Annotated in this window: 78 protein-coding genes and 1 pseudogene (1 of these 79 running past the window's edge); 38 read left to right on the forward strand and 41 right to left on the reverse strand. The window is 61.9% G+C overall.

Going from position 1 to position 113,554, the window contains the following annotated elements:
* From PMI25_RS04185 to PMI25_RS04195, 3 genes are all read right to left on the reverse strand, one after another.
* On the reverse strand, positions 1-9,213 hold the 5' portion of the coding sequence (locus tag PMI25_RS04185; protein WP_024164421.1) for a non-ribosomal peptide synthase/polyketide synthase. It extends 8,631 nt beyond the left edge of the window; only the first 9,213 of its 17,844 coding nucleotides appear in the window; its start codon is at positions 9,211-9,213; its stop codon lies off the left edge, out of view.
* The gene (locus PMI25_RS04190) at positions 9,210-22,220 is read right to left on the reverse strand and encodes a non-ribosomal peptide synthetase (RefSeq protein WP_007965814.1); all 13,011 of its coding nucleotides are present in this window, start codon (positions 22,218-22,220) and stop codon (positions 9,210-9,212) included. Before PMI25_RS04190 ends, PMI25_RS04185 begins: the two co-directional genes overlap by 4 nt.
* Positions 22,221-22,505: 285 nt before the next feature.
* Positions 22,506-28,919 carry a non-ribosomal peptide synthetase gene (locus PMI25_RS04195; RefSeq protein ID WP_024164422.1) on the reverse strand — a complete coding sequence of 2,138 codons (6,414 nt, stop codon included), beginning with the start codon at positions 28,917-28,919 and terminating at the stop codon, positions 22,506-22,508.
* A gap of 487 nt (positions 28,920-29,406) precedes the next feature.
* On the opposite strand from PMI25_RS04195, the gene PMI25_RS04200 reads away from it, so the two are divergent.
* The 4 genes from PMI25_RS04200 (at position 29,407) to PMI25_RS04215 (ending at position 32,932) form a co-directional block, all read left to right on the forward strand.
* Positions 29,407-30,201: a helix-turn-helix transcriptional regulator gene (locus tag PMI25_RS04200; RefSeq protein WP_007965817.1), complete on the forward strand. Its 795-nt coding sequence runs from the start codon at positions 29,407-29,409 to the stop codon at positions 30,199-30,201.
* 83 nt (positions 30,202-30,284) lie between these two features.
* Positions 30,285-31,691: an AdeC/AdeK/OprM family multidrug efflux complex outer membrane factor gene (adeC, locus tag PMI25_RS04205; RefSeq protein WP_007965818.1), complete on the forward strand. Its 1,407-nt coding sequence runs from the start codon at positions 30,285-30,287 to the stop codon at positions 31,689-31,691.
* Between the two features lie 156 nt (positions 31,692-31,847).
* A complete protein-coding gene (locus PMI25_RS04210; RefSeq protein WP_003224200.1) occupies positions 31,848-32,453 on the forward strand; it encodes an SCO family protein in 606 nt (201 codons plus the stop codon).
* A complete protein-coding gene (locus PMI25_RS04215) occupies positions 32,453-32,932 on the forward strand; it encodes a copper chaperone PCu(A)C (RefSeq protein WP_007965820.1) in 480 nt (159 codons plus the stop codon). Before PMI25_RS04210 ends, PMI25_RS04215 begins: the two co-directional genes overlap by 1 nt.
* A gap of 70 nt (positions 32,933-33,002) precedes the next feature.
* Here PMI25_RS04215 and PMI25_RS04220 read toward each other — a convergent pair whose 3' ends face one another.
* Complete coding sequence (locus PMI25_RS04220) at positions 33,003-33,497, reverse strand: hypothetical protein (protein WP_007965822.1); 495 nt, start codon at positions 33,495-33,497, stop codon at positions 33,003-33,005.
* Between the two features lie 183 nt (positions 33,498-33,680).
* On the opposite strand from PMI25_RS04220, the gene PMI25_RS04225 reads away from it, so the two are divergent.
* Both PMI25_RS04225 and PMI25_RS04230 read left to right on the forward strand, forming a co-directional pair.
* Positions 33,681-34,055 (forward strand): hypothetical protein, encoded by a 375-nt coding sequence (locus PMI25_RS04225; RefSeq protein ID WP_007965824.1) that lies wholly within the window; start codon positions 33,681-33,683, stop codon positions 34,053-34,055.
* Positions 34,052-34,249, forward strand: coding sequence for a helix-turn-helix transcriptional regulator (locus PMI25_RS04230; RefSeq protein WP_007965825.1), 198 nt, complete (start codon positions 34,052-34,054; stop codon positions 34,247-34,249). The genes PMI25_RS04225 and PMI25_RS04230 overlap by 4 nt, the downstream gene beginning before the upstream one ends.
* Before the next feature lie 39 nt (positions 34,250-34,288).
* On the opposite strand, the gene PMI25_RS04235 is transcribed toward PMI25_RS04230, so the two are convergent.
* Positions 34,289-35,305, reverse strand: coding sequence for an ABC transporter substrate-binding protein (locus tag PMI25_RS04235; RefSeq protein ID WP_007965827.1), 1,017 nt, complete (start codon positions 35,303-35,305; stop codon positions 34,289-34,291).
* A 310-nt stretch (positions 35,306-35,615) separates the two neighbouring features.
* Here PMI25_RS04235 and PMI25_RS04240 point away from each other — a divergent pair, with 310 nt between their 5' ends.
* Positions 35,616-37,847: an LTA synthase family protein gene (locus tag PMI25_RS04240; protein WP_007965828.1), complete on the forward strand. Its 2,232-nt coding sequence runs from the start codon at positions 35,616-35,618 to the stop codon at positions 37,845-37,847.
* A gap of 113 nt (positions 37,848-37,960) precedes the next feature.
* Here PMI25_RS04240 and PMI25_RS04245 read toward each other — a convergent pair whose 3' ends face one another.
* Positions 37,961-39,997, reverse strand: a complete 2,037-nt coding sequence (locus PMI25_RS04245; protein WP_007965830.1) for a TonB-dependent receptor — start codon at positions 39,995-39,997, stop codon at positions 37,961-37,963.
* Between the two features lie 335 nt (positions 39,998-40,332).
* On the opposite strand from PMI25_RS04245, the gene katG reads away from it, so the two are divergent.
* Positions 40,333-42,603 (forward strand): catalase/peroxidase HPI, encoded by a 2,271-nt coding sequence (gene katG, locus PMI25_RS04250; RefSeq protein WP_007965831.1) that lies wholly within the window; start codon positions 40,333-40,335, stop codon positions 42,601-42,603.
* Between the two features lie 127 nt (positions 42,604-42,730).
* On the opposite strand, the gene pepN is transcribed toward katG, so the two are convergent.
* The 6 genes from pepN to PMI25_RS04280 are packed head-to-tail and all read right to left on the reverse strand — an operon-like array spanning position 42,731 to position 49,247.
* The gene (gene pepN / locus PMI25_RS04255; RefSeq protein WP_007965833.1) at positions 42,731-45,388 is read right to left on the reverse strand and encodes an aminopeptidase N; all 2,658 of its coding nucleotides are present in this window, start codon (positions 45,386-45,388) and stop codon (positions 42,731-42,733) included.
* Positions 45,389-45,398: 10 nt separating this feature from the next.
* Complete coding sequence (locus PMI25_RS04260) at positions 45,399-46,229, reverse strand: DUF2797 domain-containing protein (RefSeq protein WP_007965835.1); 831 nt, start codon at positions 46,227-46,229, stop codon at positions 45,399-45,401.
* The gene (locus tag PMI25_RS04265; protein ID WP_007919229.1) at positions 46,226-46,486 is read right to left on the reverse strand and encodes a YeaC family protein; all 261 of its coding nucleotides are present in this window, start codon (positions 46,484-46,486) and stop codon (positions 46,226-46,228) included. The genes PMI25_RS04260 and PMI25_RS04265 overlap by 4 nt, the downstream gene beginning before the upstream one ends.
* Before the next feature lie 33 nt (positions 46,487-46,519).
* Complete coding sequence (locus PMI25_RS04270; RefSeq protein WP_007965837.1) at positions 46,520-47,389, reverse strand: rhomboid family intramembrane serine protease; 870 nt, start codon at positions 47,387-47,389, stop codon at positions 46,520-46,522.
* Positions 47,386-48,360, reverse strand: a complete 975-nt coding sequence (locus PMI25_RS04275) for a metallophosphoesterase (protein ID WP_371260368.1) — start codon at positions 48,358-48,360, stop codon at positions 47,386-47,388. Before PMI25_RS04275 ends, PMI25_RS04270 begins: the two co-directional genes overlap by 4 nt.
* Positions 48,357-49,247 (reverse strand): NAD(+) kinase, encoded by an 891-nt coding sequence (locus PMI25_RS04280; protein ID WP_003224174.1) that lies wholly within the window; start codon positions 49,245-49,247, stop codon positions 48,357-48,359. Before PMI25_RS04280 ends, PMI25_RS04275 begins: the two co-directional genes overlap by 4 nt.
* A gap of 114 nt (positions 49,248-49,361) precedes the next feature.
* Between PMI25_RS04280 and PMI25_RS04285 the strand changes: the two genes are divergently transcribed.
* On the forward strand, positions 49,362-50,312 hold the full coding sequence (locus tag PMI25_RS04285; RefSeq protein ID WP_007965842.1) for a DUF1853 family protein: 951 nt from the start codon (positions 49,362-49,364) through the stop codon (positions 50,310-50,312).
* Positions 50,313-50,415: 103 nt separating this feature from the next.
* Here the strand turns inward: PMI25_RS04285 and PMI25_RS04290 are convergent, their stop codons facing one another.
* Both PMI25_RS04290 and PMI25_RS04295 read right to left on the reverse strand, forming a co-directional pair.
* Positions 50,416-51,699, reverse strand: coding sequence for an arsenic transporter (locus PMI25_RS04290; RefSeq protein WP_007965843.1), 1,284 nt, complete (start codon positions 51,697-51,699; stop codon positions 50,416-50,418).
* 185 nt (positions 51,700-51,884) lie between these two features.
* A complete protein-coding gene (locus PMI25_RS04295) occupies positions 51,885-52,442 on the reverse strand; it encodes an NADPH-dependent FMN reductase (protein ID WP_007965844.1) in 558 nt (185 codons plus the stop codon).
* A 183-nt stretch (positions 52,443-52,625) separates the two neighbouring features.
* Here PMI25_RS04295 and PMI25_RS04300 point away from each other — a divergent pair, with 183 nt between their 5' ends.
* Positions 52,626-52,856 (forward strand): hypothetical protein, encoded by a 231-nt coding sequence (locus tag PMI25_RS04300; RefSeq protein WP_007965845.1) that lies wholly within the window; start codon positions 52,626-52,628, stop codon positions 52,854-52,856.
* Between the two features lie 85 nt (positions 52,857-52,941).
* The gene (locus PMI25_RS04305; protein ID WP_007965846.1) at positions 52,942-53,835 is read left to right on the forward strand and encodes a LysR substrate-binding domain-containing protein; all 894 of its coding nucleotides are present in this window, start codon (positions 52,942-52,944) and stop codon (positions 53,833-53,835) included.
* Here PMI25_RS04305 and PMI25_RS04310 read toward each other — a convergent pair.
* The 5 genes from PMI25_RS04310 to PMI25_RS04330 form a co-directional block, all read right to left on the reverse strand.
* A complete protein-coding gene (locus PMI25_RS04310) occupies positions 53,801-54,415 on the reverse strand; it encodes a GNAT family N-acetyltransferase (protein ID WP_007965847.1) in 615 nt (204 codons plus the stop codon). The two genes, PMI25_RS04305 and PMI25_RS04310, sit on opposite strands and share 35 nt — an antisense overlap.
* Before the next feature lie 14 nt (positions 54,416-54,429).
* Positions 54,430-56,685, reverse strand: a complete 2,256-nt coding sequence (locus PMI25_RS04315) for an Orn/Lys/Arg decarboxylase N-terminal domain-containing protein (RefSeq protein ID WP_007965848.1) — start codon at positions 56,683-56,685, stop codon at positions 54,430-54,432.
* Between the two features lie 244 nt (positions 56,686-56,929).
* Entirely contained in the window at positions 56,930-57,688 is a 759-nt protein-coding gene (gene dnaQ, locus PMI25_RS04320; RefSeq protein ID WP_007965849.1) for a DNA polymerase III subunit epsilon, read from the reverse strand.
* A 241-nt stretch (positions 57,689-57,929) separates the two neighbouring features.
* Positions 57,930-58,391, reverse strand: a complete 462-nt coding sequence (gene rnhA, locus PMI25_RS04325; RefSeq protein WP_003224162.1) for a ribonuclease HI — start codon at positions 58,389-58,391, stop codon at positions 57,930-57,932.
* A gap of 91 nt (positions 58,392-58,482) precedes the next feature.
* On the reverse strand, positions 58,483-59,241 hold the full coding sequence (locus tag PMI25_RS04330; RefSeq protein ID WP_003224159.1) for a methyltransferase domain-containing protein: 759 nt from the start codon (positions 59,239-59,241) through the stop codon (positions 58,483-58,485).
* Positions 59,242-59,307: 66 nt separating this feature from the next.
* On the opposite strand from PMI25_RS04330, the gene gloB reads away from it, so the two are divergent.
* From gloB to fabI, 8 genes are all read left to right on the forward strand, one after another.
* Positions 59,308-60,075, forward strand: coding sequence for a hydroxyacylglutathione hydrolase (gloB, locus tag PMI25_RS04335; RefSeq protein WP_007965323.1), 768 nt, complete (start codon positions 59,308-59,310; stop codon positions 60,073-60,075).
* A gap of 99 nt (positions 60,076-60,174) precedes the next feature.
* Entirely contained in the window at positions 60,175-61,641 is a 1,467-nt protein-coding gene (locus PMI25_RS04340) for a LysM peptidoglycan-binding domain-containing protein (RefSeq protein WP_007965321.1), read from the forward strand.
* Between the two features lie 290 nt (positions 61,642-61,931).
* Positions 61,932-63,764, forward strand: a complete 1,833-nt coding sequence (locus PMI25_RS04345; RefSeq protein ID WP_007965319.1) for an extracellular solute-binding protein — start codon at positions 61,932-61,934, stop codon at positions 63,762-63,764.
* Positions 63,761-65,602, forward strand: a complete 1,842-nt coding sequence (locus tag PMI25_RS04350) for an extracellular solute-binding protein (RefSeq protein ID WP_007965318.1) — start codon at positions 63,761-63,763, stop codon at positions 65,600-65,602. The genes PMI25_RS04345 and PMI25_RS04350 overlap by 4 nt, the downstream gene beginning before the upstream one ends.
* 4 nt (positions 65,603-65,606) lie before the next feature.
* On the forward strand, positions 65,607-66,680 hold the full coding sequence (locus tag PMI25_RS04355; protein ID WP_003224148.1) for a microcin C ABC transporter permease YejB: 1,074 nt from the start codon (positions 65,607-65,609) through the stop codon (positions 66,678-66,680).
* Between the two features lies 1 nt (position 66,681).
* Positions 66,682-67,701, forward strand: a complete 1,020-nt coding sequence (locus PMI25_RS04360) for an ABC transporter permease (RefSeq protein WP_007965317.1) — start codon at positions 66,682-66,684, stop codon at positions 67,699-67,701.
* A gap of 1 nt (position 67,702) precedes the next feature.
* Complete coding sequence (locus PMI25_RS04365; protein WP_007965316.1) at positions 67,703-69,313, forward strand: ABC transporter ATP-binding protein; 1,611 nt, start codon at positions 67,703-67,705, stop codon at positions 69,311-69,313.
* 19 nt (positions 69,314-69,332) lie between these two features.
* Positions 69,333-70,127, forward strand: coding sequence for an enoyl-ACP reductase FabI (gene fabI, locus PMI25_RS04370; protein ID WP_003202751.1), 795 nt, complete (start codon positions 69,333-69,335; stop codon positions 70,125-70,127).
* 141 nt (positions 70,128-70,268) lie between these two features.
* Here the strand turns inward: fabI and PMI25_RS04375 are convergent, their stop codons facing one another.
* Positions 70,269-71,123 (reverse strand): LysR family transcriptional regulator, encoded by an 855-nt coding sequence (locus PMI25_RS04375; RefSeq protein WP_007965315.1) that lies wholly within the window; start codon positions 71,121-71,123, stop codon positions 70,269-70,271.
* A 110-nt stretch (positions 71,124-71,233) separates the two neighbouring features.
* On the opposite strand from PMI25_RS04375, the gene PMI25_RS04380 reads away from it, so the two are divergent.
* Positions 71,234-71,659 (forward strand): VOC family protein, encoded by a 426-nt coding sequence (locus PMI25_RS04380; protein WP_007965314.1) that lies wholly within the window; start codon positions 71,234-71,236, stop codon positions 71,657-71,659.
* A gap of 121 nt (positions 71,660-71,780) precedes the next feature.
* On the opposite strand, the gene PMI25_RS04385 is transcribed toward PMI25_RS04380, so the two are convergent.
* From PMI25_RS04385 to PMI25_RS04400, 4 genes are all read right to left on the reverse strand, one after another.
* The gene (locus PMI25_RS04385) at positions 71,781-72,749 is read right to left on the reverse strand and encodes a sensor domain-containing diguanylate cyclase (RefSeq protein WP_007965311.1); all 969 of its coding nucleotides are present in this window, start codon (positions 72,747-72,749) and stop codon (positions 71,781-71,783) included.
* Between the two features lie 62 nt (positions 72,750-72,811).
* Positions 72,812-73,390 carry a hypothetical protein gene (locus PMI25_RS04390; RefSeq protein WP_007965309.1) on the reverse strand — a complete coding sequence of 193 codons (579 nt, stop codon included), beginning with the start codon at positions 73,388-73,390 and terminating at the stop codon, positions 72,812-72,814.
* Position 73,391: 1 nt separating this feature from the next.
* Positions 73,392-75,554, reverse strand: coding sequence for a xanthine dehydrogenase family protein molybdopterin-binding subunit (locus PMI25_RS04395; protein ID WP_007965307.1), 2,163 nt, complete (start codon positions 75,552-75,554; stop codon positions 73,392-73,394).
* Between the two features lie 14 nt (positions 75,555-75,568).
* Complete coding sequence (locus tag PMI25_RS04400; RefSeq protein WP_007965305.1) at positions 75,569-76,024, reverse strand: (2Fe-2S)-binding protein; 456 nt, start codon at positions 76,022-76,024, stop codon at positions 75,569-75,571.
* Between the two features lie 250 nt (positions 76,025-76,274).
* On the opposite strand from PMI25_RS04400, the gene PMI25_RS04405 reads away from it, so the two are divergent.
* The gene (locus tag PMI25_RS04405; protein ID WP_007965303.1) at positions 76,275-77,105 is read left to right on the forward strand and encodes an alpha/beta fold hydrolase; all 831 of its coding nucleotides are present in this window, start codon (positions 76,275-76,277) and stop codon (positions 77,103-77,105) included.
* Between the two features lie 264 nt (positions 77,106-77,369).
* Here PMI25_RS04405 and PMI25_RS04410 read toward each other — a convergent pair whose 3' ends face one another.
* Positions 77,370-77,762 carry a GFA family protein gene (locus PMI25_RS04410; protein ID WP_007965302.1) on the reverse strand — a complete coding sequence of 131 codons (393 nt, stop codon included), beginning with the start codon at positions 77,760-77,762 and terminating at the stop codon, positions 77,370-77,372.
* 92 nt (positions 77,763-77,854) lie between these two features.
* Between PMI25_RS04410 and PMI25_RS04415 the strand changes: the two genes are divergently transcribed.
* The 4 genes from PMI25_RS04415 (at position 77,855) to PMI25_RS04430 (ending at position 80,925) form a co-directional block, all read left to right on the forward strand.
* Positions 77,855-78,523, forward strand: a complete 669-nt coding sequence (locus PMI25_RS04415; RefSeq protein WP_007965301.1) for a class I SAM-dependent methyltransferase — start codon at positions 77,855-77,857, stop codon at positions 78,521-78,523.
* A 216-nt stretch (positions 78,524-78,739) separates the two neighbouring features.
* A complete protein-coding gene (locus PMI25_RS04420) occupies positions 78,740-79,243 on the forward strand; it encodes a VOC family protein (RefSeq protein WP_007965300.1) in 504 nt (167 codons plus the stop codon).
* Between the two features lie 35 nt (positions 79,244-79,278).
* On the forward strand, positions 79,279-80,112 hold the full coding sequence (locus PMI25_RS04425; protein WP_007965299.1) for an AraC family transcriptional regulator: 834 nt from the start codon (positions 79,279-79,281) through the stop codon (positions 80,110-80,112).
* 60 nt (positions 80,113-80,172) lie between these two features.
* Entirely contained in the window at positions 80,173-80,925 is a 753-nt protein-coding gene (locus PMI25_RS04430; RefSeq protein WP_007965297.1) for a type 1 glutamine amidotransferase domain-containing protein, read from the forward strand.
* 51 nt (positions 80,926-80,976) lie between these two features.
* Here the strand turns inward: PMI25_RS04430 and PMI25_RS04435 are convergent, their stop codons facing one another.
* Entirely contained in the window at positions 80,977-81,564 is a 588-nt protein-coding gene (locus PMI25_RS04435) for a LysE family translocator (RefSeq protein WP_007965296.1), read from the reverse strand.
* Positions 81,565-81,785: 221 nt separating this feature from the next.
* Between PMI25_RS04435 and PMI25_RS04445 the strand changes: the two genes are divergently transcribed.
* The gene (locus PMI25_RS04445; RefSeq protein ID WP_007965294.1) at positions 81,786-85,481 is read left to right on the forward strand and encodes a hypothetical protein; all 3,696 of its coding nucleotides are present in this window, start codon (positions 81,786-81,788) and stop codon (positions 85,479-85,481) included.
* A gap of 65 nt (positions 85,482-85,546) precedes the next feature.
* On the opposite strand, the gene PMI25_RS04450 is transcribed toward PMI25_RS04445, so the two are convergent.
* A complete protein-coding gene (locus tag PMI25_RS04450; RefSeq protein WP_024164423.1) occupies positions 85,547-87,793 on the reverse strand; it encodes an ATP-binding protein in 2,247 nt (748 codons plus the stop codon).
* Complete coding sequence (locus PMI25_RS04455; RefSeq protein WP_007965796.1) at positions 87,790-88,404, reverse strand: biliverdin-producing heme oxygenase; 615 nt, start codon at positions 88,402-88,404, stop codon at positions 87,790-87,792. Before PMI25_RS04455 ends, PMI25_RS04450 begins: the two co-directional genes overlap by 4 nt.
* Before the next feature lie 274 nt (positions 88,405-88,678).
* On the opposite strand from PMI25_RS04455, the gene PMI25_RS04460 reads away from it, so the two are divergent.
* Positions 88,679-89,299, forward strand: a complete 621-nt coding sequence (locus tag PMI25_RS04460) for a LysE family translocator (protein WP_007965794.1) — start codon at positions 88,679-88,681, stop codon at positions 89,297-89,299.
* Here the strand turns inward: PMI25_RS04460 and PMI25_RS04465 are convergent.
* Positions 89,296-89,709: a VOC family protein gene (locus PMI25_RS04465; protein ID WP_007965793.1), complete on the reverse strand. Its 414-nt coding sequence runs from the start codon at positions 89,707-89,709 to the stop codon at positions 89,296-89,298. The two genes, PMI25_RS04460 and PMI25_RS04465, sit on opposite strands and share 4 nt — an antisense overlap.
* 183 nt (positions 89,710-89,892) lie before the next feature.
* Between PMI25_RS04465 and PMI25_RS04470 the strand changes: the two genes are divergently transcribed.
* From PMI25_RS04470 to PMI25_RS04480, 3 genes are read left to right on the forward strand one after another with little or no spacing between them, the layout of a single operon-like run.
* Positions 89,893-90,975 carry a bifunctional transcriptional activator/DNA repair enzyme AdaA gene (locus PMI25_RS04470; protein WP_007965792.1) on the forward strand — a complete coding sequence of 361 codons (1,083 nt, stop codon included), beginning with the start codon at positions 89,893-89,895 and terminating at the stop codon, positions 90,973-90,975.
* A gap of 31 nt (positions 90,976-91,006) precedes the next feature.
* A complete protein-coding gene (locus tag PMI25_RS04475) occupies positions 91,007-91,804 on the forward strand; it encodes an isocitrate lyase/PEP mutase family protein (protein ID WP_007965790.1) in 798 nt (265 codons plus the stop codon).
* A gap of 1 nt (position 91,805) precedes the next feature.
* Positions 91,806-92,435, forward strand: a complete 630-nt coding sequence (locus PMI25_RS04480) for a DNA-3-methyladenine glycosylase family protein (RefSeq protein WP_007965788.1) — start codon at positions 91,806-91,808, stop codon at positions 92,433-92,435.
* Positions 92,436-92,524: 89 nt separating this feature from the next.
* On the opposite strand, the gene PMI25_RS04485 is transcribed toward PMI25_RS04480, so the two are convergent.
* From PMI25_RS04485 to PMI25_RS04495, 3 genes are all read right to left on the reverse strand, one after another.
* Positions 92,525-93,622, reverse strand: a complete 1,098-nt coding sequence (locus tag PMI25_RS04485) for an extracellular solute-binding protein (protein ID WP_045121979.1) — start codon at positions 93,620-93,622, stop codon at positions 92,525-92,527.
* 2 nt (positions 93,623-93,624) lie between these two features.
* Entirely contained in the window at positions 93,625-94,746 is a 1,122-nt protein-coding gene (aguA, locus tag PMI25_RS04490; RefSeq protein ID WP_007965784.1) for an agmatine deiminase, read from the reverse strand.
* Positions 94,747-94,845: 99 nt separating this feature from the next.
* Positions 94,846-95,730 carry a LysR substrate-binding domain-containing protein gene (locus tag PMI25_RS04495; protein WP_045121985.1) on the reverse strand — a complete coding sequence of 295 codons (885 nt, stop codon included), beginning with the start codon at positions 95,728-95,730 and terminating at the stop codon, positions 94,846-94,848.
* 208 nt (positions 95,731-95,938) lie between these two features.
* Here PMI25_RS04495 and PMI25_RS04500 point away from each other — a divergent pair, with 208 nt between their 5' ends.
* Entirely contained in the window at positions 95,939-96,427 is a 489-nt protein-coding gene (locus PMI25_RS04500) for a GFA family protein (RefSeq protein WP_007965780.1), read from the forward strand.
* Positions 96,428-96,545: 118 nt separating this feature from the next.
* Here PMI25_RS04500 and PMI25_RS04505 read toward each other — a convergent pair whose 3' ends face one another.
* The 3 genes from PMI25_RS04505 to PMI25_RS04515 all read right to left on the reverse strand — a co-directional run bounded on the left by PMI25_RS04505 (position 96,546) and on the right by PMI25_RS04515 (position 99,296).
* Positions 96,546-97,832, reverse strand: a complete 1,287-nt coding sequence (locus PMI25_RS04505; RefSeq protein WP_007965778.1) for an ATP-binding protein — start codon at positions 97,830-97,832, stop codon at positions 96,546-96,548.
* Positions 97,833-98,540, reverse strand: a complete 708-nt coding sequence (locus PMI25_RS04510) for a response regulator (protein ID WP_027613172.1) — start codon at positions 98,538-98,540, stop codon at positions 97,833-97,835.
* A gap of 147 nt (positions 98,541-98,687) precedes the next feature.
* Positions 98,688-99,296, reverse strand: coding sequence for a tRNA-(ms[2]io[6]A)-hydroxylase (locus tag PMI25_RS04515; RefSeq protein WP_007965776.1), 609 nt, complete (start codon positions 99,294-99,296; stop codon positions 98,688-98,690).
* 158 nt (positions 99,297-99,454) lie between these two features.
* Here PMI25_RS04515 and PMI25_RS04520 point away from each other — a divergent pair, with 158 nt between their 5' ends.
* Complete coding sequence (locus PMI25_RS04520; protein WP_007965775.1) at positions 99,455-100,318, forward strand: universal stress protein; 864 nt, start codon at positions 99,455-99,457, stop codon at positions 100,316-100,318.
* A gap of 227 nt (positions 100,319-100,545) precedes the next feature.
* Here PMI25_RS04520 and PMI25_RS04525 read toward each other — a convergent pair whose 3' ends face one another.
* Positions 100,546-101,016 (reverse strand): DUF1289 domain-containing protein, encoded by a 471-nt coding sequence (locus PMI25_RS04525; RefSeq protein ID WP_007965774.1) that lies wholly within the window; start codon positions 101,014-101,016, stop codon positions 100,546-100,548.
* A gap of 467 nt (positions 101,017-101,483) precedes the next feature.
* Here PMI25_RS04525 and acnB point away from each other — a divergent pair, with 467 nt between their 5' ends.
* Positions 101,484-104,093 carry a bifunctional aconitate hydratase 2/2-methylisocitrate dehydratase gene (gene acnB / locus PMI25_RS04530; RefSeq protein WP_027613175.1) on the forward strand — a complete coding sequence of 870 codons (2,610 nt, stop codon included), beginning with the start codon at positions 101,484-101,486 and terminating at the stop codon, positions 104,091-104,093.
* Between the two features lie 51 nt (positions 104,094-104,144).
* Here the strand turns inward: acnB and PMI25_RS04535 are convergent, their stop codons facing one another.
* From PMI25_RS04535 to PMI25_RS04545, 4 genes are all read right to left on the reverse strand, one after another.
* Positions 104,145-105,791, reverse strand: coding sequence for a SulP family inorganic anion transporter (locus PMI25_RS04535; protein ID WP_007965769.1), 1,647 nt, complete (start codon positions 105,789-105,791; stop codon positions 104,145-104,147).
* 80 nt (positions 105,792-105,871) lie between these two features.
* Positions 105,872-107,152: an HAAAP family serine/threonine permease gene (locus PMI25_RS04540; protein ID WP_007965768.1), complete on the reverse strand. Its 1,281-nt coding sequence runs from the start codon at positions 107,150-107,152 to the stop codon at positions 105,872-105,874.
* Positions 107,153-107,404: 252 nt separating this feature from the next.
* Positions 107,405-107,575, reverse strand: coding sequence for a hypothetical protein (locus tag PMI25_RS29430; protein WP_007965765.1), 171 nt, complete (start codon positions 107,573-107,575; stop codon positions 107,405-107,407).
* Positions 107,576-107,622: 47 nt separating this feature from the next.
* Positions 107,623-107,817 carry a hypothetical protein gene (locus PMI25_RS04545; RefSeq protein WP_007965763.1) on the reverse strand — a complete coding sequence of 65 codons (195 nt, stop codon included), beginning with the start codon at positions 107,815-107,817 and terminating at the stop codon, positions 107,623-107,625.
* Between the two features lie 230 nt (positions 107,818-108,047).
* On the opposite strand from PMI25_RS04545, the gene PMI25_RS04550 reads away from it, so the two are divergent.
* From PMI25_RS04550 to PMI25_RS04575, 5 genes are all read left to right on the forward strand, one after another.
* On the forward strand, positions 108,048-108,431 hold the full coding sequence (locus PMI25_RS04550; RefSeq protein ID WP_007965762.1) for a tautomerase family protein: 384 nt from the start codon (positions 108,048-108,050) through the stop codon (positions 108,429-108,431).
* A gap of 207 nt (positions 108,432-108,638) precedes the next feature.
* A complete protein-coding gene (locus PMI25_RS04560; RefSeq protein ID WP_007965761.1) occupies positions 108,639-109,163 on the forward strand; it encodes a cysteine hydrolase family protein in 525 nt (174 codons plus the stop codon).
* A gap of 139 nt (positions 109,164-109,302) precedes the next feature.
* Positions 109,303-110,271, forward strand: coding sequence for a 2-hydroxyacid dehydrogenase (locus PMI25_RS04565; RefSeq protein ID WP_007965759.1), 969 nt, complete (start codon positions 109,303-109,305; stop codon positions 110,269-110,271).
* Positions 110,272-110,427: 156 nt separating this feature from the next.
* Positions 110,428-111,495, forward strand: coding sequence for a phosphotransferase family protein (locus PMI25_RS04570; protein ID WP_007965757.1), 1,068 nt, complete (start codon positions 110,428-110,430; stop codon positions 111,493-111,495).
* Between the two features lie 22 nt (positions 111,496-111,517).
* Complete coding sequence (locus PMI25_RS04575; RefSeq protein WP_007965755.1) at positions 111,518-112,285, forward strand: SDR family oxidoreductase; 768 nt, start codon at positions 111,518-111,520, stop codon at positions 112,283-112,285.
* Between the two features lie 1,152 nt (positions 112,286-113,437).
* On the opposite strand, the pseudogene PMI25_RS29830 reads toward PMI25_RS04575, so the two are convergent.
* A pseudogene (locus PMI25_RS29830) lies at positions 113,438-113,554 on the reverse strand (DUF1652 domain-containing protein); the annotation flags it as partial.

The raw sequence follows: 113,554 nt of genomic DNA on the forward strand, positions 1-113,554 counted from the left end.
CCAGCGCACAAGGTCGCCGGTGCGGTACAGCAACGCGCCCGGTCGGTCGCTGAACGGATCGCGCAGGAACTTCTCGGCGGTCAGCTCCGGGCGATTCAGATAGCCCAGCGCCACGCCCTGCCCGCCGATGTACAACTCGCCGGTCACGCCCATCGGCACCGGCTGCTGATGCGCGTCGAGTACATATACCTGCGTGTTGGAGATCGGCCCGCCAATCGGCACGCTCTCGGCGTTTTCCGCCACTTCGTGCACTTCAAACGTGGTGGCGTACGTGGTGGTTTCGGTCGGGCCGTAGCAATGCACGATGCGCAGCTGCGGCGCCTCGGCCCGCAAGCGGCGGAAGCTGGCCGGATCGCCGCGTTCACCGCCGCACAGAACCATGCGCAAGCCTTTCAGCGCCTGCGCAATCAGGTGCACGTACTGGTTGAACAGCGCCGTGGTGACAAACAGGATTGTCGCGCCGCTGGCGTGCAATTCGCGAGCGAGCGCGTGCGGATCAAGCAGAGTCTGGTGATCGATCACCACCACGCGCCCGCCGTTGAGCAATGGCCCCCAGATGTCCATGGTGCTGGCGTCGAACGCCGGGTTGGAGGCAAACGCCACGCGGTCCTGCGGGTTGAAATCGGCGTAGCCGTTGTTCAGCACCAGACGAGCGATGCCACGGTGCGGCACCATCACACCCTTCGGCGTGCCGGTGGAACCGGAGGTGTACATGATGTACGCCAGCGTCTCCGAGGACTGCGCCAGGTTCGGGTTGTGCGTCGGCTGACCGCTGAGCTTGAGCCGGTCGAGGTCGATGCGTGGCGCGGCGTAGTCGATGGCTTCGCTGCTGAGTGTCAGCAACGCCACGGCGCGGCTGTCCTCAAGCATGAACGCCTGGCGCTCGCTCGGCGCGTTGATGTCCAGCGGCACGTAGGCCGCCGCACACTTGGCAATCGCCAGTTGCGCCACCAGCAGCTCCCGCGAGCGCGGCAGCAGGATCGCCACATGAGCGCCCGGCTGCACGCCTTGAGCGATCAGGTAGTGGGCCAAGCGGTTGGCCCGATCATTCAAATCGGCATAACTCGACGTTTGCCCGCCATGCACCACAGCGATGGCGTGCGGATCTGCCGCCACTTGCCTTTCGAACAAGGCGTGCACGGTCAGCGCACGCGGGTATTCGCGCTCGGTGGCGTTGAACTCGACCAGCAATTGCCGGCGTTCGTCCGGCGCCAGGATCGACATCTGATCAACGCTCAGTTGCGGGGTCTGTTCCAGTGCCTGCAGCAGGTTGCTCACCGCCCGTTGCAGGTACTCGCAGATACGTGCGGGATCAATGCCGGGAGCGGCCAGTGCAGTGAAGCCGAAACCTTCGCCGAGGTCATCGACACTCACGCTCAACTGGTAGTTGGTGTGCTCCTGGGTATGGAGCAAATGCATGCCTTGCCACGCGTTCGCCGCCTCCGCGGAAGGCGTGCCGGCAGCGGCGCTGTGACGATAGTTGAACAGCGTGCTGAACAGCGGCGTACCGGCGGGCATCGCACTGCAACGCTGGGCCAGCGCCAATTGCGCATGCTCATGTTGCAACAGCGCGTTCAACTGTTGATGGGTGGCGAGCGCGGCTTCCTGCGCGGAGCGTTGCCCGAGATCGACGCGCAGCGGCAAGGTGTTGATGAACACCCCCAGCGCGCGCTCGGCGCCCTCGCCCGCCTGCAACCGCCCCAGCAACACGGTGCCGAACACCACGGCGTCACGCCCGGAGAGTTTTCCCAGCACCTGCGCCCAGGCCAGATGCATCAGGCTCGCGGCGCTGATCCCCAGCCGTCGGGCCTTGGCCCTGACACGCCGACTCAGATCGAGGTCGAGTACCCGGCGTGCGTCTGCGGCGTGGCCCTCGGCAATGCTGTGCAGGCCGTACGGCGCGCTCGGTTCGCTGATATCACCCAGCATCTCGCGGAAGAAATCTTCGTGATGCTGATCGCTCATCGCCGACAGGGTATGCGCCACGTAATTGCGATATGGCACCGGCTCGGCCAGACGCTGCGGCTGGCCGCTGAGGAACGCCTGCATCTCGTGTTGCAGCACCTCCAGCGCCACGTGGTCCATCACCAGGTGATGAAACAGCAACAACGCCACCACACGCTGATTGGCGGCGTCCCACGCATGCACCACGCGCATCAGCGGCGCCTGATTGACGGCCATGCGGTACTGCGCGGCGTCGAAGCGGCGGCGCAATTGCTCCAGCACATCGCCGTCCGCGTCATTCAGTTCCAGCGCTTCGCAGGCCAGCGGCGCCTCACGCCAGACCACTTGCACCGGGTCTTGCAGCCCATCCCAGAACAGCGAAGTGCGCAGGATGTCGTGGCGCTGGATCACGTTCTGCAAGGCCTGGGTGAAAGCGTCAAGGCGTTGCTCGTCAGCAAACGCGAACTGCGCCTGCAACACATACGGATCGCCCTGGGCGGCGGACAGGTGATGAAAGAGGATGCCGGTCTGCAACGGCGCCAGCGGGTAAATATCCTGCACGTTGGCCACGCCGCCGGGGATGCTCGCGACGATGCGGTCAATGCTCGGCTGGTCGAGCGCCACCAGTGGCAGCAGCTCGGGGGTGATGCGCGTGCAGTCCGCAGTGATCAGGTTGGCCGCGACTTCGGCTTCCGGTTCACCGCCCACGGCAGCGGCCAGCGCGGCGAGGGTCGGCTGGTTGAACAGCACGCGAATGTCGGCGCTCAGGCCGGCACGACGCATTTTTGCCACCAGATTCACCGCCAGCAGCGAATGGCCACCGAGTTCGAAGAAATGGTCGTGGCGGCCTACCCGCTCAACCTTGAGCAGTTCAGCCCAGAGCTGGGCGAGAGCGATTTCCACTTCACCGACCGGGGCTTCGTATTCACGGGCGGTCAGCGCCGTCAGATCGGGGGCCGGCAGCGCCTTGCGGTCGAGTTTGCCGTTGGGGCTCAGCGGCAGTGCATCGAGATGCACGAACACGGCGGGCACCATATAGTCCGGCAGGTTTTCCAGCAGATGGCTGCGCAGTGCTTCGATTTCCAGCGGCGCGCCGGTGTAGTACGCGACCAGACGCTTGTCCCCCGGTACGTCTTCGCGGGCGAGTACGGCGGCTTCCTGCACGCCGTCGATTTGGGTCAAACGCGCCTGAATCTCGCCGAGTTCGATGCGCAAGCCACGGATCTTCACCTGATCGTCGTTGCGACCGAGGTATTCGATATTGCCGTCCGGCAGATAGCGGGCGACGTCGCCGGTGCGGTACATCCGCCCATTGCTCTGGAACGGATTGGTGAGGAAGCGTTCGGCGTTCAACTGCGGACGATTCAGATAACCCCGCGCCACCTGCACGCCGCCGATGTACAGCTCGCCGACCACACCGTGCGGCACCGGTTGTTGCTGGGCATCGAGGATGTACATCCGGGTGTTGGCGATCGGTTTGCCGATCGGCGTGTTGTCCGGGGTGTTTTCCACCGGCCCGGCGCAATTCCACGCTGTCACGTCCACTGCGGCCTCGGTCGGGCCGTAGAGGTTGTGCAATTGGCTGCCCGGCAGTTGCTGCTTGAAGCGTCGCACCACGCTGCCCGGCAACGCTTCGCCGCTGCACATCACCTGACGCAGACTGCTGCAGCGTGCGGTGTCGGCGTGAGCGAGAAACACGTCGAGCATCGACGGCACGAAGTGCAGTGTGGTGATCTTTTCGCGCTCGATGATTTCGCTCAGATACAGAGGATCTTTGTGCCCCTCGGGCCGGGCCATGACCAATCGGGCGCCGGTCATCAGCGGCCAGAAGAACTCCCAGACCGAGACGTCGAAGCTGAACGGGGTCTTTTGCAGCACCGTGTCAGTGGAACTCAGTTGATAAGCGTCCTGCATCCATAGCAAGCGGTTGACGACCCCGCTGTGCTCATTGATCACGCCTTTCGGCTGGCCAGTGGAACCGGAGGTGTAAATGACGTAAGCGGTGTGCTGCGGGGTCAGTTCGGCAACTGAAAGGTTGTCGGCAGGCAGGGATTGCCATTGCGACTGATCCAGATCGATCACCGGCACGGAAGTGTCACCGAGCAACGAACGCGTGGTTCCCTGCACCAACACCGCCAACGGCGCGCTGTCCTCCAGCATGTACGCCAGACGTTCCAGCGGATACGCCGGGTCCAGCGGCACATAACCGCCGCCAGCCTTAAGGATCGCCAGCAGCCCGACCACCATGTCCAGACCGCGCTCGACGCAGAGCGCCACCCGCGCATCCGGACCTACGCCCAATTCACGCAGGTGCGGCGCCAGTTGATTGGCCCGGGCATTGAGTTCGGCGTAGCTCAGTTGCTGATCACCCGCGACCACCGCTGGTGCCAGCGGCGAGCGAGCCACTTGCGCTTCGAACAGGCCATGAATGGTCTGCTCAAGGTTGTAATTGACCGCCGTGGCATTGAACTCGACCAGCAAACGCTGCCGCTCTTCCTGCGCCAGCAGCGGCGCCTGTTCCAGCACTGCCTGATCGTTGGTGACCATCGCCTGCAACAGGCGCTGGAAGTAGCCGACGAAGCGCTCGACCGTGCTCTGGTCGAACAACGCCGTGGCGTATTCCAGCGATCCGCGAATGATGCCGTTGGACTCACTCAGGCTCAGCGACAGGTCGAACTTGGCGAAGTGGCTCGGCTCGGCCACACCTTCCAGCGTCAGTTCGCCGAGGGCCAGCGCAGGGCTTTCGAGGCCATCCCAACTGAGCAAGGTCTGGAACAACGGGCTGTGCGCCAGGCTGCGCACCGGCCGGGTGATTTCCACCACTTGCTCGAACGGCAGATCCTGATGCGCCTGCGCTTGCAGGGTTTGCGCCTTGACCCGCGCCAGCAGCGCTTCGACGCTCAGCTCGCCCGAGGTGTCGATGCGCAGGGCCAGGGTGTTGACGAACATGCCGATCAGGCCTTCGATCTCGGCGCGGGTGCGGTTGGCCACCGGCGATCCAATCACCACTTCAGCCTGCCCGGACAAGCGGCTGAGCAGCATTGCCCAAGCACTCATCAGCGTCGTGTACAGGGTCACGCCGTGGCGCTGGCCCAAGGCTTTGAGCCCGGCGCTCAAGCGTTCGTCGAGCACGACGGCGACGCTGCTGCCGGCATAGTCCTGCTGCGCCGGGCGCGGGCGATCGGTCGGCAGCATCAGCAGCGCCGGGGCACCGGCGAGGGTCTGTTGCCAGTACTCGCTCTGGCGTTGCAGCACTTCGCCGCTGAGCCAGCGTCGTTGCCATACCGCGTAGTCGGTGTATTGCAGCGCCAACGGCGGCAACGGATCCGGCTGGCCGTGGCTGAACGCCTGATACAGCGCCATCAGTTCGCGGGTCAAAACACCCATCGACCAGCCGTCGGAGATGATGTGGTGCAGGGTCAGCAACAGCACATGGTGATCGTCGGCCAGGCGTACCAGTCGCCCGCGAATCAACGGATCGTCCTGCAAGTCGAACGGTCCGGAGGCTTCGCCCTGAATCAGCGCTTGCAGGGTGTCCTCGGGTTGCGGGTGCTGGCGCAGGTCTTCAATCCGCAGCAGCAGACCGGTGTCCACCGGGGCAATCAGCACTTGCGCTTCGTCGTTGAATTGGGCGAAGCGGCTGCGCAGGGTTTCGTGCCGGGCGACGATCCGCGCCAGCGCGCGTTGCAGCGCCGCGTCATCGAGACGGCCACGCAAACGCAGGGCCACGGGAATGTTGTAGGCGGTGTTGGCGCCTTCCATTTGCGCGAGGAACCACAGGCGTTGCTGGGCGAACGACAGCAGCAACGCACCGTCACGGGTGACCGGCACGATCTGCGGTTGCTCACTGCGCCCGGCCTCGTTGAGCACTGCCGCGACCGCCGCCAGTTCGGCGTTGGCAAACAGATCGCCCAGCGCCAGCTCGACGCCCAGGCGCTGGCGCACCTGCGAGACCATGCGCATCGCCAGCAACGAATGCCCGCCGAGTTCGAAAAAGTGATCCTGCCGCCCGACCCGCTCGACTTGCAGCACGTCGGCCCAGATCTGCGCCAGCGCGGTTTCCACTTCGCCTTCGGGCGCTGCGTACTCGCGGGTGAACAGCGCCGCCAGATCCGGCACCGGCAAGGCCTTGCGGTCGACTTTGCCGTTGGCGGTCAGCGGCAGCGCGGCGAGTTTGACGAACGCCGTCGGCACCATGTATTCGGGCAAACGGCTGAGCAATTGCGCGCGCAACTCGCCCACCGGCAGCGCTTCGACCTGCGGCTGTTCGGTGAAGTAGGCCACCAGTCGCGGCTGGCCGGGTTGATCTTCGCGGGCCAGCAGCACCGCTTCCTGAATCCCCGGCAGCTGGTTGAGGCAGGTCTCGATCTCGCCCAGTTCGATGCGCACGCCGCGGATTTTCACCTGATCGTCGTTGCGCCCCAGGTACTCGAGGTTGCCGTCCTCGCGCCAGCGTGCGAGGTCGCCGGTGCGGTACATCCGCGCATTAGGTGCGCGGCTGAACGGGTCGCGCAGAAAGCGCTCGGCGGTCATGTCCGGGCGATTCAGGTAGCCACGGGCAACCCCGGCACCGCCAACGTACAGCTCGCCAGCCACGCCGATCGGCACCGGGCGCTGTTGTTCGTCGAGCAGGTACACCGTGGCGTTGCTCACCGGCTTACCGATGTGCAGCGTGTCGCCGCTTTGCACCAGACCTGAAGTGGCGACCACTGTGGCCTCGGTCGGGCCGTAGTTGTTGATCACGTCGAAATGCTGGTTGCGATTGAACTGACGCAAGCGGTCGCCGCCGATCAGCAGCGTGCGCAGGGTCGGGTGTTCGAGGTTCTGGCTGAAGGCGTATTCGGCCACCGGCGTCGGCAGGAAGCTCACGTCCAGCGGCTGCGCGCACCACCACGCGAGCAAGGCATCGATGTCTTCGCCGCCCTCGTGGGTCGGCGCCAGATGCAGGGTCGCGCCGGCGCACAGCGCCGGCCAGACTTCCCAGGCCATGGCATCGAAGCCGAAACCGGCGAGGCTTGAGGTGTGGCGACCGGCGCAGAGGTCGAACGCCGCGCAGTGCCAGTCCACCAGATTGCTCAGGGTGTGATGCTCGACCATCACGCCCTTGGGCAGGCCGGTGGAGCCGGAGGTGTAGATCACGTAGGCCAGGTTTTCGGTACTCAGGCCGGGGACGTGCGGGTCATGGGTAACGCCCTGCGGCCAGTTGCAGCGGTCGAGTTCGAGTACCGGCACGGCCAGCGCCGGCAAACGTTGGCGCAGATTGCTTTGGGTCAGCACCGCCACCGGCGCGCTGTCGTCGAGCAGGTAGTTCAAACGCTCGGCCGGGTGCGCCGGATCAATCGGCACATAGCCGGCGCCGGCCTTGAGGATCGCCACCAGCCCGACCAGGGTGTCCAGCCCGCGACGGGCGACGATCGCCACGCGGTCATCCGGTTTCACTCCCAACCCGATCAGGTGCTGCGCCAAGGCGTTGGCCTGACGATTGAGTTCGGCGTAGGTCAATTGGCGGTCGGTAAATACTGCCGCCAGCGCGTCCGGCCGTTCGGCCACCTGCGCCTCGAAACGTTGCTGGAGGGTCTGTGCAGTCGGGAAATCCACTTGGGTGGCATTGAAATCGAGCAGCACCTGTTCAAGCTCCGCCGCCGGCAGAATCGGCAATTGATTGACCGGTGTCTGCGGCGCCTGCTCCAGCGCGAGCACGAGGTTTTCCAGCGCGCAGTGCAGGTAATCGCAGATGCGCTGCGGATCGGTCTGAGTGCTCGCCAGCAGCGTCAGGCTGAAGGCGTCACCGAGGTCATCGACACTCAGGGTCAGCGGATAGTTGCTGCGCTCTTCGGAGTGCAACGTGGAGATACCGTCCCACGCCGCGAGGGTTTCGGCGCTGGCGGTGGCGACGTTGTGGCTGTGGCGATAATTGAGCAGCGTGCTGAACAGCGGCGTCGGCGCCACCACATTACTGCAGCGCTGAGCCAAGGCCAGCGGTGCGTGTTCGTGACGCATCAGCGTGGTCAACCGGGCGTGGGTGGCGTTGACCGCCGCGCGCACATCCTGCCCGTCGATATTCACCCGCAACGGCAAGGTGTTGATGAAAATTCCCAGCGCCCGGTCAATCGCCTCGGCGCCCTGCATGCGGCCCATCAGCACGGTGCCGAACACCACCTGCTGCTTGCCGGTCAACGCCGCCAGCACCTGCGCCCAGCCCAGATGGAACAGGCTGGCGACACTGACGCCGAGCGTCCGCGCCTGCGCCCGCAAGCGCTGGCCCAGCAGCGCCTCGACCGGCACGCTGAGTTCGACAATCTGGCTGCCGTCACCCTGCACGTCCTGCAGGCCGTAAGGCAGCGTCGGTTCGTCGATGTCGCTGAGCATCTCGCGGAAAAACGCCTCGTGCTCGGCCTCGCTGACGCCCAGCCGCGCCTGCGCCACGTAGTTGCGAAACGGCACCGGGCGCCCGAGCCGTTCACGCTGCCCGGTGAGGCAGGCGCGCATTTCGTGGCGCACCACGTCGAGCGCCGAGTGGTCGAGCGCCATGTGATGGAACAGCAGCGTGGCGATCACCCGTTGCCCGGCTTGATCCCAGGCGTGGGCCAGACACATCAGCGGCGCCTGGGTAACGTCGAGGCGGAAATGCCGGGCGTCGAAGCGCTCGTGCAGATACGCCAGCACGTCGCTGGCGGGTTCTGGCAGCGTCACTTCTTCCACCGGCAGTTCGGCCCGGCGCCAGACCACCTGCAGCGGTGCATCCAGCCCTGCCCAATGCACAGCGGTGCGCAGAATGTCATGGCGATCGATCACCGCTTGCAGTGCTTGAGCGAACGCTTGAAAACGCTCGCGGCTGGCGAAGGCGAAATGCGATTGCATGACATACGGATCGCCGTCACCGCCACTGACGTGGTGATAGAGGATGCCTTCCTGCAACGGCGCCAGCGGGTAGATGTCCTGCACGTTGGCCGCGCCGCCGGGGACTTGTGCGACGAGGTGGTCAATGGTCGGCTGATCGAGCTCGACCAGCGTCAGCATCGCCGGCGTAATGCGCGTGGTGCCCGCAACGATGCCGTTGGCCGGCACTTCGACCTGGCCATGCTTGCTGGCCGAGTACTGCCCGGCCTTGATCAGCTCGATCAGCGCAAGTTTGTGCTCGCGCAACAGCGCCAGCAGCGCCGGGTCGTTCAACGCCTGCTTGTTGCCGTTGACTCGCAATTGGTCGTCCGCGACCGCCAGCTGAATATCTTTAGCCTTCAATGTGGCCAACAGTTCGATCACGTTCACAGGACGATCTCCATTCGTTCGGTAATTGCGGCGTAGCCGGCCAGGGTCGGATGTTCGAACAGCGACCTGACATCGGCTTCCATGCCTTCCTGACGCAAGCGGCCGATCAGACTGACCGCCAGCAGCGAGTGACCACCCAGTTCAAAGAAATGATCGTGGCGCCCTACCCGCTCGACGTTGAGCAGTTCAGCCCAGAGCCGTGCGAGGGTGATTTCCACGTCGCCCACCGGGGCTTCGTATTCGCGCACAGGCAGCGCGGCCTGATCCGGCGCCGGCAACGCCTTGCGGTCGAGTTTGCCGTTGGGGCTCAGCGGCAGTGCATCGAGATGCACGAACACGGCGGGCACCATGTAGTCCGGCAGGTTTTCCAGCAGATGGCTGCGCAGCACGTCGGTTTCCAGCCGTGCGCCGGTGTAATACGCGACCAGACGTTTGTCCCCCGGTATGTCTTCGCGGGCCAGTACGGCGGCTTCCTGAATGCCATCGATCTGGGTCAGGCGTGCCTGAATTTCACCGAGTTCGATGCGCAGACCACGGATCTTCACCTGATCGTCGTTGCGGCCCAGGTATTCGATATTGCCGTCCGGCAAATAGCGGGCGATGTCGCCGGTGCGGTACATCCGCCCATTGGCCTGGAACGGATCGTTGAGGAAGCGTTCGGCGTTCAACTGCGGACGATTCAGATAACCGCGCGCTACCTGCACGCCACCGATGTACAGCTCGCCGATCACACCGTGTGGCACTGGTTGCTGCTGGGCATCGAGGATGTACATGCGGGTGTTGGCGATCGGTTTGCCGATGGGCGTGTTGTCCGGGGTGCTTTCCAGAGGACCGGCGCAATTCCACGCCGTCACGTCCACTGCCGCTTCGGTCGGGCCGTAGAGGTTGTGCAACTCGCTAACCGGCAGTTGCTGTTTGAAGCGTCGCACCACGCTGCCCGGCAGCGCTTCGCCGCTGCACATGACTTGCCGCAGGCTGCTGCAACGTGCGGTGTCGGCGTGAGCAAGGAAAACATCGAGCATCGACGGGACAAAGTGCAGCGTGGTGATGTGTTCGCGTTCGATGATTTCGCTCAGATACAGCGGATCCTTGTGCCCCTCGGGCCGGGCCATGACCAGTCGGGCGCCGGTCATCAGCGGCCAGAAGAATTCCCAGACCGAGACGTCGAAGCTGAACGGGGTCTTCTGCAACACCGTGTCGCTGGAGGTCAGTTGATAGGCGTCCTGCATCCACAGCAAGCGGTTGACGACCCCGCTGTGTTCGTTGATCACGCCTTTCGGCTGGCCAGTGGAACCGGAGGTGTAGATCACGTAAGCGGTGTGCTGCGGGGTCAGTTCGGCTGCTGAAAGGTTGTCGGCAGGCAGCGATTGCCAGTGCGGCTGATCCAGATCGATCACCGGCACGGAAGTGTCACCGAGCAACGAACGCGTGGTTCCCTGCACCAATACGGCCAGCGGCGCGCTGTCTTCCAGCATGTACGCCAGACGCTCCAGCGGATACGCCGGGTCCAACGGCACATAACCGCCGCCGGCCTTGAGGATCGCCAGCAGCCCGACCACCATGTCCAGGCCACGCTCGACGCAGATCGCCACCCGCGCATCCGGCCCTACGCCCAATCCGCGCAGGTGCCGTGCCAGTTGATTGGCCCGGGCGTTGAGTTCGGCGTAGCTCAGTGACTGCTCACCCGCGACCACCGCTGGCGCCTGCGGCGATCGCTGCACCTGCGCCTCGAACAGACCATGAATCGTCTGCTCAAGGTTGTAATCGACTGCCGTGGCATTGAGACCAGACAGCAACTGCTGACGCTCGGTATCCGGAATCACCGGCAGGCGGTTCAAGATCTGCTGCGGTGCCTGCTCCAGCGCCTCGACCAGTTCCGCCAACACCTGCTGCATGTAGCCACACACCCGCGCCGCACCAATGCGCGAAGGCGTCATGACTGTGAGGATAAAACCTTCGCCCAGGTCATCGACATTGAGACTCAGCGGGTAGTTGGTGCGCTCTTCGCTGGAGAGGTTCTCGATGCCCTGCCAGGTCAGGCGATTGGCCTGCTGCTGTTCTGCGCTGACGCTGTGCCGGTAATTGAGCATCGCGCTGAACAGCGGTGACGGCGCGGCCACCCCGCTGCACCGCTGGGCCAATGCCAACGACGCATGTTCATGGCCGAGCAACGCGGTCAGTTGTGCATGGGTGGCGCGCACGCCGACACGCACCGAGGTGTCACCCAGATCCACCCGCAACGGCAACGTATTGATGAACATCCCCAAGCCACGGTCGGCACCGGTGCCGCCCTGCATCCGCCCCAGCAGCACGGTGCCGAACACCACGCGCTCGTGCCCCGAGGTCGCTGCCAGCACTCGGGCATAGGCCAGATGGAACAGACTGGCGACACTCACGCCCATCTGCCGCGCCTGGCTGCGCAAGCGCCGCGCCAGGGCTTCGGGCACGTTCTCCCGGACTTCTTCGATATCCTGCCCGTCGCCGCGCACCTCCAGCAGCCCGAACGGCAGCGTCGGCTCGTCGATGTCACCGAGCATCGCGCGGAAGAACGCTTCGTGCTCCTGCTCGCTGACACCCAGCCGGGTCTGCGCCACGTAATTGCGATACGGCACGGCCGGCAGCAGTGCTTCGTCGTGACCAAAGAGGATCACTTGCATTTCCTCCTGCACCACGGCCAGCGCCGTGTGATCCATGGCGATGTGATGGAACAGCAGCATGGCGACCACCCGGTGGTTGGCCGGATCCTGCGCATACACCAGGCGAATCAGCGGCGCCTGACTGAGGTCGATGCGGTAATGCCGCGCGTCGAAACGCTCATACAACTGCGCCAGAACATCACCGGCCGCCGGGTCGAGGGCCACTTCCTGCACCGGCAATTCGGCCTCGCGCCAGACCACCTGCACCGGTGTGGCCAACCCTTGCCAGACCACCCCGGTACGCAGGATGTCGTGACGACTCATGACCTGACGCAGCGCGGCGGCGAAGGCCTGGAGGCGTTCGAGGCTGTCGAACGCAAGTCGCGATTGCAGCAGGTACGGATCACCCTGCGCGGCGCTCAAGTGGTGATACAAAATGCCTTCCTGCAACGGCGCCAGCGGATAAATATCCTGCACGTTGGCGGCCCCGCCCGGCACCGTGGCAACGATGCGTTCGATGCTTTGCTGATCCAGTTGCAGCAGGGTCAGCATGTCTGGAGTGATGTGCGTGCAACCGAGTGGAATCAGGTTGGCCGGCACCGCGACTTCGCGACCGCTGCCCACCGCAGCGGCCAGCGCAGCGAGGGTCGGCTGGCTGAACAGCACGCGCACATCGGTGCTCAGGCCGAGCTGACGCATGCGCTCGATCAGGGTCACCGCCAGCAACGAATGCCCGCCCAGTTCGAAGAAGTTGTCGTGCCGCCCGACCTGTTCCACCTGCAACACCTCGGCCCAGACCTGCGCCAACGCGGTTTCCACCGGCCCTTGCGGGGCTGCGTATTCGCGGCTGAGCCAGGCGTCCTGATCCGGTTCGGGCAAGGCCTTGCGGTCGAGTTTGCCGTTGGCGGTCAGCGGCAGCGCCTCAAGCCGCACGTAAGCTGCCGGCACCAGTGCTTGTGGCAGGCGCGCTTGCAAATGCGCGCGCAGCTCCTCGATATCGACCGCTGTGCGCGCGGTGAACCAGGCGATCAAGCGCGCCTCGCGCACCAGCGCCACCGCGTCCTGCACCACCGGATGGCTGGACAGCGCAGCTTCGATTTCCCCCAGTTCCACCCGCACGCCGCGCAGTTTGACCTGATCGTCGTTACGCCCCAGGTACTCGATATTGCCGTCGGCCAGCCAGCGCGCGAGATCGCCAGTGCGGTACATGCGCGCCTGCGGTTCGTCGCTGAACGGGTCTTCGAGGAAACGCTCGGCGGTCAGCTCGGGACGGTTCAGATAACCACGGGCCACACCCGCGCCACCGACGTACAACTCGCCCGCCACGCCAACCGGCACCGGACGCTGCTGCTCATCGAGCAGGTAGATCCGGGCGTTGCTGATGGGCCGGCCGATATGCAGCAACTGCCCGACATTGACCTGTCCGGAGGTCGCAACCACCGTGGCCTCGGTCGGGCCGTAGTTGTTGATGACGGCAAACGTCTGCTCACGCGAGAACTGCCGCAACTTGTCGCCACCGATCAGCAGCGTGCGCAAGGTCGGGTGCCCCAGCTCACGGCTGAAGGCGTATTCGGCAATCGGCGTCGGCAGGAAGCTCACTTGCAACGGTTGCGCGCGCCACCAGTCGAGCAGGTCGTCGAGGTGTTCGTTGCTGATCGACGGCGGCGGCAGGTGCAGGGTCGCGCCGACACACAGCGCCGGCCAGACCTCCCAGGCCATCGCGTCGAAACCGCAACCGGCGACGCTGGCGGTGTGACTGCCGGCGCGCAGGTCGAACGCCTCGCAGTGCCAGTGCACAAGGTTTTCCAGGGTCGCGTGTTCGACCATCACGCCTTTCGGCTGGCCGGTCGAACCCGAGGTGTAGATCACGTAGGCCAGATGCGCCGGGGTCAGCGTCGGCAGTTGCGGATTGGTCTGCGGCAGGTGTTGCCAGAGGACGTTGTCCAGATCGATCACCGGCACCCGGCCCAGCAACTCGCGAGTCGAACCCTGCGCCAGCACTGCCACCGGATCGCTGTCCTGCAACAGGTAGGCAATGCGCTCCGCCGGGTACGCCGGATCGACCGGCACATAACCGGCGCCCGCCTTGAGAATCGCCAGCAGCGCCACCAGCATCTGCGGGCTGCGTTGCAGGCACACGGCAATCCGGTCGTCCGGTTGCACGCCGAGGCCGAGCAAGTGATGGGCCAGGCGATTGGCCTGCTGATTGAGTTGCGCGTAGGTCAGTTGCTGCGTGCCCTGCACCACCGCCAGTGCCTGCGGCTGCTGCGCGGCCTGCACTTGCACCAGCGCCTGAATCGTTGCACCGCGCGGGTATGCCGCCGCCGTCGGGTTGAACCCGACCAGCAAGCGCTCGTATTCCTCCACCGAAAGAATCGGCAAACGGTTGAGCGGACGTTGCGGCGCCTGTTCCAGCGCATGCACCAGATGCTCCAGCGCGGTGTGCATGTAGCCACAGATGCGCTGCGCGCCGATCTGCGCCAACGCCAGCACGGACAGGGAAAAGCCTTCGCCCAGATCATCGACGCTGAGCGTCAGCGGATAGTTGCTGCGCTCTTCGCCACCGAGCAATTGCACGCCTTCCCAGATGCCCTGACCGTCATGCGGCTGCGCTTCGGCAGCGGTATGCCGGTAGTTAAGCAAGGCGCTGAACAGCGGCGCCCCGGACACCGCGCTGCAACGCTGTGCCAGCGCCAATGGCGCGTGTTCATGGGCCAGCAGCGCGGTCAGCCGTGCGTGGGTAGTCTTGACCGCAGCGCGCACGCCTTCGCTGACATCCACCCGCAGCGGCAAGGTGTTGATGAACACGCCGAGGGTGCGATCCGCGCCCTCACCGCCCTGCAAACGACCCAACAGCACCGTGCCGAACACCACGTCGCGGCGGTTGGCAAGCACGCCCAGCACTTGCGCCCAGGCCAGGTGCATCAGGCTCGCCGGGCTGACGCCGAGTTGCCGGGCCTGCTCACGCAGACGCAGGGTCAACCCGGCATCCACGGCTTGCCCGGCTTCCTCGATGGCGCCGCCATCGCCTTGCACGTCATGCAGGCCGAATGGCAGGGTCGGTTCGTCGATATCGCCGAGCATGTCGCGGAAGAACGTTTCGTGCTCCTGCTCGCTGGCGCCCAGACGCGCCTGCGCCACGTAGTTGCGGTACGGCGTCGGCGTGCCGAGGCTGTCGGCCTGATTGAACATGAACGCGCGCATTTCCTGGCCCACCACTTCCATGGCGGTGTGGTCGAGGATCAAATGCTGGAACAGGATGATCGCCACCACCCGCTGCTGCGCCGGGTCCTCGGCGTAAACAATGCGCATCAGCGGCGCCTGGCTCAGGTCGAGGCGGTTGTACCGGGCGTCGAAACGCGCGTGCAACTGTTCGAGCATATCACCCTGCGCCGGATCCAGCGCCACCGCTTGCACCACCAGCGGCGCCTCGCGCCAGACCACTTGCTGCGGGCTCGCCAAGCCTTCCCAGACCACGCTGGTGCGCAGAATGTCGTGACGGGCGATGACCTTTTGCAGGTTGTCGGCAAAACCCTGCAAACGCTCAAGACTGTCGAACGCCAGCCGCGATTGCAGCAGGTACGGATCGCCCTGTTCGGCGCTCAGGTGGTGATAAAGAATGCCTTCCTGCAACGGCGCCAGCGGATAGATATCCTGCACGTTCGCCGCTCCACCCGGCACCGTGGCGACGATGCGCTCGATGCTGGCCTGATCGAGTTCAGTCAGGCTGAGCAGGTCCGGGGTGATGTGCGTGCAGCCCGGCGGGATGCGGTTGGCCGGCACATCGATTTCGCGTCCGCTGCCCACGGCGGCGGCCAGCGCAGCGAGGGTTGGCTGACTGAACAGCACGCGCACATCGGCGCTTAGGCCGATCTGACGCATGCGTTCGATCAGGCTCACCGCCAGCAGCGAATGCCCGCCCAGTTCGAAGAAATTATCCTGACGCCCGACGCGCTCGACTTTCAGCACGTCGATCCAGATCTGCGCCAGCGCGGTTTCCACCGCCCCTTCCGGGGCCTGATATTCGCGGCTGAGCCATGCGCCGTGCTCCGGTTCCGGCAAGGCCTTGCGGTCGATCTTGCCGTTGGCAGTCAGCGGCAATGCGTCCAGCCGCACGTAAGCCGCTGGCAGCAGCGCATCCGGCAAACGTGCCTGCAAATGCGTGTGCAACTGTTGAATATCCACCGCCGTGCGCTCGGTGAACCAGGCAATCAGCCGCCCATCGCGAACCAGCACCACCGCCTCTTGCAGCGCAGCGTGGCTGCCGAGCGCGGCTTCGATTTCACCGAGTTCGATACGCACACCACGCAACTTGACCTGATCATCATTGCGCCCCAGGTACTCGATATTGCCGTCGGCCAGCCAACGCGCCTGATCGCCGGTGCGGTACATGCGCGCCTGCGGCTCATCGCTGAACGGATCGAAGAGGAACTGCGCAGCGCTCAGCTCGGGGCGATTCAGATAGCCGCGCGCCACGCCCGCCCCGCCGACATACAACTCGCCCGCCACGCCCACCGGCACCGGACGCTGCTCGGCGTCCAGCACATAGATTCTGGCGTTGGCAATCGGCCGGCCGATATGCAGCGGCTGATCCAGCTCGACCCGGCCCGAGGTGGCGACCACCGTGGCTTCGGTCGGGCCATAGTTGTTGATCACGTCGAAGGTTTGCGCGCGACTGAACTGACGCAGGCGGTCACCGCCGATCAGCAGCGTACGCAAGGTCGGGTGCTGCAACTGCCGGCTGAACGCGTATTCGGCCACCGGCGTCGGCAGGAAGCTGACCTGCAACGGCTGCGCACACCACCAGTCGAGCAACTCGTCGAGGTGCTCGTTGCGGATCGACTGCGGCGGCAGGTGCAAGGTCGCGCCAACGCACAGCGCCGGCCAGACTTCCCAGGCCATGGCGTCGAAACCGAAGCCGGCGACACTCGCGGTCTGGCTGCCGGCCTGCAAATCAAAAGCTTCAGCGTGCCAGTGCACGAGGTTTTCCAGGGTCGCATGCTCGACCATCACGCCTTTCGGTTGGCCGGTGGAGCCGGAGGTGTAGATCACGTAAGCCAGATGGTTCGGCGTCAATGCCGGCAGCTGCGGATTGGTATCCGACAGGTGCTGCCAGAGGTCGTTGTCCAGATCGACGACCGGCACGCCACCGAGCAGATCGCGAGTCGACGCCTGCGCCACGACCGCCACCGGGGCGCAGTCCTGCAACAGATAGGCGATGCGTTCCGCCGGATACGCCGGATCGACCGGCACATAACCGGCGCCGGCCTTGAGGATCGCCAGCAGCGCGACCAGCATGTCCGGGCTGCGCCGGGCACACAGGGCGACCCGGTCATCGGGCTGCACGCCAAGGCCGATCAGGTGATGCGCCAGGCGATTGGCCCGCTGATTGAGTTCGCCATAGCTCACCTGCTGCGCACCTTGCACCGCCGCCAAGGCTTCGGGATGCGCGGCCGCCCGGGCCTCGAACAAATGCTGCACGGTTTGCGCCGGCGGGTAGTCGCGACCGCTGATGTTAAAGCCGACCAGGACCCGCTGGCGTTCGCTCGGCGACAGCACCGAGATCTGCTGCAGCGGCGTTGCTGGCGAGTGCTCCAGAGCGGTCAGCAAATTGTGCAGCGCGGTCTGCAAGTAATCGCAGACCCGCACACCATCCACTTGCGGCACTGCCTGCACGCTCAGGCGGAAACCTGTGCCGAGGTCGTCGACGCTGACCACCAGCGGATAGTTGCTGCGCTCGCGCGAGCTGAGAATCTCGATCCCGTCCCAGGTCACGCCTGCCGGCTCCGCCGCGCTGTGACGGTAGTTGAGCAAGCTGCTGAACAGCGGCAGCGATGCAGCCACACCGCTGCAACGCTGGGCCAGCGACAGCGAAGCCTGCTCATGCGCCAGCAGTTGCGCCAGACGTTCATGAGTAGCGCGCACGCCTTGCTGCACGGCGGTCGCGCCGACGCTGACCCGCAGCGGCAAGGTGTTGATGAACATGCCGAGTGCGCGATCGGCACCCTCGCCGCCCTGCATGCGCCCGAGCAGCACGGTGCCGAACACCACCTCTTCACGCCCCGAGACCTGCGCCAGCACCTGACCCCAGGCCTGGTGCACCAGGCTGGCCGCACTGATACCGAGGCGGCGCGCCTGCTCGCGCAAGCGTTCGGCCACGCCGGCGTCCAGCGTCTGCTCGCTGTCGACGATGCTGCTGCCATCGCCGTGCACGTCCTGCACACCGAAGGCCACGGTCGGCTCGTCGATATCGCCAAGCATGTCGCGGAAGAACGCTTCATGCGCTTCGGCATTGGCCTGCTGTTGCGCCTGCGCCACGTAGTTACGGTACTGCACCGGCATCGGCAACTCGGCACCGCTCGGCTGCAGGCTGTCGTTCATTTCCGCCAGCAGCACTTCCAGTGCGGTGTGGTCGAGCACGATGTGGTGCAGCAACAGGATGCCGACCCAGCGCTGTTGTTCACGGTCTTCGGTGTAGGCCAGACGCATCAGCGGTGCGCGGCGCAGGTCGAGGCGATAGTGACGCGGGTCGAACCGCGCCTGCATCTGCTCCAGCACATCGCCTTCCAGCAGGTCGGCGTCGATCCGCTCCAGTGCCAGCGGCGCTTCACGCCAGACCACTTGCACTGGCTCCTCAAGCCCTTCCCAGACCACGCTGGTGCGCAGAATGTCGTGGCGTGCGATCACCGCGTTCAACGCACGGACGAAGGCCTTGATCTGCGCCAGTCCGGCGAAGGCAAATTGCGCCTGCAACACGTACGGGTCACCGGCGCTGGTCGCCAGATGGTGATAGAGGATCCCTGCCTGCAACGGGGCGAGGCCATAGATGTCCTGCACATTGCCGACGCCGCCAGGCACTGTGTCGACCACGCGGTCGATGGCGGCCTGATCCAGCGTGGCCAGGGGCAGCATGTCCGGGGTGATCAGCGTGCAATCGGCAGGAATCAGATTGTCCGGCACCCGCACGCCGTGGCTGTCACCCAAGGTCGCGGCCAGTGCCGCCACGCTCGGCTGGCCGAACAGCACGCGCACGTCGCAGTGCAAGTCGTGCTGGCGCATGCGCTCGATCAGTTTCACCGCCAACAACGAATGGCCGCCGAGTTCGAAGAAATTGTCGTGCCGCCCGACCTGCTCGACACCGAGCAGGGTCTGCCAGATCCCGGCGATCAGGGTTTCCACCGGCCCCAGCGGTGCTTCGAAACCGCGACGGGCGAACGCATCGCTGTCCGGTTGCGGCAAGGCTTTGCGATCGAGCTTGCCGTTGGTGGTCAGCGGTAACGCGTCGAGGCGCACAAACGCGCTCGGCACCATGTAGTCGGCGAGCGACAGCAGCAATTCGTCGCGCAGTTGCGCGGCGCTCGGCTCAGTGCCCTCGGCCAGCCAATAGGCCACCAGACGCTGATCACCGGGGCTGTCTTCGCGGGCGATCACCACCGCTTCGCGTACCCCGGCGCAGGCGGCGAGGCGAGCTTCGATTTCACCGAGTTCGATGCGGAAGCCACGGATCTTCACTTGATCATCATTACGCCCCAGGTATTCGAGGCTGCCATCCGTGGTCCAGCGCGCCAGGTCACCGGTCTTGTACAGGCGTGCTTCGGCACGGCCGCTGAACGGGTCGGCAATAAAACGCTCGGCGGTCAGCGCCTCGCGGTTGAGGTAGCCGCGGGCAACCCCGGCACCACCAACGTACAACTCGCCGATCACGCCGGCCGGCACCGGTTCGCGCTGCGCGTCGAGCACGTACAGTTGCAGGTCGGGAATGCCCACGCCAATCGGGCTGCGCCCCACCAACAGCGCATCGGCTGCTTCCAGTGGGCGGTAGGTAACGTGCACCGTGGTTTCGGTGATGCCGTACATGTTCACCAGCCGCGTACCGGCATTGCCGACCCGCGCGTACCACGGTTTGAGCAGGCCCGGTTCCAGCGCTTCGCCGCCGAAAATCACCTCGCGCAGCGAGTGTTGCAACGGGCTGCGGCCCTGCGCGGCGATCAACTGGCGGAAGGCGCTCGGGGTCTGATTGAGCACGGTCACGCCAGTGCGACAGAGCAGCGCGTAGCAGTCGTCCGGCAAGCGGCTGACAGCTTGCGGCACCAGCAACAACTGGCCGCCAAACGCCAGCGCGCCCCAGATTTCCCACACCGAGAAGTCGAAAGCGAAGGAATGGAACAACGCCCACACGTCCTGCGGGTTGAAGTTGAACCAGTCGTGGGTCGCCGAAAACAGACGCGTGACGTTGCGGTGTTCGACCATCACACCCTTGGGCTGCCCGGTGGAGCCCGAGGTGTAGATCACATAAGCGAGATGGTGTGAGGTCAGTTCGGGAATTTGCGGATTGCTGGTCAGCTCGGCCTGCAACTGCACGCTGTCGAGATCGATGACCGGCACGTTGAGTGCGCCAACCCGCTCCAGCGTATCGGCCTGGGTCAGCACCGCCACCGGGGCGCTGTCCTGCAAGGTGTAGGCGATGCGCTCCAGCGGATACGCCGGGTCGATCGGCACGTACCCGGCGCCGGCCTTGAGGATACCGAGCAAGCCGATGATCATTTGCGGGCCGCGCTCGACACAGATCGCCACGCGTTGATCCGGGCGAATCCCCTGTGCCAGCAGGTGATGGGCAAGCTGATTGGCGCGGCGATTGAGTTCGCCGTAGCTCAGCGTCTGCTCTTCGAACAGCAGCGCTGTGGCCTCGGGTCGCGCCGCCGCGTGGGCCTCGAACTGCTGATGAATCAGCGGCGTTTGCGGGAACTGCGGCAACGGCGAGTTGACCCCGTGCAGCAGGTATTCGCGCTCGGCCGCCGGCAGGATATTCAGGCGTTGCAGCGGTGCATCCGGGGTCGATTGCAAGGCCTGCAGCAGGCTGTGCAACGCGGTGTGCAGGTAAGCGGCGATGCGTTCGGCACCCAGCGCCGCATCGGCCAGCGCAGTGATGCGCAAGTCTACGCCGAGGTCGTCGATGTTGATCGTCAGCGGGTAGTTGGTGCGCTCGCGGGCGCCCAGCACTTGCACGCCGGGGGCCAGTTCGCTGACTTCGGCGATTTCTTCACTGCTGCTGTGGCGATAGTTGAGGATCGCGCTGAACAATGGCGTCGGCACCGCCACCGCACTGCAACGCTGGGCCAGCGCCAGCGAGGTCTGCTCATGACCGAGCAGCGCGGTCAGGCGTCGATGGGTGGCCAGCACCCCGGCACGCACGCCGTCCTGCCCGACATCCACCCGCAGCGGCAAAGTGTTGATGAACATCCCCAGCGCCTGTTCGCCACCCTCACCCGCCTCCATCCGCCCCAGCAGCACGGTGCCGAACACCACGGCGGTGCGGCCCGACAACTGGCCGAGCACCCGCGCCAGCGCCAGGTGCATCAGACTCGCGACACTGACCCCGAGCTGGCGCGCCTGGCCGCGCAGGTGCCGGCTGAAATCGGTGTCGAGCATCAGCACGGCTTCTTCGATGTCCTGGCCGTCGCCCTGCACATCCTGCAGACCACACGGCAAGGTCGGCTCGTCGATGTCGGCGAGCATCTCGCGGAAAAACCCTTCGTGAACCTGCTCGTCCAGACGCAGGCGGGCCTTGGCCAGGTGATCGCGGTACGGCACCGGCGGCCCGACCTGCGCAGTCTGGCCAAGCAGATGCGCGCGGGTTTCGCGGCGCACCACATCGAGTGCCACGTGGTCCATGATCAGGTGATGGAACAGCAACAGCGCAACCACGCGCCCATTGGCCGGGTCCATGGCGTAGACCAGACGCAGCAGCGGCGCCTGCTGGATGTCGAGGCGGAAGAACCGTGGATCGTGGCGCTCCAGCAGTTGCGTCAGGACATCCGCGCCCGGTTCGAGCAGGATTTCTTCGCAGTGCAATGTCGCATGCCGCTGCACCACCTGCAGCGGTTCATCCAGGCGTTCCCAGACGAACGAAGTGCGCAGAATGTCGTGGCGTTCGATCATCCATTGCAGCGCCTCGGCGAAGGCTTCGAGATGTTCGCGGCTGTCGAAGGCGAATCGGGCTTGTGACACGTAAGGATCGCCGGCGGGCGCCGACAGGTGCAGATAGAGCATGCCTTCCTGCAGCGGCGCCAGCGGGTAAATGTCCTGCAGGTTGGCGGCGCCGCCGGGCACATTGGCCACTAGCCGGTCGATGGTCGACTGATCCAGCGTCACCAGCGGCAGCATGTCCGGGGTGATGCGAAACGCCGGGCTCAGCCAGTCGCCACCGTGTTGCGCGACCAGTTCCAGCAGTTGCGCCTTGTGTTCGCTGAGGCTGTCCCACAACGCATCGTCCAGGGCGTCGTCGCTGCCCAGAATGACCAAGTCTTCATCTTCCTGTTGAAGGCGGATCGCATGGGTGGAAAGAACAGCCATCAGTTCGCTGAAATGCATGGGATAACCTGCTGTAAATACGAGAAAAAGGAGCGCGCAGCCGCGAGTCCGTGCCTGCTGCGCGCAGCCTGGAAAAGCTAAAACATCGGGGCTTGCGGGGCTGACATGGGAAGCGGGGACAAGCCAGCCTCCCTGCGGGTGAGCAACCGAATACCTGTGGCGAGGGAGCTTGCTCCCGCTGGGCTGCGTAGCAAGCCCCGATGTTGTGCATCAGGAACCGGGGGACGCTTTGCGCCCCAGCGGGAGCAAGTTCCCTCGCCACAGGTTCGGTGTCAGACGCAGAGTTCAGAGCCGACGTTTGCGGGCGAGGCTCGGGATGGTAGTTTGCGGGATGAACACGTGCTGCGCCTCGGGCATGGTACTGAGTGCCAGCGCCGCCAGCGTCGGCTGGCTGAACAGCGCCCGAGCGTCGGTGTGCAAACCGCTCTGACGCATGCGCGCCACCAGACTCACCGCCAGCAACGAATGCCCGCCGAGTTCGAAGAAGTTGTCGTGACGACCGACCTGTTCTACGCCGAGCACCTCGCCCCAGATCTGCGCCAGCGCGGTTTCGACTTCACCCTCGGGCGCCACGTATGGGCGATTGATGACTGCATCTGCCCCCGGCTCCGGCAAGGCTTTGCGGTCGATCTTGTCGTTCGGTGTCAGCGGCAAAGCGTCGAGCAGCACAAACGCGCCGGGCACCATGTACTCCGGCAAACGCTCCAGCACATGCGCGCGCAAGGTTTCCAACGATGGCGCGTCGATGCCGGCGCGCAAGCTGTACCAGGCCACCAGACGCTCATCGCGGACCATCACCACCACTTGGCGAATCGCCGGATGCTCGATCAGCCGCGCCTCGATTTCCCCCGGTTCCAGACGCAAGCCACGCAGCTTGATCTGGAAGTCATTGCGGCCGAGGAATTCCAGCTCGCCATGGTTGTTGTAACGCGCCAGATCGCCGGTGCGGTACAGGCGGTCCCCCGGAACAAACGGGCTGTCGATGAAGCGCTCGGCCTGCATTTGCGGCAAGCCGTAATAACCCCGCGCGACACCGACGCCGCCGATGTGCAACTCGCCGCTGACGCCTTGTGGCACCGGTTGACCGTACGCATCGAGCACGTACAAACGGGTATTGCTCAGTGCTGTACCGATCGGCACCACGTTGTCCGGCACCGGCATATGCGGTTCCAGCGTCCAGCCCGTGCTGTCCACCGTGGTTTCAGTCGGGCCATAAACGTTGTGCAACCGCACCCACGGCAGGCGATCACGCACTAGGCGCGCCAGCGCCGCACTGAGTTCGCCGCCACCGTTGAGCACATCGGTCAGGCTGGTGCACTGCTCGACACCGTCCTGCTCGATGAACTGCTGCAACAGCGCCGGGACGAATTTGACTACGGTGACCTGATGCTCGCGAATGGTCTGCACCACATAGGCCGAATCGCGGTTGCCGTCCGGTCGCGCCAGTACCAGACGCATCCCGGAGCACAGCGGCCAGAAGATCTCCCACACCGAACTGTCGAAGCTGAACGGCGCCTTTTGCAGCAGCGCACCGTGTTCGGTCGGCGGACTGAGCTGCGAGCCCCAGTGCACCATGTTGCAGGCGCTGCGATGCTCGATCATCACCCCTTTCGGCAACCCGGTGGAGCCCGAGGTGTAGATCATGTAGGCGAGGTTCGACGCACGCAGGCCCGGCACCTGAAGATTGTCTGACGGCTGCTGCTCCCAACTGCCGCGATCCAGATTGATCGTCGTCACATCCGGCTCGCCGAGCAATTGCCGCGTGGCGTCATGCACCAGCAGTGCGACCGGCGCGCTGTCCTGCAACATGTAGTTCAGGCGCTCCAGCGGATAGTCCGGATCCAGCGGCACATAAGCACCACCGGCCTTGAGGATGCCGAGCAAACCAACGATCAGATCCAGCCCGCGCTCGACGCAGATTGCTACGCGCGAGTCCGGTTGCACGCCGAGTTCACGCAGATGATGGGCCAGGCGGTTGGCGCGCTGATTGAGCTCGCGATAGGTCAGGTTTCCTTGCGCGGATTGCAGCGCGATGGCCTCCGGTTTGCGCCGCACCTGCGCTTCGAACAACGCGTGCAGTGGCTGCTCCAGCGGACAATCGACCTCGGTGGCGTTGAAGGTGATCAGCAAGCGTTGCAACTCCTCCGCTTGCAGGATCGGCAAGCGGTTCAACGGCTGTTGCGGGGTCTGCTCCAACGCCTGCACCAAGCCGCTCAACACCGCTTGCATGTAACCGCAAATCCGTTGCGCGCCAATCTGCGCCACGGCCCTGCCGGTCAGGCGCAAGCCGTTGCCAAAATCATCCACGCTCATGGTCAGCGGGTAATTGGTGCGCTCCTCGTTGGCCAGGGTTTCGATGCCTCGCCAGGCCTGACTGGATGGCTCCAGCAGTTCGGATTCGTCACTGTGCCGGTAGTTGAGCAGCGCGCTGAACAACGGTGACGGCGAGGCGACGCCGCTGCAGCGCTGAGCCAGTGCCAGCGACGCGTGCTCATGGCCGAGCAGCGCGGTCAGCCGCGCATGGGTGGCGCGCACGGCGTCGAGCACCCCGGCATCGACATCGATGCGCAGCGGCAAGCTGTTGATGAACACGCCCAAGGCCCGGTCGGCGCCCTCGCCGCCCTGCATGCGCCCCATCAGCACGGTGCCGAACACTACGCGCTGCTGGCCGGATGTCGCCGCCAGCACCCGCGCCCACGCCAGATGAATCAGGCTCGCCACGCTGACCCCGGCCTGTCGCGCCTGGGTGCGCAAACGCTGATAGACGTCAGCCGGCAGCGCCTGCTGCGCTTCGTCGATACCGCGCCCGTCGCCCTGCACTTCCTGCAGCCCGAATGGCAGGGTCGGCTCGTCGATGTCCGCCAGTTGCGCGCGGAAAAACGCCTCGTGTTCCTGCTCGCTGACGCCCAGCCGTGTCTGCGCCACGTAATTGCGATACGGCACCGGCGGTGCCAGCGCCACGACCTGCCCCGACAGGCTGGCCTGCATCTCGCCGCGCATTACTTCAAGAGCGATGTGATCCATGGCCAGGTGATGGAACAGCAGAATCCCCACCACCCGATCCAGCACAGGATCACGGGCATACACCAGGCGCATCAGCGGCGCCTGACTGACGTCGAGGCGATAACGCCGGGCGTTGAAACGCTGGTGCAACTGCTCGATGATCGGGCCGTTGGCCGGGTCCAGTTCGACCTCCTGCAACGGCAGAATCGCCTCGCGCCACACCACCTGCACCGGGGTGGTCAGACCTTCCCAGAGCACCGCGGTGCGCAGAATGTCGTGGCGCGCCATGACCTGACGCAGCGCCGCAGCGAAGGCCTCGACCCGCTCGATGCTGTCGAACGCCAGTTGCGATTGCAGCAGGTACGGATCGCCCTGCGCGGCGGTGATGTGGTGGTAGAGAATGCCTTCCTGCAGCGGTGCCAACGGATAAATATCTTGCACGTTGGCCGCCCCGCCCGGCACCGTCGCAACGATGCGGTCAATGGTCGGCTGATCCAGTTGCAGCAGGGTCAGCATATCCGAGGTGATGTGGGTGCAATCGGCGGCGATGCGGTTGGCCGGCACTTCGATCTCTCGACCGCTGCCGACCGAAGCCGCCAGCGCTGCAAGCGTTGGCTGACTGAACAGCACGCGCACGTCGCTGCTCAGATCGAGCTGACGCATGCGCTCGATCAGAATCACTGCCAGCAGCGAATGCCCGCCCAGCTCGAAGAAATGATCGTGGCGCCCGACCCGCTCCACTTGCAGGACTTCGGCCCAGATCTGTGCCAGGGCGATTTCGACCTCCCCCTGCGGCGCCTCGTATTCGCGGCGGATCAGATCGTCCGGCCCGGGCACCGGCAGTGCCTTGCGATCGACCTTGCCGTTGGCGGTCAGCGGCAGCGCCGACAGACGCACATAGGCGCTCGGCAGCATGGCACTGCTCAGGCGGGTTTTCAGCTGCGCGTGCAGCTCATTGATGTCCAGCGGCGCCTGCTCGGTGAACCACGCCAGCAATTGCCCGTCGCGCACCAGCACCACCGCTTCGCGCACCGCTGGATGGCTGGCGAGTGCGCTCTCGATCTCGCCCGGTTCGATGCGGATGCCACGGATTTTCACCTGATCATCGTTGCGCCCCAGATAGTCCAGATTGCCGTCGGCGCGCCAACGTGCAAGGTCGCCGGTGCGGTACATGCGCGCGCCCGGTGCAGTGCTGAACGGATCGCGCAGGAAGCGTTCGGCGTCAAGCTCTGCGCGGTTCAGGTAACCGCGCGCCACCCCGGCCCCGCCGACGTACAATTCGCCCGCCACACCCGGCGGCACCGGTTGCTGCTGCTCGTCGAGCAGATACACCGTGGCGTTGCTCACCGGTTTGCCGATGTGCAGCGGCTGCCCGGCGTCGATGCGTCCGGAGGTTGCCACCACGGTGGCTTCGGTCGGCCCGTAGTTGTTGATCACTTCAAACGAGGGCTGACGCGGGAACTGGCGCAGGCGATCGCCGCCGATCAGCAGCGTGCGCAATGTCGGGTGATCGAGCTGGCGGCTGAACGCGTATTCGGCGATCGGCGTCGGCAAAAAGCTCACCTCCAGCGGCTGCGCACGCCACCAGTCGAGCAGCGCATCGATGTCTTCGCTGCCCTCGCTGACCGGCGCCAGGTGCAGGGTCGCGCCCACGCATAGCGCCGGCCAGACTTCCCAGGCCATCGCATCGAAACCGAAACCGGCCAGGCTTGAGGTATGGCTGCCGGCATGCAGGTCGAAAACGTCAGCGTGCCAATCGACCAGGTTGCACAGGGTGCGGTGCTCGACCATCACCCCCTTGGGCAGGCCGGTCGAACCGGAGGTGTAAATCACATAAGCGAGGTTCGCCGGGGTCAGCCCCGGCACCTTCGGCGCGTCGACCCGGCCAGCCGACCAACTCGGCTGATCCAGCTCGATCACCGGCACCGACAAAGCCGGCAAATGCTCGCGCAGCGCACGCTGGGTCAGCACCGCGATTGGCGCGCTGTCCTCCAGCAGGTAGCTCAGGCGCTCGGCCGGATGCGCCGGATCCAGCGGTACATACGCGGCGCCAGCCTTGAGGATCGCCAACAGTCCGACCAGCGTGTCGAGCCCGCGCCGGGCAACGATCGCCACCCGGTCATCCGGGCGCACCCCGAGATCGAGCAGATGATGAGCCAGCGCGTTGGCGCGTTGATTGAGTTCGGCATAGGTCAGGTTTTGCCCCTGATCAACCGCCGCCAGCGCCTGCGGCCGCAGCGTCGCCTGCGCTTCGATACGTTGCTGAAGGGTCGTCGGCGCCGGGTAGTCCACCCGCGTGGCATTCCACTGTTGCAGCCGCGCGGTTTCTTCCGGCGTGCTCAGCTCGAAATCCGCCACCGCCAGGTTCACCGCTTCCAGCCCCTGCTCCAGAATCAGCAACCAGCGTTCAGCCAGGGCCTCGACTTCGTCGGCACTGAAATACGCCTCGCTGTAGATCAGGTACAGCCGCGCGTCGTCATTGGCCAGATTGCTCAGCAAATGCACCGCCAACGGTGTGGCCTCTTCGCCGTTCGAGGCCTTGATGATCCGTCCCGAGGCCTCGCCGTAGCGATAATCGTGAGTGCCCTGCTCGTAGGACACCGTGACCTCGAACAGCTGCGAGCGCTCCTCCCGCAGCAGGCCGAGGGCGCGATTCATCTCACTCACGGGAAAACGCTGATGGCGAAAGTCCTGGCGCAGTTCATCGCGAATCGCCCGGACCAGTTCAGCGAACGTGCAGTGGCGACCGAAGCCCATGCGCACCGCACTGACCTGGGCGAACAGCCCGAGCGTGGATTTGAAGCGCGCCCCGGAGCGGTTGAGAATCGGCAGCCCCACCACCCATTCGTCACGTTGCGCGGTGCGGCTGAAGTAGACATGCAGCGCCGCCAGCAACACATGGAACGCCGAGGCCCCGAACGCTCGGGCTACCTGCTGCATGCGCTCGTGCAACAGCGCCGGCAAAGGCTGCGCGTAGACCTGCGTCTGCGCGGCTTGGCCGGCCAGGCTCTGCTGATGCCGTGGCAGCAACAGCGGCTCGGGCAATTGTCGGTACTTGTCCAGCCAGTAGGCGCGATCCTGCGCATAACGGCGCGACGCGTGATAGCGCGCATTGTCCTCGATGAAGTCGATGTACGACGGCGCCGCGACCGGTGTCGGTTGGCCGTGCGCCAGCGCGTTGTAGATCTCGTCCAGTGACTTGAACATTTCGCCGAAGCCCCAGCCATCGACGATCAAGTGATGAGCCTGCACGGACAGCCAGTGTCGCTGCTCATCGAGACGGATCAACAGAAAACGCAACAGGCAGCCGCCGTCCAGTACAAAGGGCTGATCGATGCGCGCCTGCACCAATGCCCGCGCCGCCGATTCCGGGTCGCTGTGCGCCGACACATCGTCGATCGGCATCGGCACCGCTACTGACCGGGCGAACTGCTGCAAAGGCAAGCCATCGGCACCGGCGCCCGGCAGCAGAATCGTGCGCAGCGCGTCATGCCGGGCCACCAGCAGCTCCAGCGCAGCCTGCATTCGCGCCGGATCCAGCGGCCCGCTGAGGTCCAGGTATCCGCCGATGTTGTACAGCGGCGAATCCCCGCGACTCAGCTGGTCCAGCCAGATATCCAGCTGCGCAGCGGTCAGCGGATACGTCTGGAACGAAGCGGACGGCGTGGCTACCGCAGAGGCAGAAATAGGCGGCATAAGATCCTTCTCATGTGATTTTGCGCCTATTCAAGCATCGGCCCCGATGCCGACATGACACGTAAAACCCGGACAACCCCGCCCCCGGCGCTGGCCTGTCAGCACTTGTTGAGCCTGATTGGCTGGGAACTGGCTAAAAGTTCGGAGAGGAAATACTGAAAATCTTGTAGGAAAAATGCCACACACCAGCGCTGCCATTGACCTGCGTAATAACTCCAAAAAAAACAACAGCCCCGGTTTTCAGGGTCTTGCCGTGACCAAACAGTCACACGATGCGCGACACCTGTAGCAAAAGGCGTCAGAAGCCCGGCGCCAAGTTTCAGAAATGATGGCACTTTGTGTCCCTGTTTTCCCTTACAGACGTAGGACAAATCCATAGGCTTAAATCCCGCCCCAGATCAGTTTCAAGGAGAAACGATTGCGTGGGCGGCTTTTGCATAAACAGCGGACGACTCGGTGATGACTCGGAACCAGGGATGACAAGGATATGAATCTGACCGGCAGCATTCGCAACATGGAAAACCCGCACTTCTACTGGCAACTGGGGGAATTGATTGCCAGCACCGGCGACGATCATTTCGCCAGCAATATGTTCCAGCTGGTCGACACCCTGGTGCCGGTCAATCGCGTCGATCTCAGTGAGTGGACGCTGGACGAGCGTCAGGCCAGCGTGGTCGAGATCAAGGCGCTGGGCAGCGCCGGACTGCCGCAGACCTTCCCGCCACCGGACCCGTTGAAGAGTCCTGACGATCATCCGTTGTTGCAGAAAATGATCGAGATGAATGACTCTCTGCTGATTCAACTCAAAGCGTCGCTCCAGCCGCAACATCCGCAGCACAGCGTGCACCAGTGCAATCTGGTGTCCCGCACCTCCAATCGCCGCTGTGTCATCTCGTTCTACCGACCGCATACGCAACGGGTGTTTTCCCTGCCGGAGCTGTCGTTTCTGAAAAGCCTGTCCGACACCCTGCTGCCGCTGATCGAACGGCACGCGCAGCTCAGTCGACAGATCGTCGCCAAACAGCCGCGCCTGCCCTTGGCCGATCTGGAGCAGGCGCCGTTGCAGCAGGTGTTCGACGAACGTCTGGCGCTGGGCGGCATCGTGCTGTCGGCGCGAGAGAAAGAAGTCTGCCTCGGTTTGTTGACCGGCGGTACCGTGCCGCAACTGGCGGAGAAGCTACGGGTCAAGAGCAGTTCGGTCGAGACCTACCTCAAACGGGCGACCGCCAAACTGGGAGTCAGCGGACGGCATGGCCTGGCGCGCTGGATGGCCGGGGCGTAACCGCACGGTCGTGTTCAACAGTGTTCGATGGTGGTGTGGGGACGCGGTCCCCGGCACGTATTTTTTCTGCATGAGAGCGTTCGATGCTGCGCATTTCCCTGCTGTCCCTCGCCGTGTTGTTGGCCGGTTGTTCATTGATTCCCGAGTACCAGCGCCCTGCTTCACCGAGCGCTGCGCAGTACCCGCAAGGCGCGGTTTACCCGGCACCGACACCCGGCGCAGCGCGCACCGAAGACTGGCGCACGTTGTTCAGAGACCCGGCGCTGCAACAGTTGATCGAAAGCGCGCTGGTGAACAATCGCGATCTGCGGGTGGCCGCGCTGAACGTCGAGGCGTTTCAGGCGCAGTACCGCATCCAGCGCGCCGATTTGCTGCCGGCGGTGTCGGCCAATGCCAGCGAGTCGCGCCAGCGCCTGCCGCCCAGCGTGACCGGCAGCAAAGCCATGATCAATTCGACCTACGCGGTGAACCTGGGCGTCAGTGCCTATGAATTGGATTTTTTCGGCCGGGTGCGCAGCCTCAGCGAGCAGGCGCTGCAAACCTGGCTGGCGACCGAGCAGGCGCGGCGCAGCGCCGAGCTGAGTCTGGTGGCCAACGTCGCCAATGCCTACCTGACCTGGCGCGCCGATCAGGAGTTGCTCGAACTGACGCGCCAGACCCTGGCCGCCGATGAGCAAAGCCTGCGCCTGACCACGCGCAACCGTGAGGCCGGCAAGTCTTCGGCGCTGGAACAGGCGCAGGCGCAAACCAGCGTCGACAGTTCGCGAGCCAGTCTGGCGCGATACAAACGTCAGGTAGCGCAGGATCTGAACGGCCTGACGCTGCTGGTCGGCGCGCCAGTCCCCGAGCAACTGCCGGCGCAACCACTGGCCAGCGATCTGCTCCAGCAATTGCCGGCCGGGCTGCCTTCGGATCTGCTGCAACGGCGCCCGGACATACTGCAGGCCGAGTACCAACTGAAAGCGGCCAACGCCAATATCGGTGCGGCGCGCGCGGCGTTTTTTCCCAGTGTCAGTCTGACCGCCAGCGCTGGCACCTCCAGCCGCGATCTGTCCGGGCTGTTTAGCGCCGGCTCCGGGGCGTGGACGTTCCAGCCGCAAATCAACTTGCCGATTTTCAACGCCGGCAGCCTGCGCGCGAGCCTGGATTATTCGAAATTGCAGAAAGACGTTGCGGTCGCCGAATACGAAAAATCGATTCAAACCGCGTTTCAGGAAGTCGCCGACGGGCTGGCGGCGCGCAGCACTTATCAGCAGCAATTGCAGGCGCAGCGCGATCTGGTGCAGGCCACTCAGGACTACTACAACCTGGCGCAACACCGTTATCAGAATGGCGTCGACAGCAGCCTGACGTTTCTCGATGCACAACGTTCACTGTTCAGTTCGCAGCAGGGGCTGATCACTGATCGCCTCGCGCAACTGGTGGCCGAGGTCAACCTGTACACCGCGCTGGGCGGCGGCTGGCGGGCGGATGAGGCGAATGTTCAGTAGTCCGTCGTCACTTTTTCTTACACCTTTTGTCGCCCGATCCTGCGCCGTGCGGCGATCCGTGGCCGGCCTCTGCCGTCAGTTTGGTATCATGCGCCGCTTTTACGGTTAACCCCCCGCCAGTCCTGCCGACTGACGGGCTGCAAAAGGCGGTATTAGATGACGGCTTTGTTGACTCGCCGCAAGGTGCTTGCGGGAATGGGCGTGCTGGGCCTGGGCCTGCTCGCGGGCTGCGACACCCGTGGCCAACTGTCGTACAAGTACGGCAAGGACCTGAGTGACAAGATCCTCGGGCGCACCTTCAAGCTGAAGAACACCGACGGCGAAACCATGACGCTGTCGAGCTTTCGCGGGATGATGCCGATGATCTTCTTCGGCTTCACCCAATGCCCGGCGGTGTGCCCGACCACCCTCGCCCGCGCCGCGCAAATCAAGAAGCTGATGGGCAAGGACGGCGACCGTCTGCAGGTGATCTTCATCACCCTCGACCCGGAACGCGACACGCCGCAGATCCTCGACGCCTACGTCAAAGCTTTCGATCCGAGCTTTGTCGCGCTGTACGGCACGCTGGAAGAAACCCAGGCCACCGCCAAGGAATTCGACGTGTTCTTCGAGAAGGTGCCGGCCGGCGACACCTATACCATCTCCCACACGTCCACCAGTTACGTCTACGACTCGCGCGGCCAGCTGCGCCTGGGTCTGTCCGTATCGCTTTCGGCACAAGAGTGCACGGAAGATTTGCTCACCGTTATGGAGGTCTGCTGATGCACCCCGTTTTGAACAACATCAAACGCGCCGTTTTCGCTGTGTCCCTGCTGGGCCTGGCTTTTCAGGCCAGCGCTCAGACCAAGGTCGACGACGCCTGGGTGCGTGCGACCGTGCCGACCCAATCGGCCAGCGGCGCGTTCATGACCGTCACCGCGGACAGCGACAGCAAACTGCTGAGCGTGGCCTCGCCGGTGGCCAAAGATGTGCAGATCCACGAAATGTCGATGAAGAACGACGTGATGAGCATGGGCCCGGTCAAATCGGTCGACCTGCCAGCCGGCAAAGCCGTCACCTTCGACCCGAACGGCTACCACGTGATGCTGATGGGCCTGACCGGCCAGCTCAAGGAAGGCGAAAGCGTACCGCTGACCCTGACCGTGGAAAACGCCAAGGGCGAGAAGCAGACCGTCGAAGTCAAAGCCGAAGTTCGTGCGCTGACGCACATGGAAGGTCACGATCACAGCAAGATGCATTGATCTGACTTTGCGGCAAAAAAAAACGGGCGGCCTGATCGATGATCAGGTCGCCCCTTTTTTATCGCGCATGTCAGCCGCGTTTGCGGGCCAGTGCATTGCGCACGCTTTCCCTCGACATCCCCGAGCGCGATGCCGCCGCAGTTTTCTCCGCGGGCGCCGCCGCCAACTGCTGCTTACGCTTCAACACCTGACTCCAGCGATAACCGAGATAACCGGCCGCCGCAAAGAATCCCAGCCAACCAGTGATCAGGTTGACCACCGTCCACAGCCCGAGGGTGATCAGCACGGTTTTCCAGGTGAACAGCTTCAGGTTGTGGTCGACGGGCACCGTTTCAACCGGTGCCTGCTGCGCCACTGGAATCTGCTGCACTCCATCCAGATCAAAGCGCAATGAGAAATCCGCCCCCGGTACCTGGACATTTATCTGATTACCTTCAGCGGTATGCACCCGCACTTCGCCATTGACGACCGACACCGAACTGAAACTGATCTGGGTTTCGTGATGAATCTCGCCGTTGACCAAGGTCACGACCGTTCGTTGTTCGCCATTGGGGGTGTCGCGCATGTCGATTCCTTGAGAACTCCACGTCGGACGACGTGCGAAGGGAAAATCCGTTGGGCTCGAATGCTACTGAGTGGCCATCAGGCTGTCCAGAAACAACCCGCTCGATGCTGATGGAAAGCTTGCTTTACATAGAAGAAAATTTTAGTAAGTATGTAAAGGGTCTTTTACACAGGAAGTTGAAAAATGAACCGGTACTACCTCGAAATGGGCGCAGCCTTGATCCTCTACATGCTGGTGTTGACGGCCTCAGTGATCGCCACGCAATACCTGACGGAAGCCAACATGATTCTGCGCTCAGCCGTCGCGCTGACACCGGTTATTCCGGCAGGATTGATGTGCTGGAGCGTCGTGCGCAATATGCGGCGCCTGGACGAAATGCATCTGCGTATCCAGTTCGAAGCGCTGGGATTTGCCTTCGCCGCTTCGGCGTTGCTGACCTTCAGTTACGGTTTTCTGGAAAACGTCGGCGCCCCACACATCCCGTGGACTTGCGTGTGGCCCGTGATGGGCGCGATGTGGATTCTCGGCCTGCAAATCGCTCGACGTCGCTACCAATGAAAAATCGCCTCAAGGCACTGCGCGCCGAGCGCAACTGGTCGCAGGTCGATCTGGCGGAACGCCTCAAGGTGTCGCGGCAGACGATCAATGCCATCGAAAACGAACGTTATGACCCGAGCCTGCCGCTGGCCTTTCAAATTGCCCGGACGTTCGAATTACCGATTGAAAGCATTTTCGACGACGGTTCGAACTGATCGCCGAATTGGCCGCCGGTGGGCGATGCCTGAGCGTTATCAGCTCCCGGCATCGCCATGCGCCTCTTCAAAAAAGTAATCCTTCCAGCTGTCAGCCTTGTTCTTCAGCACGCCCAGTTCCTGCAATTTTTCGGCATAGATAAACGTGCGCTGCGGCACCACCGTGAAGTCGATTTCGGGATCGGTGACGATCTTCTCGACCAGCGCCAGCGGCAGCTTCGACTGTTCGACGCGGATGTACGCCTGAGCGGCGGCGGGTTTGTCGGCCTTGATGATTTTTTCCGCTTCGGCCAACGCGTCGTAGAACGCCTTGTAGGTCCTGGGATTTTCGTCGTGGAATTTTTCCGTGGTGTAGAGCACGTTGAACGTGGCCTGGCCACCGAGCACGTCGTAGGAACTCAACACCTTGTGCACGTTGGGGTTTTGCAGCGCCTGATACTGAAACGGCGGACTGGAGAAATGCGCGTTGATTTCCGAACCGCCGGCAATCAGCGCCGCCGTGGCGTCCGGGTGCGGCAAGCTGACCGAGATGTCGTCAAACTTCTTGTACTGATCATTGCCGAACTCCCTGGCCGTTTCGATCTGCAAGGTCCGCGACTGGAACCCCACGCCCGCCGCCGGCACGGCGATGCGGTCCTTGTCGCTGAAATCCTTGAGGGTCTTGATGTTCGGGTTGTTGGTCAGCAGGTAATTGGGCATCGAGCCGAGCGAGGCAATCGCCTTGACGTTCTGTTTGCCACGGGTGCGATCCCACACGGTGAGCATCGGCGGCACCCCGGCGGAGACCACGTCCAGCGCGCCGGTCAGCAACGCTTCGTTCATGGCAGTGGCGCCGGAGATGCTGTTCCAGTCGACCTTGATCTCCAGCCCCTGCGCCTTGCCGTGTTTTTCGATCAATTGCTGATCACGCACCACATCGAGAATCAGATAACCGATACCGAATTGCTGGGCGATGCTGATCTTGCCTTCGGCCTGGACGGCGCCGCTGAACAGCAGACTGCCTGCCAGGGATGCGGCCAACAGAGTCAGCGCAGAACGTTTGAACGGTATGGCCATGACAACCTCGCAACTGGGGTGGATTTGCTCAAAGGCCGGACTCTATCGCTATAAAAAACAGAAATTAAATACCGTTATCGAATATCCATAGCACGCTCATGTTTGCCGTTGCGCGCTGATTTAAACAGCCTGAAACAATAAATCTGCCACCGGATACAAGCCGTGCGTCAGCCACTATCGGGCTGACACCAACGCCAATCACGGCCTCAAGCCCTGCGCCGCGCCTGCGAGAGCGGATCAGCCACGCGTTTAAAAGGACGATCAGACAGCCCGCCCTTGGTATCATCGCGCACACTTTTATGACGGTTTGATGGCTGGAAGGTCTTTGTTTGTGAGCGTTTTATTGCGTTGGTTGCGGCAGCCGCATGCCCGCCTGTTTTCTCTGATACTGCTGGTGCTGATCGTGCCGGTGTGCCTGCGCGCGGCGTTGGGCTGGTCGTCGCCGCTCGGCTATTTGTCCGACCTGGCGATTGGCAGTTTGCTGGTGCTGTTGCTGCATCGCCGTGCGTGGTGGCTGGCGTTGCCGTTGCTGCTGTTCTGGGGGTTGCTGGCGCTGGCGACGGCCGAGTTGGTCAGCGCTGTCGGCCGACTGCCGAACCCATCCGACCTGCATTACCTGATTGACCCGCAGTTCGTGGAAAACTCCACCGGTGGTGGCTTTGCCCATCCGGCGCTGGGCGGTGCCCTGTTGCTGGCGCTGCTGCTCTGGTTGCTGACGCGTTTCGCCAATCGCGCGCAACCTGCTGCGGCCCTGCCCCGTGCCGTGTGGGCCGCACCGGCGCTGCTGTTCGCCGCGCACTGGGGCGTGCAAAACCTGTGGCCGAGCGAGGAAGACCCGTGGCGCCTGTACAACCTGCCGCATCAATTGCTGGCCGCGCAAGTCGCCGACCTGCAGTTGCAGGCCGAGGAATGGCTGGACGGTGACGTCGAAGAACCCGCGCCACAGATGGCCGGGCTGACCGATCTGGATCTCAATGGCCACAAGCTGCTGGCCGCACCGGGGCAGGCGCGCAATGTGCTGATCATCGCCCTGGAAGGCATCCCCGGCGCTTACATCCGCGCCAATCGCGAAGCCATTGACAGCCATTATCAGGAAGACCTGATGCCCAACCTCAGCCGCTGGGCCGAGCGCGGCATGAACACCCCGGATTACGTGCTGCATACGCACCAGACCATTCGCGGCCTGTACGCCATGCTCTGTGGCGATTACGACAAGCTCAACAACGGCACGCCCAAAGGCGTGGAAATGCTCACCCAGCAGGAGCGCAATCAGGCCTGCCTGCCGGCGCAACTGCGGCAGAACGGCTTCAGCACCCACTACCTGCAAGGCGCCGGTCTGCGTTTCATGGCCAAAGACAAGATCATGCCGCACATCGGCTTCGATGCGACCCATGGTCTGGAATGGTTCACTAACGCCAACTATCTGGAGTTCCCGTGGGGCAAGGATGACAAGGCGTTCTTCGAAGGTGCGCTGGATTACGTCGGCCAACTGAAGAAGCAGAAGCAACCGTGGATGCTCACCCTGTTGACCGTCGGCACGCACCAGCCCTACTCCGCACCGGAAGAATATCTGGCGCGCTACGACACGCCGAAGCAGGCCGCCGTCGGTTATCTGGACGATGCGCTGGAGCAGTTCCTCAGTGGGCTCGAACGTCAGGGCGTACTCAAGGACACGCTGGTGGTGATCACCTCGGACGAATCCCACGGCATCGACGGCGTGCGTCTGGCGTCGTCCTGGGGCTTCAACCTGACCCTGGCCCCGGAACACGAACGACTGCCACGGCTGAATGCCGGGGTCTACGGTCATGTCGATCTGAGCGCGTCGATCCTCGATTATTTCGATCTGCCGGTGCCGTCGGCGCTGAGCGGCCGTTCGCTGTTCCGCGACTACGACAGCGGGCGCGAAATCATGTCCTACACCAACGGCAAACTGCGCTACCACAATGGCCAGGGGATCTTTTCCGAGTGCGACATGCCGCGCCGTTGCCGTTACTACGAAAGCCCCGGTTTCATTGCCGAGCGCGCCACCTTCAAGGGCAATGAAAGCAGCCAGCAAGCCCGGCAGATCGCCGCGCGGGCCATGGCCCTGGACCTGTCGCTGCTGCGCACCCCGCTCAATCAGCGCTATCAGTTCGGCAGCAACAACGTGATCCCGCTGCAAGCGCAGATCAAGGATGACTGGGCCGATAACCTGATCGGTGCGCAATATCTGGAAATGCCCAAGGGCTCGCACACCCGCGTGCGCCTGACCGTACGCTCGGTGGATCCGCAACAGGCGGCGTACATCCAGCTCAAGGCCAAGGAGTTCGAACAGGACGTGCAGCTGGGCTTGCCGACCGAGATGGTCGCCACAGCCGATCAGCCGCTGCAGATGGATTTCAGCTTCGACAACCCGCAACAGCGCAAGGCCTTTTCGTTCCACTTGCTCGGTTATGGGCTGGGCGCGGTCGAGGTCACGGATTTCAGTGTGATTACTGAGTTGCCGGGGCAGGAAGATCCACTGGATGTTTTGCCGGATGATGAGGCTGTGCAGTCAAGCTGATGCCCCCTGTAGGAGCTGCCGCAGGCTGCGATCTTTTGATCTTGATCTTGAAAAATACAAGATACAAAAGATCGCAGCCTGCGGCAGCTCCTACACGGGGGGGCGACGGGCTATCAGAACGTCGTGCGTAATCCCACCTGGATGCTGCGCCCTTGCGCCGGCGCAACATCGCGCAGGATCGAGCTGGCGTAGCGCACGGTCTGGTTGGTCAGGTTCTCGGCGTTGACGAAGGCCAGCCATTTGCTCTGGCCGACATCGAAGTGATACCCCACATTCGCCCCCAGCGTGGTGTAGCCATCGGTGCTGCTTTCGTTGTCGGGCACACGATGTTGCGAGCTGGCGTGTTCGATATCGATCCGTGCCTGCCAGCGATCCAGCTCCCACAACAAACCGCTGTTCAAGCGTAGCGGCGCGATGCGCGGCAGGTCCTGGCCGTTGTCGAGGTTCTTGGCGCGGGTGTAATCGCCCGACAGCTCCAAAGCAAACTTGCCGTAGGCATTTTCGCCAAGCGTCCAGCGATCCTGTGCCTCGATGCCGCTGAAGCGGGCACGCACGCCCGAGTAGCGGTATTCGGGAATTCCGCCGGCATCCTCTTCGCCTTCGTCATTCAATGTGCGGCCGGTGCCGAGCAAGCCAATGTAATTGGAGAAGTGGCTGTAAAACACGCCGACGCTGCCCTTGTGCGTGCCGTTGTCGAAACGCAATGCGAGGTCGCTGGACACAGCTTTTTCTTTCGACAGACCGGCATCGCCGACTTCATAGGTGCCGGTCGCGACGTGGGCACCGTTGGCGTACAACTCGTAGAACGTGGGTGCGCGCTCGGTGTAGCCGAGTGTCGCGGCGACCGACCAGATCGGCGTCAGCGTATACACCGCTCCGGACGACAGGCTGCCGGCGGTGAAACTGCTCGACTTGTCGGCATTGGCAAAGCGTTCGTTGCCTTTGGCATCCGGGTCGACTGTGGTGTGCTCCAATCGGCCGCCGAGGCTGAACAGCAGACGCTCGGTGGCTTGCAACTCTTCCAGAATGAACAGTGCACCGGCGTCAGTATCGGTGTGCGGCACAAAGGCTTCTTCGCCCAGCGCCGAGAATTCGTTGCGACTGACCTGAGCGCCGATCACCCCGTTAAACGGCCCCAGCGGCTGATGCCGGGCCTCGACCCGCGCTTCGTAGCCCTTGTTCTTGAAGGTGGTGCCGACTTCACCGCCCTCGATTTCTCGGTGCTGGTAATCGGTGTAGCCAGCGTCGAGTTTGACCGAGCTGAACGGCCCGTCGAGGTTGCGGATTTCCGAGGCGAACGCGTAGTGCTCCTGCTCCATGCGAATGCGCACGTCGTCTTCGGCGGGCGAGCCGTAGTTCGAATCGTAATTGCTGTAGGACAGACCGGCGTATCCGTCATCCCAGGTGTAGGAACCGCCGACCGCGCCGCCATCCTGACGACCGTCGCTGTTGGCCAGCCGATGCTTGCGCGAGTCGCCGTCGTCGCTGGCGCGTGCCGCGCCGGTCTTGGCGTAGCCGGGAATCTTCAGGTCATTGAACTCGCGGGCGCTGGCGTCCAGGTGCAAGGCGAACTGCCCGTTGCCGGCCTCCAGTTTCCCCGCACTGCTGCGGGTAGTATCGGCGCCGCCATAGCGCAACTCACCCGCACCGTGAATGCCATCGATGGCTTCGGTAGGGATGCGGTTATCGAAGGTGTTGACCACCCCGCCGATCGCGCTGCCGCCATATAGCAGCGCCGCCGGGCCACGGACGATTTCAATGCGCTCGACGTTGACCGGATCCAGCGGCACCGCATGGTCGTAGGACAGCGACGAGGCGTCCAGCGCGCCGACGCCGTTACGCAGGATGCGAATGCGGTCACCGTCCTGACCGCGAATGATCGGCCGACTCGCACCCGGGCCGAAATACGACGAGGACACGCCGGGCTGTTTGTTCAGGGTCTCGCCGAGGCTGCCCTTCTGCAGCAACGTAAGGTCGTCGCCGCTGAGCACGGTCGAGGGCGATGCGAGGCTCTGGCTGCCCAAAGGATTGCCGGTGATGACTTGTGGTTGCAGTTCGAGCGGTTCGGCAGCGAACACGGGTGAGGCAATCAGCAGCGCGGCGGCCAGCGGAGTCAGGCGTCGTTGAAGGGGTTGGGAACGGGCAGGCATTTCAGAACTTCCGTGAGCAGAAAAGTGAGGATCGCTGCCGGCGCTTGGCAAATAACGCTGGCAGAAACAGAATGAAATCTTTTTTATGTTATACAATAACATTTCTTTCTGTCATCACGATTCTTGCAATTCGTTTTGCAGCGAGCCCTCAAGCACGCAGTTTCTGGCTCGAATCGGGGCCTGCAGCGACCTGTCCGAGTACGGGCAAATGCTGAAAGACTGCGGCTATCAAGCTCCAATAGTCGGCCTATTAGCTGACTGCCCGAGTCGGGTCTAGCCTTACTAGTCCGAAGTCGGCACGAGCCGGCCGTACAAGACCTGATAAGGACCCGAACATGGCAAACGAATCGAAATGCCCGTTCAACCACGCCGCCGGTGGTGGTACGACGAACCGTGACTGGTGGCCGAATCAACTGAACCTGAAGATCCTCAGCCAGCACTCGCCCAAGTCCGATCCGCTGGGCAAGGACTTCGACTACGCCAAAGCCTTCAAGAGCCTGGACTTCCAGGCCCTTAAACAAGACCTGCGCGCGCTGATGACCGATTCCCAGGATTGGTGGCCCGCCGACTTCGGCCACTACGGTCCACTGTTCATTCGCATGGCCTGGCACAGCGCTGGCACCTATCGCACCGCCGATGGCCGCGGTGGCGCCGGCTCCGGCCAGCAGCGTTTCGCCCCGCTCAACAGCTGGCCGGACAACGTCAGCCTCGACAAGGCGCGGCGCCTGCTGTGGCCGATCAAGCAGAAATACGGTCGCAATATTTCCTGGGCCGATCTGATCGTGCTCACCGGCAACGTCGCGCTGGAATCCATGGGCTTCAAGACCTTCGGCTTCTCCGGCGGACGTCCCGATGTGTGGGAGCCGGATGAAGATGTCTACTGGGGTTCGGAACACGAATGGCTCGGTGGCGACAGCCGTTACGGCAAGGACAAATCCGCCATGCAGGAGCCCGGTGACGGCACGCTGGTGGCTGAACCGGATCTGCACGGCAAAGAGGAAAGTCGCACCGATCAGGGCGAACGCAATCTGGAAAATCCGCTCGCAGCGGTGCAGATGGGCCTGATCTACGTCAATCCGGAAGGCCCTGAAGGCAATCCCGACCCGGTTGCCTCCGGTCGCGATATCCGCGAAACCTTCGGCCGCATGGCCATGAACGATGAAGAAACCGTCGCGCTGATCGCTGGCGGTCACGCCTTCGGCAAGACCCACGGCGCCGGCCCGGCCGACAATGTCGGGCCTGAGCCGGAAGCGGCCGGCCTGGAAGAACAAGGCCTCGGCTGGCGCAACGCATTCGGCACCGGCAAAGGCGCCGACACCATCACCAGCGGCCTCGAAGTGACCTGGACCACCACCCCGACCCAGTGGAGTAACAACTACCTGGAAAACCTGTTCGGTTTCGAGTGGGAACTGTTCAAGAGCCCGGCCGGTGCGCACCAGTGGAAACCGAAAAACGGCGCGGGGGCTGGTACCGTTCCACACGCGCACGATCCAAGCAAAAAACTCTCGCCGACCATGCTCACCTCCGACCTGGCGCTGCGTTTCGACCCGATCTACGAGCCGATCGCCCGACGCTTCCTGGCCAACCCGGATCAACTGGCCGACGCCTTCGCCCGCGCCTGGTACAAGCTGATCCACCGCGACATGGGCCCGCTGTCGCGCTACCTCGGCCCGGAATTGCCCAACGAAGAATTGCTGTGGCAAGACCCGATTCCTGAGGCCACCCAACCACTGATCGACAGCAACGATGCGGCAGCGCTGAAAAGCAAAGTGCTGGCTTCCGGCCTGTCAGTGTCGCAACTGGTGTCCACCGCCTGGGCCGCCGCATCGACCTTCCGTGGTTCTGACAAACGCGGCGGCGCCAATGGCGGGCGTCTACGTCTGGCACCGCAGAAATTCTGGCAGGCCAACCAGCCGGAGCAACTGGACAAGGTACTGAAGACCCTTGAGGACATTCAGAACGAGTTCAACGCCGGTTCATCCGGCAAGAAAGTCTCGCTGGCGGATCTGATCGTGCTGGCGGGTAATGCCGGGGTCGAGCAAGCGGCGAAAAACGCCGGGCATTCGGTCTCTGTGCCGTTCAATCCAGGCCGCACCGACGCGAGTCAGGAGCAAACCGACGTCGAGTCGTTTGGTTTCCTCGAACCGATTGCCGATGGTTTCCGCAATTACAGCAAGGGCAAATACACCGTGTCGGCCGAAGCGCTGCTGATCGACAAGGCGCAACTGCTCACCCTCTCCGCTCCGGAAATGACCGTGCTGGTCGGCGGTCTGCGGGTATTGGGGGCCAACGTCGGGCAAAGCCGGCGTGGTGTGTTCACCGCTCGCACTGAAACGCTGAGCAATGACTTTTTCACCAACCTGCTCGATATGGGCGTGGAGTGGAAACCGACCTCACCGGCGGCGGACGAGTTCGAAGGACGCGACCGCAAGACCGGCAGCGTGAAGTGGACGGCGACGCGGGTCGATCTGGTGTTTGGTTCCAACGCGATATTGCGCGCGCTGGCCGAGGTGTATGCGAGTGCTGACGCGAAGGAGCAGTTTGTGAAGGACTTCGTGGCGGCATGGGCCAAGGTGATGGAGCTGGATCGGTTTGATCTGAAATAACAGAAAACGCAAAAACCTGTGGGAGCTGGCTTGCCAGCGATAGCGGTAGCTGAGTCAACATCAATGTTGAATCTGATACCGCCATCGCGGGCAAGCCCGCTCCCACAAGGTCTGATCTTATCCCTACTTACGCCAGGCTTTTGCTGACCACTTCGTACACATCACTCGACAACTGCCCCGACGCCAGAATCCGCTCCAGCTCAGCCTTCATCAGTGCCTGACGGGCGCTGTCGTATTTACGCCAGCGAGTCAGTGGCGCCAGTTGGCGCGAGGCGATCTGCGGGTTGAAGCCGTTCAGCTCGATCACCAGATCCGCGAGGAAACGGTAGCCCGAACCGTCGGCGGCGTGGAAGTTGATCAGGTTCTGCCCAGCAAACGCGCCAACCAGCGCACGCACCTTGTTCGGATTCTTGATGTTGAATGCCGGGTGCTGCATCAACGCCTTCACCCGCGCCAGACCGCCCGGAAGTGTGCTGCCGGCCTGCACGCTGAACCACTGATCCATGACCAGCGGATTGTCCTTGAAGTGCTCGGCGAAAGTCGCCAGCGCTTTGGCTTTTTGTTCCTCGAACGGCGAGTTGACCAGCACCGCCAGCGCGGTCAGGCGCTCGGTCATGTTGTCGCTGTTTTCGAACTGCTCCTGCGTAGCGGCCAGCACTTCCGGCTTGCCGCTGAGCATCAGGTACGACAGCGCAATGTTCTGCAGCGCGCGACGGGCAAAGTGCTCGGCCTCGGCCACGTATGGCGTCTGCTTCGACAAATCGCGGTTGGCCTGATAACGCAGCCACAGCGCTTCGAACAGGTTCTCCGCGAGTTGCTTGCGGGCGAATTCGCGAGCGTTATGGATCGCCTCGACATCCGCCACTTCGCTGATTTCGGTCAGATACGCTTCGCTCGGCAGCGAAAGCATTTCAGCGACCATGGCCTGATCCAGCGACTCGTCAGACAGCACGGTTTTCAGCGCCGAGATCAATCGCGGATCAAGCACCAGACTCTCGCCCTTCTGCTGCTGCGCGATCAGCTCCTGCAGCACCTGCACCGACAGTTGCTGACCGGCATCCCAGCGGTTGAAGCCGTCGCTGTCGTGCTGCATCAGGAACATCAACTGGTCGCGGTTGTACGGGAAGCTCAGTTTCACCGGTGCCGAGAAACCACGCAGCAACGATGGCAGCGGCTGTTCGGCGATGTCGACGAAGGTGAAGGTCTGCTCGGCCTCGGTCACCGAGATCACGCGGCTGGTGCCTTGCGCCGACGCTTCACCGGCCAGACGCAGGGCAATCGCGTTGCCTTTGCTGTCGAGCAGACCGAGTTCGACCGGGATCACGAACGGCAGTTTTTCCACCTTGTCCGGGGTTTCCGGGCAGCTCTGGCGGAAGGTCAGGCTGTAGGTTTTCGCCGCCGCGTCGTAGGACTCGCTGACCGCCAGACGCGGTGTACCGGCCTGGCTGTACCAGCGTTTGAACTGGGTCAGGTCGACACCGTTGGCGTCTTCCATGGCCTTGACGAAATCGTCGCAGGTCACGGCTTGGCCGTCGTGGCGTTCGAAGTACAGGTCACTGCCCTTGCGGAAGCCTTCGGCGCCCAACAGGGTGTGAATCATGCCAACCACTTCCGAGCCTTTTTCGTACACGGTCAGGGTGTAGAAGTTGGAGATCTCGATAAAGCTGTCCGGGCGCACCGCATGGGCCATGGGCCCGGCATCTTCGGCGAACTGGTGGGTGCGCAGGTACGCCACGTCCTGAATGCGCTTGACCGTGGCCGAGTTCATGTCCGAGGAGAAACCGGCGTCACGGAACACGGTGAAGCCTTCCTTGAGCGACAGCTGGAACCAGTCACGGCAGGTCACGCGGTTGCCCGACCAGTTGTGGAAGTATTCGTGGGCGACGATTGCCTCGACCCGCTGGTGCGCGGCGTCGGTGGCGGTCTCGGCGCGGGCCAGCACGGCGCTGGAGTTGAAGATGTTGAGGCCCTTGTTCTCCATCGCGCCCATGTTGAAGTCGTTCACGGCGACGATCATGAAGATGTCCAGATCGTACTCGCGACCGTAGACCTCTTCGTCCCAGCGCATCGACTTCTTCAGGCTGTTCATCGCGTGCTGGCACTTGTCGATGTTTTCCGGCTCGACGTAGATGCGCAGCGCGACATTGCGCTGGGTCATGGTGGTGAAGGTGTCTTCGACGCACCACAAATCACCGGCCACCAGCGCGAACAGGTACGCCGGTTTCATGAACGGGTCTTCCCAGGTCGCCCAGTGCCGGCCGTCTTCGCCCGGGCCGGAGGCAATCGGGTTGCCGTTGGACAGCAGCACCGGGTAGCTGTGCTGCTCGGCGACCACCGTGGTGGTGAACTTGCTCATCACGTCCGGGCGGTCGAGGTAATAGGTGATCTTGCGGAAACCTTCGGCCTCGCACTGGGTGCAGAACATCGTGCCGGACTTGTACAGGCCTTCCAGCGCGGTGTTGGTTTCCGGGTGGATCCGGACGCTGGTATCGACCGTGAAGCTTTCGCTGGCCGGTTGCAGGGTCAGGGTGTTTTCGCTCAGCTGATAATCGCCGGCGCTCAACTCCTGGTCGGCCAGGGTCACCGACAGCAGCTCCAACTGCTGGCCGTCGAGTACCAGTGGCGGCAGGCCCGGGCCACGCTCGGGGTTGCGGCGCATCACCAGTTGCGCGTGGACCAGGCTGTGGTCCTCGAACAGCTCGAAGGTCAGGTGCGTCTCGTCGATCAGGTACTCGGGCGCCTGATAGTCCTTCAGGTAAATCATCTTCGGTTGTTCGGTGCGCATGCTGGAATCCTTATTGATGCACGGCGAGCTGATAGGCCGTGTATTTACGAATGTTGATCACGCCGGTGTCAAAAATCAGGTACTGACCCTTGATCCCCAGCAGCGTGCCTTCGGCAATCGGGTTCTTGTCCAGGTTGAAGCTGACGATTTTGGCCGGGTATTGCTCGACCGGATAGCGGATTTCGAGAGGTTCTACATCGGCAATCGTCTGAATTGCTTGTAGGCCGAATCGCTGTTGCAAGCCTTGCAAGCCCTCGGCGCAGCTTTCAAACAGTTGATCGCGCACCTGGGCCAGATCCACCGCCGCCGCATCGCCCTTGAGCAACGCGCGCCAATTGGTCTTGTCGGCCACCTGACTGCGGAACAGGTCTTCGACGAAGCCCGACTGCTGGCGCGTCGATACGCGCATGATCGGCAGCGCCTGACTCGCGCCCTGATCGAGCCAACGGGTCGGCAGTTGCGTGGCGCGAGTGATACCGACCTTGATCCCCGACGAATTGGCCAGATACACCACATGATCAGTCATGCAGAACTGCTGACCCCATACCGGGTCGCGGCAGGTGCCGGCCTCGAAGTGGCAGCGCTCCGGACTCATGATGCAGAGGTCGCACTGCGCCAGTTTGGTCATGCACGGGTAGCAGTAACCCTGGCTGAAACTGGTTTTGGTCTTGCGCCCGCAATGGGTGCAATGAATCGCCCCCAGGTACTCCAGACGCACCGTGGTGCCGATCATGGGATTGACCGGCAACTCGACATCATCCAGACGAAACGCGTATTGCACATTCGGCCCGTCCAGGCGCGCCGACATTTTGCTGATTGCACCGCGGCCAATCTCGATCAATGGATGGCATCCGACTTGAACAGGATGTTCGGCACTTCGATCGACTTTGACGCACATTCCTGCGGACCCATGTAACCGGTGCGCTGGTCTTCCGGCAGGTTCTGGATTTCCCAGGCGATCATCGCCTGCAGCGACAGCTCGCGCTGTTCGGCGGTGAGTTTGCCGCCGTCGGACCACTTGCCGATTTCCACGGCCAGTTTCAGGCTCTCGTAGATGTCCGGGGTAATGTTGTTGATCATGTCGTTAAAAGAGGACATCAGGGTCTCCGTGCTCTTTATTCACTTAAAAATTCAGGCGGCCAGTTTACGGCGGTTATACAAACCGCCCAACAAACCGGTGAAGCATCCGATGAGTAACCCGCTGACGTGGGCGGCGTTGGCGATCTGGCCGAAACCGATCATCGAGACCAGTCCGGACATGCAAATCACCAGCCACACCAGCATCATCACCAGCACGCCGCGCGGCAGGCGATACGCCGGGTTCGGCGCCAGCAGTTGGAAGATCCAGCAATGACCGAGCAAGCCGTAGAGCACGCCGGACAGGCCGCCGAACAGGCTCGGGCCACTCCAGGCGAACTGCGCGTAGTTCGACACCAGGCTGAACAACAGGGTCAGACCGAGCAGGTTGATGCTGCCCTGACGCGATTCGATGCGCCGCCCCAGCTCCCAGTACCACATGCCGTTCATGGCCAGGTGCAGGATGCCGAAGTGCAGCAGCATCGGCGTGAACAGGCGCCACCACTGCCCCGCCGCCAGGCTGTCGGCCAGCGGCGTGAACTGGATGTACTCGCCAACCACGCGGAAGTCGAGGAAGGTCAGCCAGCGAATGGTGTCGAGGTTGTCGCCCAGATAGGTCAGGCCGCCGACCAGCAGGCTCAGCAGCAGGATCAACCCGGTGGCCTTGGCGTGTTTGAGTTGCTCGGCGAAGCTCGGACGCTTGAAAGTCGGGGCTTGCGGGATGTCCAGTTGTTGCTCCGGATCGCCGGCCGGGAAACGCTCGTATAGCGAACGCACGTCCTCGCTGATTTCCGAAGGCGCCCACAGCACCTGCTCGCCCGCCTCTTCACTGACCCGATGCGGCACCTGCATCCGTTGCAGCAGTTTGACGAATCCGCTCAGGTCCACCGCCAACGGCAGACGCAATACCGCTACCGCACTCATTGCAGCACCTCCGGCCGCTCGACATCGACCCAGACAAATTTATGCGGATCCAGACGTGTTTCCTGATCCAGACGATAGGCCACCAGTTTGCCGTAGAGCACCGCGCTGTAGTCGAGACACGCGAGGTTCGGGCGGATCGGCGCCGGTTTGCCGCTGCGCCAGTAGTGGCCGACGAACAGCAACGGCTCGTCGATGCCATAGCGCAGCAGATTGTTTTTTTCGCTGGAAGTCAGCGGCTTCTGCGCCACCGGCTCCGGCAGTGCATCTGGCTGGAAGACGATGTCGCCGTAAGTTTTCGGGTCGTCTTCCCAGAACTTGGTGCGGAAAAACGAACGCACCAGACCGTCGCCGCTGGTCATGGTCAGACCGTCCGGCAGGCGCATGTCGGTGCCGCGCAGCAAGCGGTCGAATACGGTGCAGGCGAAACTGCCGGGCACGGCCGAGGCCTGAAGAAAGTGCTCGTCGATACGCGCATCGGGGAACAACCCGCGCAACGGTTCGATCAGGCTGGTATCCCAACAGGCGTGCACCACACGGAAACGCCCGGCATCGACCACCAGCGGCAGCTCGTAGAACCAGTTGAGGAAGTCATGCCAGTCGCCCGGATGGTCTTCGAACTGGGTCAGGGTTTCGTGCAGCAGGCGCGCATGCCGCGGCGTGTGCTCACGGACGAACTGCTTGCCGCTGCCCGGCAGCGCCGGGGTGCTCCAGCCCAAGGCGTTGAATTCGTGGTTGCCCATGATGCACAGCGCCTGCCCGGCCTCGACCATGTCGTGGACGATGTGCAGCGCCTCGCGGATTCGCGGGCCACGGTCGATGATGTCGCCGACAAACACGGCCATGCGCGATGGATGCCGCCAGACCCCGCCCTGCTTGTGATAACCGAGTCGGTCAAGCAAGTGTTCGAGGGTCAGGGCGCATCCGTGCACGTCACCAATCAAGTCATAACTGCGCGCGGGATCGAGCATCAGTCGCCTCCACCACCCAACTTGCTGCCCCAGCCGAGCTTGGTCCGGCAGACTTCGTAGTAGTTGTGGTCGAGCGGATGAATCAGCCGTAGCTTCTGGGCTTTCTTGCTCACGGTGATGGTGTCGCCCGGCGCGCAGGTGAAGTGGTTCTGCCCGTCGCAGGAGACCTGCGGGTAGATCTGCATGTTTTTCGACACGACGATTTTCAGCTCACTGTTGCCATCGACCACAATTGGCCGGCTGGACAACATATGGGGGTACATCGGCACGATCACAATGGCATCGAGCTTGGGATGCATGATCGGTCCGCCGGCCGAGAGCGCGTACGCGGTGGAACCGGTCGGCGTGGCGACGATCAGGCCGTCGGCCTTCTGGCTACAGACGAACTGACCGTCGATGTACAGCTCGAACTCGATCATCCGCGTCGATTTGCCCGGGTGCAGCACCACGTCGTTCAACGCATCGCCCTGGCCGATGGCCTCGGCATGGCGGCGAACTTCGGCTTGCAGCAGGAAGCGGTTTTCCACCAGATAGTGGCCGTCGAGCACCTTGGCCACTTCGACTTCCAGCTCATCGGGGCGAATGTCCGTCAGAAAGCCAAGGCTGCCACGGTTGATCCCCAACACCGGAATGTTGTGTTTGGCCAGCGCCCGCGCGGCGCCGAGCAGGCTGCCGTCACCGCCAACGACGATGACCATGTCGCAGACTTCGCCGAGCATCTTGCGCGACGAGGTTTGCAGGCCGTGGCCCGGCAGGACTTCGGCGATGGTGTCTTCGAGAATCACGTGCAGGTGACGATCGAGCAGAAAGCGTTTCAGTCGGCGGACGGTATCCAGCACCTGGGAACTGCCCAGGCGACCGATGATGCCGATATTACGAAATTGCTCCATGGGACCTCTGCGGACAATCGAAAACGCGAAAACACGATTATGGGCGAAAGCCCGCGATAGACAAAATCCTTTCAGCCTCAAGGGGGCGCACGTGTTTCAGGCTATGCTCGCAAGATGATCCTGTTTCCCGACCTGCTCCAGTTGCCACACCAATTACGCCATCCCGAAGTGCGTGACCTGGCGTGGGTGATTCTCGCCCCGCCGATGCTGGCGGCAACGCCGTGGCCGCAGCGCCATCCGCTGGCCGGTAGCGACTGGGTCAGCGATCCGGCGCGCCTGGAGCACTGGCTGCGACAACTCGATCGTGACAGTTATGGCTTGTTGCACTGGCTGGCGCAGGCGCGCACCCGGCGGCTGGGCCTTTATTACGAGCGGCTGTGGCAGTTTGCCGTCGAGCATGCGCCGGGCATCGAGCTGATTGCCGCCAACCTGCCGATCCGCCGCGAAGGCCATACCCTCGGTGAACTGGACATGCTGCTGCGCGACCGCGATGGCGTGCATCACCTGGAACTGGCGATCAAGCTCTACCTCGGCCCGCAGGAGGGCGATGGCCACGACCCGGCGCAGTGGTTGGGGCCGGGTTGTCATGATCGACTGGACCGCAAACTGGCGCATCTGGCCGAACATCAACTGCCGATCTCGGCCCGTCCGGAAAGCCGTGAGGCGCTGGCGAAGCTGGATATCGAGGTGTTCAGTGCGCAGTTGTGGCTGGGCGGTTATCTGCTGTATCCGTGGCCCGGTCAGGCCGAACCGCCCAGAGGCGCGCATCCGCAGCACCTGCGTGGCAGTTGGCTGCATCAGAAGGACTGGCCGGCGTTCGTCGCCCAGCGCCCGGCCGGACGCTGGCAACCCCTGCCCCGGCATGCGTGGCTGGCGCCGGCGCATTACCCGGCAGATCAGGCCTGGAACGCTGAACACCTGCAGATGTGGCTGGATGACCTGGAACCGATGGCCCCGGCGCAACTGCTGGTGCGCCTGACCGAAAATTCGCAGGGCGAATGGGAAGAGGCAGAGCGGTTGTTTCTGGTGGCGGATCTTTGGCCGAATGTGCCGGGCCAGGTGTGAGAGTTGTAGCGCCTTAACCGGCCCTATCGCGAGCAGGCTCACTCCTACAGGGGAACGCATTCCAAGGTAGGAGTGAGCCTGCTCGCGATAGGGGCAACTCGGTCTACAGCGAAAGCCGCAAAGCCAACGCCGCCAAGGTAACCAACAACACCGGCACCGTCAGCACAATCCCGACCTTGAAGTAATACCCCCAGCCAATCCGGATATCCTTGCGTGCCAGCACATGCAGCCAGAGCAAGGTCGCCAGACTGCCGATCGGGGTGATTTTCGGCCCCAGATCGCTGCCGATCACGTTGGCGTAGATCATCGCTTCCTTGATCACACCGCTGGCCTGACTGGCATCGATCGACAACAAGCCGATCAACACTGTCGGCAAGTTGTTCATGATCGACGACAACAGCGCCGTCAGCACCCCGGTGCCCAGCGCCGCGCCCCACACGCCATACCCGGCGAACACGTCCAGCCAACCAGCGAGATAGCCGGTCAGCCCGGCATTGCGCAGGCCATACACCACCAGATACATGCCGAGGGAGAAAATCACGATCTGCCACGGCGCTTCTTTCAGCACCTTGCGCGTGGAAATCCTGTGGCCACGGGCGGCGATCCCCAGCAGCAACGCCGCGCAGACCGCCGAGATCGCGCTGATCGGGATGCCCAGCTGTTCTAGGAAGAAGCAGCCGATCAACAAAATCACCAGCACCACCCAACCGGCATAGAACGTGGCTTTGTCGTGGATCGCCGTGTGCGGCTGTTCGAGCTGTTCGGGGTCGTAAGCCTTGGGAATGTCGCGGCGGAAGAACCACAGCAGCACGCCCAACGTCGCGGCCACACTGACGAAGTTGACCGGCACCATCACCGCCGCATAGCGGTTGAAGCCGATGTGAAAGAAGTCCGCCGAGACGATGTTGACCAGGTTCGACACCACCAGCGGCAGGCTCGCGGTGTCGGCGATGAAACCGGCGCCCATGACGAACGCGAGGGTCGCCGCCGGGGAAAAGCGCAGCGCCAGCAGCATCGAAATCACGATTGGCGTGAGAATCAGCGCCGCGCCGTCATTGGCGAACAACGCCGACACCAGCGCGCCGAGCAGCACCATGAAGGCAAACAGCTTGCGCCCACTGCCCCGCCCCCAGCGCGCCACGTGCAACGCGGCCCAAGCGAAGAACCCGGCTTCGTCGAGCAGCAGACTGATGATAATCAGTGCGACGAAGGTGCCGGTGGCGTTCCAGATGATCTGCCACACCAGCGGAATGTCGCTCAGGTGCACGACGCCGAAGACCAGCGCCAGCACGGCGCCGAGCGTCGCGCTCCAGCCGACCCCGAGGCCTTTGGGTTGCCAGATGACAAGGGTGATGGTCAGCAGGAAGATCAGTGACGCAGCGAGCATCCGCAACAGCCTTTTGCAATAGAGGATTTAAGGAAATGCGGCTTACCTGTGGCGAGGGGATTTATCCCCGATCGGCTGCACAGCAGCCGCAAAACCTGCGAATCCGGTATGACTGGAAATCGCAGGGGGTCGCTTCGCAACCCATCGGGGATAAATCCCCTCACCACAAAGGTTTTCAGGCCAGATTATTTTTTGTGTTGCTCTACGAATTGTCCGTAGGCATTGATGAAATTCTGCAGAAAAGGTTTCACCGACTCGCTCAACTTGCCCGCCTCGTCAAACGCCGAACCCGCACCACCCAGATACGCCTCCGGCTGCTGCATGCACGGCACGTTGAGAAACACGAAAGACTGACGCAGATGCTGGTTGGCGCCAAAACCGCCAATGGCTCCCGGCGACACGCTGATCACCGCGCCCGGTTTGCCGCTCCAGACACTCTTGCCATACGGGCGTGAACCCACGTCAATCGCATTCTTCAGAGGCGCCGGCACCGAGCGGTTATATTCCGGGGTGACGAACAGCACCGCGTCGGAAGAACCGACTTCCTGGCGGAAAGTGCTGTAGGCTGCCGGCGGTGAATCGCCGTCGATGTCTTCGTTATAGAGTGGCAGGTCGCCAATTTCGACAATCTTCAGTTTCAGGTTCGCCGGTGCCAGCTCGGCCAGCGCCAGCGCGACTTTGCGGTTGATCGATGCTTTGCGCAGGCTGCCGACGACTACAGCGACGTTGTAGACATTGCTCATGGAAGACTCTCGACTGTCCGTGGGAAGAGCCAGTAGTTATAGATGATTCGATGACCGTTTCACCAGCGAGCAAGGGAAATTCCTTCGCGCTGATTATTTTTTTCCTGTAGGAAAACTTACAGGGCTTGATGACGGTCTACCAAGCCGCAAATCAAGCGTTTTATCTCCAGAGGTTCTAAGCAGATGGCAGCAGTACTCGTCGGTCAGTTCCATGCAAGAGATGCGGAAGGCCGCGTTTATTCCGTGCATGAGTTCCAGGAATCCACCCCGTCGGCAGACGGTTCCACTGGCTCGGAGCCGATTTACAAACTGGCCATTGGCGATCGCGTCAACAAAGTCAGTGACACCGAGTTTCTCCTGGTTCAGTCAGGTATCACCCTGACCCGCGAGCCTGAGACAACCGTCGCTTCATAACTGGCCGTTATGAGCAGAAGTCATATGCGCAGACTTGGGGTAGGATTCAGGCACTGACCCCACCTGCTGAACATGGACTTCACGCATGCGTTTACGTCATATCGAAGTGATTCAGGCGCTCTTGCAGACCGGTCACCTGGGCACCGCCGCCGAATGGCTGCAACTGCCGGTGGCCGAGGTCGAAGAGCGATTGCGCGAAGCCGAGAGCGAGTTGGGGTTCATGCTGTTCGCCAGCGTACGCGGCCGGCTGCAATCGACGCCTGAAGCGCGGGCGTTGCAGGTGGAAATCGCTCACGTCTATCAGGCGCTGGAGCCCGTGCAGCGTCTGGCCAGCAGCCTCAAACAATACCTCGCCCCGCCCCTGCGCCTCATCGGCACCCCGCCGCTGGCGCAACAGCTGTTGCCGCAAAGTATCGCCCTGCTGCGCCGACGGTTGCCCGACGCTCCTTGCCGCTTGCTCAGCGCTCCGACCTGCGACATCGTCCGCAGCCTGCTGCTGCGCGAAAGCGATCTGGGCCTGAGCCTGCACGATCCGGAACACCCCGACATCCACTGCCAGCCATTGGCCCACGGCAAGCTGCAACTGCTCGCGCCCCACGGCTGGTTGCAACCGAAGCAGAAATACATTTCCCTGCAGGATCTCGCCGGCCAGGCAATGGTTGGCCTCGAAGGCCACGACCCATTGAGCCCGGCGCTGGAGCACAAACTCCAGGCCCTGCGCCCGGCGCCGAGCATCCAGACCCGGGTGCAAACCCATCAGATGATGCGCAGCATGGTCGAGGCCGGCGAAGGCCTGGCCATCGTCGACCCGTTCACCGCCCTCGGCGCACGGGCCGGCGGACTGGACGTCTGCCCATTGTCACCGGCGGTGCCCCTCAGCCTGTATGCCCTGACCTACCGGCACAGTGCCACGCCGGCAGCGATTCAGACGCTGCTGGCGATTGTCACGGAACAAGCCGAGGCGATGCTGGCGAGCTGAGCGGGTGTTCCAGCGGGTTATCGAACAGTCGATACCAGAACAGCGCGATTTCCGCGGTGTTCGGGTCAATCCCGCGATAACGCAAATGGTCGACACCACCAATCTCGTAGCCACAACGCTCATACAAACGACAGGCGCCGAGGTTGTTGTTCTGCGTCTCGAGCATGATCCCCGGCAGTTTCTTCTTGCGGCTCCAGAACTGCGCCACATCCAACAGCGCCTTGGCCACACCATGGCGGCGCGCCGGTGCGTGCACCGCCAGCTCATCGATATGGGCGAAGCCGTTCCAGTTGGTGCTGATCACCAGATGACCGACCGGCTCGTCGTCCAGATACGCCATGAAAATCGCGCTGTCGGCAGCGTCACGATAGCTGCTGAACTCCTCGGGATCGATGCCGTAGCACTTGCGGTACGGCACAATCGGCGTCACCGCCCAGCGCTCGACCGGCTGGCCAATGACGGCTGCACCGTACGCGGCCACCTCGAAACTGAAGTCGCTACCCCAGATATACGCTGCGAAACCGTCGTCGGCGACACGCACCGACAACCCTGGGTATTTCGGATTCATGACCGGTTGCATACTCGGGAAAGTCCTCATTCCTTGACGCAATCGACGGTGTACTGCCGCCCATTGCCCTCGTCTTCATGTTGCAGTCCATGCACATCAGCAACAAAACCGGGGAAGCTGCTATCGAACGTGCGGGCGAACTTCAGGTAGTCGATGATCGAGCGGGTCGCCTCGGTGAAGCGTTCACCCGGCATGATCAGCGGAATCCCCGGTGGATACGGCACCAGCATTACCGCGGCGATCCGCCCTTCCAGCCCATCGATCGGCACCGCCTCGACTTCGCCACGCACCAGATGATCATAGGCATGGGCCGGCTTCATGGCGATTTCCGGCAGCACCGTGTACATGCGTTTCAGATGTTTGGCGGTGGCATTGCTGCGGTAACAAGCGTGCAGTTGATCGCACAAATCGCGCAGGCCCATGCCGCGATAGCGCGCAGTATCTTGCTGCGCCACGCACGGCAGGCAGGTCGCGAGACTGACGTTGGCGTCGTAACTGCGCTTGAATTCCAGCAACTCGGTGAGCAGCGTGCTCCACTTGCCCTTGGTGATGCCCATCGAGAACAGCACCAGGAACGAATACAGCCCGGTCTTCTCCACCACCAGCCCGCGCTCCCAGAGGAACTTGCTGACCACCGCCGCCGGGATGCCCTTCTCGCTCAGCGCGCCACCGGCATTCAACCCGGGCATGACCAGGGTCACTTTGATCGGGTCGAGCAGCACATAGTCGTCGCTGACTTCGCCGAAGCCATGCCAGTCAGCGTCCGGTTGCAACAGCCAGTCTTCGGTCTGCACCCGGTCGATGCCTTCGACGCCAGGCGGCTGCCAGATCGAGAACCACCAGTCATCCGCCGCAATGTGCTGGCGCAGATTGGCCAGCGCCCGACGAAAACTCAGCGCCTCGTCAAAGGTTTCCTGCAACAGCGAGCGCCCGGCCGGACCTTCCATCATCGCCGAAGCCACGTCCAGCGAAGCAATGATGCTGTACTGCGGCGAGGTCGAAATGTGCATCATGAACGCTTCGTTGAAACGATCACGGTCCAGTTGCCGTGCGCCGCCGTCCTGCACATGAATCATCGAGGCCTGACTGAACGCGGCGAGCAGCTTGTGGGTGGAATGGGTGGTGAACACCAGCGGGCTGTCTTCTGTGCGCGAGGTGGCCATGCCGTAGCGCCCGGCGAAGAACTCGTGAAACGCCGCGTAGGCGTACCACGCCTCATCGAAATGCAGCACTTCGACGCTGTTGCCCAGGCTCTGCTTGATCAGCTCGGCGTTGTAGCACAGGCCGTCGTAGGTCGAATTGGTCACCACCGCCAGTTTGACTTTCGGCGCACGGCCCTTGGTCAGCGGGCTGGCGTCGATCTTGGCCTGGATCGACTCGCGGCTGAATTCGCTCAGCGGAATCGGACCGATGATCCCCAGCTCATTGCGCTCCGGGCACAGGTACAGCGGGATCGCGCCGGTCATGATGATCGCGTGCAACACCGATTTGTGGCAGTTGCGATCGACCAGCACCAGATCATCACGGCCGACCATCGAGTGCCAGACGATCTTGTTGGCGGTCGAGGTGCCATTGATCACGAAAAAGGTGTGATCGGCGCCAAAATTGCGCGCGGCGCGTTCTTCGGCTTCGGCCAGCGGCCCAGTGTGATCGAGCAGCGAACCGAGTTCCGGCACCGATACCGACAAGTCCGAACGCAGGGTATTTTCGCCAAAGAACTGGTGAAACGCCTGCCCCACCGGACTCTTGTGATAAGCCACGCCACCGCCATGCCCGGGGGTGTGCCAGGAATAGTTGGAATCGGCAGTGTGCTGCACCAACGCCTTGAAAAATGGCGGCAGCAGGCCATCAAGGTATTTGCGCGCCGCCCGCGCCACTTGCCGGGCGAGAAACGGCACGGTGTCTTCGAACAGATAGAGAATGCCACGCAATTGATTGAGCTCGGCCATGGCATCGGCCGGGGCGTTTTCCAGGGTGACCTGTTCGCCCAAGGCAAAGATCGGCAGATCCGGCGCGCGCACCCGCGCCAGGCCGATCAGTTCGGCCATGTTTTGCAGCAGATGCGAGTTGGTGCTGGCGTCTTCGGCCGCGATCAGCATGCACGCCAGACCATGATGGGTGGAGGCCACCAACCGCCCTTCGGTGTAATCGATGGCCGAAACGATATTGAAACCTTCCTGCTCCAACTCCCGGGCGATGCCACGGATACGGTCACCGGCGACCGTGTCGGCCTTGATGTCGCGGTGGACGATCAACACCGGAAACTTCAAATCTTTGTACATGAGGCTCAGTGTCCTGAGGCGGCGGATCAAAGTCTGCCAATGCACTCAGGGTAGAGGGTTGCGGCGAAAGTGGCGAGGGTGGCCAGTTGGCTTCATTCAGCCTGACTCAGCTTTTGTGGCGAGGGAGCTTGCTCCCGCTGGGGCGCGAAGCGGCCCCCGGTATTCGTTCAGCATCAATGTGCATTCAGGTTTTATGACTGCTTCGCAGCCAAGCGGGAGCAAGCTCCCTCGCCACAAAATGTGTTCAGGCCTGAGCATCAGCCTCGGCAATCTGCGTCCACAACGCCGGCCCACCCGCCGACTTGGCAATGATCTCCAGCCGCGCCATATGCGCCGCCAGTTCCTCTTCCGTCGCCCGAATGATCCGCGCAGGCTGACGATCAGCTGGCAGACGACGGATCTCGGTAGCGGAGTTGTCCGCGCCCTCGCCCGTGCCATTGCCGTCGGAAGCGTTGCCGGCCAGCGACAGGCTGGTCTGACCACCGGTCATGGTCAGGTAGACGTCGGCGAGAATCTCCGAGTCGAGCAAGGCGCCGTGCAGTTCCCGGCCGGAGTTGTCGACACCGTAACGTTTGCACAAGGCGTCGAGGCTGTTGCGCTGCCCCGGGTGACGTTCCCGGGCCATCATCAGGGTGTCGAGGATGGTGCAATGCTGGGTGATGTCCGCACGATCGTGCTGGCCCATCAAGGCGAATTCGTTGTTGATGAAACCAACGTCGAACGCCGCGTTATGGATGATCAGCTGCGCGCCGTTGATGAACTCGAAGAACTCGTCGGCGACTTCGGCGAAACGCGGTTTGCCGACGAGGAATTCGTTGGTGATGCCGTGAACACCGATCGCGCCCTCGTCACTTTCGCGATCCGGTTGCAGGTAGACGTGAAAGTGCCGGCCCGTCAGGCGCCGACCGATCAGTTCGACACAGCCGATTTCAATGATCCGGTGACCATCGGTCACCGGCATGCCGGTGGTTTCGGTATCGAGTACAACGGATCTGGTGGCCATCAGTGTTCAATTCTCAACGGGGGTCAATCGTACAAAAGCGGCGATGTTAACACGCTCACGGCGCGCGGCGCGCACCACCGCTTGATTGGCACCTATGACCCTGTAGGAGCTGCCGCAGGCTGCGATCTTTTGACTTTGTTTTTTAAAAGCAAGATCAAAAGATCGTCCGAACGCGGCCCGAGCCTTCGGCAGCTCCTACAGGGGAATGCATTCCAGATGGCAGGAGTGAACCTACCGGCAATCAGCTCTGCTTGTACCCGCGAACCTCATCTACCCCACGGTTGGCCAACTGGTCGGCCCGTTCGTTACCGTGATGGCCGATGTGCCCGCGCACCCACTTCCAGGTGACCTTGTGGCGATTGACCTGCTCATCCAGCTCTTTCCACAGGTCAGCGTTTTTCACCGGTTCTTTCGCCGCCGTCTTCCAGCCGCGTTTTTTCCAGTTGGCCATCCACTCGTTGATGCCTTTCATCACGTATTGCGAGTCGGTCACCAGCAGCACTTCGCACGGACGCTTCAAGGCTTCGAGGCCACGGATGGCGCCGAGCAGTTCCATGCGGTTGTTGGTGGTGTTGGCTTCGCCGCCCCACAGTTCCTTTTCGACGCCCTTGCACACCAGCAAGGCGCCCCAGCCGCCCGGGCCGGGGTTGCCCTTGCAGGCGCCGTCGGTGAACAGTTCTACGCTATCGACGCTTTCGCTCATGCCACTCTATCCAGAAAAATGCCTGGCCCCGTCAATCGCGGATCGACGATGGCCGCGGCCGGAGCAGGTCCGGCCACTATAAAAAGAAGGTTTACGGTTCGATACGGCGGCGGTTGACCTTGGCCATCGGCAGCGGAATCAGCTTGCCCATCGGCTCGCGCCGCTCCTGACGCACCGGACGCAGGCCGACCACGATCTTGCGCGCGACCAATAAATAGAAGCCACCGCCGGACAGTTGCCAGTCGCCGGCCTTGCGTTCCCAGCCGGCCAGTCGGGCCTGCCACTTGGGCGACGCGAGCGGCGGACGATAGCACCCGAAGCGGCGTTTCTCCAGCGCAAAGCCCAGCAGGTTGAGCCAGTCGGCGACCCGCGACGGCGAGATACAGCGCGCCTGACGCAAGGCGTCGTGGGCGAAGACGTGGCGCAAGCCCCAAGTACTCCAGGGGTTGATCCCGATGATCAGCAGATGCCCGCCGGGGCGTACGCTGCTCGCCGCTTCACGCAGCAGACCGTGGGGCGACAGGCAGAAATCCAGACCGTGCTGCAACACCACCACGTCGGCGGCATGCTCGCTCAACGGCCAGGCCTGTTCCTCGCAGACGATCTCTACCCCCGGCAACGGCGCGCCGAGTCGCACGTTGCGCTGCACCTGCGGCGCCGACGGCGGGGTCTGGGCCGACGGCCCGTAATGCACCAGATAGCCGCCGAAGAACCGCCCCAACTCGTCTTCGAGCATGCGCCGTTCTTCATCCAGCAGAAATTGCCCGAGCGGGCCGGCCAGCCACTCACGGGCCGCGCCGATCAACGCCAGCCAGTCGGGATCGGCCTGAGCGAACGCTTTATCGGTCATGTCATTCTCCAACGCCGCTAGAAGCTCTAAGATGCGCCAATGTTTTCCGCTTGGCGAATTCCGACGATGATACAGATCAGTGCCCTGCCCGCGTTCACCGACAACTACATCTGGTTGTTACAGGATCACCACAGCCAGCGCTGCGCCGTGGTCGACCCGGGCGATGCCGCGCCGGTGCAGGCCTGGCTCGACGCGCACCCGGGCTGGGTGCTGAGCGACATTCTGATCACCCATCACCACCATGATCACGTCGGCGGCGTCGAACGCCTGAAAGCCGCAACCGGCGCCACAGTCTACGGCCCGGCCAGTGAAAACATTCCGGGGCGCGACGTGGCGCTCAAGGACAACGACAGCGTCAGCGTGCTCGGCTGGGACTTCGATGTCTATGCGGTGCCCGGTCACACCCTCGGCCACATTGCCTACTACCACCACGGCCTGCTGTTTTGCGGTGACACGCTGTTCGCCGCCGGTTGCGGACGCCTGTTCGAAGGCACGCCGGAACAGATGCACCACTCGCTCGGCCGCCTCGCCGCATTACCTGAGGATACGCTGGTGTATTGCACCCATGAATACACCCTGAGCAATCTGAAGTTTGCTGCTGCGGTCGAACCGACCAACCCGGACATCGCCGCCCGTCTGGAAAAAGTTACCGAGCAACGGGAAAAAGGCGTGATGACCCTACCCTCGACCCTGGCTCTGGAAAAGCTCACAAATCCGTTTTTGCGTACCGCTGAAACATTAGTTACACAAAAAGTGGACGAACGGGCAGGCGCTCAAAACCGGGCGCCGAGTGAGGTTTTTGCGGCTCTGCGGGCATGGAAAGATAAGTTCTAAGTGACTCCCCAGCTGGTACAGAAATTCTGAATGGTTGACCGCAGGGGGTGCGCTTTCTAGAATCGCCCGACATTTTTGCCCGGAACTTACTTCCAGCCAATGTCGTCATCCATACGTAAGTCCGTCAATTCAGACACGCTGACCCGCTTGGCGCAAGCCATCGCGGTGGCTGTGTCCGCCACGTTGGCGGGCTGCTCCAGCCATGCTCCGCAGCCTGAAGCGAGCCATACGCCGAACATTGCTGCGCGAGCCAAGCAGAAACCGATCTGGCTCAGCGAAAAGCCCAGCCCGCAGGTGCCTCAGGACATCTGGGAGCGCATGCGCGGTGGTTTCCAGCTGCAGGACGGCCTGGGCGTGAACCCGCGCATCGAGCAGCAGCGGCTATGGTTTGCCAGCAACCCGTCCTTTCTGGAGAACGCCGGCGAACGCGGCAGTCTCTACATTCATTACATCGTCGAGCGTCTCGAAGAGCGCAACATGCCGCTGGAGCTGGCCCTGCTGCCAGTGATCGAGAGCGCCTACAACCCGATGGCCTATTCCCGGGCCGACGCTTCGGGCCTGTGGCAATTCATTCCGTCCACCGGTCGTTACTACAACCTGCGCCAGACCCGCTTCTATGATGGCCGTCGCGATATTACCGCCTCGACCACCGCCGCGATGGACTACCTGACTCGTCTGCACGACATGTTCAACGGTGACTGGCTGCTGGCCCTGGCGGCGTATAACGCTGGTGAAGGCACGGTGAGCCGCGCCATCGAGCGCAACGAGAAGCTCGGCCTGCCGACCGACTACTGGAACCTGTCGTCGCTGCCGGCGGAAACCCAGGCCTACGTGCCGAAACTGCTGGCCCTGTCGCAAGTGGTGCTGGCCCCGGAAGCCTACGGGGTGAACCTCAACCCGATCGCCAACGAACCGTATTTCCAGGTCGTCGAAATCAACCAGCGCATGGACCTGTCCAAGGTTGCGGCGGTGGCCAACATCGACGAAGACGAGCTGTTCCAGCTCAACCCGGCCTTCAAGCAGCGCACCACCATCGACGGTCCTCAGCATCTGCTGGTGCCGACGTCCAAGGCGCAACTGCTGACCGCCAGCCTGCAGACCATGCGGCCTGAAGAGCTGATCAGTCCGCGCTCGCTGAAGCCGGTGTTCGACGGTGCTGATCCGACTGAAGTGGCCAAGCTCAAGCGCGCTTACCGGGTCAAACGCGGCGACAATCTCGGCTCCATCGCCAAGGCCAACAAGGTCGAAGTCAAGGACCTGCAGCGCTGGAACAAGCTGACCGGCAAGAACCTCAAGGTCGGCCAGACCCTGGTGATGCAGGACAACACCAAGCGCACCCCGGCGCGCAGCGGTGGCCGGGTCAACACGGTGATTGCCGCCAACAGCAAGAGCAAAGGCAAGGCCGACAGCCAGCAGCAGACCCAGTACAAGGTCAAGCGTGGCGACACCCTGTACGTGGTGGCCAAGCGTTTCAACGTCGAGATGCAGCATCTCAAGCGCTGGAACCCGGGTGCCGGCAAGGCCCTCAAGCCTGGGCAGATGCTCACGGTCTACCAGCCGCACTGACAGAAGAGCCTCTGAATTTTCAGGGGCTTTTTTTATTACCAGAATATTGTCCCTGATGGATTACTTGTGGTGAGGGGATTTATCCCCGATGGGGCGCGAAGCGGCCCCTGCCTTCCAAAAACCACGGGGACTGCTGCGCAGTCCATCGGGGATAAATCCCCTCGCTACAATGCAAACCGGGCAAGCATTGCACGCCGATTAACAGCCCATTAACCCGCTATCTTTTTCCTGTCCAGACAAGCTGTTACTGTACGGCCACAAAAGCCCAAGCCGCCTGGATCGGATCTGACTTGAAGCGTCCCCTCCTCCTGCTCCTGATCAGCCTGGCCTTGAGCTCACCCGCAAGCGCGACGATTACCGAAAGTCACGGTTATGCGCAGTTCGGCACGCTCAAGTACCCGGCCAGATTTACCCACTTCGACTGGGTCAACCCGCAAGCGCCCAAGGGCGGTACGTTGCGGGTGATGGCGTTCGGCACCTTCGATACGGTCAACCCGTACACTTTCAAGGGCACCAGCCCGGTTACCACGCCGAATTTCCTGCAGTACGGCATCAACGAGCTGAACGAGCCGCTGATGGTCGGCACCGGCCAGTATTCGCCGTCCGGTGACGAACCGGCGTCCAGTTATGGCTTAATCGCGCAATCGGTGGAGTACAGCGAAGATCGCAGCTGGGTGGTGTTCAATCTGCGCCCGGAAGCGCGCTTTCACGACGGCACCCAGATCACCGCCTACGACGTGGCGTTCTCCTACCGCACACTGCTCAAGGACGGCCACCCGCTGTACCGCACCGCCCTGCAGGAAGTCTCGCGGGTCGACATCCTCAACCCGCAGCGCATTCGTTTCGTGATGAAACGCTCGGGCAATCCGTTACTGATCCTGCGCCTCGGCGAGTTGCCGGTGCTGCCGCAGCATTACTGGAAGGATCGCGACTTCAAGGCCACCACCTTCGAGCCACCGCTGGGCAGTGGCCCGTACCGCATCACCTCGGTGACGCCGGGGCGGCAGCTGATTTTCGAGCGGGTCAAGGATTACTGGGGCAAGGACCTGCCGGTCAATCGCGGCAAGTACAACTTCGATCGCATGGAAGTCGAGTTCTACCGCGACAGCGACGTGGCCTTCGAAGCGTTCAAGGCCGGCGAATTCGACATCTACATCGAGCATCAGGCAAAGAACTGGGCCAACGGCTACAACTTCCCGGCGGTGCGCCGTGGCGAGGTGATCAAGGCGCAGATTCCGCACCAGATCCCGACCCAGAGCCAGGGCCTGTTCATGAACACCCGACGCGCGACCTTCAGCGACGTCAAGGTGCGCGAAGCGCTGGGCCTGATGTTCGACTTCGAATGGACCAACCGCGCGCTGTTCAGCGATGCCTACCAGCGCACCACCAGCTACTACCCCAACAGCGAGTTTTCCGCGACGGGGCTGCCGGTCGGGCATGAATGGCTGATGCTCAAGCCGTACAAGGAGCAACTATCGGCCAAGCTGTTCACCGAGCCGTTCACATTGCCGCAGACCGATGGCCGTGGCATCCCGCGCGAAACCATGCGCAAGGCGCTGGCCCTGCTCGCCGAGGCCGGCTGGAAGCTCAACGGCCAGCGCCTGCAAAACGCCAAGGGCCAGCCGTTGAGTTTCGAGTTGCTGCTGGTCAATCCGAACCTTGAACGGATCCTGCAGCCATACATCGAGAACCTCAACAGCATCGGCATCGATGCGCGTCTACGCACGGTGGATCGCGCCCAGTACAAACAGCGCCTGGATCAGTTCGATTTCGACATGATCCTGATGACCCTCAACCAGACCCTCAGCCCGGGTCTGGAGCAATGGCAGTATTTCCATTCCAGTCAGGTCGGGGTCAAGGGCAGCAAGAATTACGCTGGTATCGCCAACCCGGTGGTCGATCACCTGCTCGAACAATTGCTCGCTGCACAAACCCGCGACGAACAGGTCGCCGCCGGCAAGGCGCTGGACCGCGTGCTGCTCTGGCAGCACTACAGCATTCCCAACTGGTACCTCAATTATCACCGACTGGCCTACCGCAACCGGTTGGCCTTCGTCACCACGCCGCCCTACACCCTGGGGCTGAGCGCGTGGTGGCTGAAATCTTCGGAGAACAATAAATGACGCCCATCCGCGCCCTGCTCGTGCAGGCCAGCGGTCTGCTGTTCGCCGGGCTGGCGATTGCCGCCCCGCAACATGCCGTGACCCTGTACAACGAGCCGCCGAAATACCCGGCGGACTTCAAGCAGTTCGATTACGTGAACCCCGACGCGCCCAAGGGCGGGATCTTCCGCCAGGCCGGGTTCGGCGGCTTCGACAGCCTCAACCCGTTCATCAGCAAAGGCGTGCCGGCCGATGATATCGGGCAGATCTACGACACCCTGACCAAGCACAGCCTCGACGAGCCGTTCACCGAGTACGGCCTGATTGCCGCAAAGATCGAGAAAGCCCCGGACAACAGCTGGGTGCGTTTCTACCTGCGCCCGGAAGCGCGGTTTCACGATGGCCATCCGGTGCGCGCCGAAGACGTGGTGTTCAGCTTCCAGACCCTGACCAAGGACGGCTCGCCGCTGTTTCGCGGCTACTACAGCGATGTCGAAGAGGCCATCGCCGAAGACCCGCTCAAGGTGCTGTTCAAGTTCAAGCACACCAACAATCGCGAGTTGCCGCTGATCCTCGGTCAGCTCCCGGTGCTGCCGAAACACTGGTGGGCCAGTCGTGATTTTTCCAAGGGCAATCTGGAGATCCCGCTGGGCAGCGGCCCGTACAAGGTCGCCGAAGTGAAAGCCGGGCGCTCGGTGCGCTATGAACGGGTCAAGGACTACTGGGGCAAGGATCTGCCGGTCAATCGCGGGTTCTACAACTTCGACGTAATGACCACCGATTACTACCGCGACAACACCGTCGCCGTCGAAGCGCTGAAGGCCGGCCAGTTCGATTACTGGCTGGAAATGACCGCGAAGAACTGGGCCAACGCCTACAACATTCCGGCGGTCACCGAAGGTCGCTTGATCAAGGAACAGATCGCCAACAGCAACCCGACCGGCATGCAGGGCTTCGTTTTCAACCTGCGCCGTCCGGTGTTTCAGGATGTGCGGGTGCGGCAGGCGCTCGGTCTGCTGTTCGATTTCGAGTGGACCAACAAACAGCTGTTCAACGGTGCCTACTTCCGCACTCGCAGCTATTTCGAGAACTCGGAAATGGCCGCCACCGGCCTGCCCGACGCCGAACAACGGGCGATCCTCGAACCGTTTCGCAGCAAACTGCCGGCGCAGGTGTTCAGCGAAGCTTTCGAGAACCCGAAGACCGACGCCAGCGGCATGATCCGCGCCCAGCAGCGCGAGGCCTATCAGCTGTTGCAGGAGGCTGGCTGGAAGATCGTCGACGACAAAATGGTCGATGCCAACGGCAAACCGGTGGTCATCGAGTTCCTTCTGGCGCAGACCGAATTCGAACGCGTGCTGCTGCCGTTCAAACGCAATCTGGCCGACCTTGGCATTGATCTGGTAATCCGCCGCGTCGACGTTTCGCAGTACATCAACCGCGTGCGCTCGCGGGACTTCGACATGATGGTCGGCAGCTTCCCGCAATCCAACTCGCCGGGTAACGAGCAGCGCGAATTCTGGATGAGCGCCGCCGCCGACAAACCGAGCAGCCGCAACACCATGGGCCTGAAGGATCCGATCGTCGATCACCTGGTGGAAAACCTGATCAACGCCGACTCGCGCAGCAGCCTGGTGGCGCATGCCCGGGCGCTGGATCGGGTGCTGCAATGGGGTTACTACGTGGTCCCCAACTGGCACATCAAGACCTGGCGCGTGGCTTACTGGAACCACATCGGTCACCCGAAAGTCTCGCCCAAATACGACATCGGGATTAACACCTGGTGGGTCAAGCCTGACGCGAAGCCTGCCATAGAAGTCGAAACCAAACTGCAAGCCGACCCTGTGGGCACGGAGTAATCAGATGCTGGCGTACATTTTTCGGCGACTGCTGCTGATCATCCCGACCCTGTTCGGCATCCTGCTGATCAACTTCGTGATCATCCAGGCCGCGCCCGGCGGTCCGGTGGAACAGATGATCGCCAAGCTCGAAGGCTTCGAAGGCGCCACCAGCCGCATCGCCGGTGGCGGTGCCGAAGTGTCGGTGGCCGGCTCCGCCTATCGTGGCGCGCAAGGTCTGGACCCGGCGCTGATCAAGGAAATCGAGCACATGTACGGGTTCGACAAGTCGGCCCCGGAACGCCTGTGGATCATGGTCAAGAACTACGCGAAGCTGGATTTCGGCGACAGCTTTTTCCGTGATGCCAAGGTCATCGACCTGATCAAGGAAAAGATGCCGGTGTCGATCTCGCTCGGGCTGTGGAGCACGCTGATCATGTACCTGGTGTCGATCCCGCTGGGGATCGCCAAGGCCACGCGGCACGGCAGTCACTTCGACGTGTGGACCAGTTCGGCGATCATCATCGGTTACGCGATCCCGGCGTTCCTCTTTGCGATTCTGCTGATCGTGGTGTTCGCCGGCGGCAGTTATCTGGACTGGTTCCCGCTACGTGGCCTGACTTCGAACAATTTCGATGAGCTGAGCCTGGGCGGCAAGATTCTCGACTATTTCTGGCACCTGGCGCTGCCGGTGACCGCGCTGGTGATCGGCAACTTCGCGACCATGACTTTGCTGACCAAAAACAGCTTCCTCGACGAGATCAACAAGCAGTACGTGGTCACCGCCAAGGCCAAGGGCCTGACGCGCAACCGCGTGCTTTACGGCCATGTGTTTCGCAACGCCATGTTGCTGGTGATTGCCGGATTCCCGTCAGCGTTCATCGGCATCTTCTTCACTGGCTCGTTGCTGGTGGAAGTGATTTTCTCCCTCGACGGTCTGGGCCTGATGAGTTTCGAAGCGGCGATCAACCGCGATTACCCGGTGGTGTTCGGCACCCTGTTCATCTTCACCCTGCTGGGGCTGGTGGTGAAACTGATCGGCGACCTCACCTACACCCTGGTCGATCCGCGCATCGACTTCGCCAGCCGGGAGCATTGAGATGAACCTGTCCCCGCTCAATCGCCGCCGGTTCGAACTGTTCAAGGCCAACAAGCGTGGCTGGTGGTCGCTGTGGCTGTTCCTGATCCTGTTCGGCCTGAGCCTCGGCGCCGAGCTGATCGCCAACGACAAGCCGCTGGTGGTGCATTACGACAACCACTGGTACTTCCCGGCGATCAAGCGCTACCCGGAAACCACCTTCGGCGGCGAATTCCCGCTGGAAGCCAACTACAAGAGCCCGTACATCCGCGAACTGCTCAAGGCCAAGGATGCGTGGGTGTTGTGGGCGCCGATCCCCTACAGCTACCAGAGCATCAACTACGACCTGAAAGTCCCGGCCCCGGCCCCACCGTCGGCGGACAACCTGCTGGGCACCGATGATCAGGGCCGCGATGTGCTGGCGCGGGTGATTTACGGCTTCCGCATTTCCGTGTTGTTTGCGCTCACGCTGACGGTACTCAGCTCGATCATCGGTGTGATTGCCGGCGCGCTGCAGGGTTTCTATGGCGGCTGGGTCGATCTGGCCGGGCAGCGCTTTCTGGAGATCTGGTCTGGTTTGCCGGTGCTGTACCTGCTGATCATCCTCGCCAGTTTCGTCCAGCCGAATTTCTGGTGGTTGCTGGGGATCATGCTGCTGTTTTCGTGGATGAGCCTGGTCGACGTGGTGCGCGCCGAGTTCCTCCGTGGCCGCAACCTCGAATACGTGCGCGCGGCGCGGGCGCTGGGCATGCAGAACGGCGCGATCATGTTCCGCCACATTCTGCCCAACGCCATGGTCTCGACCATGACCTTCATGCCGTTCATCCTCACCGGCGCCATCGGCACCCTGACCGCGCTGGACTTCCTCGGTTTCGGTTTGCCGGCCGGCAGTCCGTCGCTGGGTGAACTGGTGGCCCAGGGCAAATCCAATCTGCAGGCGCCGTGGCTGGGCATGAGCGCGTTCGCGGTGCTGGCGCTGATGTTGAGTTTGCTGGTGTTTATCGGCGAGTCCGCTCGCGATGCCTTCGACCCGAGGAAGTGAAATGAATCAGGACAATCTGATCGAAGTGCGCGACCTCGCTGTCGAGTTCGGCTTCAACGAGCGGCGGCACCGGGTGGTCGAGGGCGTGAGCTTCGACATCAAACGCGGCGAAACCCTGGCGCTGGTCGGCGAGTCCGGCTCGGGCAAATCGGTGACGGCGCACTCGATCCTGCGCCTGCTGCCCTACCCGCTGGCCCGGCATCCGGCCGGCAGCATCAACTACGCCGGGCAGAATCTGCTGGGGCTGAGCGAAAAAACCATCCGCCACATCCGCGGCAACCGCATCGCGATGATCTTTCAGGAGCCGATGACCTCGCTCAACCCGCTGCACTCGATCGAGAAGCAGATCAACGAGATTCTCGGCATCCACAAGGGCCTGAGCGGCAAAGTCGCGACCAAACGCACCCTCGAGCTGCTGGAGATGGTCGGCATTCCCGAGCCGCACAAGCGTCTCAAGGCCCTGCCCCACGAATTGTCCGGCGGCCAGCGCCAGCGGGTGATGATCGCCATGGCATTGGCCAACGAGCCGGAACTGCTGATCGCCGACGAGCCTACCACTGCACTGGACGTGACCGTTCAGCTGAAAATCCTCGATTTGCTCAAGGAGCTTCAGGCTCGATTGGGCATGTCGTTGTTACTGATCAGTCACGATTTGAACCTGGTGCGAAGAATTGCGCATCGCGTATGTGTCATGCAGCGCGGTTGCATCGTCGAACAGGCATCGTGCGCAGAGCTGTTCCGTTCGCCGCAGCATCCGTACACTCGGGAATTGCTCGGCGCGGAGCCCAGCGGAGGCCCGGCGAGCAATAAAATCGGGGCGCCGCTGCTGGAAGTCGAGAACCTGAAAGTCTGGTTCCCGATCAAGAAAGGCCTGCTCAAGCGCACGGTGGATTACGTCAAGGCAGTAGACGGCATCAATTTCAGCCTGCCTCAGGGACAGACGCTGGGGATCGTGGGAGAAAGCGGTTCCGGCAAATCCACCCTCGGTCTGGCGATTTTGCGGCTGATCGGCAGCAAAGGCGCGATCCGCTTTGAGGGCAAGCAGCTAGACTGCCTGACGCAGAACGAGGTTCGCCCGTTGCGGCGGGAGATGCAGGTGGTGTTTCAGGACCCGTTCGGCAGCCTGAGCCCGCGGATGTGCGTCAGCGACATCGTTGGCGAAGGCCTGCGGATTCACAAGATGGGCACCGCCGCCGAGCAGGAAGCGGCGATTATTGCGGCATTGAAGGAGGTAGGTCTGGATCCGGAAACCCGGCACCGCTACCCTCACGAATTTTCCGGTGGGCAACGGCAACGTATCGCCATTGCCCGGGCTTTGGTGCTGAAACCGGCGCTGATCCTGCTGGACGAGCCCACTTCGGCGCTCGACCGCACGGTGCAGCGGCAAGTGGTGGAGCTGTTGCGTTCACTGCAAGCCAAGTACAACCTGACGTATTTGTTCATCAGCCATGACCTGGCTGTCGTCAAAGCGCTGAGCCACCAGTTGATGGTGGTCAAGCATGGCCAAGTGGTCGAACAGGGAGACGCGCAAGATATTTTTGCCGCCCCCAAACATCCGTATACACAGCAGTTGCTGGAAGCCGCTTTTTTGGCACCAGCCACTGCGCAATAACCTGAAAGAGGAGCAACACATGGGTTTTCTCGCCGGTAAGCGCGTACTGATCGTCGGTGTCGCCAGCAAGCTGTCCATCGCATCCGGCATCGCTGCCGCCATGCATCGCGAGGGCGCTGAGCTTGCCTTCACTTATCAGAACGACAAACTCAAGGGTCGCGTTGAAGAGTTCGCACAGGGCTGGGGTTCGAGCCCTGAGCTGTGCTTCCCGTGCGACGTGGCCAGCGATGAAGAAATCGCCAAGGTCTTCGAAGAACTGAGCAAGAAGTGGGACGGCCTGGACTGCATCGTGCACTCCGTCGGCTTCGCCCCGGGCGACCAACTGGACGGCGACTTCACCGAAGCCACCACCCGTGAAGGTTTCCGCATCGCTCACGACATCAGCGCCTACAGCTTCGTGGCCCTGGCCAAGGCTGGCCGCGAAATGATGAAAGGCCGCAACGGCAGCCTGCTGACCCTGTCGTACCTGGGCGCCGAGCGCACCATGCCGAACTACAACGTGATGGGCATGGCCAAGGCTTCGCTGGAAGCTGGCGTACGTTACCTGGCCGGCTCCCTGGGCCCGGACGGCACCCGCGTCAACTGCGTATCGGCTGGCCCGATCCGTACCCTGGCAGCCTCGGGCATCAAGAACTTCCGCAAGATGCTGGCCGCCAACGAAGCGCAAACCCCACTGCGCCGCAACGTCACCATCGAAGAAGTCGGCAACGCCGGCGCCTTCCTGTGCTCCGACCTGGCGTCGGGCATCAGCGGTGAAATCATGTACGTGGACGGCGGCTTCAACACCACCGCGATGGGCAACATCGAAGAGTAATCTTCGCTCTGCCGATAAAAAACCCGCCTCTTCCGGCGGGTTTTTTATTGGGTTCAACATCAAAAGATCGCAGCCTTCGGCAGCTCCTACAGGGACAGCACCACCCTGTAGGAGCTGCCGAAGGCTGCGATCCTTTGATCGTCAGAGCAAACAATCGGCAAACAGTTTTTGAACCGGCTGATTACGCTGGCTATAGCGCTGCAACAAGACCATCTCGCGGTAGAACGTCAGCTCACCCAACTCAATCACCCTGACCTTGAGCGGATGCTCCAGCCACAGCCCAGCCTTGGGCAGCAGCGAAACGCCCAGCCCGGACTCGACCATCTTCACGATCGCCTCCAGCTCATCCAGTTCCAGTGCCACCTCGACCTCGATCCGCTGCTCGCGCAGAAACCGCGTCACCAAACGCCCGCCAAATGAATTGCGGTCATAGCGCACCTGCGGCTGGTCGGCGAGCAACTGCAGCGGATCGTCGCCTTCGACCTGCAGCGGCACGATCAGCACGAACGGTTCGCGACGAATCACCGTCGCCGACAACTCCTTGGGCAGCTCGAACGGCGGCTTGATCATGATTGCCAGATCCACCTCGCCGGCATCGACCTGACTCAACAGATTCAACGACACCCCCGGCACCAATTTCGGTTCCAGCCCCGGAGCCTGCTGACGCAAGCGCAACAATGCCTGAGGCAGCAGCCCGGTCTGCGCAGTCGCCACCGCGCCGATTTTCAGCTCGCCGCGAATCTCGCTGACATCCTCGCTCTCACCCATGCGGCTGAAGATTGCGAGCATTTCCTGCGCCATCGGCACCGCGCGCAGCCCGGCGGGATTGAGCGTCGCCTGACGGCCAGTGCGATCAAACAGGCGAATGCCCAAGGCCTGTTCGAGATTACGGATCTGCGCGCTGACTGCAGACTGCGTCAGGCCGATGTGCAAACCGGCAGCGGCAAACGTGCCATGGCGCGCCACCGCGAGAAAGGTCTTGAGTTCACGCAGCATGCACACCTCGACTGATCGAAATAATTTGAGCTCGGCGCAAAAACTATCGTCTTTCAATCACATTTCACAGCACTAAACTCAGTGCACTTCCTCTGATCGAGCATTGCGCCATGTCGTTAAGCCCTTTCCATCTGGCCATCCCCGTCTATGACCTGGCCGCCGCACGCCACTTTTATCGCGAAGTCTTCGGGCTGGAAGAAGGTCGCTCCAGCGAACATTGGGTCGATTTCAACTTCTTCGGCCATCAACTGGTGATACATCTGGCGCCGAAAAACCCTGCACAGGAAGCCGCGCACACCAATGCTGTGGACGGGTATGACGTGCCGGTGCCGCATTTCGGTGTGGTGCTGGGGATGGCGCAATGGCAGGCGCTGGCCGAACGCCTGACATCGTTGGGCACGCGATTTGTGATTGAGCCGGGGATTCGCTTTCAGGGATTGGTGGGCGAACAGGCGACGATGTTTCTGTTCGACCCATGTGGCAACGCGCTGGAGTTCAAGGCGTTCAAGGACATCGGACAGTTGTTTGCCAAATAGAGGGGGGCGTTGAGCCGGACGCCTTCGCGAGCAAGCTCGCTCCCACAGGGTTCTGCGGTGTGCCTGGATTTTATGAGCACCCGCGAAATTTGTGGGAGCTGGCTTGCCAGCGATGAAGCCCTCAATGACCGCGCTTCAATTGCTGCTTGTGTTCGTACATTGCGCTATCGGCATCGGCCAGTAACCGATCCACTGTGTCATGGCGTTGCGGATCGTATTCGATCTGGCCGACGCTGAAGCGAATCGCGTAACCCCGGTGCAACGTGGCGTTGCGCTCGTCGAGGATTTCCCTGAGTCGGGCCATGATCGCCGTGGTTTCGACATGACTGGAGCCGGTCAGCAGCGCCACGAACTCATCACCGCCCAGGCGCCCGACCACGTCGCTCTCGCGAAACGCGATGCGCAGCACATCGGCAAAGGTCTTCAGTGCACTGTCGCCCTCGGCATGACCGTAGAGATCGTTGATCTGTTTGAAATCATTGAGGTCGAAAAACAGCAACGTCGCTGGTTTTTCCAGCCGCGCGCAAGCGTCCAGTGCATGTTGCGCCAGCTGTTTGAAGCCACGGCGATTGGACAGCAGGGTCAGTTCGTCCATGCTCGCCATCTGCACCGCCGTCAACTCTTGCTCGGCCATCTGCGCCAGATCCCGCAGCAGTGCGCGTTCTTCGTCATCGAGTTCGCGGGGCTGGGTGTCGATCAGGCACAAGGTGCCCATTTTGTTGCCATTGGGCACCGTCAGCGGGTAACCGGCGTAGAAGCGGATGTTGGGCGCACCGGTCACCAGCGGGTTGTCGTAGAAACGCTCATCCTGCCGGGCATCCGGCACCAGCAGCAGTTCGTCCTTGAGGATCGCATGCCCACAGAATGAAACGTCCCTTGGCGTTTCCGTGACGTCCAGCCCCACGCAGGACTTGAACCACTGCCGGTCCTTGTCCACCAGCGTCACCAGGGCAATCGGCACGTTGAACAGGCGCTTGGCCAGGCGAGTGAGCCGGTCGAAACGCTCCTCCGGCGCCGAATCGAGGACATTCAAGCCATGCAGCGCTTGAATTCGGGTGGCTTCATTGGCGGGTTTGATCGGGGCCAGCATCACGCACTCCATCAGGGTCAATGACCGTTAGAGTAGCCTGATTCGCCAGCGACTCACACACTTCAACCGCCCGCCACCGGACACGGGCCGCCCGCGTCGGCCCAAAGCTTGAACTGGGCCACAAAAATGTCATGCGGCACCGGCACCGGTGCGCGCCCTGCTCCGGGATTCCAGCCCCACAGCACCAGTTTGTCGTCGCTGACGTGTTTGATCAGCGCGGCGAAATCACGGTCGCCGTTGCTGGAGCGGTCCTTGATCATCGCGCACAACTTGTCCGGTGGCAGGCCGATCCAGGCCATCTTGTGCGCCGCCGGCGGCAGGCTCCAGTGTGGCGCTCCCGGTGGCGCGTGGGGGCCGTAACTGTCGGGCGGATTGCTCTCGGCGTGGCAGGTGGCGCAGGGCAAACCGGCGGCGCCCTTGCCGTCCATGCCGCGCACCACATTCATCGCGTGTGGTTTGCCCGCATCGAACTGCAGCGGCGAGTCGCCAGGGATGTGGCAGTTCTGGCAGCGCGGGCTCTGGAACACCTTCTGTACCGTGCCGAACGCCTTGAGCGCTTCCTGATCATCGGCAAACAGGTCCGAGGCATAGCCGCCCAGCCCCAGCAGGATCACCGTGCCCAACAGCAGATGTCGTTTCATCTCACACCCCCGACAGTTGCAGCGGCAATTCACGCAAGCGTTGCCCGGTCAGCGCGTACACCGCGTTGGCCACCGCCGGTGCGGTGGGCGGAACACCGGCCTCACCGATACCCCCGGGTTTGTCGCTGCTGGGCACGATATGCACTTCGACCACTGGCATCTCGTTGAGCCGCAGCACCTGATAATCGTGATAATTGGACTGCACGACCATGCCGTCCTTGACCGTCAGCTTGCTGTGCAGCGCCATGCCCAGGCCAAAGGTGATGCACGACTCCATCTGCGCCGCGATGCTCTGCGGATTGACCGCGATCCCGCAATCCACCGCACACACCACGCGGTGCACGCGGATCGCCAGATTGTCCTGGGAGACCTCGGCCACCTGCGCCACATAACTGCCGAACGACTCGTGTACCGCCACACCCAACGCATGTCCGTCCGGCAATGGCGCTGTCCAGTTGGCCTTCTCCACCGCCAGATTCAGCACGCCGAGATGCCGCGCATGATCCTTGAGCAAGGTGCGTCGATATTCGACCGGGTCCTTGCCCGCTGCCGTGGCCATTTCATCGATCAGCGACTCCATGACAAAAGCGGTGTGGCTGTGCCCCACCGAACGCAACCACAGCACATTGATTCCGGTCTGCGGTGAATGCAGCTCGACCTGCTGATGAGCCAGACCTTTGATGTACGGGCTGTCGGCCACGCCTTCGACCGAAGTCGCATCGATGCCGTTCTTGACCATGGTCTGTTCGAGCATGGTGCCGGCCATGATCGACTGACCGACCAGCACATGCTGCCAGCTCAGCGGCAGGCCCTGCCCGTCGAGGCCGATGCGCGCCTGATGCAGGAACATCGAGCGGTAATAACCGCCACGAATGTCATCTTCGCGCGACCACACGGTTTTCACCGGCATGCCGGCGGCCTTCGCCACTTGCACCGCTTCGGCGACGAAGTCAGAGGTCGGATTGGCCCGGCGCCCGAAACCGCCGCCAAGAAACTCGGTGTGAATTTCCACCTGCTCCGGTTTGAGCCCGGTGATCTTGCCGGCGACCATCTGGTCGAGGGTCTGGAATTGCGTGCCGGTCCAGATCTCGCATTTCTCGGCGCTGATCTTCACCGTGCAGTTCAGCGGTTCCATCGGTGCATGCGCCAGATACGGCACGCTGTATTCGACGTCGATTTTCTTCGCCGCCTTGTCGAAGTTGCCTTTGGCATCCCCGGCCTGACTGGCGGAAGTGCCCGGTGTCGCCGCCAGCTTGCGGAAGCTGTCGAGCAGGCCATGGCTGCTCAAGTCAGCGTGCGGCCCCATGTCCCAATCGACCTTCAGCGCATCGCGACCAAGTTTCGCCGCCCAGTAATGATCAGCGATCACCGCCACGCCCGTCGGCACCTGCACCACTTTGTGCACGCCGGGCACCGCCAGCGCCTCGGCGCCTTCGAAGGATTTGACCGTGGCGCCGAACACCGGCGCGCGAGCGACCATCGCGGTCATCAAGCCCTCGAACTGCACGTCCATGCCGAACTTGGCGCGACCGGTGATTTTCTCCGGGGTGTCGAGGCGTTTGGTCGGTTTGCCGATGACCTTCCAGTCCTTGGCCTCCTTGAAGGTGATCGACTTCGGATCCGGCACCGGGAGTTGCCCGGCGGCGTCCGCCAGTTCGCCGTAAGTGGCGCGTTTATCGCCGGCGATCACCACACCCGACTCGGTACGGATCGTCGAAGGCGCCACGTCGAAACGCTTGGCCGCCGCTTCCACCAGCATCTGCCGCGCCGTGGCCCCGGCGAGCCGGTAACGGTCGAATTCCATCCAGGTCGACGTCGAGCCGCCGGTAATCTGCATCCCGCCAAACGCCGGCATGCCGTAATTGGCGGCCGAGGCCGGCGAGTGTTCGACGCGGATCTTCGACCAATCGGCATCCAGCTCTTCGGCGATCAGCATGGTCAGGCCGGTCCAGATGCCCTGACCCATTTCCGAGTGCCCGAGCAACACCGTTACGCTGTTGTCGGCGGCAATGCGCAAAAACGCATTTGGCGCGAAGACCTTGCCTTCATTCTCCGCCGCCAAGGCAAATCGATGGGCACCGGGAACCACGAACGCAACCACCAGACCGCCACCCAGCACGGCGCTGCCCTTGAGAAATCCGCGACGCGATACAGGACTGTTCATCGTCTGTCTCCCAATCAGCCAATCTCGGCCGCACGTTTCACCGCTGCGCGGATTCGCGGGTAGGTGCCGCAGCGGCAGATATTGCCGGAGAGCGCCTGATCGATATCGCTGTCGGTGGGTTTGGGGATTTTCGCCAGCAGCGCGGCGGCAGACATGATCTGCCCCGACTGGCAGTAGCCGCACTGCACCACATCGAGTTCGGCCCAGGCCTGCTGCACCGGGTGCGAGCCGTCCGTGGACAGGCCTTCGATGGTGAGAATCTTCTGGCCGTGGGCCACGGCGGTGGCGGGCGTGATGCAGGCGCGCAACGGCGCGCCATCGACGTGTACGGTGCACGCCCCACACTGGGCCATGCCACAGCCGAATTTGGTGCCGGTCAGGTGCGCCACATCACGCAGGACCCAAAGCAACGGCATGTCGGCCGGCACATCGAGCTCCTGATCCTTGCCATTGATATTCAAGGTCAGCATCGGGGATTTCCTCAGACTCACGGTGTTCTGAAGGGGGCGTCGCTACGGCCATCGAAGCCTGTGCGCGCCTCGGCTTATCCCTTTCAGCAAAGTCTAATTTGCGCGCGACGCCAGACGTTGCGACCACCGGTCATGACTCAACGCAAAAATGTCGACTTTAATCTTCTGGCTGATAACGGCGCTCGTCCGAACCATCACCACCGGTCTGCGACGAGCGCGGTAACCCTCACCTTGGTCAGGAGTCGCGAACATGGGATTTGTCACCACCAAAGACGGCGTCGAAATTTTCTACAAGGACTGGGGCCCGAAGGACGCCCCGGTGATCCACTTCCACCACGGCTGGCCGCTCAGCTCGGATGACTGGGATGCGCAGATGCTGTTCTTCCTGGCCCAGGGTTTTCGGGTGATTGCCCACGACCGTCGCGGGCATGGACGCTCGAGCCAGGTCTGGGACGGCCATGACATGGACCATTACGCCGACGATGCGCTGGCGGTGGTCACGCATCTGGGGGTGAAGAATGTGGTGCATGTCGGCCACTCCACCGGCGGTGGCGAGGTCATCCACTACATCGCCCGGCATGGGCAGGACAACGTCGCCAAAGGTGTGTTGATCAGCGCCGTGCCGCCATTGATGGTCAAGACCGAGAGCAATCCGGGTGGTTTGCCGAAATCGGTGTTCGATGATTTTCAGGCACAACTGGCGGCCAATCGTGCGCAGTTCTACCGCGATATCCCCAGTGGCCCGTTCTACGGCTATAACCGCCCGGGCGCCAAGCCCTCGGAAGGGATCATCGGCAACTGGTGGCGCCAGGGCATGATTGGTGGGGCCAAGGCGCATTACGACGGGATCGTCGCGTTCTCCCAGACCGATTTCACCGAAGACCTGAAGAAGGTCACCGTACCGGTGCTGGTGATGCACGGCGAGGATGATCAGATCGTGCCGTATGCGAACTCGGGGCCTTTGTCGGCGAAACTGCTGCCAAATGGCACGCTGAAATCGTATCCGGGGTTTCCGCACGGGATGCCGACGACTGAGGCGGCGACGATCAATGCGGATCTGCTGGCGTTTATTCGCGGCTGAAACTCGAGCGATCAGAGATCTGCGGGGGCCACACATCCATGTGGGAGCTGGCTTGCCAGCGATAGCGGTGGATCAGGCAACATCAATTGTGGATGTGCCGGCCCCATCGCTGGCAAGCCAGCTCCCACAGGTTTTCAGGTGGTTGCTGAATACTCGGTCACACCAGGGACCGTGTGGGAGCGAGCCTGCTGGCGAAGGCGATCGGTCAGTCAATGATGGGTTGACTGACCCACCGCATTCGCGAGCAGGCTCGCTCCTACAAGGTTATGCCTCGGAACGCCCCGTCCCTTCGCGATCACGTTCGTAGTGGTGGGCCAACGGCAGCGCCGGCAACCAGGCCTCGCGACGGATAGTCCACAGTTCATAGGTCGGCGTGAACTGGTTCGGCGCGTCCAGCGAGCCGACATTCACTTCAATTTCATCCCCCGAACGCGCCAGTACCGGCGAACCACAGCGCGGACAGAACACCCGCCCTTGATATTCGCCGGTCATGCCACTGACGGTCACCGCATTCTCGGGAAATATCGCCGAGGCATGAAACAGCGCGCCGTGGTGTTTGCGACAATCAAGGCAGTGGCAGAGGCCGACGCGGTAGGGTTGGCCCGCTGCTTCGAAACGCACATCGCCGCACAGGCAACCGCCAGTCAATGGTTCCATGCTGTCTATCCTCTGCCAGACTCTGTTCAGCCTTTGACCATAGCAGCCGTACAAGCGAACGCCCACCCACTGCCTTTTCCGGAGACTGCGCCATGCCCTCCCCTGAGTCCACCCTCTTACAGAGCTGGCACGCCAACGCTGATGCCTGGATCGAGGTAATCCGCAGCGGTGCCATCGAAAGCCGTCAGCAGGTCACCGATCAGGCGATCCTGCTGGCGATCATGGGCCGGCAACCAGAGCGCGTGCTGGATCTGGGCTGCGGTGAGGGCTGGTTGCTGCGGGCACTGGCGGATCGCGGTATCGATGCGGCGGGGGTCGATGGCGATGCAACCTTGATTGATGCGGCACGCGACGCCGGTTCGGCCAAGGTGCATGTCGCCAGTTACGCGGCATTGGTCGACGCCGAAATTGATATTGGCGGTGATTACGATTTGATCTGCGCCAACTTCTCGCTGCTGCATCAGGACATCATTCCATTGCTCGCGGCGATGAATGCATTGTTGCTCCCCGGCGGCGCCATGATCATTCAGACCCTGCATCCGTGGGCCGTGGCGGCCGGCAATTATCAGGATGGCTGGCGTGAGGAGTCGTTCGCCGCGTTCAAGGGCCAGTGGCAGCCGATGCCCTGGTATTTCCGCACGCTTTCGAGTTGGTGCAACGCGCTGGACATGGCCGGGTTTCAAATTGTCAGTTTGCAGGAGCCGCAGCATCCGCAAAGCCCGGTGCCGCAGTCACTGTTGATGATCGCCGAACGGCGCTGACCGGGGCAACTCGAGCCCCTTGTGGGAGCGAGCTTGCTCGCGAATGCGGAGTGTCTGACAGGCTCATTGCCGCATGTGCCGACGCTTTCGCGAGCAAGCTCGCTCCCACAATGTTTGGCGTCTAATGCTTCAGTTGTCGATCTACGGCACCGCCATTCGACCAAGGACTGACTACGCTATAAATCCTGCGTGTCTAACCTGCCGAGGATGACTGCCATGCAACGCTTTCAAAAACTCACACCGTGTCTGTGGTTCGATGATCAGGCCGAAGCGGCGGCGAAGTTCTACTGCTCGATCTTCGATCATTCGAAAATCACCGGCCTGACCCACTACAGCAAGGTCGGCCAGGAATTTCACGGCAAGCCGGAAGGCGCGGTGATGACTGTCAGTTTCGAACTCGACGGCCAGACCTTCACCGGCCTCAACGGCGGACCCATGTTCAAGTTCAGCGAAGCCATTTCGTTTCAGGTCAATTGCCAGAATCAGGAAGAAGTCGACCACTTCTGGGGCAACCTCTCGGCCGGCGGCCCGGTCGAGGCCCAGCAATGCGGCTGGCTCAAGGATCAGTTCGGGGTGTCGTGGCAGATCGTACCGGTGGCGTTCATGCACATGATGCAAGACCCCGACACCAGCAAGTCGCAACGGGCGATGCAGGCCATGTTCAAGATGAAAAAACTCGACATCGCCGAACTGGAGCGGGCCTTTGCCGGCCAGAGCTAATACACTCCGGTTCTGGCCTGCCGGGAACCATGACGATGAAACACGCTGCCGCCAAAAACCCTGAAAAAGCCCCACGCTTCTGGCGCGACGCTGCCCTGCCTTTCATCGAAGCGCGGGCCATCGCCGATGGCCGTGAGGTCTGCTACTCGCGCCATTCCCATGCGCATTTTTCGATCGGTGCGATCACGGCCGGGCGCAGCATTTATGTGCATGAGAAATCGAGGTTCGAAGTCGCCGCCGGCACTGTGGTGCTGATGAATCCGGGCGACGTGCATGCCTGCAATCCGCTCGATGATCAGCCGTGGTCGTACTTGATGTTGTATGTCGATACGCCGTGGCTGACAGATCTGCAGCATCAACTGGGGTTCAGTGCGGAGCTTGAGTTTCGGCGGTTTTCCACAACTCATCTGGATGACCCGCGACTGTTTCGTGACCTGCAAGGGCTTTACGCCACACTGGTCGACGAGCAGCAGGACATACTGCGCAAACACAGCGCAGTGGTGGAGTTTTTCAGCGATCTGCAGTTGCGCCTGAACCCGGCAGAACCGGCGCTGCGTGAGCCGAATTTCAAGCTCGAACGCGCTGCGGATTTCATCCGCGAACACTGCACCGATCTGCTCAGCCTCGATGACATCTGCACGGCGGCGCAGTTGTCACCGTCGTATCTGATCCGTGCGTTCAAACAGCATTACGGCATGACCCCGCATGCCTTTGTGGTCAACCAGCGCATCCAGTTCGCCCGCGAACGCCTGCGCAGCGGCCAGTTGATTGCCGATGTCGCACTGGAAGCAGGGTTTGCCGATCAGGCGCATTTTCAGCGCGCATTCAAACAGCATCTCGCGGCAACCCCCGGCCAATATCGCGGCTGACAGGCGAAAGCGGCTACGCTGAGGATCAGCGGCCAATTCCGGCCCGGGAGTCTGCTCCGGATGATTCTGATTCTTCTGCCAAATGCCGATTACGATCCGACCGAAAGCAGCGTGCCGTGGCAGGCGTTGCGCGACGCAGATATCGAAGCGCGTTTTGCCACGCCGCAAGGCCTGCCGGCTTACGCCGACCCACGGTTGGTGAGTGTTGGTTTCGGCCCGTTGAACGCCATGCTGATGACCCGTACAGCGGACTTGAACAGTTACGCGCAGATGATCGAAAGCGCGGAATTTCAGCAGCCACTGACGTATGCCGATGTCGATCCGTCTCAGTTCGAAGGTTTGCTGATTCCCGGTGGTCACGCCAAGGGCATGCGCAGCCTGCTCGAGTCCGGGCAGGCCCGGCAAATCGCCCTGCAGTTTTTCAAGGCACAGAAACCGGTGGCGGCGGTGTGCCATGGCGTGTTGTTGCTGGCGCGCACTCTCGACCCCGACACTGGCCGTTCGCTGCTGTTCGGGCGCAAGGTCACAGCGCTGCTGGCAGCAACCATGGAGTTGCCGGCCTGGCTGCTGACCGCACCGTGGCTGGGGCGTTACTACCGCACCTACCCGCCGACCGTCGAGGCAGAAGTGACGGCCGCGCTTTCGCGCAAATCCGACTTTGTACGCGGCCCCCTCGTTGCCAGACGTGATAGCGCAAAAGCGCCGCAAACAGGGTTCGTGGTGCGCGACGGCAATCTGCTCACAGCACGCTGGCCCGGCGATTGTCATCGCTTCGCCGCAGAATGGGTTGCCATGCTGCAGCAGCTTGAATGATCACTCCCCTTTAGCAGCTGCCGCAGGCTGCGATCTGTTGCTGTTGCAGGCTCAGGGCAACAACAGATAAACCGCGCTCGCCGCCAGCAACAAAGCCATCAACCGATTGAACAAGCGCATCCCCGCCGGATTGCCCAGATACCCACGCAGAAACGTCCCAGCGTAAACCCAGCAACCGACCGACAGATAACAGATCACCAGATACACCGCCGCAAACTGCCAGACCAGCCGCGCCTCGCCATCGGCGACAAACGCACCCATCCCTGCCACACACGCCAGCCACGCTTTCGGGTTGAGCCATTGCATCACCGCGCCGTACAACATCGATGGCGCCCGCCCCGTCTCGCCGGCATGCACCTGGCCGTCATCGGCAGCCAGTTTCCAGGCCATGAACAACAGAAACGCCACCCCGGCCAGTTGCACTACCCGGGTCAGGAACGGCCACAGTTTCAGGACTTCATGCAGGCCCAACCCCATCAGCACCAGTAACAACACAAACCCCAGCGTCGCTCCCGCCACATGCCGCTGACTGGCCCGAAAGCCGAACTGCGCACCGGAACTCAGCGCGACAATATTCACCGGGCCCGGGGTTATGGACGCCACCAGCGCAAACGCCGCCATCGACACAATCAGACTCATTACACACCTGCTGCAGATCGGGGAGAAAGAGACTCAGGTTAACTAAGGCAGGGCCTCATGTATTGAAGAAAATTGCCCTGGTATTGACTGGCATGAAACATATATTGAAACCAATACTGCAAAACAAGCCCTGGCTGCGTCGATATAGTCGCCCTGCGAAAACAACTTTCGCCGCACTCGTTTATTGACCCACCTATAAACCATGGATGGACTGTCACCCAATGACAACTTCAAGCAATCTTTTTACTCCCGCGCCGCTACCAAGTGAGCAACTTGAGCGTCGTGCTATTGCGCAGACAATAAGGGAAACACTCGAAAAGCGGGAAAAGGAAAAGAGCGGCAGCTACTATGCCTACCCCACCAACCTCTTTAACAGCAAGCAACTGTGCATTTCAACTCTTGAAGGAAGTCAATTCAACCAGGCACATTTTTCGGCACACATCGTCCTGCGCCAACTGATACGTCAGCCACAATTCGTTGCGATCGTCGATACGTTGGAAGTCGATAATGACCACTGGACACTGGTCAATAAAGAGGGCGAGATCTTTCAGGTCCATGAAGTCGAAAAAGCTGAGGGGAGGTTTATCGAACGCATCAATATCACTCAGCAGGTCCACGCGATCGATTCATTGAAATCCGACCTGCAACTGCTGGCCAGAAGTGCAGTCATGACAGGCGGGATCGTATCTTCAAGCGACCGTCTGCCCTTGCTCAACTGGCTGCAGTACCAGCAACTGAACCAGCCCGAGACAGTGGAACAGCTTGAAAACCTGATCGCCTGGCTCGAACTGACGTTGCCGCTGCCACCCACGCATGGCAACTACTGGGGCATATCGAACGAAACAGGCGCGACAGCTCTGTGCATCGACGAAGATCAGCACCCGGATATCAACCAAGTCATTTATAAGTTGATGGACAAGGGTGAGCCGCGCCGGGAACCGCTGATCAACTATCTGGCGGTTGCCCTGCTCAAGCATGAGACGCCGACAGCCCTGCGTGAATCCCCGCGTTTCGCCTGGGCACGGCTGATCGAGACCGAAGAAGCCAAAGCCTTCGTCCAGTCCTGCATCGAAGCGCTGAATATACCGTCCATCTCCAATGCGACTGGGCTGAGCACGGAGCAGCGCAGTCGCTTGCTGGTTGCAGCGATCATGCTGGATCTGGCGTTGGGTCGCGAGGACAAGAACCAGAATTTCATTGAGCAGCACATCTATAATCCGGGTCACGTGCAGGCGAATGCCTATGAGGTAAAACTGGCACTGGAACAAACACTCGAACGCGGACGTATCAAGGAGTATGCAGTTCCCCTGGCGCTGGAACTGATCCTCGCCGGACTTGCACCGGAGTTCCTGGTCAGGTCGCCCACGACTCTACAGATCGGCACGCCAGGCTGGGTAATTCTGCGCAAAGCGGTACGACTGGCCGAGAGCGTCGCGCCAGGCCTGTCCCGTCATATGTCCTATGAAAAGCTGCTTGAATTGGGCGCGATTTTGCCCACCAGTGCGCAACAGCAGACCCTGCATGACTGGGCGAGCCTGCAAGGCATCATGGACTGGTCGCTGCTCAATGGCCTGGAACCGGAAAATGCCCGTGACCTGCCAACCCAGGAGCTCTTCAAGCAAGCTGCCACGCATTACAACGCCCACATCGAAGCGATCGGCTCCGCGCTGACAACGATCGCCACCCCGCCGGTCAGCCGTCGCAAGCTGGCGAAAGACGAGCTGTACGAGATTAATTGCGACCCGATGATACAAATAGCGTTGCCGGTCGAACGCGGAGCCAAGCGCGGTTATCATTCCGTGCTTGATGTCTATATGACCCGCGACCGGTTGTTCAAAAAGCGCTATGACAGGCCCTCTGGCACAAGTATCTACAAGACATATCCGGGCCTGTTGACACTCAAGCCCATCAATGACATTTACAAGGAAGAAGTAAAAAACTATTTCACACAATACAAAGCGGCAATCAATACAACTGTGCGCTTGGCACTTTCACGATTACCACTGGAAGAGCGGATGGCACTTGAATTTGGCAAAACGGCCATTTACAGCGTGCGTGATTACTCCTATCAGGTCCAGTTAACCAGCGCCTTCGTGCCTTTTGATCCACGTAAAATAGCTCGTTTTGGCAGCATGGTGTTTTGCAAGTATGGATTGCATTTTTACTGTTTTGAAATATTCCCCCTGCAAGGCGTTTGCCGAAATAATCCGATACTGGCTGAAGCTTACAGCCTCGGCGAAACACTCGGTAAGGAGGGATGGTTTAATGTGAAACCAAATGGCGTAAACGACTTCAAGTCGATGACGTGTCTTAACGCGCGAATCGAGAAAAGCGCCTACTTCAAAGGCGAGCCCCCCGTGGGTGAGGAGTCGCGAGACGTGGGCATCATTCTCGAACGGTTTGCCGAGCTTGATCAACCTGATGCCGCGCGACCTTTTACGCGCAGCCCTATTCAAAGTTTCAACTCGGAGCGTTTCTACGAGATTGGCCAAATGATTGTCGAACATAGTCCCCCGACCAATTTTGATCAGTTTTATGAACTCGGTTACGACAAACCCGCCCTGGAGAAGATACTCGATGACAACGACAACATCATCGAAGTCGTTCTTGACCTCGTCATCCCGTTCCGCCAGTGCATCAAAGGCCTGACCTCCAGTGACCCGGATCTTCGCAGCGGCGCCATATTCAGTTGCGTCATGGACCTTACCGCGATCCTCTTCGTCTTTGCCGGAGCCATCGGGCCGTTCAGCAAGGCACTGAGCAGCAGTACAAGACTGTTAAGCCTGACCAAGGTCGGCGCAAGCGTTGCGCTGTCAGTGTTCAATCCGCTCGATGGCGTTCCGAAGCTGGCCTATGGTGGTGCCAAACTGGTCGGCAAAGGCGCGATGAAGCTCAGCCATTTCGGCCATACCGTCATCCGGGCAGGAGCCGGACAACTTCGAGCGCTGAGCAGTACCAGCAGCGGCTCGTACGATCTGGTCAAGGCATTGAGCAAGTCCGGAGCTGCAGCGGAGATTCGCATGACCCTGCCGACGGTGGCGCATGCCAGAGCGTTGTTCAAGGATGACACCATCGAGAGCGCAAGCCAGATCCTGACCCGGCTGACTGACAAGACCGTTGCGCTCCCCAAGGATGTCAGCGCTCTTGAGCTGGATCAGCTTTTCCAGAGTTCAATTTTCGAGACCACACGTAAACTGCAATCAACTCAGGAGCTTGAGAAGCTGATTGGCAAAACAGCTGTGGAAGAGCTGCTAAAAACCTTCATGTCCAAAAATCCGTTCGACTACAGTGCTACACGTACGCTAGGCAATGGATATTCAACCTTGCTGGCAACGGTCACCGAGGTCGAAGTGCGCAAAGCCAACTACATCAAAACTTATCAGCAGAATCTGCTGAAACAGGACTTGGGCGCAGCCCCCTACAATGGGATATTGGAAGAATCGCGATTCAACACTCGAGGCCTCAGCGATAATGCCGAGCGCGCCGGTGCATGGATTGTTTATGCATCGAACTCGCAAGGTAACGACTTCGACAGCATCGTGGCGATACTGCGCGAATACGCGGCCAGCAACAAGTCGCTGACCGATCCTGCGGTCATTGCACAGTTACATCTTAGTATCGCGCCCGCCACCGCCGACACCATTCGCGTGGGCTTGAATGAGGCGAAGTATGTTAGCAACATCAGTGGCTTTGCGCTGATGCAGGATCACCTGAAACTATTGAACCCCGCTCATGAACACTTCGGCAAGCAACTGCTCGGTGCGGTTGTGGGTTTCCATGCGTTCGGTGACGGCAATGGCCGCACAGGCCGTGCTTTGTTCGCAATCAGCGAGCTACGACGCAACCGTTTCAACCCGCTTTCGAAAGAAGCGTTCAACGCAATTCATGGTGTCGATGGACCACTGTCAGGCATCTGATCACGAATAGCAGCAGCCCGGCCGGCGTTCACCCGCCGGGCTGTTCTTGTCTCGCTGTAGGGTTATCACTCGCTCCCGATCATCGCCGGCACGGTAAACCGAAACTCCGTACCCTCTCCCGGCTCACTGCTGGCCTCGATCCGCCCGCCATGGGCTTCAACAATCCCCTGCGTGATGTACAAGCCCAGGCCGGTGCCGGTCGGGTTGCCCTCCTTCACCGTCCAGTAGCGATCAAACACCCGCGCCAGGTTTTCCTTGGGAATGCCTTCGCCGGTATCGCGCACGGTAAACACGATTTCCTTGCCGTCAGATTTGGCCAACACGCCCACCGAACCTTTGCGCGGGGTGAACTTGATCGCGTTGCCGATCAGGTTCGACAGCACCTGAAACAGGCGCTCCGGGTCGGCGTGGATTTTCAGGTCGGGATCGGCTTCGAACGAGATATTGATGTCCTTGTCCAGCGCCAGTGGCCCGAGCAGCGACTGGGTTTCCTCGAACATCTGCCCGACATCCAGGGTCTGCGGGGCGATGGTGTAGCGCCCGGCGTCGATCTTCGAGGTGTCGAGCAAGTCTTCGAGCAGCGTGTTCATCCGTCCGGCGGCCTGCTGCATGGTATCGATCGCGGTGGAAATGCGCCGCGAGGTGTGCGGGCCGTCGGAGCTGAAGGTCTTCTGCATCATGCCGCAGAGCATGGAAATCACGGTCATCGGGTTGCGTAGGTCGTGGGAGACCACTGCCACCAGTTCATCACGGGCGCGCACCGCCTCCTGCTCGCGGCGCACCTGACGCGCCAGGTCGTTTTCCAGTGCCGAGCGGCGCAGATCATTGGCCGCAAACAGATCACCGTGGCTCCACTTGGTAGAGATTCCGGCCATCTCGACTTTCCAGATTTCGAACGAGGTGCGCGGGCGCAGGCGCAGGCCGGCGTCGGAGTTTTCCAGATCCAGCGGCTTGCGCGGGTCACCGCTCCAGTTGATGTTTTCCTTGACCTCGGGACGGAACCACATCACCCCGTTGTCCACCGGTTTGGGCAGGCTCATGGCGAGCACGCCGCTGGCCACAGGCTGAAACCGCGCTGCTGGTGGGTAAACGCTCGCCAAGTGATGGCTGGCGAACACCGGCTCGCCGGTTTCCTGTATCCACTTGTGCAGCGCGCGAATCTCTTCCGGCTCCGGACAGTTGCCGTAACGGTGCAACTGTTTGTCTTCGATGATCGCAATGCCCCCGGCTCCGGCCAGCGCCATCAGCACTTGCGGCTGCTGCGCCAGACCATCGAAGACATTTTCCGGCGAGTCGATCATGGCCTGATTGAGCAACGCCAACGCCTCGACTTTCTCCTCGCGCTGGCGGCTGATTTCCAGCGCTTCCATTGCACTGATCTGCAGCGACAGCACCTGACCGATGGTCTGGCAGGCGCTGCGCAACTCATGCGGTACATGCAGCGGCTGGCGGTTGCCGCAGCTGATCAGGCCCCAGAGCTTGTCGCCCTTGAGCAGCGAGATGCTCATCGACGACAGCACGCCCATGTTTTTCATGTACTGGCAATGGATCGGCGAGACGCTGCGCAGGGTGGCGAAACTCAGATCCAGCGGGGTCTGGGTGTCCGGGCGCAGCTTGGGCACCAACGGCACCGGCTGGTAATCGGCATTCGGAATGATCCGCAGCCAGTTGGTGCGGTACAGCTCGCGCGCCTGCTCGGGAATGTCCGAGGCCGGGAAGAACAGGCCGTTGAACACTTCCATCGACGGGTCGGACGCCTCGGCGATTACCTGACCGTGGCCCTCTTCTTCGAAGCGGTAGATCAGCACCCGGTCGTAACCGGTCATCGCCTGGATTTCCTTGACGCTGATGTCATACAGCGCCTGCAGCGAAGTGGCCGCTTGCAAGCGCTGAAGCATGCGCCCCAGATGGGTCTGGTTGCCGGCGACGTTGCGCGGCTGGAAGTTCTCGACGTGGATTTCCAGTTCCAGAATCAACACGCCTTGATGCCGGTGCAGCAGGCCTTCGAACGCGGTGCCGTTGAGGCGAAAGTGCAGCGGTCCGGCATCGGCAAATACCGGTTGTTGCAACGCCTCGCGCACGGCCGCCGCGTGCGTCTCACCCAGCAATTCGTGCAGTGGCTGGCCGATCAGTTCTTGCGCCGGGCGTGCCAGCAGGGTCTCGACGTTGGCGCTGATCTGAATGATGTCCAGCGCCGGCTCGCTCAGGGTCAGCAACAGGCCGTGGGGCTGGATTGCCCCGGGAAAGCGGATCGGTTCGTCGGCACAGTTGGCCAGCAGTTCTTCAAAGGCTTCTTGGTCTTGCGGGTTCATGCCAGTACCTCCCGGCTTTCGAGCCAGCGCTCGAAACAGCTGAATGTGGTTTGGGCTGCCGCAACCACGGCTTTACGTTCGTCCGCATCCAGCGGTCGACTGCCCAGGTATTCAATGAAAGCGCGCCAGCGGCGGCCGGTGGCGGCGCCATAAATATCGAGGAAGGCCGCACCGTTGTCGGCGTTCAGGCTCAACCGCGAGGCGATTTCGCGACGCAGGATCTGCCCGCCGAGGGTTGCCCCTTCCAGCACGTACATCACCCCCAGGCAGGCAGCGCTGGAGTCGATCACGGGCAACGACTGACACAATGGAAGATGGGCGATAGTCTCGGGCATCAGGCCCAGAGCCCTCAGATCATTGAGCAGGATCTGCGTCTTGAGACGTGGCGCAAGATCGAAATCGACAGGGATCACGCCACTGTCGAGCAGGGCACTTTCCAGCGGCTGATAAAAGCCGTAGTAGGCCTGCATCAACCGTACGAAAGCGTTGGAATCGAGGGTATCGGAGAAAAAAGGAAGACGTTTTTCCAGTGCGATGTGCAGTTCGGCAGTGCCGGCTCGCAGATCTTGCAGCACCGGTGGCACATAAACTTCACGGGCCTTTGCTTGCATGTAGATCGCTCTTGGTGGGGCCGCTTCGGGGCCGGCAGGGTGTTTGCAGCTTTGGACGAATATTACACGGCAAACGCCTTTTTCTGACTTGGCGCACAGATTTTTCTGACGAAACCATCGCCTTCAGACCTTTCAGAGTTCTGGAGAATCAGAAAAGTTCGACTCGATCAAAGAGCCTGCCAACGCTGTACCGCGACAGCACTGCGTGACTGTACGGGTCAACGCGCCCGCCGCCTGTGATAAAAAAGCGTCATCGCTTCTGGAGCCCAAGCCCATGGATCTCGCCACGCTCTCGCTGTTTCTCCCGGCCTGTTTCGCCCTGAACATGGCCCCGGGCCCGAACAACCTGCTGTCGGTCAGTAATGCCACCCGCTATGGCTATCGTCGGGCGTGCGCCGCCGGTGTCGGACGGATTGTCGCGTTCGCCGCAATGATCGCCCTCGCCGGCGCTGGGCTGTCGGTAGTACTGCAGACCTCGGAATGGCTGTTCCATGCGATCAAGATCATTGGCGCGGCGTACCTGCTGTATCTGGCCTGGCAACTCTGGCGCGCCAACCCCGAGGCCGAGCAGCAAGTGGCGGCAGCGTCGGTGGGGTTCTGGCGCTTGGCGCGTCAGGAGTTTCTGGTGGCGGCAGGCAATCCGAAAGCGATCCTCCTGTTCACCGCGTTTCTGCCGCAGTTTGTTGACCCGGGCCGCCCGGTGCCGGCGCAATTCGCGGTGCTCGGCGCGTTGTTCCTGCTGCTTGAGTGGATCGCGATCGGCGCCTACGCGTGGATGGGCCTGCACATGCGCCGCTGGTTCGCGGAGCCGCACGGCAAACGCATCTTCAACCGTTGCTGCGCAGGGCTGTTGTCGGCCGCGGCTTCGGTGTTGTTGCTGGCGAAACGCGCTTAAGCCTCGGACGGGCCTTTGAGCTCGACCTGATTGCCGTCCGGGTCGAAGCAATACAACGACAGGCCGTAGCCCTCGGCGCCGAAGCGTCTGGCGGCTTTTTCGACGCTCAGGCCGCAGGACTGCAAGTGTTCGATCAGCGCCGGCTCATCGAACGGCTCGATGCGCAGACAGAAGTGATCGACGTTGCGCCGCTCGGTACCGGCCGCCCCGCCACCTTTTTTGCCCAGTTCGCCTTGCAAGTCGACGAGGTCGATCATTGAGGTCCCGGCGCGCAGGTGCACCAGCCCCAATGGTTCGTTGTGCCTGACCACTTCGGCGCCGAAGACCTGGCGGTAAAAGTCGATACTGCGTTGCATATCGGCGACGCGCAGGACGATGTGATCAATATGTTGAATCGAAAACGGATGCATAAACTCGACACCTCACCCACTCTGTAGGAGCTGCCGAAGGTTGCGATCTTTTGATCTTGTTTCTTAAATCAACAGCAAAAGATCGCAGCCTGCGGCAGCTCCTACACGGTAGTTCAGGGCATTTGAAAATTCACTGTCGATTTTTCGGTGGAGCCATCGAAAACCTGGATTTAAGCTCAGGCCATGAACATACAAACCGCACTGTTGCCACCCCACGCCGAGATGGTTCGCGCCATGCTCGAACGCGACACCGCCTACGAGGGGGTGTTCTTCACGGCCGTGAAAACCACTGGGATCTTCTGCCGCCCCAGTTGCACGGCGCGCAAGCCGAAACCGGAGAACGTCGAATTTTTCGCCCACGCCGATGAGTGCTTGAGCGCCGGCTACCGAGCCTGCCTGCGCTGCAAACCGCTGGACGCTGCGGCTATCGCCCCCGATTGGGTGCAGCGCCTGCTCACTGCGGTCGATGCCGACCCGGAAGTGCGCTGGAGCGACGCCCAGTTGCTGGCCGAGGGCATCGAACCGCTGAAGCTGCGGCGCTGGTTCAAGCAGCATTTCGGCATGACCTTCCATGCGTGGCTGCGCACGCGCCGGCTCGGTATGGCGCTGGGCGGGATCAAACAAGGCACCTCGATTGACCATGCGGCATTCGATTCCGGCTACGAATCGCTCAGCGGTTTTCGCGATGCGTTTCAGAAATCCTTCCACATCACCCCGGGCCGCGCGGCCAACAGCGAACCACTGCTGTTCACCCGCCTGACCACGCCGCTGGGGCCGATGATCGCGATGGCCGAACGTCGCGGACTGGTGTTGCTGGAGTTTCTCGATCGCCCGGCGTTGACCCGCGAAGTCGAAGAGCTGCAAACCCGCCACGGCTACGTGGTCGCACCGGGGCACAACGCGCATTTGCGGCAGATCGAAGAGCAACTCAACGAATATTTTGCCGGGACCCGCACTCTGTTCAGCGTGCCGCTGCACCTGCCCGGCAGCGCGTTCGACCGGCAAGTCTGGGAGCAACTGCTGCAAATTCCATACGGCCAGACCAGCACCTATGGCAGCCTCGCAGCACGCTTGGGCAAACCCGGCGCCAGTCGTGCGGTGGGGCTGGCCAACGGGCACAATCGGCTGGCGATCGTGGTGCCGTGCCATCGGGTGATCGGTGCGGACGGTTCGCTGACCGGCTATGGTGGTGGACAGCCGCGTAAGGCGTTTCTGTTGCGGCTGGAAAACGCTGCGGTGCAACTCACGCAACCACTGGCTTTCTGACGCTTCGCTCCACTCACAAAAAGGGATTTCGATGAACGCGCTCGACACTCGGTTCCACCAGTTACACCAGGAAGGTCTGCTGATCCTGACCAACGTCGCCGACGCCACTGGCGCACGACTGGTCGAACAAGCGGGCGGTAAAGCCGTCGCCACCAGCAGCGCGGCAGTTGCTTGGGCGCATGGCTATCCAGACGGCAACACCCTGCCCCTCGAGCGGCTGATTTCAACCGTGGAATCCATCGCGCGGGTGATCCAGGTGCCGCTGAGCGTGGACATCGAGGCCGGTTATTCCGATGACCTTGGCCGTGTGGCCGAAGTCATCGAAGCGGTGCTCGCTGCCGGTGCGGTCGGGATCAATATCGAGGACGGCAGCGGCGCCCCGGAGCTGTTGGCGCGCAAGATCGAAGTGGCACGCGAAGTCTCCCGCAAACGCGGTGTGAAGCTGTTCATCAACGCGCGCACTGACGTCTACCTCAAGGGTCTGGTTCCGGCCGAGGATCGCGTCGCCGAAACCCTGCGCCGCTCGGCGTTGTATCAGGCTGCCGGCGCCGATGGCTTGTTCGCCGCTGGCGTGACCGCCGCTTATGAAATCGAGGCAATCTGCAAAGGCACGTCACTGCCGGTGAACGTGCTCGGCTTCGCCTGCCTGCCGTCGCCGACAGAGCTGCAAGCGCTGGGCGTGCGGCGCTTGAGCGCCGGGTCCGGGATCGCCGAATTCCTCTATGGCGCGATGGGTTCGCTGGTGAAGAGCTTCCTCGCCAGCGGCAAGCTCGACACCCACGACCTGAAGGCGCTGACCTACGGCGAAGTCAACGGACTGCTGAAATAGCATGCCGGATCGTTATCAGGCGGCCAGCGCGTTTCTGGCCGCGCTCGACGAGGATTGGCAGCGCCACGTCGCAGCCGTCGGCCCGTGTCTGCATCAACCACACCCGGCGCGCGATCCTTACGAATCGCTGGTGCGGGCGATTGCCTATCAGCAACTGCACGCCAGGGCCGGGGATGCGATTGTCGGGCGCTTGGTGGCGCTGTTTCCGGGGCAGACGTTTCCCCGGCCGGAACAGGTTCTCGCGACCGACTTCGATCAACTGCGCGGCTGCGGTTTTTCGGCGGGCAAGATTGCGACCATTCAGGGCATCGCCCAGGCAACACTGGACGGCGTGGTACCGGACTACCCCACCGCGCTGGCGATGGACGACGAGGCGCTGATCGAACGCCTGGTCAGCCTGCGCGGAGTTGGGCGCTGGACGGTGGAGATGCTGTTGATCTACAGCCTGGAACGCATGGATATCCTGCCGGCGGATGATTTTGGCGTGCGCGAGGGCTATCGGCGCTTGAAGGGGCTGGAGGTACAGCCGACGCGCAGGCAGATGATCGAGATTGGCCTGGCGTGGAGTCCGTATCGGACGGTGGCGGCGTGGTATTTGTGGCGCGTACCCAAACCGCAAATCCCCTTGTAGGAGCTGCCGCAGGCTGCTCCTACAGGGGAATGCGTTGCACAGGTGGGAGCGAGCCTGCTCGCGAAGGCGCCAGTCGATTCAACCTCAAATCAGAGACCTGACTTCAACTTGCTGAACGCCCGAATCAAAGCCCGATTGAACGCCTTGCCATTGTCATTCTTGCTGTACAGCGAAGCCCGCACTGCCGCTGACGGATACGTTCCCGGATCATTACGGATCGACGCATCCACCAGACTATCCGCCGCAGTGATCGCATTGGCATAGTGGATGGTGTCGGTGATCGGCGCGATCACCTCAGGGGTCATCAGGTAATCCATCAACGCCAGCCCGGCCTGTGGATGGGGCGCATCCTTGGGAATGACCATGGCGTCGAACCAGATCAACGTGCCTTCTTTGGGGATGCGGTAACTGAGCTGGAACGGCTTGTTCGCCACTTGTGCCTGCCCCGCCGCAATCGCCACGTTGCCGTTCCACGACATCGCCACGCAGGTGTTGCCGTTGGCCAGGTCGCTGATATTCAGGTCGTTGTCGAAGTAACGGATGTACGGACGGATCTTCGCCAGTTGCTGTTCGGCGAGTTTCAGGTCATCGAGGCTCTGCCGGTTGATGTCCAGGCCCAGGTACTTCATGACTGCGGCGAACACTTCGTTCGGGTCGTTGAGCAGGCTCACGCCACAGTCGGCAAATTTCGCCACCACCGCCGGGTCGAACAGCATCGCCCAGCTGTCGGTCGGCGCATTCGGCAGACGCTGCTTGATTGCCTGCTCCTGATAACCCACACCAGTCGTGCCCCAGGCATAAATCCCGGCGTAACGGTTGCCCGGATCGAACACCGCCATGTGCTGGCGGAACTCGTCACCGACTCCGGCAAAGTGCGGCACCCGCGCCTTGTCCAGCGGCTGGATCGCACCGCTCTCGATGGCCCGCGACAGGTGCTGGCCGGCGGTCAGTACCAGGTCATACCCGCTGCGTCCGGTGAGCAGTTTGGTCTCCACGGTTTCCAGCGAATCGAAGTGATCGGCGACCACCTGAATGCCGGTCTGCGCCTCGAAGTTCTTCAGCGTATCCGGGGCCAGGTACTCGCCCCAGATGTATAGATTGACCACCGGTCTGGCGGTGTCGGCGGCCTGCACACACAGGGGTGCAAGCACCAGCAATAACGCTTGAGTCAGTTTGTGCAGGCCCATCATCACACCCCTTTGCGATTAGACGTGCCGGCGTATTGCGGCATGGTAATGCACGCGACGTTGCCGCCACCGAGGAGGATTTCCCGGGAGTTTTCGATGCCGACGATCTTGTGCTGCGGGAACAGTTCGGCCAGCGTCGCCAGCGCCACCTGATCGTTGCGATCGCCGAACAGCGGCACCACGATCGAGCTGTTGCCGGCGTAGTAGTTGATGTACGACGCGCAGATTTGGGTGCCGGCCTGGCGGGTGTGGGTGCTGTCCTGCTGATCGAGGCCTTCGGCTTCTTCGGCGGTCCACTCCAGCACGTCCGGTTGCGGCAGCTTGTGCACGATCAACTCGCGACCTCGGCTGTCGCGGGTGCTGCGCAGGATGTCGTAGGCCTCCTGATAGATTTCCCACTGCGGATCGTCGCGGTTGTCGGTCCATTGCAGCACCACTTCGCCGGGACGCACGAAGCAGGCTAGGTCATCGACATGGCCATCGGTCTCGTCGAACTTGCAGCCGCGTGGCAGCCAGATCACCTGTTCGGCGCCGAGGTAATCGGTCAGGCGCCGAGTGACCTCGGCCTTGCCCAGATGCTGGTTGCGATTGCGGTTGAGCAGGCACTGTTCGGTGGTGAGGATGCTGCCCTGACCATCGCTCTGGATGCCGCCAAGTTCGGCAATCAGCGGTGCGCGGTAACGGTCGAAACGTTCGATTTCGAGGATCTTGCTGGCGATCTGATCGTCCTTGTCCCACGGGTAGTACAGCCCGCCATCGAGGCCGCCATAGGCGTTGAATTCGAAGTCGACGCCACGCACTTCGCCGCTCTGGTCGTTGACCACAAAGCACGGACCGCTGTCGCGGAACCAGGTGTCATTGCAGGTCATCTCGACCACGCGCACTTGCGGCGGCAACTGGCGGCGGGCGGTGGCGAATTGCGCGGCGGAGGCGCACACGGTGACCGGTTCGCTGTGGGAGATGGCGGTGACAATCTGCACCCAGACTTTCTGCGCCGGTTTCGCGCCGTTGCGCCACACGTCGGTGCGCTCCGGCCAGCCGAGCCAGCAACCGGATTTGGCTTCGAATTCGCCGGGCAGACGGAAGCCGTCGCGCTTTGGGGTGGAGTCGAGCAAACGTGCCATGGTCAAACCTCGTCTTGGGGTTGGGAATGACCACAGGCTACGATCGCGGACGACTGACGCGCCAACGATGATTATTGCGGAACAGTTGAATTCAACTCATCAATCGGCCAGTTGATCGTTGAACCATTCGAGCATCTGCGCCACCGCTGGACGCTCCAGGCGCAGCCGCTCGCAGACCAGCGCGTATTGGCCGAGCGCGGTCATGCTCGACGTGAATGGTCGCACCAGCCGCCCGCTCAGCAAGTCCTCCTGCGCGGTGAGGTTGTCGCCCATCGCCACGCCCTGCCCCTGCGCCGCCGCTTCCAGCGCCAGACCGGCATGGGCGAAATACAGTTGGCGCTGCGGGCGCAGGTCGCCGGCGTGGCTGGTCAGCCAGGCGGTCCAGGTTTTGCCGTCCTGGTCGTCGTGCAGCAGGCAATGACGGGCCAGGTCTTTCGGGAATTTCAGACTGCCCTGGTTGAACAGCCCGGGGCTGCACACCGGGAAAAACTGCAGCGCCGGCAACGGCCGCACGAAATACGCGCTGCTGTCCACCGGTCCGGTGCCGTAGGTGATCGCCAGGTCGATGTCTTCGCCCGGCGCGCTGGCGTCGATCGGCTGTTCGTAAAGATGCAGAGTGATGTGCGGATAGCGCGCATAAAAATCGGTGAGGCGGTTCATCAGCCACTTCTGCGCCAGCTCGGCGGTGACCGCCAGACGCAACACCGCCAGCGAGGAAGGATCGCGCAGTTCATCACAGGCCTCGCCGATCAGTTCGAAGGCCTGTTGCAGGCTCTGCATCAGACGTCCGGCGGCGATGGTCGGGCGGATCTGCCGGCCTTCGCGGATGAACAGCGAGACGCCGAGTTGCTCTTCGAGCTGGCGAATCTGGTGGCTGACCGCGCTGTCGGTGACGCACAACTCGGCGGCAGCCCGGCCGAAATGCGCGTGGCGGGCGGCGCATTCGAAGGTTCGCAGGGCCGCCAGTGAGGGGAGTCTTCGCATGGGTTTGGGTGCCTTTTTTGGGACATGCTGACCGGGCTGGCGGTGGGCGTCCAGTACGATCGAGTTATCGTTCATCGCGAGCAGGCTCACTCCTACAATTGGAATGCATTTCAAATGTAGGAGTGAGCCTGCTCGCGATGGCGTCCGAACAAACACTGCAAAACCTTCTAGGCTCAACCGCACCACTTCAGCCACCGGAGGCTCCCTCATGCACCTCGAAGGCTCCTGCCACTGCGGCGCCGTCAGCTTCAGCCTGACCAGCGCCCATCCCTACCCTTATCAACGCTGCTACTGCTCGATCTGCCGCAAGACTCAGGGCGGTGGCGGTTACGCGATCAACCTCGGTGGCGATGCGGCCAGCCTCAAGGTTCAGGGCCGCAAACACATCAGCATCTACCACGCGAAGATGAAGGAAGCAGGTGAAAAACGTGCCCATCGCAGCACGGCCGAGCGGCATTTCTGCTCACAGTGCGGCAGCGGCTTGTGGCTGTTCAGCCCGGAATGGCCAGAGCTGATTCATCCGTTCGCCTCGGCCATCGATACACCGTTGCCGGTGCCGCCGGAGCATACGCATTTGATGCTGGGATCGAAGGCGCCCTGGGTCGAGGTGGAGGCCAAGCCCAAGGACAAGCAGTTTGCGGTGTATCCCGAGGAGTCGATTGCGCAGTGGCATGAGCGGTTGGGGCTGGGCAAATGAGCATAGTTTTATGCTGTGATTGATGGCCCTTTCGCGAGCAGGCTCACTCCTACATTTGCAATGCATTCCCTTGTAGGAGTGAGCCTGCTCGCGATAGGGCCCAACCTGCCAACACAAATCAGTCCAGATGCGCCCAGGTCATCCGGAACGACGCCCCACCCCACACCGATTCCCCGACCTCGACCTGCCCGCCATGGGACTGCGACACCCGCCGCACCAGCGCCAATCCCAGGCCGAAACCACCGGTACGACGGTCGCGACTGGCGTCCAGCCGCGAGAACGGTTCGAAGATCTTCTCCCGGCCCTCTACCGGCACACCCGGGCCGTCGTCGTTGACCCGCACTTCGTAGTAATCGCCGCTGCGCACCAGCGTCACCTCGACACGCTGCTCGGCATAACGAATGGCATTGCGCAGCAGATTGATCACCGCCCGCGCCATGAAACGCGGCTCGATGCGCACGGTGTCGAGCCGGCAATCACCGATCAGCAACTGCACCCCCGCCGCTTCCGCTTCCAGCGCCACGCTGCCGACCACGCTGTCGAGCCAGTTGGCCGCTTGAATGTTTTCGCGTTTGATCACCGTCGCGCCGCGTTCGAGGCTGGCGTAAGTCAGCAGCTCGGAGACCATTTCCTCCAGCTCGCCAAGGTCGGCGTACATGTCGGCGATCAGTTCGCGGTTCTGGCTGGCGTCCGGTTGTTGCTTGAGCTGGTCGAGTTCGAACGACAGCCGCGCAATCGGCGTACGCAATTCGTGGGACACCGCGTTGGTCAGTTCGCGCTGATTGGCAATCAGGCTCTCGATGCGCGCCGCCATCAGGTTGAAGTGTTCGGCCAGGTCGCGGATGTTCGAGCGCTTGGACAGTTGAATGCGCACTGACAGATCGTTGTCGCCAAAGCGCTCGGCGGCCAGACGCAGTTTTTCCAGATCGCGCCAGTGCGGACGCACCCAGAAAAACAGCACGATGCCGATCAGCACTGCGAGCATCGCGTAAGCCACCGCGATGTAGAACGGCATCAGACTCGGCTCGGGCGGCAGCTTGATGCTGAGCAGTTGCGAGCCACCGTCGATGTTGCTGATGAACTGGGTGTAATTGTCGCGAATCACCAACAGGTTCTGCGCCAGTTCGGCCTTTTCTTCGGCGCTGAGATCCAGTTGATCGGCCTCGATCAGCTTCAGCGACAAGCCGTAATGCGGGCGCAACGCCTCCAGTTGCCGCTCGCGCGCCGCGCCCTGCTGATCACGCATGTGCTCGACCAGTGACCACGCCTGACCACGCACCGCCTCGCGGTTGTAGGCCTGCATCTGGTTGTCGAGCAAGGCGTTGAAGGTGTGCTCGACAGTTTGCAGGGCCAGCACCAGCCCCACCGTCATCACCAGAAACAGCCCGAGGAATAACCGCAGCATCTACAGCTCCCACGCGAACGGATTGAACAGATAACCCTTGCCCCACACAGTCTTGATGCACACCGGTTCGCGGGGATTGTCCTTGAGTTTGTTGCGCAACTTGCTGATGTACACGTCGACGCTGCGGTTGAGCCCGTCAAAAGCGATACCGCGCATGCGGTTGAGAATGTCATCGCGGGACAGGGTCTTGCCCGCGGCGCTGGCCAGCAACCACAGCAGCTCGAATTCCATGGTGGTCATTTCGATGATCTCGCCGGCCAGACGCACTTCGCGACAGCTGCGATCGATGCTCAAGCGCCCGAATTCCAGCGCACTGACCACGCCGGCTTCCGGCATCTGCCGCCGCTGCAAGGCGCGCAGCCGAGCGAGCAGTACCGGCGGTTTGATCGGTTTGATCACGTAGTCGTCGGCGCCGGATTCCAGGCCGAGAATATGGTCGAGGTCGTCTTCCTTGGCGGTGAGGATGACGATCGGCGTGTCCGACACGCTGCGGATTTCCCGGCACACGTGCAGGCCGCTCTGCCCCGGCAGCATCAGGTCGAGCACCACCACTTTGGGCTGGAACTCGAGAAACGCGGCCACTGCCAGATCACCGCGATGCACCGCGCGCACCTCGTAGCCATGTTGTTCGAGAAAGTGCGCAATCAACGTGGCCAGACGCTCATCGTCTTCGACCAGCAGGACTTTGCCAAAACCCAGGTTATCCATAACGACCGTCTGCCAACCCATGTGTGAAGTGGGCGACAGTATGGCGGGATTCGTCGGCGAGGCGTTGTTTCGGGCAGCAAAAACCGGCCGCTGGGGCCGGTTTTCGGTGATATTTCATACTCTTAAGAGTTTTTAACAGTTTGTGTTTCAGGCCGCGGCCGGCACACCACTGTGAAAGCGGAATTCTTCATCCGGCGACTCGATCAGCTCCTGCTCGGCCGCGCGCACCTTGTCGATCACCTGAGCGATGTCCTTCGCGTCGCCGTACTGGTAAGCCAGTTTCAGATAACCCTGGAAGTGCCGCGCCTCGCTTTTCAGCAGGCCGAAATAGAACTTGCCGAGTTCTTCGTCCAGATGCGGCACCAGCGCTTCGAAACGCTCGCAACTGCGTGCTTCGATGAACGCGCCGACCACCAGGGTATCCACCAGTTTCACCGGCTCATGGCTGCGCACCACTTTGCGCAGGCCCGAGGCGTAACGCCCGGCGTGCAACTGGCGCAGCTCGATCTTGCGGCGTTTCATGATGCGCATGACTTGTTCGTGGTGCACCAGTTCTTCCCGGGCCAGACGCGACATCATATTGATCAGGTCGACGTGGGAATGGTACTTGGCAATCAGGCTCAGCGCGGTGCTGGCGGCCTTGAACTCGCAGTTCTTGTGGTCGATCAGCAGGGTTTCCTGATCGGCCAGTGCCGCCTGGACCCAGGCGTCGGGCGTGCGGCAGCCAAGGAATTCGTGGATTTCGGGAAGGATCATGGGGCTCACGGTAAAGGTATTGGCGCGAAGGGCGCCGATTATACCGGCCTGCCCGCAGACCACCAGTCGCAGGCGTTGATATGCATCAAGTCGCGTCCCGATGAGCAGCAACTATAGTTGTGCAACGCCGTGCCTTTTCTTTGCTGGAGACTCCGCTCATGCAAGCCATTCGCAGCATTCTGGTGGTCATCGAACCCGAACATTCGGAAAGCCTGGCGCTCAAGCGCGCCAAGCTGATCGCCGGCGTGACCCAGGCCCATCTCCACTTGCTGGTGTGCGACCGCAAGCACGACCACGCCGGCATGCTCGGCGTGCTCAAAGCCGCGCTGCTGGCGGATGGCTACAGCGCGACCACCGAACAGGCATGGAACGAGAGCCTGCACGAAACCATCATCGATGTGCAGCAGGCCGAAGGCTGCGGGCTGGTGATCAAGCAGCACTATCCCGACAGTGCGCTGAAAAAGGCCCTGCTGACGCCGGCGGACTGGAAACTGCTGCGGCACTGCCCGACCCCGGTGCTATTGGTAAAAACATCCACTTCCTGGAAAGACCGGGTGATTCTTGCGGCCGTGGACGTGGGCAATGCCGATGGCGAACACCGGCATTTGCATACAACGATCATCGATCACGGCTACGACATCGCCAGCCTGGCCAAAGGGCATCTGCATGTGATCAGTGCCCACCCCTCGCCGATGCTCTCGGCAGCCGACCCGGCGTTACAGCGGAGCGAAACCATCGAAGCGCGTTATCGCGAGCAATGCCGGGCGTTTCAGGCGGAGTTCGATGTCGATGATGAACACCTGCATATAGAGGAAGGCCCGGCGGATGTGCTGATTCCGTTCATGGCGCACAAGCTGCAGGCGGCGGTGACTGTGATCGGCACCGTGGCGCGGACCGGGTTGTCAGGCGCGTTGATCGGCAATACCGCCGAGGTGGTGCTGGATGCGCTGGAAAGCGACGTGCTGGTGCTCAAGCCGCAGGAGGTTGAGGATCATCTGGTGGAGTTGGCGGTGAAGCATTAAGGACTGCGGTGGCTGAACCGGCCCCCTCGCGAGCAGGCTCGCTCCCACAGTTGGAATGCATATCCCTGTGGGAGCTGGCTTGCCAGCGATAGCGGTGGGTCAGTCAACATTGACATTGGATGCACTGCCCTCATCGCTGGCAAGCCAGCTCCCACAAGATCTGTTGGCGCCTGCAGGATCTGCATTCCACTCCGATCATTGTGGGAGCGAGCCTGCTCGCGAAGCTTCTAGGCGCCGAAAGCGTCTTTCAGGAAGCCCGGTGCGATGTAGCGCTGATAATGCGCTTCCGACAGCAGGAAGAATTCCCGATCAATGGCATCGCGCAACTCCGGCAGGTTCCAGTCGCGGAACTCCGGCAGCAACACCATGCCGTAGGCTTCCAGATTAATGATCACCCGCGCCCCGCGTGCAATCAGCTGATAGGCCCAGCAATATTCCGACTGATGCGGCACGAAGCGGATCTTGCGCTGTTCCAACTGCTGGCGCAGGCGCGCCGGATCGAAGATCTCGACCTTGCTCGCCATCACTTGTGACAGCAATTGCTCCAGACGCAACCACACCGCACGCTTTTCCTCCTCGCCGTAACCATTCCAGTGGATCACTTCGTGGTGAAAACGCTTGCAGCCACGGCACACTAGATCGCCGTAAACAGTGGAGCAGAGGCCGACGCAGGGGGTCTTGATGGTCTGATTGGGCATAAATTGGCAAAACACTGAAACGCGGAACAGGTCGGCATGTTAGCCCTTTGTCGGGCATTGATCACCCCTCAAACGTCAGGGGCAAGCGCTGGCTCGCGGTTTACCCTGCCCGTGCACAACGCCACCAAAGTCCAATAGAGCCTGACTTACCTTTAAATTTTTTTTGCCGTAGAATCAGCCAGCCTTTTAAGGCGCCAATGTCCGTTAGAAGCTGTTTTCAAAGCGTCACGAGCACAGTCGTTCCTTCAGAGCGGTGTTGGCGAAGGGTTTTTCCAGCGGGGAAAAGCCCAACGCCAACCCTCATCAGCTCCCCGTTCTGCAGGCGTAAAACTTTGAAAGCAGCTTCTGTAAGGAATTGCCGGTAATTCTGGCCAAACGACTCACAACGTCGTGCGGTGCATGAGTACGGCAATTTCGGGATGAGCGTCCCGGACACCCATTTGGGACCACTGATGAGGGTAATAACTGTGCTTGAAGCCTACCGCAAACATATCGAAGAGCGTGCAGCCCTGGGTATCGTTCCCCAGCCGCTTAACGCCGAACAAACTGCAGGCCTGGTCGAGCTGCTGAAGAATCCTCCGGCTGGCGAAGAAGCTTTCCTCGTTGACCTGATCACCAATCGCGTACCACCAGGAGTGGACGAAGCCGCTTACGTCAAAGCCGGTTTCCTGTCGGCCCTGGCCAAAGGCGAAGTCACCTCCCCTCTGCTGGACAAGAAGCGCGCTGTAGAACTGCTCGGCACCATGCAGGGCGGCTACAACATCGTGACCCTGGTTGAACTGCTGGACAACGCCGAACTGGCGCCAGTGGCTGCCGAAGAACTCAAGCACACCCTGCTGATGTTCGATGCCTTCCACGACGTGGCTGAAAAAGCCAAGAACGGCAACGTCCACGCCAAGGCCGTGCTGCAATCCTGGGCTGACGGCGAGTGGTTCAAGAAGCGCCCGGTGCTGGCCGACAAGATCAGCCTGCGCGTATTCAAGGTCACCGGCGAAACCAACACCGACGACCTGTCCCCTGCGCCAGACGCCTGGTCGCGTCCTGATATCCCGCTGCACGCCCTGGCCATGCTGAAAATGGCCCGTGACGGCATCGTTCCGGACGAGCAAGGCAAGACCGGCCCGATGAAGCAGATCGAAGAAATGCGCGGTCAAGGCTTCCCGATCGCCTACGTCGGTGACGTGGTCGGTACCGGTTCCTCGCGTAAATCGGCGACCAACTCGGTGCTGTGGTTCTTCGGCGACGACATCCCTTACGTGCCGAACAAGCGCGCTGGCGGTTTCTGCTTCGGCAGCAAAATCGCTCCGATCTTCTACAACACCATGGAAGATGCCGGCGCACTGCCAATCGAGTTCGACGTATCGAACATGAACATGGGCGACGTGATCGACCTGTACCCGCACGCTGGCAAAGTCTGCAAGCACGGTACCGATGAAGTCATCACCACCTTCGAAATGAAGACCCCTGTGCTGCTGGACGAAGTCCGTGCCGGCGGTCGTATTCCGCTGATCATCGGCCGTGGCCTGACCGAGAAGGCTCGCGCCGAACTGGGTCTGCCTGCGTTCGATCTGTTCAAGAAGCCTGAAGCACCGGCCGAAAGCACCAAGGGCTTCACCCTGGCGCAGAAAATGGTCGGCAAGGCGTGCGGTCTGGCAGAAGGCAAAGGCGTTCGTCCTGGCACCTACTGCGAGCCGAAAATGACCACCGTCGGTTCTCAGGACACCACCGGTCCAATGACCCGTGACGAACTGAAAGACCTGGCGTGCCTGGGCTTCTCCGCTGACCTGGTGATGCAGTCCTTCTGCCACACCGCGGCGTATCCGAAGCCGATCGACGTGACTACCCACCACACCCTGCCTGACTTCATCATGACCCGCGGCGGCGTTTCCCTGCGTCCGGGCGACGGCATCATCCACTCGTGGCTGAACCGCATGCTGCTGCCGGACACCGTGGGTACCGGTGGTGACTCGCACACCCGTTTCCCGATGGGCATCTCGTTCCCGGCCGGTTCCGGTCTGGTCGCGTTCGCCGCTGCCACCGGCGTCATGCCGCTGGACATGCCGGAATCGATCCTGGTGCGCTTCAAAGGCAAAATGAAACCTGGCATCACCCTGCGTGACCTGGTTCATGCCATCCCTTACTTCGCCATCCAGAACGGTCTGCTGACCGTCGAGAAGAAAGGCAAGAAAAACGCCTTCTCCGGCCGCATCCTGGAGATCGAAGGCCTGGAAGGTCTGACCCTGGAACAGGCGTTCGAACTGTCCGACGCCTCGGCCGAACGTTCGGCTGCCGGTTGCACGATCAAGCTGTCGAAAGAGTCGATCACCGAGTACCTGCAGTCCAACATCACCCTGCTGCGCTGGATGATCGGCGAAGGCTACGGCGATGCACGTACCCTGGAACGTCGCGCGCAAGCGATGGAAGCCTGGATTGCCAACCCTGAGCTGATGGAAGCCGATGCCGACGCCGAATACGCCGAAGTCATCGAAATCGATCTGGCCGACATCAACGAGCCGGTACTGTGCGCGCCGAACGATCCGGACGACGCCCGTCTGCTGTCCAGCGTGGCTGGCGAGAAGATCGACGAAGTGTTCATCGGTTCGTGCATGACCAACATCGGTCACTTCCGCGCTGCCGGCAAACTGCTGGATCAGGTCAAGGGTCAGCTGCCAACCCGTCTGTGGCTGTCGCCGCCGACCAAGATGGACGCTCACCAACTGACCGAAGAAGGCTACTACGGCATCTACGGCAAAGCAGGCGCGCGCATGGAAATGCCAGGCTGCTCGCTGTGCATGGGTAACCAGGCACGCGTTGAGCCGAACAGCACCGTGGTCTCGACCTCGACCCGTAACTTCCCGAACCGTCTGGGCGACGGCGCGAACGTCTACCTGGCTTCGGCCGAGCTGGCGTCCGTGGCTTCGATCCTGGGTCGCCTGCCGACCGTCGAGGAGTACATGGAATACGCTGGCAAGATCGACAGCATGGCGGCCGATGTCTACCGCTACCTGTCCTTCGACCAGATCGCCGAGTTCCGTGAAGCGGCTGCGAACGCCAAGATTCCGGTCGTTCAAGCCTAACGCTGCAACGCAATGAAGAACGCCGCCCATCGTGAGATGAGCGGCGTTTTTTTATGCCTTGAGTTTGAGGGCTTGTTGTACCGCGCCATCGACGCTCAGCCCACTGAGTATCACCCCATTGGCCGTTACCTCCGGCAACGCCTCCAGCACAGCCAGCGCCTCATGCTTGAGTCGCGCCAGAATCAGCCGTTTGCCCTCCTGATGCACCCGCAGGAAAAACTCCTGCATCGCCTCGATGCTGGTGCCGTCCAGGTCAGGGGTTTCCTCCAGACTCAGGATCACTGTGTGCAGCGGTGCGTCCGAGTGACGAATCAAGCGCAACGCCGCACCAAGAACCCGCTCGACGTTGGCAAAGAACAACGCCTCACTGGGCCGCACAATCAGCACTCCGGGCTCGGTTGTCGCCGTCGGATGACGTTGCACATCGACAAAATCATGCCCGCCATCAATGCGCCCGAGCACCTGAATGTCCGCCGCCGACATCTGTTTGAGCATCAGCAACACGCTGATCGCCACCGACACCAGCAAGCCGTCGAGAATGCCCAGCAGCAGCACCGCCGCCACCGCGCACAACACCAGCAGCCGATCCCGGCGCCAGACGAAGTAACGCCCCAACGGCTGCAGACTCAAGCCACGCGCCAGCGCATGAATCACGATGGCCGCCAGAATCGGCTCCGGCGTCAGGGCGATCCACGGCAGCACCGTCAGCACGATCACCAGTACCACCAGCGCCGCCACCCCACCGGCCCAGCGAGAAGTCGCCCCGGCGGCCTCGTTCGCCGACGTCGCCGAATACCCCGCCCCCGCCGGCATGCCATGGAACAATCCGGACAACAAGTTCGCTGCGCCGAGCGCCAGCAGATCACGGTTGGAGGCCACACGATCACCGTGCTTGAGGGCGAACGAACTGATCGAGCCGTACGACTCGGCGTACAGAATCATCACCAGCGCGAACCCCACCTCCCCCAGCCGCAGCCAGTCGGCAAACGGCAGCAGCGGCAGGCTCGGCACCTCCAGGCTCAGGTCGATCAAGCCAATCATGCTCACACCATGGGCCGGCAGGTTCAACCATTGCCCGGCGACGATACCGATCACCACCACCAGTAAACCGCCGGGCACCCGTGGAAAGCGCGAGAACACTCCCAACAGCAGCAGCGCCACCGCGGCAACAGCCGCCGCCGGCCAGTTCCATTGCGGCAGTTGTTCAAGCAATTGCGGGGCGAAGCGCACCAGATTGGCGTCGGTCAGGTGCACGCCGACCACGCTGGCGACCTGCTTGAGGATGATGGTCAGCGCGAGGCCGAAAGCGAAGCCGCGCAGTACCGGTTTGGCGATAAACGCGGTGACGCTGCCAAAACGGAAGATCCCCGCCAGCAAGAACAGCCCACCGGTGACCAGCACCAGCCCGACCGCCAGCGTCGCGCGCAGTTGCGGGTCGCCATTGGCCATGGTCGCCGTGGCCGCCGCCAGCACCGCTGCCGAAGATGACGTAGCAGAAACAATGGCAAAGCGGCTGGTGCCAAACAACCCATAACACAGCAGACCGGCAAACAGCGCAATCACCCCGGCCTGCGGCGCCAGCGCGGCGATGGTCGAATAAGCGACCGCTTCGGGCAACAACAGCCCGGCAATCGACAGACCGGCGAGGATGTCCTGCCAACGATTGGGGGGTTCTACAGATTGGGGCGCGCTCGACAATCCATGGTCTCCAGACGAAAAAAAGCCGCTGTGCGCATCACGCACAGCGGCCACTGTAGCTGAGTATCTGGAGCTTTGGCTTACGCCGTCAGCGAATAAATCAACGCCGAAATCGCCACCAGACCCACGGCGGTAACAAACACGTTCGACGCCTGACCGCGATAACGCGCCATCGCCGGCACTTTACGGATCGCGTACATCGGCATCAGGAACAGAATCGCCGCGATCACCGGGCCGCCGATGGTCTCGATCATGCCCAGGATGCTCGGGTTCAGGGTCGCGACGATCCAGCACACCACCAGCATGAACGCCGCCACGATGCGATCCAGCGCCTTGGCGCCCGGACGCTTGCCGCTCTTGACGATCAGGCCCTTGAGGCCTTCGCTGGCACCGATGTAGTGGCCGAGGAACGACTTGGAAATCGCCACGAACGCAATCAACGGCGCCGCAAAAGCGATGGTCGGGTTGCTGAAGTGGTTGGCCAGATAGGACAGGATCGACAGGTTCTGCGCCTTGGCTTCGGCCAGTTGTTCCGGCGACAGGGTCAGCACGCAACTGAAGACGAAGAACAGCACCATCACCACCATCAGCAGGTGGGCGCGGCAGAGGATCTGCGAGCTGCGCTGGTCAGCGTTGACCCCGTAACGACGCTTCTGGTCCACCGCAAACGCCGAGATGATCGGCGAGTGGTTGAACGAGAACACCATCACCGGAATCGCCAGCCACAGCGTGTGCAGCAGCGCCGACGGCGCCGGTACTTGCGAAGCGGTGGTGAGAATGCCGCCATTCCAGTGCGGAATCAGGTACACCGCGAGGAACAGCAACGCAACGATGAACGGGTACACCATCAGGCTCATCGCCTTGACGATCACCTGCTCGCCGCAACGCACCACGGCCAGCAGACCGAGGATCAGCACGAACGACAGCAGCGCGCGCGGTGGCGGCGTGATGTGCAGTTGGTGTTCGAGGAAGCTGGCGACCGTGTTGGTCAGGCCGACGCTGTAGATCAGCAGGATCGGGAAGATGGCGAAGAAGTACAGCAAGGTGATCAGCGCACCGGCCTTGATGCCGAAATGCTGCTCGACCACCTCGGTGATGTCGGCGCCTTCGCGACCGGAGAGCACGAAGCGTGTCAGGCCTCGGTGGGCGAAGAACGTCATCGGGAAGGCCAGCAGCGCGAGGATCACCAGCGGCCAGAAGCCACCCAGACCGGCGTTGATCGGCAAAAACAGGGTACCGGCGCCAATGGCCGTCCCGAACAGTCCCAACATCCACGTGGTGTCATGGCGATTCCAGCTCGACAGTTCAGCTGGTGCTGCCGTTTCATAGCGTTCGTCGACGCTATTGGCCTGATCATTCATCCGGTCGGATCTCCGCATTCCGGTCACTTGCCACTCGGTCAGGACGCGTCGGAAAAAACCGACAGACATGCTCCGGCCGAAACAGGGGCGCGATTCTCCGCGATAAATGAGCAGAAGCAAAGACTTAGCTGAGGAATGGTTGTGCGGAGCAGATCAGCGAGTTGTCGTTTTCGGGAAAATGGCTGTCGGCTCCAGATATGTGCAATGTCGTTTTCCGGCAAGTTTCAACGTCATACGAGCGAGAAGACTTGATCAGATTGATCGAGCCAGCATGAATCCGAGTGACATGCAAAACAGGCCGAACGCCAGCATTCCCCAGATTGGGTACATATCGCCCTTGTTTTTGATGCGCATTCTTTCTTCCCACTCATCGTGCTCACGTTCCAGTTGTTCCATTCTGGCTTTGCGATCATAGGTACTCATGTGGTTTTTCCTTTGGATCATGGGTCGGACGGTTGTGAAACGAACAATCAAAACTTGAAGAAAACGCCTGCTACAGCGGTGATTGCTGTCACCACCCCAGCTATAACTGCGAGCGGATATAAATTTGTCTCTCTCTTAAGCTTTTTTTCCTCCGCCAATAGCTTTTTCCTTTCGGCCACAAGCTTTCTTGACTCATCCTCCAGCCTGTCGAGTTCCAGATTTTCAAGATCGTTCTTGAGCATTCGCCTTCCTTGGCTGCCGGCAGTCCCTGCCCGGGCTGCTTTGTGCCCACATGATTTCGCGTTCATCACCATTCCGATAGCAGATGCATCTGCCAGATTCGTAGGCAAAATCCGCGAAAATTGTAGGTGGCCTCGTACAAAAACAGCGGCGAATTCATCACCCCACACTTTCAATCTGGCCGACATGTTCTAGCGTGAGAGGAGTCCCTTGCCCAACGGAGTCTTTGCCCATGCCCCTCGTGCGCGTCGAAATCAAAAAACACTCTGACCCCACCTTCGCCAAACGCATCGGCGAGCAGATCTACGCCGCCATGCGCAGCACCATCAACGTGCCGGAGCACGACAACTTCCAGATTCTCAACGAGCATGATGGCGAACATTTCATCTTCGACCCGCAGTACCTGGGCATCCAGCGCAGCGATCAGTTGGTGATCATCCAGATCACCCTCAATGAAGGGCGGACGCTGGAGCAGAAAAAAGCCCTGTACCAGACCATCGCACACAGTCTGAACAGCCAACTGGGCATTCGCCTGGAAGATGTGTTCATCAATCTGGTGGAAGTCAAAAAGGAGAATTGGTCGTTCGGCAACGGCATCGCTCAATACGCCGGTTGACAGCCCTGCGCCGCCGCCAGCATGATCGGCTGCATGAACCTTCGCCCGCTGCACCTCACCCGTACCACCACGACCGCCACCGGCGGGTCGTGGTGTTGCTGCCTGAGATGAATCCAGCGCAGTGAACCCAAGGCCCCGCCAGCAATGGACGGGGCCTTGTTGTTTCTCCCGTCCGTGCGGCACTTGCAGCCCTCAAGGAGAAACACCATGCCCGCAGCACTGTTGATCATCGATATGCAGGTCGGTCTGTTCCATGGCCCGGAAAAACCCCACGACGGCGAGCGCGTGCTCGCCAACATCCAGCATCTGATCCACCAGGCCCGCCAGCAACACGTGCCGATCTACGCCGTACGCCATACCGGCCCGACAGGTTCGCCGATTGCTGCTGGCAGCCCCTTCTGGCAATTGCTGCCGGAACTCGATCTGAATGCCGAGTCCGACCATGTGTTTGACAAATCCCGCCCCAACGCCTTCCATGGCACCGATCTGGCGCAGCAACTTAAAAGCCGAAACGTCGAAGATCTGTACCTGGTCGGCATGAAAACGCAGTTCTGCGTTGACGCCACCTGCCGCGCCGCTGCCGATCTGGGCTTTAAACCGTTGCTGGTGACCGACGCCCACACTTGCATGGACACCCCGGCATTACCCGCCCACGTCATCATCGAGCACCATAACGCCACCCTCGGCGGGGCATTTGCGCGGCTGATCAACAGCGCCGACGTGAGCTTCTGACGAAGCGCCCGCGCGCTCCCCGTTTCAGCTCCTACACTGGCTGAAGCGGGGCTGCGGCCATCATTGCCAAACCGCTCTGGAATCAGCACTCTGACACGACTTTCGCGACCGAACCGCCACTGATCACAGGAGCCGCGCAATGCCCGCCACCGTTCTGGTACTGGTTGAAACCATCAATGACTATTTACCGATTCTCGAGCATCAGGGCTTTCATCTGATCCTCGCACCAACCCCTGCCGAACGTGCGCAAGCCATCGCCAGCCACGGCGCACGGATCGACGCGGTGCTGACCCGTGGCCCGCTGGGACTGACCGCTGAGGAAATCGCCGCCCTGCCGGCGCTGAAAATCATCACCGTGATCGGCGCCGGTTATGAACACGTTGACCTGCAGGCTGCCAGCGATCGCGGGATCACCGTGACCAATGGTGCCGGGGTCAACGCCTCGTCGGTGGCCGATCATGCGATGGCGATGCTGTTGGCGCTGGTGCGCGACATTCCGCGCTGCGATGCGGCAGTGCGCCGGGGTGAATGGCCGAAGATCATGCGCCCGTCGCTGGCCAATAAACGCCTGGGCATTCTCGGCCTGGGCGCGGTGGGCATGGCGATTGCCAAGCGTGCCCAGCTCGGTTTCGACATGCAGATCAGTTACCACAACCGTCAACTGCGCAGCGATGTGCCGTACGCTTTCTGCTCGACGCCAACCGAACTGGCACGCGCCTCGGACTTTCTGATCATCGCTACGCCGGGCGGCATCGGCACCCAGCATCTGGTGACTCGCCCGGTGCTCGACGCCCTTGGCCCGAACGGTTTCATCGTCAATATTGCCCGGGCCAGTGTCATCGCCACAGCGGATCTGATCACTGCCCTTGAGCAACGGCGGATTGCCGGCGCCGCACTGGACGTGTTCGATCACGAACCGCAGGTGCCAGATGCACTGAAAGTGCTGAGCAACGTGATTCTCACGCCGCACGTTGCCGGCCTGTCACCCGAGGCCACCCAAGGCACGGTGGAGCTGGTCGGCAAAAACCTCGTGGCGTTCTTCTCCGGGCAACCGGTGCTGACGCCGATCGCCCTGCCCCCCAGGCTCAACAACCAGCGCGTGCATTGAAAAGCGCCGGCAGCGCCCTGCTGCCGTACGTATTCGAAACGCTGATTATCCTGCAACACGCTAACCTATAAGACCGCTGCGCGCTTGTGGCCGCCCGAGTGCGCCATTAGATTAGCCAATGATGTCTGGCCTCCAAAATAAGCAGAAGGGATAAGCATGGCGCTTACTGACCAGTCCACCCGTATCCGCTCTGGCGAAGAACTCGATGCCAGCCTGATCGATCCGTACCTCAAGGCGCACATTCCTGGCCTGACCGGTACACCTGCGATCAGCCAGTTCCCTGGCGGTGCGTCGAACCTGACGTACCTTCTGGAGTACCCGCAGCAGGAATTCGTGCTGCGCCGGCCGCCGTTCGGCCACAAGGCCAAATCCGCCCACGACATGGGCCGCGAATTCCGCATTCTCAATCAATTGCGCGACGGTTTCCCCTACTGCCCCAAGGCTTACGTGCACTGCACCGACGAGTCGGTGATCGGTGCCGAGTTCTACGTGATGGAACGGGTCAAGGGCATCATCCTGCGCTCCGACCTGCCGCCGGAGCTGGGGCTTGATGCGGCGAAAACCGAAGCACTGTGCAAGAGCTTCATCGACCGTTTGGTCGAGCTGCACCGCGTCGACTACAACGCCTGCGGCCTCGGCGATCTGGGCAAACCTGAAGGCTATGTCGCCCGCCAGATCAAAGGCTGGAGCGAGCGCTACGAAAAAGCCCTGACCCCGGACGCGCCGCACTGGGAGCAGGTCAAAACCTGGCTCAACGACAAGATGCCGGCCGACCATCCGACCTCAAGCATCGTCCACAACGACTATCGCTTCGACAACGTGATCCTCGACCCGAACAACCCGATGCAGATCATCGGCGTGCTTGACTGGGAATTGACCACCCTCGGCGATCCGCTGATGGACCTGGGCAACACCCTCGCCTACTGGATTCAGGCCGATGATCCGGCACCGGTGCAACTGATGCGCCGCCAGCCGAGCCACGCCCCGGGCATGCTGACCCGCCGCGAGTTCGTCGATTACTACGCCGAACGCTCGGGCATCCGGATCGACAATTTCGACTTCTACTACACCTACGGCCTGTTCCGCCTGGCCGGCATCGTGCAGCAGATCTACTACCGCTTCTACCACGGCCAGACCCAGGACAAACGCTTCGCGCAGTTCATTCACATGAACAAACTGCTGGAGCACATGAGCCTGCAGGTCATTGCGAAATCGAGCCTCTGACGGCCCACACCAAGGAACCCTTATGTCCAAGACTCAGTTGTTCGACCTCGACGGCAAAATCGCATTCGTCTCCGGCGCCAGCCGTGGCATCGGTGAAGCCATCGCCAAACTGCTGGCCCAGCAAGGCGCCCACGTGATCGTCTCGAGCCGCAAGCTCGAAGGCTGCCAGCACGTCGCCGACGCGATCATTGCCGCCGGCGGCAAAGCCACCGCCGTGGCCTGTCACATCGGTGAAATGGAACAGATCAGCCAGGTATTCGCCGGGATCAAGGAACAGTTCGGCCGCCTCGACATTCTGGTCAACAACGCGGCGACCAACCCGCAGTTCTGCAACGTGCTGGACACCGATCTGGGCGCATTCCAGAAGACCGTCGACGTGAACATTCGCGGCTACTTCTTCATGTCGGTGGAAGCCGGCAAGTTGATGCGCGAGAACGGCGGCGGCAGCATCATCAACGTCGCCTCGATCAACGGGATTTCACCGGGCGTGTTCCAGGGCATCTATTCGGTGACCAAAGCGGCCGTGATCAACATGACCAAGGTCTTCGCCAAGGAATGCGCGCAATTCGGCATCCGCTGCAACGCCCTGCTGCCGGGCCTGACCGACACCAAATTCGCTTCGGCGCTGGTGAAAAATGACGCGATCCTCAAGCAGGCACTGACGCAGATCCCGCTCAAGCGCGTGGCCGATCCGAGTGAAATGGCCGGGGCGGTGCTGTATCTGGCGAGTGATGCGTCGAGCTACACCACCGGGGTTTCGCTGAATGTGGATGGTGGGTTCCTGTCCTGATCTCTCTGACAACCCTGTGGGAGCGGGCTTGCTCGCGAAGTCGGAGTGTCAGGCACCACCGCTTTGAATGACACACCGCATTCGCGGGCAAGCCCGCTCCCACAGGGGTTCTCTGTCAGTCAATGACTTTGGGCCATTACCTGACGAAGCGCACCTACAACTTCCGCAACAGCAAACGCGCAGCGCCACAGCGCTACTGCGTGACACACCGGGTGGTGGTGATATGCCGAGTGACCTGCTCGTCAACGTACATATCGCCGGACACCTGAGTGTTTTCCAGCGTCTGACAAGTACGCACCGGCGGCGGTGGAGGTGCAGCAGGAGGCGGTGGCGGCGGACTGGCACAGCCACTTAACAGCGCGACAGAGAAAGCCAGCGACAACGGCAGATACACGCGTTTCCCAGGATTATTCATAGGACGACCCGCGGTGAATGGAAGAGCCACTTCCGCAATCGCGCACGAATACCGCGGATGACGGAAGACCTGACCACTCATTCTTTATAGCCGACCACCCTGTAAGCGCCAGTGAAATGGAGGGGGATAAAGGAATTGGCTGTCGATTTTGTGGGGAGCAAAGCTGAGTGGGAGGGATACATCAGCAAGAAATGTGTTCTCTGCAAGGCCGCCATCGCTGGCAAGCCAGCTCCCACAAGGATTGAATATTCCTGCCAGAAACAGGTCGGCTGTCAGGCCGCCATCGCCAGAAGGCTGGCTCCCACAAGGATTAGTATTCCTGCCAGAAACAGGTCGGCTGTCAGGCCGCCATCGCCAGCAGGCCGGCTTCCAGAAGCCCCAGATCAAAAGATCGCAGCCTGCGGCAGCTCCTACACTGGCCGAGTGTCAGCTCGCCGAAAGCTTTTGATCTGAGGGCCCGTCGGCAGGCTGAGTGGAGGGATTTATCCGGGGGTGGGAGCGCAGCGACCGTTTGGCGCAGCCAAACACAGCGAGAGGAGGTGCAGCGAAGCAAACCGTAGGCGCTGCCCCCCGGATGAATCCCGCAGCGAAGGAACCCGAGCCTAAGCGAGGGCCGAACGTCAGGGCATAGACCTTTTGGTTACTTTTGGGGCGTTTGCCAAAAGTGACCCGCCGTAAGGGCGGAACCATAGGAGGCCGTTACCGCAGCAACGGATATACACCCACCCCCCTAAAACCTAAGCCATATCCGGATCCCGAGCAGCCCGCAAAGAATTACTCTCCAACTCATACCGCAACTCATCCACGAACGCCGCCACCGACTCAGGCGTACGCAACGCATCAAGCTTCAACCC

Source organism: Pseudomonas sp. GM30 (assembly GCF_000282275.2).
In the GTDB taxonomy this organism is placed as follows: domain Bacteria; phylum Pseudomonadota; class Gammaproteobacteria; order Pseudomonadales; family Pseudomonadaceae; genus Aquipseudomonas.

What these genes read in the sequence shown, in the direction of transcription:
- PMI25_RS04330 (WP_003224159.1), bottom strand. Translation starts at nt 59,241, where the DNA reads ATGACCGATAAAGCGTTCGCTCAGGCCGATCCCGACTGGCTGGCGTTG.
- PMI25_RS04570 (WP_007965757.1), top strand. Translation starts at nt 110,428, where the DNA reads ATGGCGCTTACTGACCAGTCCACCCGTATCCGCTCTGGCGAAGAACTC.
- PMI25_RS04405 (WP_007965303.1), top strand. Translation starts at nt 76,275, where the DNA reads ATGGGATTTGTCACCACCAAAGACGGCGTCGAAATTTTCTACAAGGAC.
- rnhA (WP_003224162.1), bottom strand. Translation starts at nt 58,391, where the DNA reads ATGAGCGAAAGCGTCGATAGCGTAGAACTGTTCACCGACGGCGCCTGC.
- PMI25_RS04265 (WP_007919229.1), bottom strand. Translation starts at nt 46,486, where the DNA reads ATGTCCTCTTTTAACGACATGATCAACAACATTACCCCGGACATCTAC.
- fabI (WP_003202751.1), top strand. Translation starts at nt 69,333, where the DNA reads ATGGGTTTTCTCGCCGGTAAGCGCGTACTGATCGTCGGTGTCGCCAGC.
- PMI25_RS04455 (WP_007965796.1), bottom strand. Translation starts at nt 88,404, where the DNA reads ATGCAAGCAAAGGCCCGTGAAGTTTATGTGCCACCGGTGCTGCAAGAT.
- PMI25_RS04445 (WP_007965294.1), top strand. Translation starts at nt 81,786, where the DNA reads ATGACAACTTCAAGCAATCTTTTTACTCCCGCGCCGCTACCAAGTGAG.
- PMI25_RS04240 (WP_007965828.1), top strand. Translation starts at nt 35,616, where the DNA reads ATGGCTGGAAGGTCTTTGTTTGTGAGCGTTTTATTGCGTTGGTTGCGG.
- PMI25_RS04545 (WP_007965763.1), bottom strand. Translation starts at nt 107,817, where the DNA reads ATGCTCAAGAACGATCTTGAAAATCTGGAACTCGACAGGCTGGAGGAT.
- PMI25_RS04195 (WP_024164422.1), bottom strand. Translation starts at nt 28,919, where the DNA reads ATGCCGCCTATTTCTGCCTCTGCGGTAGCCACGCCGTCCGCTTCGTTC.
- PMI25_RS04415 (WP_007965301.1), top strand. Translation starts at nt 77,855, where the DNA reads ATGCCCTCCCCTGAGTCCACCCTCTTACAGAGCTGGCACGCCAACGCT.
- aguA (WP_007965784.1), bottom strand. Translation starts at nt 94,746, where the DNA reads ATGGCACGTTTGCTCGACTCCACCCCAAAGCGCGACGGCTTCCGTCTG.
- PMI25_RS04560 (WP_007965761.1), top strand. Translation starts at nt 108,639, where the DNA reads ATGCCCGCAGCACTGTTGATCATCGATATGCAGGTCGGTCTGTTCCAT.
- PMI25_RS04565 (WP_007965759.1), top strand. Translation starts at nt 109,303, where the DNA reads ATGCCCGCCACCGTTCTGGTACTGGTTGAAACCATCAATGACTATTTA.
- PMI25_RS04515 (WP_007965776.1), bottom strand. Translation starts at nt 99,296, where the DNA reads ATGATCCTTCCCGAAATCCACGAATTCCTTGGCTGCCGCACGCCCGAC.
- PMI25_RS04430 (WP_007965297.1), top strand. Translation starts at nt 80,173, where the DNA reads ATGATTCTGATTCTTCTGCCAAATGCCGATTACGATCCGACCGAAAGC.
- PMI25_RS04500 (WP_007965780.1), top strand. Translation starts at nt 95,939, where the DNA reads ATGCACCTCGAAGGCTCCTGCCACTGCGGCGCCGTCAGCTTCAGCCTG.
- PMI25_RS04470 (WP_007965792.1), top strand. Translation starts at nt 89,893, where the DNA reads ATGAACATACAAACCGCACTGTTGCCACCCCACGCCGAGATGGTTCGC.
- gloB (WP_007965323.1), top strand. Translation starts at nt 59,308, where the DNA reads ATGATACAGATCAGTGCCCTGCCCGCGTTCACCGACAACTACATCTGG.
- PMI25_RS04420 (WP_007965300.1), top strand. Translation starts at nt 78,740, where the DNA reads ATGCAACGCTTTCAAAAACTCACACCGTGTCTGTGGTTCGATGATCAG.
- PMI25_RS04290 (WP_007965843.1), bottom strand. Translation starts at nt 51,699, where the DNA reads ATGCTCGCTGCGTCACTGATCTTCCTGCTGACCATCACCCTTGTCATC.
- PMI25_RS04270 (WP_007965837.1), bottom strand. Translation starts at nt 47,389, where the DNA reads ATGAGTGCGGTAGCGGTATTGCGTCTGCCGTTGGCGGTGGACCTGAGC.
- PMI25_RS04460 (WP_007965794.1), top strand. Translation starts at nt 88,679, where the DNA reads ATGGATCTCGCCACGCTCTCGCTGTTTCTCCCGGCCTGTTTCGCCCTG.
- PMI25_RS04190 (WP_007965814.1), bottom strand. Translation starts at nt 22,220, where the DNA reads ATGCATTTCAGCGAACTGATGGCTGTTCTTTCCACCCATGCGATCCGC.
- dnaQ (WP_007965849.1), bottom strand. Translation starts at nt 57,688, where the DNA reads ATGGCCACCAGATCCGTTGTACTCGATACCGAAACCACCGGCATGCCG.
- PMI25_RS29430 (WP_007965765.1), bottom strand. Translation starts at nt 107,575, where the DNA reads ATGAGTACCTATGATCGCAAAGCCAGAATGGAACAACTGGAACGTGAG.
- PMI25_RS04350 (WP_007965318.1), top strand. Translation starts at nt 63,761, where the DNA reads ATGACGCCCATCCGCGCCCTGCTCGTGCAGGCCAGCGGTCTGCTGTTC.
- PMI25_RS04305 (WP_007965846.1), top strand. Translation starts at nt 52,942, where the DNA reads ATGCGTTTACGTCATATCGAAGTGATTCAGGCGCTCTTGCAGACCGGT.
- PMI25_RS04410 (WP_007965302.1), bottom strand. Translation starts at nt 77,762, where the DNA reads ATGGAACCATTGACTGGCGGTTGCCTGTGCGGCGATGTGCGTTTCGAA.
- PMI25_RS04220 (WP_007965822.1), bottom strand. Translation starts at nt 33,497, where the DNA reads ATGCGCGACACCCCCAATGGCGAACAACGAACGGTCGTGACCTTGGTC.
- PMI25_RS04310 (WP_007965847.1), bottom strand. Translation starts at nt 54,415, where the DNA reads ATGCAACCGGTCATGAATCCGAAATACCCAGGGTTGTCGGTGCGTGTC.
- PMI25_RS04360 (WP_007965317.1), top strand. Translation starts at nt 66,682, where the DNA reads ATGAACCTGTCCCCGCTCAATCGCCGCCGGTTCGAACTGTTCAAGGCC.
- PMI25_RS04375 (WP_007965315.1), bottom strand. Translation starts at nt 71,123, where the DNA reads ATGCTGCGTGAACTCAAGACCTTTCTCGCGGTGGCGCGCCATGGCACG.
- PMI25_RS04380 (WP_007965314.1), top strand. Translation starts at nt 71,234, where the DNA reads ATGTCGTTAAGCCCTTTCCATCTGGCCATCCCCGTCTATGACCTGGCC.
- PMI25_RS04525 (WP_007965774.1), bottom strand. Translation starts at nt 101,016, where the DNA reads ATGCCCAATCAGACCATCAAGACCCCCTGCGTCGGCCTCTGCTCCACT.
- PMI25_RS04450 (WP_024164423.1), bottom strand. Translation starts at nt 87,793, where the DNA reads ATGAACCCGCAAGACCAAGAAGCCTTTGAAGAACTGCTGGCCAACTGT.
- PMI25_RS04495 (WP_045121985.1), bottom strand. Translation starts at nt 95,730, where the DNA reads ATGCGAAGACTCCCCTCACTGGCGGCCCTGCGAACCTTCGAATGCGCC.
- PMI25_RS04200 (WP_007965817.1), top strand. Translation starts at nt 29,407, where the DNA reads ATGAATCTGACCGGCAGCATTCGCAACATGGAAAACCCGCACTTCTAC.
- PMI25_RS04390 (WP_007965309.1), bottom strand. Translation starts at nt 73,390, where the DNA reads ATGAAACGACATCTGCTGTTGGGCACGGTGATCCTGCTGGGGCTGGGC.
- PMI25_RS04435 (WP_007965296.1), bottom strand. Translation starts at nt 81,564, where the DNA reads ATGAGTCTGATTGTGTCGATGGCGGCGTTTGCGCTGGTGGCGTCCATA.
- PMI25_RS04505 (WP_007965778.1), bottom strand. Translation starts at nt 97,832, where the DNA reads ATGCTGCGGTTATTCCTCGGGCTGTTTCTGGTGATGACGGTGGGGCTG.
- PMI25_RS04465 (WP_007965793.1), bottom strand. Translation starts at nt 89,709, where the DNA reads ATGCATCCGTTTTCGATTCAACATATTGATCACATCGTCCTGCGCGTC.
- PMI25_RS04520 (WP_007965775.1), top strand. Translation starts at nt 99,455, where the DNA reads ATGCAAGCCATTCGCAGCATTCTGGTGGTCATCGAACCCGAACATTCG.
- PMI25_RS04215 (WP_007965820.1), top strand. Translation starts at nt 32,453, where the DNA reads ATGCACCCCGTTTTGAACAACATCAAACGCGCCGTTTTCGCTGTGTCC.
- PMI25_RS04355 (WP_003224148.1), top strand. Translation starts at nt 65,607, where the DNA reads ATGCTGGCGTACATTTTTCGGCGACTGCTGCTGATCATCCCGACCCTG.
- PMI25_RS04400 (WP_007965305.1), bottom strand. Translation starts at nt 76,024, where the DNA reads ATGCTGACCTTGAATATCAATGGCAAGGATCAGGAGCTCGATGTGCCG.
- PMI25_RS04475 (WP_007965790.1), top strand. Translation starts at nt 91,007, where the DNA reads ATGAACGCGCTCGACACTCGGTTCCACCAGTTACACCAGGAAGGTCTG.
- PMI25_RS04365 (WP_007965316.1), top strand. Translation starts at nt 67,703, where the DNA reads ATGAATCAGGACAATCTGATCGAAGTGCGCGACCTCGCTGTCGAGTTC.
- PMI25_RS04245 (WP_007965830.1), bottom strand. Translation starts at nt 39,997, where the DNA reads ATGCCTGCCCGTTCCCAACCCCTTCAACGACGCCTGACTCCGCTGGCC.
- PMI25_RS04300 (WP_007965845.1), top strand. Translation starts at nt 52,626, where the DNA reads ATGGCAGCAGTACTCGTCGGTCAGTTCCATGCAAGAGATGCGGAAGGC.
- PMI25_RS04225 (WP_007965824.1), top strand. Translation starts at nt 33,681, where the DNA reads ATGAACCGGTACTACCTCGAAATGGGCGCAGCCTTGATCCTCTACATG.
- PMI25_RS04575 (WP_007965755.1), top strand. Translation starts at nt 111,518, where the DNA reads ATGTCCAAGACTCAGTTGTTCGACCTCGACGGCAAAATCGCATTCGTC.
- PMI25_RS04425 (WP_007965299.1), top strand. Translation starts at nt 79,279, where the DNA reads ATGAAACACGCTGCCGCCAAAAACCCTGAAAAAGCCCCACGCTTCTGG.
- adeC (WP_007965818.1), top strand. Translation starts at nt 30,285, where the DNA reads ATGCTGCGCATTTCCCTGCTGTCCCTCGCCGTGTTGTTGGCCGGTTGT.
- PMI25_RS04230 (WP_007965825.1), top strand. Translation starts at nt 34,052, where the DNA reads ATGAAAAATCGCCTCAAGGCACTGCGCGCCGAGCGCAACTGGTCGCAG.
- PMI25_RS04210 (WP_003224200.1), top strand. Translation starts at nt 31,848, where the DNA reads ATGACGGCTTTGTTGACTCGCCGCAAGGTGCTTGCGGGAATGGGCGTG.
- PMI25_RS04540 (WP_007965768.1), bottom strand. Translation starts at nt 107,152, where the DNA reads ATGAATGATCAGGCCAATAGCGTCGACGAACGCTATGAAACGGCAGCA.
- PMI25_RS04315 (WP_007965848.1), bottom strand. Translation starts at nt 56,685, where the DNA reads ATGTACAAAGATTTGAAGTTTCCGGTGTTGATCGTCCACCGCGACATC.
- PMI25_RS04280 (WP_003224174.1), bottom strand. Translation starts at nt 49,247, where the DNA reads ATGGAGCAATTTCGTAATATCGGCATCATCGGTCGCCTGGGCAGTTCC.
- PMI25_RS04285 (WP_007965842.1), top strand. Translation starts at nt 49,362, where the DNA reads ATGATCCTGTTTCCCGACCTGCTCCAGTTGCCACACCAATTACGCCAT.
- PMI25_RS04235 (WP_007965827.1), bottom strand. Translation starts at nt 35,305, where the DNA reads ATGGCCATACCGTTCAAACGTTCTGCGCTGACTCTGTTGGCCGCATCC.
- PMI25_RS04395 (WP_007965307.1), bottom strand. Translation starts at nt 75,554, where the DNA reads ATGAACAGTCCTGTATCGCGTCGCGGATTTCTCAAGGGCAGCGCCGTG.
- PMI25_RS04550 (WP_007965762.1), top strand. Translation starts at nt 108,048, where the DNA reads ATGCCCCTCGTGCGCGTCGAAATCAAAAAACACTCTGACCCCACCTTC.
- PMI25_RS04485 (WP_045121979.1), bottom strand. Translation starts at nt 93,622, where the DNA reads ATGGGCCTGCACAAACTGACTCAAGCGTTATTGCTGGTGCTTGCACCC.
- PMI25_RS04480 (WP_007965788.1), top strand. Translation starts at nt 91,806, where the DNA reads ATGCCGGATCGTTATCAGGCGGCCAGCGCGTTTCTGGCCGCGCTCGAC.
- PMI25_RS04340 (WP_007965321.1), top strand. Translation starts at nt 60,175, where the DNA reads ATGTCGTCATCCATACGTAAGTCCGTCAATTCAGACACGCTGACCCGC.
- PMI25_RS04295 (WP_007965844.1), bottom strand. Translation starts at nt 52,442, where the DNA reads ATGAGCAATGTCTACAACGTCGCTGTAGTCGTCGGCAGCCTGCGCAAA.
- PMI25_RS04510 (WP_027613172.1), bottom strand. Translation starts at nt 98,540, where the DNA reads ATGGATAACCTGGGTTTTGGCAAAGTCCTGCTGGTCGAAGACGATGAG.
- pepN (WP_007965833.1), bottom strand. Translation starts at nt 45,388, where the DNA reads ATGCGCACCGAACAACCGAAGATGATTTACCTGAAGGACTATCAGGCG.
- katG (WP_007965831.1), top strand. Translation starts at nt 40,333, where the DNA reads ATGGCAAACGAATCGAAATGCCCGTTCAACCACGCCGCCGGTGGTGGT.
- PMI25_RS04385 (WP_007965311.1), bottom strand. Translation starts at nt 72,749, where the DNA reads ATGCTGGCCCCGATCAAACCCGCCAATGAAGCCACCCGAATTCAAGCG.